Annotated in this window: 112 protein-coding genes, 3 tRNA genes, 1 other RNA gene and 1 pseudogene (1 of these 117 only partly in view); 54 read left to right on the top strand and 63 right to left on the bottom strand. The window is 70.3% G+C overall.

Annotated features, from left to right (window positions below):
• The 3 genes from AB0I79_RS31910 to AB0I79_RS31900 all read right to left on the bottom strand — a co-directional run.
• A protein-coding gene (locus AB0I79_RS31910; RefSeq protein ID WP_357880743.1) for an amidase crosses the window boundary here: on the bottom strand, nt 1-1381 show its 5' portion. It extends 38 nt beyond the left edge of the window; only the first 1381 of its 1419 coding nucleotides appear in the window; the start codon lies at nt 1379-1381; the stop codon falls past the left edge of the window.
• A gap of 5 nt (nt 1382-1386) precedes the next feature.
• Nucleotides 1387-2328: an LLM class F420-dependent oxidoreductase gene (locus AB0I79_RS31905; protein WP_357880740.1), complete on the bottom strand. Its 942-nt coding sequence runs from the start codon at nt 2326-2328 to the stop codon at nt 1387-1389.
• A 66-nt stretch (nt 2329-2394) separates the two neighbouring features.
• The gene (locus AB0I79_RS31900; protein ID WP_357880736.1) at nt 2395-3063 is read right to left on the bottom strand and encodes a TetR family transcriptional regulator; all 669 of its coding nucleotides are present in this window, start codon (nt 3061-3063) and stop codon (nt 2395-2397) included.
• Nucleotides 3064-3237: 174 nt separating this feature from the next.
• On the opposite strand from AB0I79_RS31900, the gene AB0I79_RS31895 reads away from it, so the two are divergent.
• Nucleotides 3238-4164, top strand: a complete 927-nt coding sequence (locus AB0I79_RS31895) for a hypothetical protein (RefSeq protein ID WP_357880732.1) — start codon at nt 3238-3240, stop codon at nt 4162-4164.
• 76 nt (nt 4165-4240) lie between these two features.
• Here AB0I79_RS31895 and AB0I79_RS31890 read toward each other — a convergent pair whose 3' ends face one another.
• The 5 genes from AB0I79_RS31890 to AB0I79_RS31870 all read right to left on the bottom strand — a co-directional run bounded on the left by AB0I79_RS31890 (nt 4241) and on the right by AB0I79_RS31870 (nt 8133).
• The gene (locus AB0I79_RS31890) at nt 4241-5302 is read right to left on the bottom strand and encodes an aspartate-semialdehyde dehydrogenase (protein WP_357880729.1); all 1062 of its coding nucleotides are present in this window, start codon (nt 5300-5302) and stop codon (nt 4241-4243) included.
• Nucleotides 5299-6573: an aspartate kinase gene (locus AB0I79_RS31885; RefSeq protein WP_357880726.1), complete on the bottom strand. Its 1275-nt coding sequence runs from the start codon at nt 6571-6573 to the stop codon at nt 5299-5301. The genes AB0I79_RS31890 and AB0I79_RS31885 overlap by 4 nt, the downstream gene beginning before the upstream one ends.
• Nucleotides 6574-6657: 84 nt before the next feature.
• Nucleotides 6658-7188: a DUF5063 domain-containing protein gene (locus AB0I79_RS31880; RefSeq protein WP_185111399.1), complete on the bottom strand. Its 531-nt coding sequence runs from the start codon at nt 7186-7188 to the stop codon at nt 6658-6660.
• Entirely contained in the window at nt 7181-7780 is a 600-nt protein-coding gene (gene recR / locus AB0I79_RS31875) for a recombination mediator RecR (RefSeq protein WP_357880723.1), read from the bottom strand. The genes AB0I79_RS31880 and recR overlap by 8 nt, the downstream gene beginning before the upstream one ends.
• Nucleotides 7781-7782: 2 nt before the next feature.
• Nucleotides 7783-8133 carry a YbaB/EbfC family nucleoid-associated protein gene (locus AB0I79_RS31870; RefSeq protein WP_139629532.1) on the bottom strand — a complete coding sequence of 117 codons (351 nt, stop codon included), beginning with the start codon at nt 8131-8133 and terminating at the stop codon, nt 7783-7785.
• A gap of 429 nt (nt 8134-8562) precedes the next feature.
• Between AB0I79_RS31870 and AB0I79_RS31865 the strand changes: the two genes are divergently transcribed.
• On the top strand, nt 8563-9990 hold the full coding sequence (locus AB0I79_RS31865) for a GAF domain-containing protein (protein WP_357880720.1): 1428 nt from the start codon (nt 8563-8565) through the stop codon (nt 9988-9990).
• Between the two features lie 64 nt (nt 9991-10054).
• Here the strand turns inward: AB0I79_RS31865 and AB0I79_RS31860 are convergent, their stop codons facing one another.
• Together AB0I79_RS31860 and ffs are read right to left on the bottom strand one after the other, a co-directional pair.
• Nucleotides 10055-12589, bottom strand: coding sequence for a DNA polymerase III subunit gamma and tau (locus tag AB0I79_RS31860; protein ID WP_357880717.1), 2535 nt, complete (start codon nt 12587-12589; stop codon nt 10055-10057).
• Between the two features lie 31 nt (nt 12590-12620).
• Nucleotides 12621-12716, bottom strand: an RNA gene (ffs, locus tag AB0I79_RS31855) — signal recognition particle sRNA small type.
• A gap of 101 nt (nt 12717-12817) precedes the next feature.
• Here ffs and AB0I79_RS31850 point away from each other — a divergent pair.
• A tRNA-Ser gene (locus AB0I79_RS31850) sits at nt 12818-12905 on the top strand.
• Nucleotides 12906-12965: 60 nt separating this feature from the next.
• Here AB0I79_RS31850 and AB0I79_RS31845 read toward each other — a convergent pair.
• Nucleotides 12966-13430 carry a hypothetical protein gene (locus tag AB0I79_RS31845; RefSeq protein ID WP_357880714.1) on the bottom strand — a complete coding sequence of 155 codons (465 nt, stop codon included), beginning with the start codon at nt 13428-13430 and terminating at the stop codon, nt 12966-12968.
• A gap of 145 nt (nt 13431-13575) precedes the next feature.
• Here AB0I79_RS31845 and AB0I79_RS31840 point away from each other — a divergent pair, with 145 nt between their 5' ends.
• Nucleotides 13576-13806: a hypothetical protein gene (locus tag AB0I79_RS31840; RefSeq protein ID WP_357880711.1), complete on the top strand. Its 231-nt coding sequence runs from the start codon at nt 13576-13578 to the stop codon at nt 13804-13806.
• Here the strand turns inward: AB0I79_RS31840 and AB0I79_RS31835 are convergent.
• Entirely contained in the window at nt 13796-14395 is a 600-nt protein-coding gene (locus AB0I79_RS31835) for a LysE family translocator (protein WP_357880708.1), read from the bottom strand. The genes AB0I79_RS31840 and AB0I79_RS31835 overlap by 11 nt on opposite strands.
• Before the next feature lie 142 nt (nt 14396-14537).
• Between AB0I79_RS31835 and AB0I79_RS31830 the strand changes: the two genes are divergently transcribed.
• The 3 genes from AB0I79_RS31830 to AB0I79_RS31820 all read left to right on the top strand — a co-directional run bounded on the left by AB0I79_RS31830 (nt 14538) and on the right by AB0I79_RS31820 (nt 16863).
• Complete coding sequence (locus AB0I79_RS31830) at nt 14538-15500, top strand: neutral zinc metallopeptidase (RefSeq protein WP_357880705.1); 963 nt, start codon at nt 14538-14540, stop codon at nt 15498-15500.
• A 177-nt stretch (nt 15501-15677) separates the two neighbouring features.
• Nucleotides 15678-16556: a neutral zinc metallopeptidase gene (locus AB0I79_RS31825; RefSeq protein WP_357880703.1), complete on the top strand. Its 879-nt coding sequence runs from the start codon at nt 15678-15680 to the stop codon at nt 16554-16556.
• Between the two features lie 10 nt (nt 16557-16566).
• Entirely contained in the window at nt 16567-16863 is a 297-nt protein-coding gene (locus AB0I79_RS31820; RefSeq protein WP_043615040.1) for a type II toxin-antitoxin system VapB family antitoxin, read from the top strand.
• 271 nt (nt 16864-17134) lie between these two features.
• Here AB0I79_RS31820 and AB0I79_RS31815 read toward each other — a convergent pair.
• From AB0I79_RS31815 to AB0I79_RS31800, 4 genes are all read right to left on the bottom strand, one after another.
• A tRNA-Ser gene (locus tag AB0I79_RS31815) sits at nt 17135-17224 on the bottom strand.
• A gap of 10 nt (nt 17225-17234) precedes the next feature.
• Nucleotides 17235-17672, bottom strand: coding sequence for a nucleoside deaminase (locus AB0I79_RS31810; RefSeq protein ID WP_357880700.1), 438 nt, complete (start codon nt 17670-17672; stop codon nt 17235-17237).
• A 31-nt stretch (nt 17673-17703) separates the two neighbouring features.
• Complete coding sequence (locus AB0I79_RS31805; protein ID WP_357880697.1) at nt 17704-18180, bottom strand: tRNA adenosine deaminase-associated protein; 477 nt, start codon at nt 18178-18180, stop codon at nt 17704-17706.
• An 18-nt stretch (nt 18181-18198) separates the two neighbouring features.
• Nucleotides 18199-18708: a tRNA adenosine deaminase-associated protein gene (locus tag AB0I79_RS31800; protein ID WP_357881151.1), complete on the bottom strand. Its 510-nt coding sequence runs from the start codon at nt 18706-18708 to the stop codon at nt 18199-18201.
• A gap of 198 nt (nt 18709-18906) precedes the next feature.
• Here AB0I79_RS31800 and upp point away from each other — a divergent pair, with 198 nt between their 5' ends.
• The 6 genes from upp (at nt 18907) to AB0I79_RS31770 (ending at nt 22916) form a co-directional block, all read left to right on the top strand.
• Complete coding sequence (upp, locus tag AB0I79_RS31795) at nt 18907-19545, top strand: uracil phosphoribosyltransferase (RefSeq protein WP_357880694.1); 639 nt, start codon at nt 18907-18909, stop codon at nt 19543-19545.
• Nucleotides 19546-19689: 144 nt separating this feature from the next.
• Nucleotides 19690-19914, top strand: coding sequence for a hypothetical protein (locus tag AB0I79_RS31790; protein WP_148440699.1), 225 nt, complete (start codon nt 19690-19692; stop codon nt 19912-19914).
• A 97-nt stretch (nt 19915-20011) separates the two neighbouring features.
• Nucleotides 20012-20170: a hypothetical protein gene (locus tag AB0I79_RS31785; protein ID WP_168010888.1), complete on the top strand. Its 159-nt coding sequence runs from the start codon at nt 20012-20014 to the stop codon at nt 20168-20170.
• Entirely contained in the window at nt 20167-20700 is a 534-nt protein-coding gene (locus AB0I79_RS31780) for a PH domain-containing protein (RefSeq protein ID WP_357880691.1), read from the top strand. The genes AB0I79_RS31785 and AB0I79_RS31780 overlap by 4 nt, the downstream gene beginning before the upstream one ends.
• A 96-nt stretch (nt 20701-20796) precedes the next feature.
• Nucleotides 20797-22140 (top strand): helix-turn-helix domain-containing protein, encoded by a 1344-nt coding sequence (locus AB0I79_RS31775; protein ID WP_357880688.1) that lies wholly within the window; start codon nt 20797-20799, stop codon nt 22138-22140.
• Nucleotides 22141-22241: 101 nt separating this feature from the next.
• On the top strand, nt 22242-22916 hold the full coding sequence (locus AB0I79_RS31770; RefSeq protein ID WP_357880685.1) for a FadR/GntR family transcriptional regulator: 675 nt from the start codon (nt 22242-22244) through the stop codon (nt 22914-22916).
• Here the strand turns inward: AB0I79_RS31770 and AB0I79_RS31765 are convergent.
• Together AB0I79_RS31765 and AB0I79_RS31760 are read right to left on the bottom strand one after the other, a co-directional pair.
• Entirely contained in the window at nt 22903-23748 is an 846-nt protein-coding gene (locus AB0I79_RS31765) for an SDR family oxidoreductase (protein ID WP_357880682.1), read from the bottom strand. The genes AB0I79_RS31770 and AB0I79_RS31765 overlap by 14 nt on opposite strands.
• Nucleotides 23745-24032 carry an antibiotic biosynthesis monooxygenase gene (locus tag AB0I79_RS31760; RefSeq protein ID WP_357880679.1) on the bottom strand — a complete coding sequence of 96 codons (288 nt, stop codon included), beginning with the start codon at nt 24030-24032 and terminating at the stop codon, nt 23745-23747. Before AB0I79_RS31760 ends, AB0I79_RS31765 begins: the two co-directional genes overlap by 4 nt.
• Nucleotides 24033-24094: 62 nt before the next feature.
• Here AB0I79_RS31760 and AB0I79_RS31755 point away from each other — a divergent pair, with 62 nt between their 5' ends.
• On the top strand, nt 24095-24544 hold the full coding sequence (locus AB0I79_RS31755; protein ID WP_357880677.1) for a MarR family winged helix-turn-helix transcriptional regulator: 450 nt from the start codon (nt 24095-24097) through the stop codon (nt 24542-24544).
• Between the two features lie 3 nt (nt 24545-24547).
• On the opposite strand, the gene dnaN (AB0I79_RS31750) is transcribed toward AB0I79_RS31755, so the two are convergent.
• The 3 genes from dnaN (AB0I79_RS31750) to AB0I79_RS31740 form a co-directional block, all read right to left on the bottom strand.
• On the bottom strand, nt 24548-25645 hold the full coding sequence (dnaN, locus tag AB0I79_RS31750) for a DNA polymerase III subunit beta (RefSeq protein WP_357880674.1): 1098 nt from the start codon (nt 25643-25645) through the stop codon (nt 24548-24550).
• Between the two features lie 82 nt (nt 25646-25727).
• A complete protein-coding gene (locus tag AB0I79_RS31745; RefSeq protein ID WP_357880671.1) occupies nt 25728-26378 on the bottom strand; it encodes a response regulator transcription factor in 651 nt (216 codons plus the stop codon).
• Nucleotides 26378-27805, bottom strand: coding sequence for a histidine kinase (locus AB0I79_RS31740; RefSeq protein WP_357880668.1), 1428 nt, complete (start codon nt 27803-27805; stop codon nt 26378-26380). Before AB0I79_RS31740 ends, AB0I79_RS31745 begins: the two co-directional genes overlap by 1 nt.
• A gap of 109 nt (nt 27806-27914) precedes the next feature.
• Here AB0I79_RS31740 and AB0I79_RS31735 point away from each other — a divergent pair, with 109 nt between their 5' ends.
• Together AB0I79_RS31735 and AB0I79_RS31730 are read left to right on the top strand one after the other, a co-directional pair.
• Nucleotides 27915-28820 (top strand): ABC transporter ATP-binding protein, encoded by a 906-nt coding sequence (locus AB0I79_RS31735; RefSeq protein ID WP_357880665.1) that lies wholly within the window; start codon nt 27915-27917, stop codon nt 28818-28820.
• Nucleotides 28817-29545: an ABC transporter permease gene (locus AB0I79_RS31730; protein WP_357880662.1), complete on the top strand. Its 729-nt coding sequence runs from the start codon at nt 28817-28819 to the stop codon at nt 29543-29545. Before AB0I79_RS31735 ends, AB0I79_RS31730 begins: the two co-directional genes overlap by 4 nt.
• 35 nt (nt 29546-29580) lie before the next feature.
• Here the strand turns inward: AB0I79_RS31730 and AB0I79_RS31725 are convergent, their stop codons facing one another.
• Entirely contained in the window at nt 29581-30495 is a 915-nt protein-coding gene (locus AB0I79_RS31725) for an SMP-30/gluconolactonase/LRE family protein (RefSeq protein ID WP_357880659.1), read from the bottom strand.
• A gap of 56 nt (nt 30496-30551) precedes the next feature.
• On the opposite strand from AB0I79_RS31725, the gene AB0I79_RS31720 reads away from it, so the two are divergent.
• Nucleotides 30552-30983: an Lrp/AsnC family transcriptional regulator gene (locus tag AB0I79_RS31720; RefSeq protein ID WP_357880656.1), complete on the top strand. Its 432-nt coding sequence runs from the start codon at nt 30552-30554 to the stop codon at nt 30981-30983.
• Nucleotides 30984-30992: 9 nt separating this feature from the next.
• Nucleotides 30993-31490, top strand: a complete 498-nt coding sequence (gene soxR / locus AB0I79_RS31715) for a redox-sensitive transcriptional activator SoxR (RefSeq protein WP_357880653.1) — start codon at nt 30993-30995, stop codon at nt 31488-31490.
• Here the strand turns inward: soxR and AB0I79_RS31710 are convergent.
• Both AB0I79_RS31710 and dnaB read right to left on the bottom strand, forming a co-directional pair.
• Complete coding sequence (locus AB0I79_RS31710; protein WP_357880650.1) at nt 31477-31926, bottom strand: universal stress protein; 450 nt, start codon at nt 31924-31926, stop codon at nt 31477-31479. The two genes, soxR and AB0I79_RS31710, sit on opposite strands and share 14 nt — an antisense overlap.
• A gap of 90 nt (nt 31927-32016) precedes the next feature.
• A complete protein-coding gene (gene dnaB / locus AB0I79_RS31705; protein ID WP_357880647.1) occupies nt 32017-33372 on the bottom strand; it encodes a replicative DNA helicase in 1356 nt (451 codons plus the stop codon).
• Nucleotides 33373-33656: 284 nt separating this feature from the next.
• On the opposite strand from dnaB, the gene AB0I79_RS31700 reads away from it, so the two are divergent.
• Nucleotides 33657-34958: an MATE family efflux transporter gene (locus AB0I79_RS31700; RefSeq protein ID WP_357880644.1), complete on the top strand. Its 1302-nt coding sequence runs from the start codon at nt 33657-33659 to the stop codon at nt 34956-34958.
• Between the two features lie 67 nt (nt 34959-35025).
• Complete coding sequence (locus tag AB0I79_RS31695) at nt 35026-36498, top strand: amino acid permease (protein WP_357880641.1); 1473 nt, start codon at nt 35026-35028, stop codon at nt 36496-36498.
• Between the two features lie 3 nt (nt 36499-36501).
• Here AB0I79_RS31695 and AB0I79_RS31690 read toward each other — a convergent pair whose 3' ends face one another.
• From AB0I79_RS31690 to rpsF, 7 genes are all read right to left on the bottom strand, one after another.
• A complete protein-coding gene (locus AB0I79_RS31690; RefSeq protein WP_357880637.1) occupies nt 36502-37245 on the bottom strand; it encodes an amino acid ABC transporter ATP-binding protein in 744 nt (247 codons plus the stop codon).
• Nucleotides 37242-38081 (bottom strand): amino acid ABC transporter permease, encoded by an 840-nt coding sequence (locus tag AB0I79_RS31685; protein ID WP_357880633.1) that lies wholly within the window; start codon nt 38079-38081, stop codon nt 37242-37244. The genes AB0I79_RS31690 and AB0I79_RS31685 overlap by 4 nt, the downstream gene beginning before the upstream one ends.
• On the bottom strand, nt 38078-38932 hold the full coding sequence (locus AB0I79_RS31680; protein WP_357880630.1) for an ABC transporter substrate-binding protein: 855 nt from the start codon (nt 38930-38932) through the stop codon (nt 38078-38080). Before AB0I79_RS31680 ends, AB0I79_RS31685 begins: the two co-directional genes overlap by 4 nt.
• Nucleotides 38933-39185: 253 nt before the next feature.
• Complete coding sequence (rplI, locus tag AB0I79_RS31675) at nt 39186-39632, bottom strand: 50S ribosomal protein L9 (RefSeq protein WP_357880627.1); 447 nt, start codon at nt 39630-39632, stop codon at nt 39186-39188.
• Between the two features lie 14 nt (nt 39633-39646).
• On the bottom strand, nt 39647-39883 hold the full coding sequence (gene rpsR, locus AB0I79_RS31670; RefSeq protein ID WP_020543048.1) for a 30S ribosomal protein S18: 237 nt from the start codon (nt 39881-39883) through the stop codon (nt 39647-39649).
• Nucleotides 39884-39946: 63 nt separating this feature from the next.
• Complete coding sequence (locus AB0I79_RS31665; RefSeq protein WP_357880623.1) at nt 39947-40501, bottom strand: single-stranded DNA-binding protein; 555 nt, start codon at nt 40499-40501, stop codon at nt 39947-39949.
• A gap of 78 nt (nt 40502-40579) precedes the next feature.
• Entirely contained in the window at nt 40580-40870 is a 291-nt protein-coding gene (rpsF, locus tag AB0I79_RS31660; RefSeq protein WP_026214314.1) for a 30S ribosomal protein S6, read from the bottom strand.
• Nucleotides 40871-41071: 201 nt separating this feature from the next.
• Here rpsF and AB0I79_RS31655 point away from each other — a divergent pair, with 201 nt between their 5' ends.
• Nucleotides 41072-41380: a hypothetical protein gene (locus tag AB0I79_RS31655; RefSeq protein WP_357880620.1), complete on the top strand. Its 309-nt coding sequence runs from the start codon at nt 41072-41074 to the stop codon at nt 41378-41380.
• A 42-nt stretch (nt 41381-41422) separates the two neighbouring features.
• Here the strand turns inward: AB0I79_RS31655 and AB0I79_RS31650 are convergent, their stop codons facing one another.
• Nucleotides 41423-41599, bottom strand: a complete 177-nt coding sequence (locus tag AB0I79_RS31650) for a hypothetical protein (RefSeq protein WP_020543052.1) — start codon at nt 41597-41599, stop codon at nt 41423-41425.
• Nucleotides 41600-41676: 77 nt separating this feature from the next.
• On the opposite strand from AB0I79_RS31650, the gene AB0I79_RS31645 reads away from it, so the two are divergent.
• A complete protein-coding gene (locus AB0I79_RS31645; protein ID WP_357880617.1) occupies nt 41677-42420 on the top strand; it encodes a deoxyribonuclease IV in 744 nt (247 codons plus the stop codon).
• A 73-nt stretch (nt 42421-42493) separates the two neighbouring features.
• Here the strand turns inward: AB0I79_RS31645 and AB0I79_RS31640 are convergent, their stop codons facing one another.
• The 4 genes from AB0I79_RS31640 to AB0I79_RS31625 all read right to left on the bottom strand — a co-directional run bounded on the left by AB0I79_RS31640 (nt 42494) and on the right by AB0I79_RS31625 (nt 48081).
• Nucleotides 42494-43558 carry a mannosyltransferase family protein gene (locus tag AB0I79_RS31640; RefSeq protein WP_357880614.1) on the bottom strand — a complete coding sequence of 355 codons (1065 nt, stop codon included), beginning with the start codon at nt 43556-43558 and terminating at the stop codon, nt 42494-42496.
• On the bottom strand, nt 43555-44877 hold the full coding sequence (locus AB0I79_RS31635; protein WP_357880611.1) for a glycosyltransferase 87 family protein: 1323 nt from the start codon (nt 44875-44877) through the stop codon (nt 43555-43557). The genes AB0I79_RS31640 and AB0I79_RS31635 overlap by 4 nt, the downstream gene beginning before the upstream one ends.
• Nucleotides 44874-47462 (bottom strand): transglycosylase domain-containing protein, encoded by a 2589-nt coding sequence (locus tag AB0I79_RS31630; RefSeq protein ID WP_357880608.1) that lies wholly within the window; start codon nt 47460-47462, stop codon nt 44874-44876. Before AB0I79_RS31630 ends, AB0I79_RS31635 begins: the two co-directional genes overlap by 4 nt.
• 232 nt (nt 47463-47694) lie before the next feature.
• On the bottom strand, nt 47695-48081 hold the full coding sequence (locus AB0I79_RS31625; protein WP_357880605.1) for a DUF5318 family protein: 387 nt from the start codon (nt 48079-48081) through the stop codon (nt 47695-47697).
• A gap of 133 nt (nt 48082-48214) precedes the next feature.
• Between AB0I79_RS31625 and AB0I79_RS31620 the strand changes: the two genes are divergently transcribed.
• Together AB0I79_RS31620 and AB0I79_RS31615 are read left to right on the top strand one after the other, a co-directional pair.
• On the top strand, nt 48215-48805 hold the full coding sequence (locus tag AB0I79_RS31620) for a PadR family transcriptional regulator (RefSeq protein ID WP_185111346.1): 591 nt from the start codon (nt 48215-48217) through the stop codon (nt 48803-48805).
• 13 nt (nt 48806-48818) lie between these two features.
• Nucleotides 48819-49898 (top strand): inositol-3-phosphate synthase, encoded by a 1080-nt coding sequence (locus AB0I79_RS31615; RefSeq protein WP_168010913.1) that lies wholly within the window; start codon nt 48819-48821, stop codon nt 49896-49898.
• 54 nt (nt 49899-49952) lie between these two features.
• Here AB0I79_RS31615 and idi read toward each other — a convergent pair whose 3' ends face one another.
• Complete coding sequence (gene idi / locus AB0I79_RS31610) at nt 49953-50537, bottom strand: isopentenyl-diphosphate Delta-isomerase (RefSeq protein ID WP_357880602.1); 585 nt, start codon at nt 50535-50537, stop codon at nt 49953-49955.
• 98 nt (nt 50538-50635) lie between these two features.
• Here idi and AB0I79_RS31605 point away from each other — a divergent pair, with 98 nt between their 5' ends.
• Nucleotides 50636-51922 (top strand): MFS transporter, encoded by a 1287-nt coding sequence (locus tag AB0I79_RS31605; protein WP_357880599.1) that lies wholly within the window; start codon nt 50636-50638, stop codon nt 51920-51922.
• On the opposite strand, the gene AB0I79_RS31600 is transcribed toward AB0I79_RS31605, so the two are convergent.
• Nucleotides 51902-53302 carry a CCA tRNA nucleotidyltransferase gene (locus tag AB0I79_RS31600; RefSeq protein ID WP_357880596.1) on the bottom strand — a complete coding sequence of 467 codons (1401 nt, stop codon included), beginning with the start codon at nt 53300-53302 and terminating at the stop codon, nt 51902-51904. The two genes, AB0I79_RS31605 and AB0I79_RS31600, sit on opposite strands and share 21 nt — an antisense overlap.
• A 149-nt stretch (nt 53303-53451) precedes the next feature.
• Between AB0I79_RS31600 and AB0I79_RS31595 the strand changes: the two genes are divergently transcribed.
• From AB0I79_RS31595 to trxA, 8 genes are all read left to right on the top strand, one after another.
• Nucleotides 53452-53976, top strand: a complete 525-nt coding sequence (locus AB0I79_RS31595; RefSeq protein WP_357880593.1) for a YbaK/EbsC family protein — start codon at nt 53452-53454, stop codon at nt 53974-53976.
• A gap of 50 nt (nt 53977-54026) precedes the next feature.
• Complete coding sequence (locus tag AB0I79_RS31590) at nt 54027-56162, top strand: DUF6049 family protein (protein WP_357880590.1); 2136 nt, start codon at nt 54027-54029, stop codon at nt 56160-56162.
• On the top strand, nt 56159-57763 hold the full coding sequence (gene murJ, locus AB0I79_RS31585) for a murein biosynthesis integral membrane protein MurJ (protein WP_357880587.1): 1605 nt from the start codon (nt 56159-56161) through the stop codon (nt 57761-57763). The genes AB0I79_RS31590 and murJ overlap by 4 nt, the downstream gene beginning before the upstream one ends.
• Before the next feature lie 166 nt (nt 57764-57929).
• Nucleotides 57930-59456, top strand: coding sequence for a protein kinase family protein (locus AB0I79_RS31580; protein ID WP_357880584.1), 1527 nt, complete (start codon nt 57930-57932; stop codon nt 59454-59456).
• 15 nt (nt 59457-59471) lie between these two features.
• A complete protein-coding gene (gene sigM / locus AB0I79_RS31575) occupies nt 59472-60107 on the top strand; it encodes an RNA polymerase sigma factor SigM (protein WP_127937855.1) in 636 nt (211 codons plus the stop codon).
• On the top strand, nt 60097-61038 hold the full coding sequence (locus AB0I79_RS31570; RefSeq protein ID WP_357880582.1) for a zf-HC2 domain-containing protein: 942 nt from the start codon (nt 60097-60099) through the stop codon (nt 61036-61038). Before sigM ends, AB0I79_RS31570 begins: the two co-directional genes overlap by 11 nt.
• Before the next feature lie 146 nt (nt 61039-61184).
• The gene (gene trxB, locus AB0I79_RS31565; RefSeq protein WP_357880579.1) at nt 61185-62117 is read left to right on the top strand and encodes a thioredoxin-disulfide reductase; all 933 of its coding nucleotides are present in this window, start codon (nt 61185-61187) and stop codon (nt 62115-62117) included.
• A gap of 10 nt (nt 62118-62127) precedes the next feature.
• A complete protein-coding gene (gene trxA / locus AB0I79_RS31560) occupies nt 62128-62442 on the top strand; it encodes a thioredoxin (protein WP_225270509.1) in 315 nt (104 codons plus the stop codon).
• Between the two features lie 79 nt (nt 62443-62521).
• On the opposite strand, the gene AB0I79_RS31555 is transcribed toward trxA, so the two are convergent.
• Complete coding sequence (locus tag AB0I79_RS31555; protein ID WP_357880576.1) at nt 62522-63139, bottom strand: GNAT family N-acetyltransferase; 618 nt, start codon at nt 63137-63139, stop codon at nt 62522-62524.
• 269 nt (nt 63140-63408) lie between these two features.
• Between AB0I79_RS31555 and AB0I79_RS31550 the strand changes: the two genes are divergently transcribed.
• From AB0I79_RS31550 to AB0I79_RS31540, 3 genes are all read left to right on the top strand, one after another.
• Nucleotides 63409-64641, top strand: a complete 1233-nt coding sequence (locus AB0I79_RS31550) for a PLP-dependent aminotransferase family protein (RefSeq protein WP_357881148.1) — start codon at nt 63409-63411, stop codon at nt 64639-64641.
• Nucleotides 64642-64823: 182 nt separating this feature from the next.
• On the top strand, nt 64824-65783 hold the full coding sequence (locus tag AB0I79_RS31545; protein WP_357880573.1) for a D-alanine--D-alanine ligase: 960 nt from the start codon (nt 64824-64826) through the stop codon (nt 65781-65783).
• A gap of 811 nt (nt 65784-66594) precedes the next feature.
• On the top strand, nt 66595-67641 hold the full coding sequence (locus AB0I79_RS31540) for a low specificity L-threonine aldolase (protein WP_357880570.1): 1047 nt from the start codon (nt 66595-66597) through the stop codon (nt 67639-67641).
• 400 nt (nt 67642-68041) lie between these two features.
• On the opposite strand, the gene AB0I79_RS31535 is transcribed toward AB0I79_RS31540, so the two are convergent.
• The 8 genes from AB0I79_RS31535 to rpmH all read right to left on the bottom strand — a co-directional run bounded on the left by AB0I79_RS31535 (nt 68042) and on the right by rpmH (nt 74135).
• Nucleotides 68042-69004 carry a ParB/RepB/Spo0J family partition protein gene (locus AB0I79_RS31535; RefSeq protein ID WP_357880567.1) on the bottom strand — a complete coding sequence of 321 codons (963 nt, stop codon included), beginning with the start codon at nt 69002-69004 and terminating at the stop codon, nt 68042-68044.
• A gap of 758 nt (nt 69005-69762) precedes the next feature.
• Complete coding sequence (locus tag AB0I79_RS31530; protein WP_357880564.1) at nt 69763-70698, bottom strand: ParA family protein; 936 nt, start codon at nt 70696-70698, stop codon at nt 69763-69765.
• Nucleotides 70699-70835: 137 nt separating this feature from the next.
• Nucleotides 70836-71510, bottom strand: a complete 675-nt coding sequence (gene rsmG / locus AB0I79_RS31525) for a 16S rRNA (guanine(527)-N(7))-methyltransferase RsmG (protein ID WP_357880561.1) — start codon at nt 71508-71510, stop codon at nt 70836-70838.
• A gap of 323 nt (nt 71511-71833) precedes the next feature.
• A complete protein-coding gene (locus tag AB0I79_RS31520; RefSeq protein ID WP_357880559.1) occupies nt 71834-72322 on the bottom strand; it encodes a R3H domain-containing nucleic acid-binding protein in 489 nt (162 codons plus the stop codon).
• A 20-nt stretch (nt 72323-72342) separates the two neighbouring features.
• A complete protein-coding gene (gene yidC / locus AB0I79_RS31515; RefSeq protein ID WP_357880556.1) occupies nt 72343-73293 on the bottom strand; it encodes a membrane protein insertase YidC in 951 nt (316 codons plus the stop codon).
• Between the two features lie 4 nt (nt 73294-73297).
• On the bottom strand, nt 73298-73579 hold the full coding sequence (gene yidD, locus AB0I79_RS31510) for a membrane protein insertion efficiency factor YidD (RefSeq protein ID WP_225270518.1): 282 nt from the start codon (nt 73577-73579) through the stop codon (nt 73298-73300).
• Nucleotides 73576-73938: a ribonuclease P protein component gene (gene rnpA / locus AB0I79_RS31505; protein ID WP_185111328.1), complete on the bottom strand. Its 363-nt coding sequence runs from the start codon at nt 73936-73938 to the stop codon at nt 73576-73578. Before rnpA ends, yidD begins: the two co-directional genes overlap by 4 nt.
• 59 nt (nt 73939-73997) lie before the next feature.
• A complete protein-coding gene (gene rpmH, locus AB0I79_RS31500) occupies nt 73998-74135 on the bottom strand; it encodes a 50S ribosomal protein L34 (protein WP_020547366.1) in 138 nt (45 codons plus the stop codon).
• Nucleotides 74136-74581: 446 nt separating this feature from the next.
• Between rpmH and dnaA the strand changes: the two genes are divergently transcribed.
• The 10 genes from dnaA (at nt 74582) to AB0I79_RS31450 (ending at nt 87368) form a co-directional block, all read left to right on the top strand.
• On the top strand, nt 74582-76165 hold the full coding sequence (gene dnaA, locus AB0I79_RS31495; RefSeq protein WP_357880553.1) for a chromosomal replication initiator protein DnaA: 1584 nt from the start codon (nt 74582-74584) through the stop codon (nt 76163-76165).
• A gap of 543 nt (nt 76166-76708) precedes the next feature.
• Nucleotides 76709-77848, top strand: a complete 1140-nt coding sequence (gene dnaN, locus AB0I79_RS31490; protein WP_357880550.1) for a DNA polymerase III subunit beta — start codon at nt 76709-76711, stop codon at nt 77846-77848.
• A 44-nt stretch (nt 77849-77892) separates the two neighbouring features.
• The gene (gnd, locus tag AB0I79_RS31485) at nt 77893-78837 is read left to right on the top strand and encodes a phosphogluconate dehydrogenase (NAD(+)-dependent, decarboxylating) (protein ID WP_357880548.1); all 945 of its coding nucleotides are present in this window, start codon (nt 77893-77895) and stop codon (nt 78835-78837) included.
• 94 nt (nt 78838-78931) lie between these two features.
• Nucleotides 78932-80176, top strand: a complete 1245-nt coding sequence (gene recF / locus AB0I79_RS31480) for a DNA replication/repair protein RecF (RefSeq protein ID WP_357880546.1) — start codon at nt 78932-78934, stop codon at nt 80174-80176.
• A gap of 214 nt (nt 80177-80390) precedes the next feature.
• A complete protein-coding gene (locus AB0I79_RS31475; protein WP_357880543.1) occupies nt 80391-80957 on the top strand; it encodes a DciA family protein in 567 nt (188 codons plus the stop codon).
• A 342-nt stretch (nt 80958-81299) separates the two neighbouring features.
• Nucleotides 81300-83243, top strand: coding sequence for a DNA topoisomerase (ATP-hydrolyzing) subunit B (gene gyrB / locus AB0I79_RS31470; RefSeq protein WP_357880540.1), 1944 nt, complete (start codon nt 81300-81302; stop codon nt 83241-83243).
• A 15-nt stretch (nt 83244-83258) separates the two neighbouring features.
• On the top strand, nt 83259-85757 hold the full coding sequence (gene gyrA, locus AB0I79_RS31465; RefSeq protein ID WP_357880537.1) for a DNA gyrase subunit A: 2499 nt from the start codon (nt 83259-83261) through the stop codon (nt 85755-85757).
• 3 nt (nt 85758-85760) lie between these two features.
• Entirely contained in the window at nt 85761-86504 is a 744-nt protein-coding gene (locus AB0I79_RS31460; protein ID WP_357880535.1) for a DUF3566 domain-containing protein, read from the top strand.
• Nucleotides 86505-86632: 128 nt separating this feature from the next.
• Nucleotides 86633-86706: transfer RNA gene (locus AB0I79_RS31455), tRNA-Ile, on the top strand.
• 509 nt (nt 86707-87215) lie between these two features.
• Complete coding sequence (locus AB0I79_RS31450) at nt 87216-87368, top strand: hypothetical protein (RefSeq protein ID WP_357880532.1); 153 nt, start codon at nt 87216-87218, stop codon at nt 87366-87368.
• Nucleotides 87369-87441: 73 nt separating this feature from the next.
• Here AB0I79_RS31450 and AB0I79_RS31445 read toward each other — a convergent pair whose 3' ends face one another.
• Complete coding sequence (locus AB0I79_RS31445) at nt 87442-88491, bottom strand: aldo/keto reductase (RefSeq protein WP_357880529.1); 1050 nt, start codon at nt 88489-88491, stop codon at nt 87442-87444.
• A gap of 47 nt (nt 88492-88538) precedes the next feature.
• Here AB0I79_RS31445 and AB0I79_RS31440 point away from each other — a divergent pair, with 47 nt between their 5' ends.
• Together AB0I79_RS31440 and AB0I79_RS31435 are read left to right on the top strand one after the other, a co-directional pair.
• Nucleotides 88539-88991: a MerR family transcriptional regulator gene (locus AB0I79_RS31440; protein WP_357880527.1), complete on the top strand. Its 453-nt coding sequence runs from the start codon at nt 88539-88541 to the stop codon at nt 88989-88991.
• A 10-nt stretch (nt 88992-89001) separates the two neighbouring features.
• On the top strand, nt 89002-89748 hold the full coding sequence (locus tag AB0I79_RS31435; protein WP_357880524.1) for an alpha/beta hydrolase: 747 nt from the start codon (nt 89002-89004) through the stop codon (nt 89746-89748).
• Between the two features lie 143 nt (nt 89749-89891).
• On the opposite strand, the gene AB0I79_RS31430 is transcribed toward AB0I79_RS31435, so the two are convergent.
• Nucleotides 89892-90656, bottom strand: coding sequence for a glucose 1-dehydrogenase (locus tag AB0I79_RS31430; RefSeq protein ID WP_357880521.1), 765 nt, complete (start codon nt 90654-90656; stop codon nt 89892-89894).
• Nucleotides 90657-90719: 63 nt separating this feature from the next.
• Between AB0I79_RS31430 and AB0I79_RS31425 the strand changes: the two genes are divergently transcribed.
• Nucleotides 90720-91073, top strand: coding sequence for a helix-turn-helix domain-containing protein (locus tag AB0I79_RS31425; protein WP_357880518.1), 354 nt, complete (start codon nt 90720-90722; stop codon nt 91071-91073).
• A 13-nt stretch (nt 91074-91086) separates the two neighbouring features.
• Here the strand turns inward: AB0I79_RS31425 and AB0I79_RS31420 are convergent, their stop codons facing one another.
• The 4 genes from AB0I79_RS31420 to AB0I79_RS31405 form a co-directional block, all read right to left on the bottom strand.
• Nucleotides 91087-91647: a carboxymuconolactone decarboxylase family protein gene (locus AB0I79_RS31420; RefSeq protein ID WP_357880515.1), complete on the bottom strand. Its 561-nt coding sequence runs from the start codon at nt 91645-91647 to the stop codon at nt 91087-91089.
• Nucleotides 91647-92246 (bottom strand): TetR/AcrR family transcriptional regulator, encoded by a 600-nt coding sequence (locus tag AB0I79_RS31415; protein WP_357880512.1) that lies wholly within the window; start codon nt 92244-92246, stop codon nt 91647-91649. The genes AB0I79_RS31420 and AB0I79_RS31415 overlap by 1 nt, the downstream gene beginning before the upstream one ends.
• Nucleotides 92247-92608: 362 nt before the next feature.
• Nucleotides 92609-93367, bottom strand: a complete 759-nt coding sequence (locus AB0I79_RS31410) for a class I SAM-dependent methyltransferase (protein WP_357880509.1) — start codon at nt 93365-93367, stop codon at nt 92609-92611.
• A gap of 8 nt (nt 93368-93375) precedes the next feature.
• A complete protein-coding gene (locus tag AB0I79_RS31405) occupies nt 93376-94002 on the bottom strand; it encodes a TetR/AcrR family transcriptional regulator C-terminal ligand-binding domain-containing protein (protein ID WP_357880506.1) in 627 nt (208 codons plus the stop codon).
• Nucleotides 94003-94084: 82 nt separating this feature from the next.
• Between AB0I79_RS31405 and AB0I79_RS31400 the strand changes: the two genes are divergently transcribed.
• On the top strand, nt 94085-95287 hold the full coding sequence (locus tag AB0I79_RS31400) for a DUF418 domain-containing protein (protein WP_357880503.1): 1203 nt from the start codon (nt 94085-94087) through the stop codon (nt 95285-95287).
• A 323-nt stretch (nt 95288-95610) separates the two neighbouring features.
• Here the strand turns inward: AB0I79_RS31400 and AB0I79_RS31395 are convergent, their stop codons facing one another.
• Together AB0I79_RS31395 and AB0I79_RS31390 are read right to left on the bottom strand one after the other, a co-directional pair.
• Nucleotides 95611-96078, bottom strand: coding sequence for a transcriptional regulator (locus AB0I79_RS31395; RefSeq protein ID WP_357880500.1), 468 nt, complete (start codon nt 96076-96078; stop codon nt 95611-95613).
• Nucleotides 96079-96126: 48 nt separating this feature from the next.
• Nucleotides 96127-96768, bottom strand: a complete 642-nt coding sequence (locus tag AB0I79_RS31390) for an FMN-binding negative transcriptional regulator (RefSeq protein ID WP_357880497.1) — start codon at nt 96766-96768, stop codon at nt 96127-96129.
• Nucleotides 96769-96803: 35 nt separating this feature from the next.
• Here AB0I79_RS31390 and AB0I79_RS31385 point away from each other — a divergent pair, with 35 nt between their 5' ends.
• Nucleotides 96804-98132 (top strand): aminotransferase class I/II-fold pyridoxal phosphate-dependent enzyme, encoded by a 1329-nt coding sequence (locus AB0I79_RS31385; RefSeq protein WP_357880494.1) that lies wholly within the window; start codon nt 96804-96806, stop codon nt 98130-98132.
• A 105-nt stretch (nt 98133-98237) separates the two neighbouring features.
• Here the strand turns inward: AB0I79_RS31385 and AB0I79_RS31380 are convergent, their stop codons facing one another.
• The 4 genes from AB0I79_RS31380 to AB0I79_RS31365 form a co-directional block, all read right to left on the bottom strand.
• Nucleotides 98238-99440, bottom strand: coding sequence for a Dyp-type peroxidase (locus AB0I79_RS31380; RefSeq protein ID WP_357880491.1), 1203 nt, complete (start codon nt 99438-99440; stop codon nt 98238-98240).
• Nucleotides 99437-99973, bottom strand: coding sequence for a copper chaperone PCu(A)C (locus AB0I79_RS31375; RefSeq protein ID WP_357880488.1), 537 nt, complete (start codon nt 99971-99973; stop codon nt 99437-99439). Before AB0I79_RS31375 ends, AB0I79_RS31380 begins: the two co-directional genes overlap by 4 nt.
• 97 nt (nt 99974-100070) lie before the next feature.
• The gene (locus tag AB0I79_RS31370) at nt 100071-100607 is read right to left on the bottom strand and encodes an MFS transporter (protein ID WP_357880485.1); all 537 of its coding nucleotides are present in this window, start codon (nt 100605-100607) and stop codon (nt 100071-100073) included.
• Nucleotides 100608-100684: 77 nt separating this feature from the next.
• The gene (locus tag AB0I79_RS31365) at nt 100685-102058 is read right to left on the bottom strand and encodes an MFS transporter (protein WP_357880483.1); all 1374 of its coding nucleotides are present in this window, start codon (nt 102056-102058) and stop codon (nt 100685-100687) included.
• Nucleotides 102059-102190: 132 nt separating this feature from the next.
• Between AB0I79_RS31365 and AB0I79_RS31360 the strand changes: the two genes are divergently transcribed.
• Nucleotides 102191-102910 carry a hypothetical protein gene (locus tag AB0I79_RS31360; protein ID WP_357880480.1) on the top strand — a complete coding sequence of 240 codons (720 nt, stop codon included), beginning with the start codon at nt 102191-102193 and terminating at the stop codon, nt 102908-102910.
• A 40-nt stretch (nt 102911-102950) separates the two neighbouring features.
• Here the strand turns inward: AB0I79_RS31360 and AB0I79_RS31355 are convergent, their stop codons facing one another.
• From AB0I79_RS31355 to AB0I79_RS31345, 3 genes are all read right to left on the bottom strand, one after another.
• The gene (locus tag AB0I79_RS31355; RefSeq protein WP_357880477.1) at nt 102951-105530 is read right to left on the bottom strand and encodes a LuxR C-terminal-related transcriptional regulator; all 2580 of its coding nucleotides are present in this window, start codon (nt 105528-105530) and stop codon (nt 102951-102953) included.
• 79 nt (nt 105531-105609) lie between these two features.
• Nucleotides 105610-105771, bottom strand: coding sequence for a hypothetical protein (locus AB0I79_RS31350; RefSeq protein ID WP_357880474.1), 162 nt, complete (start codon nt 105769-105771; stop codon nt 105610-105612).
• Between the two features lie 35 nt (nt 105772-105806).
• Entirely contained in the window at nt 105807-109007 is a 3201-nt protein-coding gene (locus AB0I79_RS31345; RefSeq protein WP_357880471.1) for a BTAD domain-containing putative transcriptional regulator, read from the bottom strand.
• A 108-nt stretch (nt 109008-109115) separates the two neighbouring features.
• Here AB0I79_RS31345 and AB0I79_RS31340 point away from each other — a divergent pair, with 108 nt between their 5' ends.
• Nucleotides 109116-109634 (top strand): universal stress protein, encoded by a 519-nt coding sequence (locus tag AB0I79_RS31340; protein ID WP_357880468.1) that lies wholly within the window; start codon nt 109116-109118, stop codon nt 109632-109634.
• On the opposite strand, the gene AB0I79_RS31335 is transcribed toward AB0I79_RS31340, so the two are convergent.
• Nucleotides 109590-110978 (bottom strand): PLP-dependent aminotransferase family protein, encoded by a 1389-nt coding sequence (locus AB0I79_RS31335; protein ID WP_357880465.1) that lies wholly within the window; start codon nt 110976-110978, stop codon nt 109590-109592. The two genes, AB0I79_RS31340 and AB0I79_RS31335, sit on opposite strands and share 45 nt — an antisense overlap.
• Between AB0I79_RS31335 and AB0I79_RS31330 the strand changes: the two are divergent.
• Nucleotides 110965-112065 (top strand): annotated as a pseudogene (locus AB0I79_RS31330) (MFS transporter); the annotation flags it as partial. The gene AB0I79_RS31335 and the pseudogene AB0I79_RS31330 overlap by 14 nt on opposite strands.
• Nucleotides 112066-112323 lie beyond the last annotated feature (258 nt).

Here is a 112323-nt window from a genome sequence, read left to right as displayed (position 1 = left end):
CGATCTGTGCCGCCACCCGTACCAGGAGATCCTCCCGGCCGGCCGCGGCCACGAGCTGCACGCCCACCGGAAGGCCCGCCGCGGTCCTGTGCAGCGGCAGCGACACGGCGGGCTGACCCGTCGCGTTGACCGGCGAGGTGAAGCTCACCGCGTGCGCGGTGCGGCCGAAGGCGATGCTGAGGTCGTCGGGCGGGATCCAGCCCAGCGGGAACGGCGCCACCCCCAGCGACGGCATCAGCAGCAGGTCGTGGCCCTCGTCCCACCAGGCGGCCATGCGGCGGCGGAAACCGTCCACCCACTGCAGGGACCTGATGTGGTCGGGGGCGCTGCGCCCGCGCCCCGCCCGCACCATGGCGGCGTTGCGCGGCTCCAGCTCCTCCAGCTCCACGGGCTTGCCGCGCAGCTCGCTCAGCGCCGCGACGTGCGCGGCCAGGTTGTCGGCCACGATCGCGCCGAAGTGAAGGGGGAAGTCGGCCTCGGCCAGCGCGCGCGGGCCGCCGGGGGCGACGTCGTGGCCGAGCGACTCCAGCAGCGCGGCGGCCCCGGTGACGGCCTCGGTCAGCTCGGGCGTCTCCGGCACGTCGCCCCTGGGATGCGTGGTCAGGAACCCGATCCGCAGCCTGCCGGGATCCCGGCCCGCCTCGCCGGCGAGCCTGCCGGGCAGGGGCGGCGCGCCGTACGGGTCGCCGGAGCGCATGCCCTCGACGGCGTCGAGCGCCGCGGCCGTGTCACGCACGCTCCTGGTGACGAACCCCGGGCACGAGAACCCGCTCCACCCCTCGCCCATCGCCGGCCCCAGGCTCACGCGCCCGCGCGTCGGCTTGAGCCCCACCAGGCCGCACAGGGACGCCGGGATGCGGATCGACCCGCCGCCGTCGCTCGCGGTGGCCAGCGCGACCATCCCGGCCGCCACCGCCGCCGCCGAGCCGCCGCTGGATCCGCCCGCCGAGTACGCCGGGTCGTACGGGTTGCGCGTCGGCCCGAACGCCACCGGCTCCGTGCTGATCGTGCTGCCGAACTCGGGCGTGTTCGTCCGCCCGAGCAGCACGAACCCGGCCTCGCGCAGCCGTACGACGCCGTACCCGTCAGCGGCGTCCACCAGCCCGTCACGGACGGCGGAGCCCGCGCTGTACGGCTCCCCGGCCTCCCGCCAGCCCAGGTCCTTGAGCAGGATCGGCACCCCGCGGAAGGGCGCGTCGGCCGGGATCGCGTCGATCTCGGCCAGCGCGCGCTCGAAGCGGCGGTGGATGACGGCGTTCAGCTCCCCGTCGGCGGCCTCGATGCGGGCGATCGCGGCCTCGGCCAGCTCCCGGGCCGACACCTGGCCGTTCCTGACCGCCTCGGCCTGGCCGACGGCGTCCATCCTCAGCACCTCGTGCATGGCCGTCACCTCTCCGGAGCGAGCTCGCGTACCGCCTGGTCGATGGGGACGTCTCCGCCCGGGATGGGGGCGAGGACCGGGGTGTCGAGCCCGTTGGCCATGTACTCCTTGATCCGGGCCCGGCAGGTGGCGGCGTCGCCGTGCACGATCAGCGCGTCCACCACCTCGTCGGGGATGGCCTTGAGCGCGGCCTGCCGGTCGCCGGCCGCCCAGGCTTCGTGCATGGGGCGCAGCACCTCGCCGCGGCCCAGCCAGTCGTGGAAGGCCGCGTACACCGGGACGGTCAGGTAGCTGGCCAGCATCCACCGGGCGGTCTCGCGGACGCGCTCGGTGTCGGTGTCCACGCAGACGAACAGGCGGGCGATCAGCTCGGTGTCCGGGCCGATCTCGGCGCGCACCTTGCGCACGTCGTCGGGCGAGAGCCAGTTCGTGATGGCCCCGTCGGCCTCCGCCGCGGCCAGGCGCAACATCCTGGGACGCAGCGCCGCCAGCACGATCTTCGGCGGCGTCTTCGGGGCCCGCTCCAGCTTGAAGCCCTTGATCTCGAACGTCTCGTACGCCTGCGAGACCTTCTCCCCCGCCAGCGCCTGCTTCAGGAAGCGCAGCGTGTCGCGGGTACGCGCGTACGGCTTGTCGAACGTGCCCGCGTTCCACCGCTCGACGATCGCCGGCGAGGAGGCCCCGATGCCCAGCACGAACCGTCCGGGCGCCAGGTCCGCCAGCGTGGCCGCCGACATGGCCAGCAGCCCCGGGCCGCGCGTCGAGACGGGCACGATGGCGCTGCCCAGCCTGGCCTGCGGCGCCCACTGCGTGGCCAGGGCCAGCGGCACGAACCCGTCCACCCCGTTCACCTCGGCCGACCACAGGTCGGTGTAGCCGAGCCCGGGCAGCTCGGCGATGAGGTCCTGCGACTTGGCCAGCGAGCGGTCGTAGAAGGGAATGGTCATGCCCCAGTTCATGCACGGCCTCCAGATCGTCGGGATACGACCCTACCAACCGACCGGTATGTTCCCCTAGGCCCGCAGCTCGTGAACCGCCGCGATGAAGTCCTTCGTGATCCCCCGCAGCCCCGGCAGGTGCGACAACCCGACGAGCCGGTCCACCAGCGGCACCGTCACCTCGATCAGCCGGTACGTACGCGCGCACCCCGGCGAGGTGTCGTGCACCCAGAACAGCACCATGCCCATGGACAGCAACCACAGCAGCTCGGGCAGCTCCTCACGCAACTCGGCGTTCATCCGGTCGCGCGACCCCTCCACGACCTCCCGGTAGATGGCGATCGACGCCTCGCGGGCGGGTGACGACTGCTTGCTGAACGGGCTCAGCGGGTTGGTCGGCTCGGCCGCGTGCTTGAAGAACTTCACGGCGAACTCGTGGTACGGCTCGGACACGCGCACCCATTCGCGCAGCACCCCGCTCAGCCGGCCCGCGAACGACTCCTCCGTGGCCAGGAACTCCCGGCAGGCCGCCTCGTGCTCTTCCTGGGCGCGGTCGTAGTACGCCTGGATCAGCGCCTCTTTGCTGTCGAAGTAGTAGTAGGCGTTGCCCACCGACACCCCCGCCTCGGCGGCGATGGCCCGCATCGTGGTCGCGTCGAAGCCGCGCTCCCTGAACAGTCGCAAGGCCGTCTCGACGATGACCTCTCGGGTGCTCTCCGATCCTCGGTTTCGGGCTTCGGACACGTTCGTCACTTTACGTCGTCGAGCGAGGTTAGGTCATGGAGCCGCACGGTGATCACCGCCACAAGGCAAAGTCGTCCCCGCGGCACGAGTTATCTCCTGTGAAAGGTGGGATTGTCGTTTCAGGCGGAAGGGCTATTTCCGCGAAAAGGCATCGACATGTGGATACGTGGAACAGTGCGGCTGATCATCGTCGCGCTCCTCGGCATTGAGATCACCATAATCGCGCTGGCCTCGGCCGCCTCCGCCGCCACCCACCCCGAAGGGTCACCGGCGCGGAGCGGCCTGTACGAGGGCCTGCCCGTGTACGAGCCCGTACCGTCCGCGGCCGAGATCCTCTCGGACGCGTACGACATGGGGCCGTACCCGTGGGCGTACGACGAGCCCATGCTCTCGGACATGAGCGACTGGCCGGAGATGGACGCCCAGTGGCCGCTGGACGCCGCCGATCAGGCCCAGGTGGCCGTCGCGGATCAGGACGAGGTGGTCCGCGGGCGCAGGGCCGACGACGCCGCCGCCTCGAAGGCCGAGCGGGCCGGGCGGGCCGGGCAGGCCGGGCGGGCCGGAAGGTCCGGGGCGCGGGAAGCGGCCACGAAGGCGCTGAAGAGCCCCGTACGCACCGGGGTGGCCCGGATGCCGCAGGCACGCCCGCACGCCGCTCTCAAGCGCGCTCAGGTCGATCTGACGCGGGCCCTGCCGAGGAAGGCCGCCATGCGGATGTCCCACGCGACCGCGAACGGGTGGCTGAGGAGCGCGGGGCTGCGCACGCAGTCCACCGGCAACTGCACCAGCAAGCACATGCACCACTGCACGTCGCTGGATCGGGTGCGGACCGGGACGATCGCCAAGGCCATCAAGCTGAAACAGAGAAGCGGCTGCCCGATCATGGTGACCGGCGGCACCGAGCGGGGCCACGCGCCCGGCCACTTCAGCCACGGGAACGGCTACAAGCTCGACATCTCCCACAACGCCTGCATCGACCGGCACATCATGAAAAATCATGAAAGGGCCGGGGTACGCAGCGACGGGGCCAGGATCTACAAGTCGAAGTCGGGCACGACGTTCTTCGACGAGGGCGACCACTGGGACATCCTGTTCAGGTGACAGGGCCACGGCGCGCACCCGTGAAAAAGGTGTGACGCCGCGCAGGACGCACGACGCCACACCCTTCGGCTGAGGATCAGAACTCGGCAGCCACCAGCTCGGCGATCTCCGCCGCGTTGAGCGCCGCCCCCTTGCGCAGGTTGTCACCGCACACGAACAGGTCGAGCGTGTTCGGGAAGTCGATCGCCTGGCGGACGCGGCCCACGTACGTCGGGTCGTTGCCCACCACGTCGAGAGGCGTCGGCCAGATCCCGTTCTCGGGGTCGTCCATGAGGACCACCGTCGGAGCCGCCTCCAGGATGCGGTGCGCGTCGGCGACCGTGATCTCACGCGCGAAGCGCGCGTGCACGGCCAGCGAGTGCGTCGTGACCACCGGCACGCGGACGCAGGTCGCGGAGACCTTCAGGTCGGGAATGCCGAGGATCTTGCGGGACTCGTTGCGGAGCTTGAGCTCCTCCGAGGCCCAGCCGTCGCCCTTGTTGGACCCGGCCCACGGCACCACGTTGAACGCGATGGGCGCGGGGAACGGCGACTCCTCGGGCAGCTTGTTGGCCAGCACCTTGCGCACGTCACCGGCGCTCTGACCGACCGTACGGTCACCGGCCAGCGCCTCGATCTCGTCGTACAGCCGCGCGGACCCCGCCACCCCGGCGCCGGAGACCGCCTGGTAGGAGGCGACGACCAGCTCGGTGAGCGTGAACTCGGCGTGCAGCGCCCCCATGGCCGCCATCATCGACAGCGTCGTGCAGTTGGGGGTCGAGATGATGCCCCGCGGCCTGTCGCGCGCGTCGAGCGGGTTGACCTCGGGCACGACCAGCGGGACGTCCGGCTCCATGCGGAACGTGCCGGACTTGTCGACGACGACCGCGCCGCGGCCGGCCGCGATCGGCACCCATTCGGCCGACACCTCGTCGGGCACGTCGAAGATGGCGATGTCGATGCCGTCGAACACCTCGGGCGCCAGGGCCTGCACGACGACGTCCTCGCCGCGCACCCGCAGCACCTTGCCCGCCGAGCGCGCGGAGGCGACGAGACGGATCTCGCCCCAGATGTCCTCACGCGAGGACACGATGTCGCGCATGACGGTGCCCACGGCGCCGGTCGCGCCGATCAGGGCCAGACTGGGCCTCTTGCTCATCGTCCTGAACCTCCGTACACCACGGCTTCGACCTGGTCGGCGTCGAGATCGAAGGCGCGGTGCGCGGCCGCCACGGCCGCGTCGACGCCGTCCTGCTCGACGATCACTGAGATGCGGATCTCCGAGGTGGAGATCATCTCGATGTTGACCCCCGCGTCGGCGAGGGCCGCGAAGAACGTCGCCGTGACGCCGGGGTGCGAGCGCATGCCCGCGCCGATCAGCGACACCTTCCCGATCTGGTCGTCGAACAGCAGCGACTCGAAACCGATCCGGGGCTGGATCTTCTTCAGCGACGTCAGCGCCGTCTGGCTGTCGGCCGTGGGCAGCGTGAACGAGATGTCCGTGCGACCCGTGGCGGCGGCCGAGACGTTCTGCACGATCATGTCAATGTTGATCTCGGCGTCGGCCAGCGTTTTGAAGATCGTGGCAGCCTCGCCGACCTTGTCGGGCACCCCGACAACAGTGATCTTGGCCTCGCTCCGGTCGTGCGCGACGCCGGAGATGATCGGCTGCTCCATCTCGGTTCCTTCGGTGTAAGGGTCGGAGACGACCCACGTGCCTTCCTTGGTGCTGAACGAGCTGCGTACGTGGATCGGCAGGTTGAACCGTCGAGCGTATTCGACGCAGCGCAGATGCAGGATCTTCGCCCCGCACGCGGCCATCTCCATCATCTCGTCGTAGGAGATCCTGGGGATCTGCTGCGCCGCGGGCACGATACGCGGGTCGGCGGTGAAGATGCCGTCGACGTCGGTGTAGATCTCACAGACGTCGGCGTCGAGCGCCGCCGCCAGTGCCACGGCCGTGGTGTCGGAGCCACCCCGGCCGAGCGTGGTGATGTCCTTGGTGTCCTGCGAGACACCCTGGAACCCGGCCACGATCGCGATGTGGCCCTGGTCGATCGCCTCCTGGATGCGGCTGGGCGTCACGTCGATGATGCGCGCCTTGCCGTGCGTGGAGTCGGTGATCACACCTGCCTGCGAGCCGGTGAACGAGCGGGCCTCGTGGCCGAGGTTGGCGATCGCCATCGCCAGCAGGGCCATCGAGATGCGCTCGCCCGAAGTCAGCAGCATGTCGAGCTCGCGGCCCGGGGGCAGCGGTGACACCTGCTCGGCCAGGTCGAGCAGCTCGTCGGTCGTGTCGCCCATGGCGGAGACGATCACGACCACGTCGTTGCCGGCTTTTTTCGTCGCGACGATCCGCTGCGCGACCCGCTTGATGCAGGACGCGTCGGCGACGGACGAACCACCGTACTTTTGCACAACGAGCGCCACGAGAGTCTCCCGGTTAGGACTGTGAGCTGCCAGTCTACTGGGGGCCTCTCATGCGCCTGTTGGTTCGTACCACTATGTGGATGATCAGACTGTCGTGGCCTCCTCGGCCACGTCGAGCCTGGAGTGCGCCGCCAGGGCCTGCAGCGCGCGCATCGCGGCGCCCGCGTGGTTGCCCCAGGTGTTGAAGTAGGAGTACTGCCACCACCACAGGGCCTCGTGCGGACGCCCCGCGTGGTAGTGGCGCAGCCCGTGGATGAGGTCGGCGGCCACCGCGGTCAGGTCGTCGGACAGCCGGTACGGCGTGACGCTGGTGTCCTTGTACGGGTCGAACACCTCGGCGTAGTCGTCCACCGCCTCCAGCCGCTCCGCCAGGGCCGTGCGGACCCCGTCGATGTCCGGGTCCTCGCTCATCGGCGGCTCGTAGTTGCCCGCGAGGATGACGTCGCGGTTGGCGCCGAGCTTGGCGCCCGCCAGGCTCATCTGGGCGACCTCCACCAGCAGGATCGACCAGATGGCGTCACCGCCCTCGCCACCCGCCATCCTGGTCAGGCCGTCCACGTAGTTCTGCGCGTGCCCGGAGATCTCTTCCGCCAGGGCGCTCCACTGGTCAGACATCCAGCAGCCTCCGTCCTTCGAACGCGCGGCCCAAGGTGACCTCATCCGCGTACTCGAGATCACCGCCCACAGGCAGACCGCTGGCCAGTCGTGTCACTTTGATGCCCATCGGCTTGACCAGACGGGCGAGGTAGGTAGCCGTCGCCTCACCCTCGAGATTGGGGTCGGTGGCGAGGATGAGCTCGGTGACGCGGCCGTCGGCCAGCCGCGTCATGAGCTCCCGGATGCGCAGGTCGTCGGGGCCGATGCCGTCGATCGGGCTGATCGCGCCGCCGAGCACGTGATAGGTGCCGCGGAACTCGCGCGTCTTCTCGATCGCCACGACGTCCTTCGACTCCTCGACCACGCAGATGACATGCGTGTCGCGGCGGGTGTCGCGGCAGATGCGGCACTCTTCCTCCGCGGCCACGTTTCCGCAGACCCGGCAGAAGCGGACCTTCTCCTTGACCTCCAGCAACGCGTGCGCCAGCCGCTTGACGTCGGCCGGATCTGCCGCCAGCAGGTGGAAGGCGATCCGCTGCGCGCTCTTGGGACCGACGCCGGGCAGCAGGCCCAGCTCGTCGATCAGGTTCTGGACGACCCCCTCGTACATGCCTAGAACCCTGGCAACTGTCCGAGGCCGCCGCCACCCAGCCCCTGGGCGAGCGGACCGAGCTTCTCCTGCTGCAGGTCGGCTGCCGCGCGCACGGCGTCGCGGACTGCCGCGATCACCAGGTCGGCGATCGTGTCCGCGGTGTCCTGCGCGTCGCCCGCGTCGATCACGCTCGGGTCGATCTTGAGTTCGAGCAGCTCGCCCGACCCGTTGACGACGGCCGTGACCAGGCCGCCGCCCGATGAGCCCTCGATCTGCGCGTCGTTGAGCTCCTGCTGGGCGCTCACAAGCTGCTGCTGCATGAGCTGTGCCTGCTCCAGCAGCTGCTGCAGGTTGACATCCCCTGGGTTCACCGTCGTGCGCTCCTCGTGGCTCCGCGTTCTTGACTGCCACGAGCCTACGGTGTTTGAGCGAAGTCATGTACTGGCAGGTTCCCCCGTTTCGCACCCGACCTCCGTACGGGCCATCCGGCTCGCGCCCCATGTGCCGCGTGTGACGCCCGTTCCCCCGTTCGGAACCGTCGCCCCGACCTGGCCCTCGTTCCCCCGATGCGGGCCGGCGTCGGCGTGTTTTGGCCGGGTCTCGGCCCCCCTCCAGCGTCCGAGACCCGGCCATCACGCCGGCGGAGCGGCCGCACCACGCCGACGCGTTGGGCAAGGACGTTACGCAGAGGAACGTTGCACACACGTTGCGTTCATTCAATCACCCTCCGCAATCCCCCTGAACGGGTTGCGCTGAGCGGGCGCAGGACGGATGCTCTTATTGACTACTTGGAGTGACCGATGAGTTACGCCCATCTCGACACGTACTCCCGCCTTCTACGCGGAGCACACGAAGCCGTGGCGACAGGTGGGGCCTGGCCGGAGTCGCCCCGCCATCTGATCAAGGCGTCCTGGCGCCGTTCGCTGGACGCGGGGATCGACCTGGAAGGCAAGAGCGCCCCGCTTGTCTACGACCCCGCCTCCATGGGGGACATCCGTAGAACCCACCCTCTTCAGCCCCTGCTGCCCCTGCTCGCCCGCACACTGTCCGGATTGGCCGATGAGACCGGCCACATCATGATCGTTACGGACAGCGACGGCCGGGTGTTGTGGCGGGAAGGCAACCACTCCGTCATGCGCCGCGCCGACGGGATCGGCCTGGCCGACGGCCACCAGTGGGGCGAGCACGACGTCGGCACCAACGGCATCGGCACCGCCCTGGCCACCGGCCGGCCCGTGCACGTGTACTCCGAGGAGCACCTGATGCGGGTGCTGCACGTCTGGTCGTGCAGCGCCGCTCCGATCACCGACCCCGACTCGGGGCGCGTCATCGGCTGCGTCGACGTCAGCGGCACCGCCCGCAGCCTGCACCCGGCCACCGTCGCCCTGGTGGCCGCCACGGCCAAGCTCGCCGAGACGCAGCTCGCCCTGCGCATGCACGAGCGTGACGAGCGGCTGCGCCGCCGGTTCGAGTCGCTGCGCGGCCGCCCCGGCATCCTGCTGTCGTCCACCGGCCGTGTCATCTCCGGCGACCCAGGCGGCGACCTCGGCGAGCGCGTCCGCCTCGGCAAACAGGCCGGGCGGCGCCTCGTGCTCAGGGACGGCACCGCCGCCCTCCTCGAGCCCTTCGCCGAAGGCTTCCTCCTGCGTCCCAGCCCGACGGCCGCCCCACCGGCGCTGACCCTGTCGCTCCTCGGCGAAGGCACACCCACCGCCTCGTACGGCGACGACGACCGCCCCCTGTCGCTGCGCCACGCCGAGCTCCTGGCCCTGCTGGCCCTCCACCCGCACGGGCTGACGGCCGAGCAGCTCTCCTTCCACCTGTACGGCGACGACGGCAACCCGGTGACCATCAGGGCCGAGATCCACCGGCTGCGCGGGCAGCTCGGGGAGGCCATCGCCGCCAAGCCGTACCGGCTGGTCTGCCCCGTGGAAGCCGACTTCATGAAGGTGCGCCGGCTGCTGTCGTCCGACGATCCCGCGGCGCTGGCGCGCGCCTACCCCGGGCCGTTGCTGCCCCGCTCGGAGTCGCCCGAGATCCGGCGGGAGCGGGACGAGCTGGAGGCCCAGGTGCGGGCCTTCCTGCTGCGGCGCGGAGGGCCTGACGAGCTGTGGGCTTACGCGCAGACGTGCAACGGCCGCAACGACTACGAGGTCCTGGAGCGCCTGGCCGCTCTCCCGCCGACGGACCTCCGCTCCGTCGCCGCCCGCTCCCGCCTCCTGTCCTGACCCCGGCCGCCGCGGCTCTGCCGCACCCAGATGGGCACGCCGCGCTCCACGGAGATCCCGGCGATCAGGTGTGGTCGATCTCGCCGATCACCTTGGCGCCGAGCTCCCGCTCCAGCAGCGCCATCCCCGAGACGGCGTCCACGTCGGCGTCGGCGTCGTTGAGCGGGTCCACGTCATCGTTCTCGGGGCCCTTGTCGCGGCCTGGGATCGCGTCGGGCCAGGCCGCGGCCCCGCCACGGGCAGCCGGAACGCGCGGCCCCGCCTGAGCCGCCGCCTTGGCCGCCGATCGGGCAGCGGCCAGGCCGGCGCCCGTCTGCACGGTGCTCGTCTGCCCCGCGCTCGTCTGCCCGGCGCCCGTCTGCACCGCGCCCGCGGAAGCGCCGGCCGTGTGCTGGGCGGCGCTGACCGTCTGCATGGGATCGGGGCTGGGCGGGGCGCCGGGGCCGAAGTCGTCGGGAGCGTCGGGCCAGGACTCGTCCGTGGTCTGGCGTCCCGGCGCGCCGGCCGGAGGCTGGTCGGAGTCCTGACCTCCGCCGTCCTCGTGGGAAGCCCCGTGCGAGGCCGTACGTCCCTGAGAGCCGCCCGCGGCCTGACCCCCTTGGGGCGCCGGCACGCCCTGGGCCACCACCTGCGGCCCTGTCACGCCCTGAGGACCCGGCGCGCCCTGAGCGCCGCCCGCAGCCCCGTGGGCTCCCGCAGCCCCGTGGGACGGGGCGGACGGGGCGGACGGGGCGCGGGCCGGGCCGCGAGGAGCCGGGGAGCCGCCGACGACCGCCTCGACGCGCCAGGTGCCGCCGAGCACCTCGCCCAGCACGCCGGCCACCACGACGTCCTTGCCGCCGCCGGTGAAGTTCTTCATCGCGCCGACCTGGCTGAACCCGAGCGTGACCAGGTTGCCCTCGACGCCCACCACCTGGGCGTTGGTGCTCACGTTCGCCCAGACGACGATGCTGCGCTGCTTGAGCGCGGCCAGCACGGCGGCCCACTGCGACTGGACGGCACCCGTGCCCCCAGCCGCCGGAGCCCCGCCCCCCGACGGTGCGGCAGCCTGGTACGACCCTCCGGAAGGAGCGGCGGTGGCCGCCGGGGAAGGGGATGACGCGGCCGCGGCGCCGGGACGTACGGGCTCGGGCCAGTCGCCCCCGCCGCCGTCTCCGCTCCCGCCCGGGGCGGCGTGCGCCGGGGACTGCGTGGCGGCCGCAGCGGCAGGGGCTCCCGCCGCGTCACCAGCCGCCGACTGCGCCTGACCGGCCGCGGGAGCCGGCGCCGTCACGCCGTGCCCACCCGAGGCGACCTGCGCTCCCACCGAGCTCACCGTCCCGAGCCCCGCGGGCGCACCACCGGACGAGGCCACGGGCACACCGGCCGCGGCCCCCGCGTGCGCGCCGGCCCCGGCACCGGCAGGCACACCGGCGGAGGCACGGGCGGCCATCTGGGCGACGGCGCCGCCCCGTTCAAGACGTTCGAGGCGGGCCAGCAGCGCCGCCTCGCCCTGCGCCGCACCGGGCAGCAGGACGCGGGCGCACATCAGCTCCAGCAGCAGCCGCGGCGAGGTGGCGCCGCGCATCTCGGTGAGCCCGGCGTTGAAGACCTCGGCTGCGCGGGTCAGCTCGGCGGGGCCCATCGACGCTGCCTGCTGGACGAGCCGCTCCAGCTCGTCGGCGGGACGGTCGAGCAGGCCGCTGGAAGCAGCCTCGGGCACGTTCGCCAGGATCACCAGGTCGCGGAAGCGTTCGAGCAGGTCGGAGGCGAACCGGCGCGGGTCGTGACCGCCCTCGATCACCCGGTTGACCGCGTGGAAGATCTGGCCGCCGTCCCTGGCCGCGAACGCGTTGACGACCTCGTCGAGCAGGTCGCCGTCGGTGTAGCCGAGCAGCGAGACGGCCTTGGCGTAGGTGATGCCGTCCTCATCCGCCCCGGCGAGGAGCTGGTCGAGGATCGACAGCGAGTCACGCGCGGACCCGGCCCCCGCACGGACGACCAGGGGCAGCGCGGCCGGCTCGAAGGGCACGCTCTCGGAGGTGAGGATCTCCTCCAGCAGCCCCTTGAGCGTCGCGGGCGGCATCAGCCGGAACGGGTAGTGGTGCGTACGCGACTTGATGGTGCCGATGACCTTTTCCGGCTCCGTCGTCGCGAAGATGAACTTCAGGTGCGGCGGGGGCTCCTCGACGAGCTTGAGCAGCGCGTTGAAACCCTCGCGGGTCACCATGTGCGCCTCGTCGATGATGTAGATCTTGTAGCGCGCGGAGACGGGGGCGAAGAAGGCCCGCTCACGCAGGTCGCGCGCGTCGTCCACGCCACCGTGGGAGGCGGCGTCGATCTCGATGACGTCGAGGTGCCCCGGGCCGGTCGGGGCCAGCGCGACACACGACTCGCACTCGCCGCACGGGTCGGGCGTGGGGCCCTGCTCGCAGTTGAGAGAGCGCGCCAGGATGCGGGCGCTGGAGGTCTTGCCACATCCGCGGGGGCCGCTGAACAGGTAGGCGTGGTTGATCCGGCCCGTGCGCAGAGCTTGTCTCAGCGGATCTGTGACGTGTTCCTGACCCTTGACCTCGGCGAAGGTCCCGGGTCGGTACTTGCGGTACAGCGCAAGGCTCATACGACCATCCCGCCTGCGAGGGGGCTCTCAACGAAGAGACCCCCCGCACACCCGCCAGAGCCCGCTTATCCTTGCTGCCTTCCGGCCCTGGGGAGGTTCACAGGATGACGCCGCGCGAGGGGTCCCTGGACAGTCTAGCCGCACCCCGCAGTGCTCGCTCCACCCCGCGAGAACCCCCACGGGAAAACATGGTCTGCACACTCCGAGAAGTCCGGTAAGCTCGTCGGCGGAGGATTCGCCTAGTGGCCGAGGGCGCACGCTTGGAAAGCGTGTATAGGGCAACCTATCAGGGGTTCAAATCCCCTATCCTCCGCCAGTTCAGAGGGGTCGCACCGATGTCGTTCAGTGCGACCCCTCTGGCGTTCCGGCCTCCGGCTCAGAACGAGTGGAGCCATCGGTGGAAGCGCGCGCCGGCGTCGTCGGGCGTCCACGGAGGCAGGCCCCGGAGCAGCTCGGCGTCCGTGGCAGGGCGGGCGCTGAGCGCGGCCTGGCGCAGGAGTGTCCTGTCCGCCTCCGCGAGAGCCATGACGCGGACGTCCACCTGCCCGCGGCGGACCACGTAGCCGTGGGAGTGCTCGGTGCGGATGTACGTGAGCCCGGGGTCCTCCGGCGTGCAGGTGGCCGCTTCGCAGAAGCCGCCGTGGGCGACGTCCAGCCGGATGGTGGGAGAGCTCTCGTTCCTGAACGACGCGCCCGTCCGCCTCCCGACGTGGGCGAAGCCGCGATCGTGCCAGAGGGTGTAACCGCGGACGGTGATCGTGTAGGCGGTCGCCCCGTCGATGTCCGCGTCCGCCAGGCGTCTTTCGAGCGAGTCCGGGGGCACCAGGCGCAGCGCCACCACGGAGCGACGACCGCCCGCTGCGGCATTCCTGACTCGAACACGTTCACAGAATGCCAGGCCCGCCCCGGGACCTGGCCGATCTGACGGCTTGGCGGTACATGGCGGGTATATCGCCGGATCGGGGCCCGGGGGCATGAAGCCGATCGTGGCGTCTTCGGGCCGGCGGCGGCGGGCCGTCCGGGTGGGCGTCGCCCCGACGCTCGCGGTCGCGGCCGTCTCCTTGCCCGATCACGGTTTCTTCGGGCCCGAGGTGGCAGATCTGGCCGCGCAGGAGGTCGTGGAGACCGGCTCCGCGACGCGGGCGGCGCTCCTCGAAGCCCGCCGGGTCTTCGGCCTCCCCGCGGGCACCGGGGCGCGGGCAGCGCTCAGGCGCTGACCAGGGCCTTGGAGCGGTCGGTCGCCATGTTGACGGCGAAGGCGCCGAGCACCGTGCCGGTGACGTAGCGCTGGACGCGCAGCCAGACGGGGCGGCGGGCCAGGAACGCGGCCAGCGAGCCCGCGGAGATCACGATCAGGCCGTTGACCAGGGTGCCGACGAAGATCTGCACCGAGCCGAGCGCGAGGCTCTGCAGCAGCACGTGACCCATCGACGGGTCGATGAACTGCGGGAGCAGCGACAGGTAGAGGATGGCGATCTTGGGGTTCAGCAGGCAGGTCAGCAGGCCCATCGAGAACAGCTTGCCCGGCCGCTCCGCCGGGAGCTCGCGCGGCTGGAAGGCGGACAGGCCGCCCGGTCTGATCGCGTTCCAGGCCATCCAGAGCAGGTACGCGGCGCCGGCCAGCTTGAGCGCGGTGTACGCGGCCGGCACGTACGCGAAGAAGGCCGTCAGGCCGAGGCACGTGGCGGTCAGGTAGGTGGTGAAGCCCAGGAAGACGCCCGCGAGTGAGATCAGCCCCGAGCGGCGGCCCTGGGTGAGCGAGCGGGAGACCAGATAGATCATGTTCGGGCCTGGTGTGAGCACCATGCCCAGCGAAATCAGTGCAATCCCCAACAAACCCCCGGTCATGGCAGCCACAGTATCCGGCGGATCCCGAAATATCATGGCAATTTTGGTCGCTGTGCGTAAGCGAATCGCTACGGGGGACAACTGCGTCGGGGGGAGCGCGATGCAGTTCGACGATGACAAGCCACTCGATCCGTCCCAGGTCGAGGACGTACGCGCCTCGGGCCCGCGGCCCGGCGGCGGCGGTGGCGGCGGGTTCGGCGGGATGCCGGGCGGCTGCATGCTGCCCATCGGCGGCCGCGGCGGCGGCTGCCTGCTGCTGCTCCTGGGGGTCGGAGCGATGTTCCTGTTCGGGATCGTGCCCACGCCCTTCACCGGCGACGAGGGCGGCCGGCAGGGCGGCGGGCAGCAGCCCGGCGCCCCTCCGGCGACCTCCCCCAGCGGCAACCTGGCCGAGCGCTGCAAGACGGGCGCCGACGCCGACCAGTCGGAGGACTGCCGCGTCGTCGGCACGGTGAACAGCATCCAGTCCTACTGGCGCCAGGCGTTCCAGGAGCGCAGGCGCAAGCAGTACACCCCCGCCAAGACCGTGCTGTTCTCGCAGGCGGTCGAGACCGGCTGCGGCGCGGCCGACTCCGCCGTGGGGCCGTTCTACTGCCCGGCCGATCGCAAGGTCTACCTGGACCTGACGTTCTTCGACACGCTCCAGCGCGACTTCGGGGCCGAGGGCGGGCCGTTCGCGCAGGCGTACGTGATCGCCCACGAGTACGGCCACCACGTCCAGAACCTCCTCGGCACCATGAACAAGGTCGGCCGCGGCAACCGCCCCGGCGCCGACAGCCCCTCCGTACGCCTCGAACTCCAGGCCGACTGCTACGCCGGCGTCTGGGCGCAGAACGCCGTCAAGACGGGCTTCTACCGGGAGCCGTTCTCCCGGAGCGACATCGACCAGGCGCTCAGCGCGGCCGCGGCGGTCGGCGACGACAGCATCCAGCGGCGCACGCAGGGCCGGGTGACCCCCGACGCGTTCACGCACGGCACCTCGCAGCAGCGGGAGAAGTGGTTCAGCACCGGGTACCAGAGCGGCGACCCCGACCAGTGCGACACCTTCACCGGCGGCATCTAGGCATCGCGTGGCATCCCAGCACCGCGTGACATCCAGCACCGCGCGGCATCCCGGCATCCACGCATCGTCGCCGCTCGTCCACCGGCGGCTTCTGTCCCGGGTGGCGAGTCGGCCGATAGGCGGGCGTCCCTCGGGGCAGTGGTCCTGCCAGGCGGCAAGGCGGGAAGGGACCTCAGCATGGATTTCAGGGACCAGGCCGACCTGGACCCCTCGCAGGTGGAGGACCGCGGAGGGAGCGGCGGCGGTGGCGGCGGCTTCTCCGGGTTCCCCGGAGGCATGGTCATCGGCGGGGGCGGGATCGTCAGCCTGATCGTGCTCGTGCTGGTGTTCGTGCTGAACAACGTCGGGGGCGGCGACGAGCCCGCGCAGCGGCAGCCCCCGGCCAACCTGTCCGAACAGTGCCAGACGGGCAGGGACGCCGACCAGTCGGAGAAGTGCCAGGTGGTGGGCGTGGTCAACAGCATCCAGAACTACTGGAAGCAGGAAATTTCCGAATATCGCCTGGCCAAGACCGTGCTGTACTCGGGCGGGTTAAGAACCGCCTGCGGCACGGCCAGCTCGACCGCCGGCCCCTTCTACTGCCCCGCCGACCAGCGCGTGTACCTCGACCTGAGCTTCTTCGACCAGCTCCACAGCCAGTTCGGCGCCAAGGGCGGCCCCTTCGCCCAGGCGTACGTGATCGCCCACGAGTACGGCCACCACGTCCAGAACCTCCTCGGCGCCCTCGACACGGGCAGCTCGGTCCCCATCGAGCTCCAGGCCGACTGCTACGCCGGCGTCTGGGCCCGCAACGCCATCGACACCGGCTTCTACGAGCGGCCCTTCACCCCGGCGGAAATCTCCGAAGCGCTCGACGCGGCCGCGGCCGTGGGCGACGACAGAATCCAGCAACGCACCACGGGCAGAATCGATCCTGAATCCTTCACCCACGGCAGCTCCGCGCAACGCGTCGAGGCCTTCCAGCGCGGATACGAAAAGGGCTCCCCCGCCGACTGTGATCTCAGCGGGCTTGCCCTGACACGGGCGGATAGCGCGAGGAATCGGAATCTCTCCTAAAATCAGGGGGGTGATCTTCAAGCTAGTCGGCGACGGACGCCCTTATCCCGACCACGGTCTGACGAACCGCGAGTGGGCCCAGATCCCTCCCCGGCAGGTCCGGCTCGACTCTTTGATCACCACGAAGGCCATGCTGGACCTGCACTCGCTGCTCGCCGCCGACTCCACCTTCTACGGGGACCTCTTCCCGCACGTGGTGCAGTGGCAGGGCGAGCTCTATCTGGAGGACGGCCTGCACCGGGCGCTGCGCGCGGCGCTGCACCAACGATCGATCCTGCACGCCAGGGTCCTCGAACTGCCCAACTGAGAAAGAAAAAGGGAGCCGCGAATCGCGGCTCCCTTTTTCTGTGCCCAGAACCGGTCCCGGCTTCTTGCACCACGAGCGCCACGAACCGGGTTCCGGCCTCTCGCGTAGCGGGCCGGTCCGGCCGCGCGGCCCTTTACAACATCATTTTCCGAGGAATGCGAAACGATGACCGTTACCGTTCCCGGCCGTTCCCGACCGGCCCCGTCCGGGTCCGCACGGCCCGTACATGACTGAAGGGGCTCCCGACCTGCTGGTCGGAAGCCCCTTCCGGTGGCGGTGGTGGTGGGATTTGAACCCACGGATGAGTTGCCCCATCACACGCTTTCGAGGCGTGCGCCCTCGGCCACTAGGCGACACCACCGCGGACGAGCTTACCGGATTCTGCGAGTAGCGAAGAACCGAGTTATTACGGCGCCGCACTCCTCGGCCATCACGCCCATGACGACCTCGGGCCGATGGTTGAGCCGGCGATCGCGTACGACGTCCCAGAGCGACCCCACGGCCCCGCCCTTCTCGTCCGTGGCGCCGTACACGATCCGGTCCACCCTGGACAGCACGGCGGCGCCCGCGCACATCGTGCAGGGCTCCAGCGTCACCACGAGCGTGCAGCCGCTCAGCCGCCACTCCCCGCGCAGCGCGGCGGCGCGACGCAGGGCGAGGACCTCGGCGTGGGCGGTCGGGTCGGCGGCGGACTCGCGGTCGTTGCCCGCCGCGGACAGCACCTCGCCGAGCGGGTCGAGCACGACCGCCCCCACGGGGATCTCTCCCCGGCCGGCGGCCGCGACGGCCTCCGCCAGAGCCAGGCGCATGGCCTCCTGGTAGGTCACGACGAGCGGCGCGTCACCGCAGGCGGTCGAGCTCGTCGGCGAACGACAGCCGCTCCGCGATCACCGACAGGATGTCGGCGGGCAGCATGCCCTCCTCCACGCTCAGCTCCAGCAGCTCCTCGGAGCTCACACCCAGATCGCTGAGCAGCTCGAAATCGCCCGCGGGCCGCACGCCGAGCCCGTTGCCGTCCTTGTCGGGCACCACGCCGGCGAACTCGGCGAACAGCTCGCCCAGGCTGTCGGCCACGACGGCGTGCACATCGGAGAGGAACACCCGCGGCTCCTCCTCGCCCCGGTACCGGGCGATGGCGAACCATTCGTCCTCGACCTCGACACAGAGCAGGGCCAGCTCGTCGCCGGTCAGGCCCAGCGCCTCCGTGACCGCGTCACCGAAGTCGTCGACGATCTCGGCGTCCCCGAGATCGACCTCGGCCCCGCTCCAGCCGTCGGTGGTCCTGACGAAGGCCGCAGAAAAGGTGTTGGACGCCATGTCCGCGCTCCAGGGGGGTCAGCCGAAGACCGATTCGATGGCACGCTCGAACGGATCGGAGAACCCGAGCCGCGCGGCGATGCTGGACAGCACATCTTCGGGCAGCAGATCAATGTCGCCGGAGAGGATGCCCAGCTCCATCTCGTCCAACCCGAGATCGGCGAAGATCGACAGATCTCCGGCGGGGAGCACGGTCTCCTCGTCCTGGAGGATCTCGTCGAGCTCCTCCTCGTCCGGTACGGGGACGTCAAGGTATTCGAGCACCTGGCGCGCCAGCGGGAAGTCCCACGAGGCGGCGATGTCGGACAGGAACACGTCCACGCGATCGCCCAGGACCCGCAGCGCCACGAAGAACTCGTCGCCGACGGCGACCAGGCCGATCGTGCCGCTCTCGCTGGGCTGCTGCTTCAGGGCATGGATGAGCCCCTGCAGGTCGGACGTCAACGTGGCCGGCAGGAGCTCGGCCTGCCAGCATTCATCTTCTCGATAGACCACGATGGCGAAGTCAAGAGCGTCCTCGTCTGTCATCGCCATCCCCACCCGACCTCTGACACGACAGATATCACCAGGACCCAATCGTTCCAGACCCGGCCACCGGGCGTGTGCCTCTCGGACCAAATTGTGATCAAAACCAAAGATGTGAGCCGCCAGCCACGCTGTGTAACGTTCCAAGCTCGCAGGTGAGGGGTCCTCAGCACGGCGTGTCAGGAGATAGCGTGGTGACCCATGGAGACCCTCGTCGTCGATCATCCGCTCGTGGCACACAAGCTCACCACGCTGCGCGATGTCCGCACCGACTCGCCGACCTTCCGCAGGCTCGCGGACGAGCTGGTGACGCTGCTCGCGTACGAGGCCACGCGCGACGTGCGGGTCACCGAGGTCACCGTCGAGACGCCGGTCTCGCCCGCCAGCGGCGTGCGCCTGGCCAAGCCGTACCCGCTGGTCGTGCCCATCCTGCGCGCGGGGCTCGGCATGCTCGACGGCATGACGAGGCTGCTGCCCACGGCCGAGGTCGGCTTCCTGGGCATGATCCGCAACGAGTCCACGCTCCAGGCCGAGACGTACGCCACGCGGCTGCCCGACGACCTGTCCGGGCGGCAGTGCTACGTGGTCGACCCGATGCTGGCCACCGGCGGCACGCTGGCGGCGGCTGTGCAGTTCCTGTTCGACCGGGGCGCCGTCGACGTCACGGCCCTGTGCCTGCTGGCCGCGCCCGAGGGGCTGGCGTACATGGACAAGGTGTTCGCCAATTCCGGCAAGCCGATCCGCGTGGTCACTGCGGCGCTCGACGAGCGGCTCAACGAGAACGGCTACATCGTGCCGGGCCTGGGCGACGCGGGCGACCGCCTCTACGGCGTGGCCTGACCGCCTCCGCGGCGTCGTCTGACCGCCGATCAGTCCTGAGAAGCCTCTTTCCCGTCACGCGCGGTCATCACTTCGTTACATACTGTGGTTAGGTGGGTACGAAGAGACAGGAAGGCAACTTCCGCATGCGCGTGGGGGAGCACGATGACCGATCACACCGAGACGGATCCGACTCCGTACGCGGACGTGGAGACGGTGCTGTGCGACGAGTTCGCCGGCATCCACTCCGCGACCACCGTAACGCGGTGCGTGGAGGCGGCGCACTACGGCGCGCTGGAGGTCACCGGCTATGCCCATCCCAGCCTTGTCGAGCGCATCGCTCGCAAGCACCTTCACGTGCTGGCTCTGGTGGCCAGCGAGCGTGGCTAAGCAAGATCGAAACTAACCTGCCAAGTCACCTTTACCCGGGCACTCAGGTGGGTAATGTAGTTGGCGGGTGGAGTGGGTAAGTGGCACGGAGGCGACGGTGCAGGTCAAAAAGGTCCTCACATACGGTGGTATCGCATTTGTTGCGTACTACCTGTTCGCGCGACCAGCTGACGCCGCGGACGCGGTGAGAGGAGCGTTCGACACGGTGTTCAACGCGGCCGACTCGCTGGCCCAATTTGTGAACAGCCTCTCATGAGACTTGTGACCCACGGGGACTCCGCTCCATCGTCGGTCAACCGCTACCTCCTCCCCCACGAACAACAGGTCATCATGGTGCGGCGGCATCCTGCCATCCTGCTGCGCCCGGTCGCCGAGGTGCTCGGCGGCCTCATCGTCGCCGGGCTGCTCAGCAAGTTCTTCGGCGGCGGCGAGGCGGGCGGCACGGCGCTCGTCGTCGTCTGGTGGCTCTGGCTCCTGCTGCTGATCCGTTTCGTCTGGAAAGTCGCGGAGTGGTCGGTCGATTACTTTGTGGTGACTTCCAAGCGAATGTTGCTGACCACGGGCCTGATCACGCGCAAGGTCGCGATGATGCCCCTGGGCAAGGTCACCGACATGAGCTTCCAAAGATCTCTGCTTGGGCGCATGCTCGGTTACGGTGAGTTCATCCTCGAGTCGGCCGGCCAGGATCAGGCTCTGTCAACGGTCGAGTACATTCCGTATCCGGAAACACTGTACCTCGAGGTCTGTCAGATGCTTTTTCCCAGCAAGGACGACAGCGACGATTAATCTCGGCGTGGCAAATTCTTCACGCGGGGATACCAGATTCGGCTACTTCATGCAATCATTGCGTGTTGTTGACCCTTCCCCGCCCTGAGAGATGAGATGCCGAGTCAGGGAACCATCGGTGACCGCGTCCGAGGACTGCGGCTGAACAGGCGGATGTCTCAGGCCCAGCTGGCCGGACCCGACCTGTCTGACAGTTATGTCTCGCTCATTGAGTCGGGTAAGCGCACGCCGACTCCTGTGGTGGCCCGGCTCCTCGCCGAGCGCCTGGGGTGCACGACCGAGTTCCTCCTTCACGGGATCGAGCCTCGGCAGCGCATCGACACCGAGCTCGGTCTGCGTCACGCCGAGCTCGAGCTGCAGCACGGAGACCCGTCCATCGCCGCCGACCGCTTCACGGAGATCGTGAAGGCCGCCGACGAGGAGAACGCCATGCTGACCGCGCAGGCGCGGTTCGGCAGGGCGCGTGCGCTGGAGGCCCAGGGCAGGCTGGGTCAGGCCGTCGAGGCGTTCGAGCGCCTCAGGAGGGAGGCCGCGGCTCACCCCGAGCGGCTGGCCGACCTGCCGCTCACGATCGCGCTGAGCCGCTGCTACCAGCGGGCGGGCGACCGCCTGCGGGCCCGCGACCTGGCCGCCGCCGCGCTGGCCCAGGCCGAGCGGCTGTCCATCACGCGGGGCGAGCTCGCCACCGACCTGGCCGCCGCGCTGATCGAGGCGCGCAGCGAGAGCGAGAGCGACTCCCCCGAGCTGACGTACGTCAGGCGCGTGCTCGATCTGTCAGGCGTTCCTGAAGTTGTGGACCGTTCCGGAGAGATCCAGGCCCTGTGGCACGCCAGTGCCGCCGCGGCGGCGGGCGAGGACTCGGCGCTGGCCGTGCGCCTGGCCGACGACGCGATCGGGGCGGGCCGCCAGTCCCGGCTGGCGTTGCAGCTCGCCAGGACCGCCATGCACTGGTCCAGGATCCCCACCGGGCCGATCGAGGAGGCTGAGCGGTTCATCGCGAGCGCGGTCAGGGCGTTCGCGGCGTCCCCCGGCACTGCGCGGGAGCACGGTGAGAGCCTCATCGTGCACGCGCGGGTCAAGCTGCGGGCCGGCGACCCGGCCGCGGCGAGCGAGCTGGCCACCACGGCGCTGGGGCTCTCGCACGACCACTCGGGCACGACGCCCGCCGAGGCCCACCTCGTGCTGGCGGCCATCGCGCTCGACGGTGACGGCGACGCCTCCGCGCACCTGCGTCACGCGCACGAGCTGCTGGTCACGCTCGACCGTCCGGTGTTCGGCTCCGACCGGCAGGCTGCCCGCTGCTGGCGCGAGCTGGGCGACCTGTACGGCAGGGCGCTGGCCACAGCACAGCAGACGGCGGCATATCGTAAGGCCCTCGAAGCTGCCGGAGTCCGCTCCGCCATGGCAGGGGTGACGGTAGACGCCGCAGTGTCCCGCTAGAACCTCCGGGAGCTCCAGATTTGGCGTTTTGAGTCTGGAATAATTAGGGTCTACCAGTCATTGACTCATAGGATGACTGGTTTCCCCGGAGGAGGCGGACTGTGAGTCTGCGTACGGCGCAGCGGGCTTCGCTCGTCGACCAGGTGATCGATCAGCTCAAGGAGCAGATCACATCAGGGTCGTGGCCGATGAACGGCAAGATCCCGACCGAGACCGTGCTCGCTGAGCAGCTCGGGGTGGGGCGCAACACCGTTCGTGAGGCCGTACGCGCGCTCACGCACGCCGGGCTGCTCGAGTGCCGTCAGGGGGACGGCACTTACGTCCGCGCGACCAGCGAGCTGTCCGGCGCGATGCTGCGCCGGCTGCGTCAGGCCGAGCAGCTCGAGATCCTCGAGGTACGCCGTGCGCTCGAGGTGGAGTCGGCCCGCCTGGCCGCCACCAGGCGCACCGACGAGGACATCAGGCGCATCGAGGCCGCGCTGGCCGAGCGCGAGCGGGCCTGGGACCTGGACGACCCCGACTTCTTCGTCGAGGCCGACCTGGCCTTCCACATGGCTGTCGCGCACGCCACCCACAACCTCGTGCTCATCGACCTGTACGAGGACTTCTCGGCGGCGCTGAGGGCCAGCATCACCGCCGCGGGCACGTCGCTCAACAAGAGCTACATCCCCCACGACGCGATCGCGCGGGCCATCGCCGCCGGCGACGCGGCGGCGGCCGAGCGGGCCGGGCACGCCTGCATGGAGCACATTCTCATCGCGCTCACCGAGTCGTAGGCCGCAACTCCGCCGCGTGGTCGCGGGCGAAGGCGAGGAACGGCGTGGCCGGGCGGCCCAGGACGTTCTCGAAGTCAGGGGTCGTGTAGTCGCCCCAGCCCTGCGCGTACGCGGTCAGGTACTCCCCCGTGACCTTGGCGTCCCACTCGGGCAGCCCCGCCTCCAGCATCGAGCGCACGCCCGCCTCCAGGGGCACCGGCTGGTAGCCGATCGGCGTGCCGTACACCTGCGACAGGTCCTCCGCGACCGTTCCCAGCGAGATGCTGGCCGGGCCCGTGAGAGTGTAGGTGGCGCCCTTGTGCCGCGCGGGAGCGCGCAGGACCTCGGCGGCGAAGTCGCCGATGTCGCGCACGTCGACCATGCCGATCCTGCCCTCGCCCAGCGCGCCGTACAGGGTGTCGCCGTTGACCGAGCCGAAAAGGTTCTGCATGAAGAAGGCCGGGCGCAGGATGGTCCAGTCGAGGCCGGAGGCCGCGAGCTCCACGTCCGACAGGGCGTGCAGGCGGCCGTTGCGGGTCGGCGCGTCGTGCGCGGCGCCGATGGCCGACATGCGCACCACGTGGCTCACGCCCGCCTGCCGCGCCGCCCAGACGGCGTTCATGCTGCGGTGCGGCGCGTGCGGCCCCATGGCGGTCAGCAGCCACAACGTCTTCACGCCCCGGAACGCCTCATCGAGCGTGGCGGGCTCGTCCAGGTCGCCGACCGCGACCTCCACGCCCGCCGGCGCCTTGGCCGGGTCACGCACCAGCACCCGCACGTCCGCGGTGCCTTCGAGAGAGCGCAGCACGGCGCGGGAAACGGTGCCGCCGGCACCGGTGATCAAGATGGTCATGACAGGGTCCCCTCCTCTGTGGAGACAAGCTCGTCGATCAGGTCGAAGAAGGCCCGGATGCCGGGCAGGTTGGCGCCCTTCGCCCGCGATGCGGCGAAGTCGGCGCCCGATCGCCACTCCACGATGTCCAGCCACTCGCCAGGGGACACGCGGACCAGCTTGGCGTCCAGGAATCCCGCCCTGTCCGCCTGGAAATCAGCGATCATCCCCGGTCGTGCCGCGAGCAGGTCGCCGGCACGCTCGGGAGACACCCGGAACCGGGTGAGTTCCACCGTCGTCGTCATGACCCGACAATATAGTAAGAATTAGTGACGGTCAAGATTAGTGACTAATTGGGGAGTGTGTGGTGCGCAGGAGCCAGCGCAAGCAGGAGGATCCGGATCTCGGCGTGCTGTCCAGCCGGACGCTCTTCGCCCTGCAGCGGGAGCTGTTCACGAAGCTCAGCGAGCAGGGGCATCCGGAGCTGCGGCCCAGGCACGGGGCGGTGATGGCCTACCTGGACGTGGAGGGCAGCAGGGCCACGGATCTGGCCGCGCAGTCGGGCCAGCACAAGCAGGTGATCGGCACGCTGGTGGACGAGCTGGTGGCGCTCGGGTACGTGGAGCGGCAGCCCGACCCGGCGGACCGGCGGGCCAAGCTGATCGTCCCGACCGAGAAGGGGCTCGACCACATGGCCAGGTCGGACGCCGTCCTCGCCGAGATGGAGGCGGAGCACGCCACGGCGGTCGGCGAGGAGGCGTACGCGGAGTTCAAGCGGGTGTTCAGGCTGGTCGCCGAGCGCCAGACAGGGTCGTGAGACTCAGGTCTGGCGCAGCGACATGACCAGGTAGCGGAAGGCCGGCGCGGCGTCGCCAGGCACGTCCTGGATGAGGGCCGGCCTGGTGGGCGACTCCATGTTGATGCGGGCCAGCTCGCTCTCGATGCCCGTCAGCCCGTCGAGCAGGAACTGCGACTGGAAGGCGATCTGGATGTCCTCGCCGCGCAGCTCGCACGGGACCACCTCGGCGCCGCGCCCGATGTCGCCGCCGCCCGCCTGGATCAGCACCTGCCCCTGGCTGAACGACAGCCGGATGGCGGTGTTGCGCTCGGCCACCAGGGCGACCCGCTTGATCGCCCCGACGAACGGTGCCACCGCCACGTCGGCCCTGATCGACCAGTCGGAGGTCAGCCGCGCGCGGTAGTCGATGAACTGCTCGTCGAGCAGCCGCACGGTCGTGCTGCGCCCGACGCTCTCGAACCCGGCCACCCCGTCGCCCATCGCGATCGAGACCTCGCCGCCGCGCAGCGACTTGGCCACCTCGACCAGCACCCGAGCCGGCACCATGGCGGAGACGGCGACGTCGGGGCGCGCGGGACGCCAGGCGAAGTCGCGGGCGGCGATGCGGTAGCGGTCGGTCGCCGCCATCGCCACCGACTCGCCCTCGATGTCGACCCTGATGCCGGTGAGCATCGGCAGCGTGTCGTCGCGGCTGGCGGCCGGCGCCACCTGGCCGACCGCGGAGGCGAACACGCCGCCGCCGATCGCGCCGATGCTCTCGGGCATGACCGGCAGGGTCGGGAAGTCCTCGACCGGCATCGTGATCAGCCCGAACTCGGCGCTCCCGCAGGTCAGCACCGCCTCCGCGCCCTCGGTGACGATCTCGACGTCGTCGGCGGGCAGGCTGCGGCTGATCTCGGCCAGCAGCCGGCCGGGGATCAGCACCCGCCCCTCCTCCGCCACGTCGGCGTCGACCGCGGCCCGCGCGGAGACGTCGTAGTCGAACGCGGACAGGGTGAGCTCCTCACCTGCCTCCAGCAGCAACCCGGACAGGACAGGCACCACGGGACGGCTGGGCAGGATTCGGGCTGCCCATGCCACCGCTTCTGCAAGAACATCGCGGTTAACCCGGATTTTCACCTGAAACCACCTCTTCGTCGCGCCATGCCTCTATGAAAATAGCCGCTGCGACCGACAACTCTGAGCGGTTCCCCGCGGGAGGTCAGCGGCTGTTGAGGTAGGCGAGCACGGCCAGCACGCGCCGGTTGTCGTCGTCCGACGGCGCCAGGCCGAGCTTGGCGAAGATGGAGGCCGTGTGCTTGGCCACGGCGCTCTCGCTGAGGTAGAGCCGCTGCGAGATGGCGGCGTTGGAGCGCCCCTCCGCCATGGCCTCCAGCACCTCGCGCTCGCGCGGCGTGAGCGCGGCCAGCGGCTCGTTCCTGGCGTTACTGGCGATCAGCTTGGCGATCACCTCGGGGTCCATGGCGGTGCCGCCCTCGGCCACCCGGCGTACGGCGTCCACGAACTGCTCGGCGTTGAAGACCCGGTCCTTGAGCAGGTAACCGATCCCGCCCGAGCCGTCGGCCAGCAGCTCGCGCGCGTAGAGCTGCTCGACGTGCTGGGACAGCACGAGCACGGGCAGGCCGGGGATCTGCTTCCTGGCCGCGAGCGAGGCCTGCAGGCCCTCGTCGGTGTGCGTGGGCGGCAGCCGCACGTCCACGATCGACACGTCGGGGCGCAGCTCCAGCAGACCCTTCAGCAGCTCGGGCCCGCTCTCCACGGCCGCCACGACCGTGAAGCCGTGGGCCTGGAGCAGGTGGACCAGGCCGTCCCTGAGCAGGTAGAGGTCTTCGGCGATCAGTACGCGGTTCATCAACACCAGGGTTTCGTCGGGGTGGCATCCGCCATGAACTTCTCGCGGTCGTGCGTGGCGGGAATGCGGATGGCCATGACATGCATGAGGACGCCGAGCAGAATCATGCCGGTGATCGTCGGCCACTGCCAGGGCTCGGGCAGGTGCAGCGCGAGGAACCAGGTCTTCTCCTCGATGCCGAAGACCTTGAAGATCCCGGCCACGATGCCCTGCGGGAACGTCGGGCACCAGGCCGTGGCCCAGAGGATCACGACTGTGGCGGTCTTCCAGCGTGGCATCTTGGTCGACGCGCCCGTCCAGTACGTGGGCAGCACGTTGGGCAGCTCCATGCTCACGGTCGTGGGGCCACCCGGCGGGCTGTGCACGGCGAGCACGCCGTCGAAGGCGGCCAGCCGCCGCTCGATGCCCGCCAGGCCGCTGCCCTTGGCCGGGTCGGCGCCGCCCATGCCGTCGTCGGTCACCGTGACGCGCAGGGTGGCGGCGTTGGTACTGATGTCCACCGTCGCGGTGCGGGCGTCGCCGTGCCGCGCGGCGTTCGACAGCAGCTCGCTGACCGCGAAGTAGACCGCCGCCTCCACCGGGGCCTCCGGCCGGTGCGGCAGGCTCACCTCCACGGTGACGTCGAGCGGGCTGTCCATGGCCAGGGCGCGCACGGCGTCGGCCAGGCCGCGCTCGGCGAGGACCGGAGGGTGGATGCCGCGGATGACCCTGCGCAGCTCCGTGAGCGTCTCGGAGGAGGCGTCCCTGGCCTTGGCCAGCAGCGCCTTGGCCGCCTTCGGGTCGGTCTCGACGAGCTGCTCGACGGCGCCCAGCGTCATGCCGATCGCCACGAGCCTGGCCTGCGTGCCGTCGTGCAGGTCGCGCTCGATCCTGCGCATCTCGGCCGCCTGGGAGTCCGCCGCCAGGTTGCGGGTGCGCTGGAGGTGGCTCACCTGGCCGGCCAGGCGGCTGGCGGCGGTCGGGTCCAGCAGCTTCTTGCTCCACAGGCCGTAGACGCGCAGCCCGCGCCCGGGGAGCAGGAGGAGCAGCGGCGCCAGCACCACCTTCACCAGCGGATCGAGCAGCAGCCAGACCTCGTCGCGCCAGGTGGCCGGGTCGCTCACCAGCCACTTCCACCGGTTGTTCCAGGCCGGCACGCGGGGGGTCTTGTAGAGCGTGCGGTCCGAGCGGTACATCCCGTCGGCCTGCGGGACGGGAGGCGGGGGCGCCGGCAGGTACGGGGACTCGATCGTGACGTCCGTCCAGTCGCGTACCAGCCTGCGGTTGAGCTCGGCCAGCTCCCTGACCAGCATCGCCTGCGGCGGGAACAGGAAGACCATGCCCAGGGCGAAGGACAGGAGCAGCATGACGCTCATCACGCCGGCCATGGCGGCCTGCACGACGATGAGCGCGAGCAACGCCAGAACGCGACCGTACCTTCGCAGCATGCCCCCAGTGTGCGTTAACCAGCCACTCCATGACACTGCACTTAGATACACCCTTGCCGGGCATCCAGCCGGATTACCCGCTCGATGAGGTGCTTCTAGCGTCGTCACCATGAAAATCATCGAGGTCAGGAACCTGCGCAAGCAGTACCCGAAGCACCTGGCGGTCGAGGATGTCTCGTTCGAGGTGGCCGAGAGCGAGATCTTCGGCATCCTCGGGCCGAACGGCGCCGGCAAGACCACCGCGGTCGAGTGCGTGGCCGGCCTGCGGCAGCGCGACGGCGGCACCATACGGGTGGCCGGGCTGGACCCCCGCGAGGACCGCGACGAGCTGCGCCGCGTGCTGGGCATGCAGCTCCAGAGCGCCGCCATGCCGGACAAGATCAAGGTCTGGGAGGCCATGGACCTGTACGCCTCCTTCTACCCCGACCCCGCCGACTGGAGGGAACTGCTGGAACGGGTGGGCCTGTCCGCCAAGCGGGACGCCATGTTCAAGGACCTGTCCGGCGGGCAGCGGCAGCGGCTGTCCGTGGCGCTGGCCCTGGTCGGCCGGCCGCGCGTGGCGGTGCTCGACGAGCTGACCACCGGCCTCGACCCCCAGGCCCGCAGGGACACGTGGGAGCTGGTCGAGCAGGTACGCGAGACGGGCGTGACGATCGTGCTGGTCACCCACTTCATGGAGGAGGCCGAGCGGCTCTGCGACCGGCTCGCGCTGATCGACGCCGGCAAGGTGGTCGCCACCGACACGCCCGCAGGGTTCATCGCCCAGGCGGGCGGGGAGCAGCGGGTGCGCTTCCGGCCGTCCGCCCGCTTCGACGACGCCGTGCTCCTGGCCCTGCCCGAGGTGCGGACGGTCACCAGGAACGGCGAGTCGGTCGTGGTGAGCGGCTCGGGGAACCTGGCCCCCGCCGTCACCCTCGCCCTGGCACACCACCAGGTCGTCCCCGGAGACCTGCGCATCGAGCAGGCCACGCTCGACGACGCGTTCCTCGCGCTGACCGGAAGGAAGCTGTCATGAAGCTGCTCGTCATGGAGGCCAAGCTGCACCTGCGTGACTGGCCGTCCCTGCTGTTCACCATCGGGCTGCCGGTCGGGCTGCTGATCGTGCTGGGCGTCAGCATCCCGAGCTTCACCGAGGTGCAGGACGGCGGCCAGCGGATCGTGGACACGCACATGCCGAGCACCATGGTGCTGCTCGCGCTGCTGACGCTGTCGTGCAGCGTGTTGCCGGCGGTGCTGGCCACGTACCGGCAGCAGGGGGTGCTCAGGCGCATGTCCACCACTCCCGTGCATCCCGCGCGGCTGCTGGGGGTGCAGCTCCTGATCAACCTGGCGGTCGGGACCGTGTCCACGGTCATCCTGATCCTGGCCGGCTGGCTGGCGTTCGGCTCCGCGCCGCCGCAGGCGTGGGCCTGGTTCATCCTGGTCTTCCTGCTCGGCACCGCCGCCCTGCTGGCGATCGGGCTGGTGATCGCCGCGCTCGCGCCGAGCGCCAAGTCAGCGCCGGGAATCGGGTCGGTGGTGATGTTCCCGCTGATGTTCCTGGGCGGCATGTGGGTACCGCGCGAGATCATGCCGGACCCGCTGCGGGCGATCAGCGACTTCTCCGTGGCCGGGCCGTTCACCCAGGCGCTCAAGGACACGTGGGCGGGACAGCCGCCGCAGCTCATGCACATGGTCGTGGTGGCCGCGGGGCTGGTCCTGTTCGGCGGGCTGGCGGTGCGGTCGTTCCGATGGGAGTGAAGGATCCCTCCGCCGCAGGGGCGCGGAGGGAGGCGTCAGCGCCCGGCCCACACCGGGCGCGCGCCCGTGACGTTGGTCATCAGCGAGTACAGCGAGGACGAGGCCGTGATGAACATGCGGTTGCGCTTGAGCCCGCCGAACACCAGGTTGGCCGTGAACTCGGGCAGCTTGAGCCGGCCGATGAGGGTCCCGTCGGGGTCGTAGCAGAGCACCGCCCTGCCTGCCGCGATCCACACCCGGCCGGTGTCGTCGAGCCGCAGGCCGTCGTAGTTGTCCTGCTCCCCGCCCTCGGCGAAGACCTTGCCGCCGCCGAGCGTGCCGTCGTCGCCCACCTCGAAGACCCGCAACTGCCTGGCCCGCGTGTCGGCGACGTAGAGCCGCCGCTCGTCGAGGGAGAAGGCCAGGCCGTTGGGCCGGACGAAGTCGTCGGCCACGATCCGCACCTCGCCCGTCACCGGGTCTGCCCGGTAGACGTGGCAGCCGTCGATCTCCTGCTCGGCGGCCACCCCCTCGTAGTTGCTGAGGATCCCGTACGGCGGATCGGTGAACCAGATGGAGCCGTCGGAGCGCACGACCACGTCGTTGGGGCTGTTGAGACGCCTGCCCTGCCACCGGTCGGCGATCACCGTGATCGAGCCGTCGTGCTCGGTGCGCGTCACCCGGCGGTTGCCCTGCTCGCACGAGACGAGCCGGCCCTCGCGGTCGAGGGTGTTGCCGTTGGTGTAGCCGGACGGCTGCCGGAACGGGCCCACCGCGCCGCTCATCTCGTCCCAGCGCAACATCCGCTCGTTGGGGATGTCGCTCCAGACGAGGAAGCGTCCGGCCGGGAAGTACACCGGCCCCTCCGCCCAGCGGGTGCCGGTGTGCAGGATCTCGACCTTGTCGTCTCCGCCGACCGCGCCGAACCGCTCGTCCAGCACCTCGAACTGCGTGGGAATCGTGTCCGTCATGCCGACCACCATACGCCGTTCGGCAATACTGCGGTATGACCGGATAGCATTCGGTTGTGGATGACATCGACAGGATGCTGGTCGGGTTGCTCCAGGAGGACGCCACGCGGTCGTACGCGGCTCTGGGCCAGGCCGTGGGGCTGTCCAGCGGGGCCGCGCACGAGCGGGTACGCAAGCTGCGCGAGCGCGGCGTGATCAGGCGGACCACGATCGAGGTGGACCAGGAGGCGCTCGGGCGGGCGGTGACGGCGTACGTGCTGGTGGACGGCGGCTCGTGGATGGGCGACGCCGGCGAGGCGCTGGCGGCGATCCCGGAGGTCGAGGAGGCGCACGTCATCGCGGGGCCCGCCTCGGTGCTGCTGAAGGTCCGCACGGCCGGCACCCGCGAGCTCCAGGACGTGCTGCGCCGGGTCTTCCAGGTGGACGGTGTGACCGGGACGCGGACGATCGTCGCGCTGGAGACGCTCTTCGAGCGATCCCTCAAGTAATCTCCAGGTATGACGAAGGTCGCCTGGAACACCAAGGAGCTCACCGTCGGCCAGCTCGCCGAGCGCAGCGGCGTCGCGGTCTCCGCCCTGCACTTCTACGAGGCCAAGGGGCTCATCAGCAGCCGGCGCACCGCCGGCAACCAGCGCCGCTACAGCCGCGACAGCCTGCGCAGGGTCGCCTTCATCCGGCTCGCGCAGCGCATCGGGATCCCGCTGAAGGTCATCAAGGACGCGCTGGCCGAGCTGCCCGACGAGCGCACCCCCACGCGCGACGACTGGGCCAGGCTGTCGGCCGCCTGGCGCGGCGAGCTGGACGACCGCATCGAGCAGCTCCAGCGGCTGCGCGACGACCTCACCGACTGCATCGGCTGCGGCTGCCTGTCGCTGGACCGGTGCCCGGTCGCCAACCCCTACGACCGGCTGGGCGAGGAGGGGCCGGGCGCGCGGCGCATCGACACCCGGCTCTGCCCGCCCCAGCAGAACTGCTGCACCCCTACGCCTTGCTAGCGGGCGGGACGATCAGGGTCGGCCGGTGGGCGTGGTGCAGCACGTGGTTGGAGACGCTGCCCAGCAGCACCGAGCGCACCCCGGCCAGGCCGCGCGAACCGGTCACGATCACCGAGGCGTCGAGCTCGTCGGCGACGTCCACGATCGTCTTCCAGATCGACTCGTTGTCGGCCACCGCCCGGTAGGTCACGTCGCTCAGCCCTGCCGTGACCGCCAGCTCGGCGCCCTCCCTGGCGTGCTGCTCGGCCTGCGCCTTCGCCTCGTCCTCCGTGCCCGGGTCGATCGCGCCCGCGGCCAGCGGGTACTTCTTGAGCTGCACGAGCAGCGGCTCCCACACCGTGACGATCACCGTGGGCTCGGCCGTGAGGTGCTTGGCGGCGAACTCGATCGCGGCGCGCGCGTCAGCCGAGCCGTCGTAGGCGACGAGGATGGTCATGGCGGTCTTCCCTTCGCTTCAGTCACCCGTTAGAGCACCGGAGCGATCACCGCCATTCCTCGGCCGGCTGTCTGGTCGGTCACACGCGGCTCAGTGCTGGGCCATGTCCACGAACCGGCTGTAGTGACCCTGGAAGGCCACCGTCACGGTCGCGGTGGGGCCGTTACGGTGCTTGGCCACGATCAGGTCGGCCTCGCCCGCCCTGGGCGACTCGGGCTCGTACGCGTCCTCCCGGTGCAGCAGGATGACCATGTCCGCGTCCTGCTCGATCGATCCCGATTCGCGAAGGTCGCTGACCTGGGGGCGCTTGTCCGTCCGCTGCTCGGGGCCACGGTTGAGCTGCGAGATCGCGATGACGGGCACCTCGAGCTCCTTGGCCAGCAGCTTGATGGCACGGGAGATCTCCGAGACCTCGTTCTGGCGGCTCTCGGTCTTCTTCGGCGAGCTCATCAGCTGGAGGTAGTCGATGACCACGAACCTCAGGTCGTTGCGCTGCTTGAGCCGCCGGCACTTGGCCCTGATCTCCATCATCGACATGTTCGGCGAGTCGTCGATGAACAGCGGCGCCTCGGCCACCTCGCTCATCCGGCGGGCCAGGCGGGTCCAGTCGTCGTCGCCCATCATGCCGGAGCGCATGTGGTGCAGCGCCACGCGGGCCTCGGCCGACAGCAGACGCATGGTGATCTCGTTGCGGGACATCTCCAGCGAGAAGATGACCGTGGTCATCCCGTTCTTGATCGCCGCGGATCGGGCGAAGTCCAGCCCCAGCGTCGACTTGCCGATGGCGGGACGGGCGGCGACGACGATCATCTGGCCCGGGTGCAGGCCGTTGGTGAGCTGGTCGAGGTCGGCGAAGCCGGTCGGGACGCCGACCATCTGGCCGCCGCGGCTGCCGATGGCCTCCAGCTCGTCGAGGGCGCCCGGCATGATGTCGGCCAGCGGCGCGTAGTCCTCGGAGGTGCGGCGCTCCGTGACCTGGTAGATCTCGGCCTGGGCGCGGTCGACGAGGTCGTCGACCTCCTCGTTCTGGCCGCCGTAGCCGAAGGAGACGATGCGGGTGCCGGCCTCGATGAGGCGGCGCAGGATGGCCTGCTCGCGGACGATCTTGGCGTAGTAGCCGGCGTTGGCCGCGGTGGGGACGACGGCCGTCAGCGTGTGGAGGTAGGCCGCGCCGCCCACCCTGGCCATCTCGCCGCGCTTTTGCAGCTCGTCGAAGACGGTGACCGCGTCGGCGGGCTCGCCCCGGCCGTACAGGTCGGTGATGACGTCGTAGACCATCTGGTGGGCCGGGCGGTAGAAGTCGTCGGAGCGCAGGATCTCCACGACGTCGGCGATGGCGTCCTTCGACAGCAGCATGCCGCCGAGGACCGACTGCTCCGCCTCGATGTTGTTGGGAGGTGTGCGTTCGAAACCCGGGCCTGCGCCCACTTCTTCGTCAATGCTCACCGCGCCCCCTCGAACAGCTTGCAGGCGGTCGCACCACCCCCACTTGTAGTCGACCGGTGTGACAGTTTCCCGGAGTCACGCGCCATCGGCAACGTGACCTGTGGACAACCCTGTGGCCGAGCTGTGGATGACCGCCCCCAGGGTGTGAACGGCCTGTGGACAGAGCCTGGGGATAACTCTTGCGGATATCCACCGAAGCCACCCTGACCAGGGCGAACAGTGTCCACTGGCTGTGGAGGAAAGAAAGTTGGCCCGACACGCCGCGTAAGGCTCATAATGGACGAATGCCCATTACATCCAGAGATCGGGAGATTCTCCGGCTGGCTGTGCCCGCCTTCGGGGCGCTGGTGGCCGAGCCGCTCTTCCTGCTCGCCGACTACGCCATCGTGGGCCACGCCCTCGGCACCACGGCGGTCGGCGCTCTGGGTGTGGCGGGGACGGTCCTGACGACGCTGGTGAACCTGTGCGTCTTCCTCGCCTACGGGACGACGGCGTCCGTGGCGCGCCGGTCAGGGGCCGGCGACCACGTGCGGGCCATGCGCAGCGGCGTGGACGGCATCTGGCTGGCGCTGGCGCTCGGCGTCGCCGTGATCGCGGTGTGCTGGCCGCTGGCGCCGGCGATCGTGGACCTGTTCGGGACGGTGGGCACACAGGCGGCGCAGGCCGTGACGTACCTGCGGATCAGCCTGATCGGCGCGCCCGGCATGCTGGTCGTGCTGGCGGGGACCGGCGTGCTGCGCGGGCTGCAGGACACGGTGACGCCGCTGGTGGTGGCCGTGGGCTCGTTCGCGTTGAACGCCGCGCTGAACGCCTGGTTCGTGCTGGGGCTGGGGTGGGGCATCGCCGGGTCGGCGTGGGGGACGGTGCTGGCCCAGACGATCGGCGCGGCCGTCTACCTCGTGGTGGTGGCGCGGGGGGCCGCGAGGCTGGGGACGCCGCTGACGCCTTCGGTGGTGGGGGTCAAGGAGGCCGGTACGGTGGGGTTCGCCCTGTTCGTACGTACGCTGTGCATGCGCATCGTGGTGCTGGCCGCCACCGTCATCGCCACCAGGATGGGCGAGGCCGAGCTGGCCGCGTACGCGCTGGCCACCCAGGTGTGGACGCTGCTCGCCCTGGCCCTGGACGCCATCGCCATCGCCGGGCAGGCCATCACCGGGCGCTCGCTCGGGGCAGGCGACGTCGACACCACCCGCGCCGCCACGAGACGGATGGTCCAGTGGGGCATCTGGTCGGGGATCGTGCTCGGGTTGCTCGTGCTGGCGGCCAGGCCGCTGCTGCCCGGGCTCTTCGACGCCGACCCGCGGGTCGCCGGGCTGCTGCTCGACCTGCTGTGGCCGGTGGCGCTGCTCCAGCCGCTCTGCGGGGTGGTGTTCGTGCTGGACGGCGTGCTCATCGGGGCCGGCGACCAGCGGTATCTCGCCTGGGCCGGGGTGTGGACGACGCTCGCCTACCTGCCGGCCGCCCTGGTCGCCGCCGGTCTGGGCGTGGTGGCGCTGTGGTGCGCGCTGGGCGTGTGGATGGCGGCCCGCCTGATCACGCTGATCCGCCGCGCCAACGGAACCGCCTGGCTGGTAACCGGCACGTGATGGATTCGTGCTTGTTGTTGTCCACGTAGTGAGACATGGTGGGCGAGTTCCCTGAGCGGGGTGTTCCTTGTCCACGATTCTGCGACGACTGCCGCCTTCCGAGGCGACCGGCCTGCGTACCGGCGCCCGGCACAGCCTGGCCGAGGTCTACCGCCCGGCCGATCTGGTCGTGCTCGGGCTCGGCGTGATGATCGGCGCGGGCATCTTCAGCATCGCCGGGGAGCAGGCGGCCACCACGGCCGGTCCCGGAGTGATCCTCTCGTTCATGATCGCGGGCATCGCGTGCCTGCTGGCCTGCCTGTGCTATGCCGAGCTGTCGTCCACGATGCCGACCTCCGGCAGCGCGTACACCTTCACCTACGTCATCTTCGGCGAGGTCTGGGCGTGGATCATCGGCTGGGCGCTGATCCTGGAGCTGCAGTTCGCCGCCGCGGTGGTGGCCAGGGCGTGGGCCGCGATCGCGGTCGGGGCGATCTCGCACTTCGGGGTCCGCGTGCCCGCCGCGGACCTCGTCCAGGACGGCCTCGTGTTCGTGATCCTGGTGCTGCTCACGGGCATCGTGGCGCTGGGCGCGCGGGTCGGGCTGCGGGCATTGTGGATCATGGTGTCGGCCAAGCTGCTGGCCATCGGCGCGGTCATCGTGGTGGGCGTCGCGCACATCGACGTGGCCAACTTCGGCGACTTCTACGTGCCGCCGCAGACGCTGAACACGGCTCCGGTGACCGTGCTGGAGATCTTCATCGGGGAGGGCCAGGCGTTCGGCTGGTTCGGCATCTTCGCGGCGGCCTCGGCGATCGCGTTCGCCTACATCGGGTTCGACATCGTGGCCACCTCGGCGGAGGAGACGGCGAACGCGCCCAGGGCCGTGCCGAGGGGCATGATCCGCAGCCTGGTGATCGCCACCGTCATCTACCTCGCGGTGGCGCTGGTGATGATCGGCATGGCGCCGTACACGGAGATCTCCGAGGAGATGCCGCTGGCCGGCGCGTTCCGGGCGGTCGGCGTGGACTGGATGGTGCACGTCATCGACGCGGGCGCGGTGCTCGGGCTGACCACGGTGATCCTCGTGCTGATCGTGGGACAGACGCGGGTGCTGTTCTCGATGGCCCGCGACGGGCTCATCCCCCGCCGGCTGGCCACGGTGAGCCGCCGCTACCACACGCCCACGCGGGTGACGCTGGTGATCGGGCTGGTGGCGATCGTGCTGGCCGAGTTCGTGCCGGTGCTGACGATGCAGCAGCTCGTGGTGATCGGGACGCTGTTCGCGTTCGCGTTCGTGGCGGCCGGAGTGATCGTGATGCGGCGGCGCATGCCGCACCTGGAGCGGGGCTTCCGGGTGCCGCTGTCGCCGCTGCTGCCCGCGCTGTCGCTGGTGGCCACGCTCTGGCTGATGGTGAACCTGCGGGTGCTGACCTGGGCCTGGTTCGCCCTGTGGATGGCCTTCGGCCTGCTGGTCTACCTCGTGTACGGCCGCCGCCACAGCCTCCTGGCGCGCCCGGAGGCCCCCTCGAAGCACCCCCAAGGCCGTCACCGCCGCTAGGGCCTAGAACCGCCCCGACTCCAGGACGCTGCGCAGGAACTCCTGGGTGCGCGGGTGCTCGGGCGAGGTGAAGATCTGCTCAGGCGGCCCCTTCTCCACGAGCACCCCGCCGTCGAGGAAGCACACCACGTCCGAGATGTCGCGGCAGAAGCCCATCTCGTGGGTCGTCAGGATCATCGTCATGCCCGACTCCTTGAGCTCCCTGATGATCCCCAGCACCTCCACCACCAGCTCGGGGTCGAGCGCCGAGGTCACCTCGTCGAGCAGCATCAGCCTCGGCTGCGTGGCCAGCGCCCGGATGATCGCCACCCGTTGCTGCTGCCCGCCGGAGAGCTGGTCGGGGTAGGCCTTCGCCTTCTCCGCCAGGCCGAACCTGGCCAGCAGCTCGCGGGCCTGCTCCTCCGCCTGCGCCCTGGCCACCCCGTGCACCTGCCTGGGCGCCAGCGTGATGTTGTCCAGCACCGTCATGTGCGGGAACAGGTTGAACGACTGGAAGACGATGCCGAGCCGCTTGCGCACCTGGTCGACGTTCACCCGCGGGTCGGTGATCTCCTCGCCGTCGAGATGGATGGCGCCGTCGTCCACCGTCTCCAGCAGGTTGACGCAGCGCAGCAGCGTGGACTTGCCCGAGCCCGAGGCCCCGATCAGGCTCACCACCTCGTGCGACTCGACCTCCAGGTCGATGCCGCGCAGCACGCTGTGGCCGTGGAAGTTCTTCCACACCCCCTCGATGGTCAGGACGCTCATGCTCCGCGCCTCCTGCGTGTACGGGCCGCCAGATGGTCGGTGAGCCTGGCCATGGGGATGGTGAGCAGGATGAAGATCAGCGCGGCGGCCAGGTAAGGGGTGTAGTCGAAGGTGTTGAAGGTGTGCATCTGCGCCTGCCTGAGCGCCTCCAGCGGACCGATCGTCGCCACCAGCGCGGTGTCCTTCTGCAACGAGACGAAGTCGTTGAGCAGCGGCGGCACGACCCTGCGCGTGGCCTGCGGCACCACCACGAACCGCATGGTCTTGAGGTGGCTCAGGCCGAGCGAGCGGGCCGCCGCCACCTGGCTGGGATGCACCGACTCGATGCCCGAGCGGAACACCTCGGCCACGTACGCCCCGTACGAGAGCGTCAGCGCGATGATGCCCAGCGTCGCCTTGTCGGACGGGATGCCCTGCAACTTCAGCGCCGGCAGCCCGAACCCGATCAAGTAGATCACCAGGATCGTCGGCACACCGCGGAAGACATCGGTGTAGAGCGTGGCCAGGGCCCTGATCGGGAAGAACGCCGGCGTCCTGATCCCCCTGGCCAGCGCGACCAGCAGGCCGATGGCGAGGATGAGCACCTCTGAGATCAGGAAGATCCTGATGTTGAGCAGGAACCCCTCCAGCACGTCCGGCAGCGCCGCGACGAACTGCTCACCGTCGAAGAACGTCTCCCGCACCCGCGGCCAGCCCGGCGAGCTGGTGATCCCCCAGACCACCAGCACGATGAAGACGATCGTCGAGGCCGTCGCGATCGAGGCCGAGCGGCGGGCGCGCGACCTGCGCACCCGCTCCCGCTCGACCTGCCGCTCCGACTTGACCCATTCGCTCATCGCAGCTCGGGGGCACCGGCCGCGGAGCCGAGCCACTGCTGCTCGATCTTGGCCAGCTCACCCTTCGACTTCAGCGCGTCCACGGCCTTGTCCACGCACGGCTTGAGCGCGCTGCCCTTCTCCATCACCAGCCCGAACTCCTCGGGCGTGCCGCCCGTCGAGCTGAACTGGCCCAAGATCTTGGAGTTCTCCACCTGGGCGGCCGTCACGTAGAACGCCGTCGGCAGGTCCACGACCACCGCGTCCACCTGGTCGTTCTTCAACGCGGTCACGACGTCGATCTGGTCGTTGAAGACGTCGGGGTCGTCGGCCGGCTTGATGACGTCCCTGACCGCGTTGAACGAGGTCGTGCCCACCTGCACGCCGATCTTGGCGTCCTTGAGCTCCGCCAGGCTCTTGGCCCCGGCGTACTTGCCCTTCTCCGACACCACCACGGCCTGCTTGACCGTGTAGTAGCCCTTGCTGAAATCGACCGCCTCCGCCCGCTGGGGCGTGATCGAGACCTGGTTGATGTCGAAGTCGAACTGCTTGTCGCCCGGCGCGAACGCGGCATCGAACTTCACGGTGCTCCACTGCACCTCACTGCGGTCGAAGCCCAGCTCCCCCGCCACGGCGAACGCCACCGCGCTCTCGAAGCCCTGCCCGTTGCTCGGGTCGTCGTCCTTGAACCACGGCTCGAAGGCGGGCTTGTCGGTCCCGATGGTCAGCTTGCCCGGGGTGAGCAGCGACAGCTGCTCCTTGGTACAAGCGGTGGACGTCGTGGGAGCAGCCGTAGTGGCCGTGTCGTCCACAGGCGCACAACCGACGACGGCCAGGGCCACGGCAAGCAACATCAACGGGCGAACGGCCATGGCCTTGCCTCCAGGGGGAACGCGCTAAAGAACGAACGGCATTCTACGCCGCCCGTATAGGGAATCCCGTTCCAGGGTGCCCCTCACCACGGCAATCGGCCTGCTTCGGGCTCGCGTAACGGCGATCAGCCGGTGACGGGTTCAGCGGCCGTTTCCTGGAGGGCCATCAGCCGGAGTACGGCGGGTGGTGAGCCACGGCTTTGCCGTAAACAAAAGAAGGCCCCCGCACGCGGCGGAGGCCTTCAAGTGGAGATCAGCCCGCCACGACTTCAACGTCGATCGGCGCGGACACCTCCGGGTGGAGCTTGACGGTGACGCGGTGGGAGCCGACACTCTTGATCGCGTTGACGATCTCGATGCGGCGGCGGTCGAGCACCGGCCCGCCGGCGGCCTTGACGGCGTCGGCGATGTCGCCCGTCGTGATCGAGCCGAACAGCCGGCCCGACTCGCCCGCGCGGGTGGTCAGCCGGACGCGCAGCGCGCCGAGCTGGCCGGCGACCTCCTTGGCGGTGCCGAGGTCGCGGATCTCGCGGGCGTCGCGAGCCTTGCGGATGGTCTCGATCTGCTTCTCGGCGCCCCGCGTCCAGCGCATGGCGTAGCCGCGCGGGATGAGGTAGTTACGGCCGTAGCCGTCCTTGACCTCGACGATGTCGCCGGGGGTGCCGAGGCCGGAGACCTCGTTGGTGAGGATGAGCTTCATATCGACAGGCCTCCTTAGCGCGCGGTGCTCGTGTAAGGCAGCAGGGCCACCTCACGGGCGTTCTTGATCGCGGTCGCCACGTCACGCTGGTGCTGGGTGCAGTTGCCCGTCACCCGGCGCGCACGGATCTTGCCGCGGTCGGAGATGAACTTCCGCAGCAGGGCCGTGTCCTTGTAGTCGACGTAGGAGATCTTGTCGTGGCAGAACAGGCAAACCTTCTTCTTGGGCTTGCGCAGTGCCGGCTTTGCCATCGTGGTGCTCCTTTCAGAGCCCCGCCTTCAGGGCGGGAATGGACTCGGGCTTGTGGACTGGGATTAGAAAGGCGGCTCGTCGCTGAAGTCGCTGCCGCCGCCGCCGAAGCCGCCGCCGCCCTGCTGGCCGCCGCCACCGAAGCCGCCGCCACCGCCCTGGAAGCCGCCGCCCTGGGGCGGGGCGGGCGTGGCGGAGGCCCACGGGTCGTCGGCCGGGCCGCCGCCGAAGCCGCCACCGCCGCCACCCTGACGGGAGGTGCGGTTGACCTTGGCGGTGGCGTTACGCAGGGACGGGCCGACCTCGTCGACCTCGACCTCGTAGACCGTGCGCTTCTCGCCTTCCTTGGTCTCGTAAGACCGCTGCTTGAGCCGCCCCTGCACGATGACCCGCATGCCGCGCTGGAGGCTCTCGGCGGCGTTCTCCGCCGCCTGCCGCCAGACGTTGCAGGTCAGGAAGAGGCTCTCGCCATCCTTCCACTCGTTGGTCTGTCGATCCATGAACCGCGGAGTGGACGCGATGCGGAATCGAGCCACCGCTTGCCCCGTCGGGGTGAAGCGCAGCTCCGGGTCGTCGACGAGGTTGCCGACGATGGTGATTACGGTGTCGCCTGCTGCCATGGCTAGCGCTCGCCTTCCTGCACGCCTTCGCTTGGGTTACGGCTCAGAGTACGGGGCTCCTCCGACAAAAGCCGGAGGTTAGTGCACGTCGGGACGCAGGACCTTGGTGCGCAGAATGCCCTCGTTGAGGTTCATCTGCCGGTCGAGCTCCTTGACCGTCGCGGGCTCCGCGGACAGGTCGATGACGGCGTAGATGCCTTCGGACTTCTTGTCGATGTCGTAGGCGAGACGGCGACGGCCCCAGACGTCGACCTTCTCCACGGTGCCGCCGTCGTTGCGGACCACGGTGAGGAACTGGTCGAGGGACGGCGCGACGGTGCGCTCATCGAGCGAAGGGTCCAGAATGACCATTACTTCGTAACGACGCATGCGGGACTCCTACCTCCTCTGGACTCTTGCGGTCACGACACTCTGCCGTGACAGGAGGACGCTGACGTCTTGGCCCGGGCGGCCCCATTTCGGCACCCGGGGCGATGGGTCACCCATCACAACGCAGCGTGCCCCAGGTTACCAGCCGTGAGTAGGTGGGAAGGCCTGTAGGAAACCAAGGGGGTGGTGGCTGTGCCACATGTGCTTCAGCCCTCCGAAAGGGAGCGGTTCAGGCTCACGCTCAACCCGGATGGACGTCCGCACCCGGTCGAGAACATCCTGGCCATCGCCACGCTCGTGTGTGGTGTGGTCGCCTTCGTCTCGACGTTCTGGACCTCGGCGCACGCGATCGCGTCCTGGTTCGGCACGCTGGGCTTCGGTATGGGTCTCTATTCGCAGTACATCTCCGCCACGACGCCGCAGCGCTCGCTCAACATCGTCGGCCTCGTGGGATCGTTCGTGGGTGCCGCGCTGGGCATCGCCCACGGCGGTTTCCTCCCCCATACATGAGCCAACGGCCCCGGTCGCCCGGGGCCGTTCACTTTATGTGACTCACCCGATGTGCAGGTCTATGCCGAGCAGGACCAGGAACCAGAGGAACACCGCGAGCAACGCCTCCGCGAGATCCCGCAGCAGCCCCGGCGTGATGTAGTCGTACACCCAGGCGACGTAGATGCCGATGATGACGTAAACGAGAACGATCAGCGCCCGTAAGCGCCAGCGGCTCATATGTGTTCTCCTCGGGGGTAGGGGGTGTCCCCGCGACTGCCCTGAGCTGCTGATGCCAAACGGATATCCTCGGTGACATGGTGCTAATCGGAGCTCATGTCGATCAGGACGACCCCGCCGCCCACGCCGCGGAGGTCGGGGCCGAGGTGGTGCAGTTCTTCCTCGGCAACCCGCAGGGCTACGACAAGCCCGTGCTGCCGGCCAAGCCGGTCGAGGGGGTGGACGTCTACATCCACGCCCCCTACCTGATCAACGTGGCGACGACCAACAACCGCATCAGGATCCCCAGCCGCAAGCTGCTGGAGCAGCACCTGAAGGCGGCCGCGGGCCTCGGCGCCAAGGGCCTGATCGTGCACGGCGGTCACGTCAACAAGAGCGACGACCCGCAGACCGGGTTCGACAACTGGCGCAAGGTGTTCGAGCGCATGGAGTGCCCCGTCCCGGTGCTGATCGAGAACACCGCGGGCGGCGGCAACGCGATGGCGCGCAAGCTGGAGCGCATCGCCCGGCTGTGGGATGCGCTCGACGGCTTCGACGTGGGTTTCTGCCTCGACACCTGCCACGCCCACGCCGGCGGCGAGGAGCTGATCGACCTGGTCGACCGGGTCAAGGCCATCACCGGCCGCATCGACCTGGTCCACTGCAACGACTCTCGCGACGACTTCGACTCCGGCGCCGACCGGCACGCCAACCTGGGCAGGGGGAAGATCGACCCCGAGCTGATCCTGGCGGTCTGCCGGGCGGCCGGCGCGCCGATCGTGGTGGAGACGCCCGGCGAGGGCCAGGCGGAGGACATCGCGTTCCTGAGGAAGAACCTCTAGCGAATACACACAGCCTGTGGATAACTTCCCTGGATTACCAAGACAGGAAAGTGGGTAAGGGCGCGCGCCGGCCTCAGCCCGCCCAGGCGCCGCTCAGGAACCGGCCGGCGTTGACCAGCATCAACGGCCCCGAGATCAGCCCGTACAGCACGATCACCCACGCCCGCCTGGTCGCGAGCCTGGCGACCAGCACCCACAGCGGGAACCACAGCAGCAACGAGCGCGGGATCGACAGGTAGTACGCCGAGGTCATCAGCGCCGCCGCCTGCGTGCCCGTGTAGACGGCCTCGCTCCAGCGGCGCAACGCGAGCAGCCACACCAGCCCCGCGACGGCCACCACCACCCCGGCGATCTCCATCCGGAAGGCCACCGCGAAGTCGCCCGAGCCCATGGCCGAGCGCCAGGTCGTCGCCCACGCCTGCCACGGCCAGGCGAAGTCGCGCCCCCAGCCGGCCTCCTGGGCGTGCTTCCAGGCCAGCCAGTCGCCGGTCCTGCCGTACTGGTAGTACGAGTACGCCACCAGCGGCACCAGCGGCACGGCGAGCCACCCGGCCCGCCGCGGCGACTCCCTGCGCATCACGAACTCCACCACGAGCGCGACCGCGAGGAACAGCCCCGTGATCCGCACGCACGAGGCACCGGCCGCCAGCAGCGCCGCCGATGGCCAGTTGCCCTGCCGGGCGGCCAGCCACGCCGGGATCGCGAAGGCCAGGAAGAGCGACTCGCTGTAACCCGCCGCCAGGAACACCGCCATCGGGAAGAGCAGCAGCGCCAGCACCGCCACCCACCCGGAGGCGCCCTCGGCCTCGGCCAGCCGGGCCAGCGCCAGCATCGCGACCGCCCCGGCGACCAGCGAGACCAGCAGCCCGGCCGCCGCCCAGTCGGGCACCACGAGGTGCACCAGCCGCAGCACCGCCGGCAGGCCGGGGAAGAACGCGGGCAGCCCGTCGTCCGGCGGCCTGCCGGGTTCGCCGTCGTAGCCGTACTGCGCGATCGTGATGAACAGCGTGGCGTCCCACCTGCGCCACCTGTCGAGGTACTCGCCCAGCGTCACGCCGAGCAGCGTCGCGACGAGCAGCCCGGCCCGCGAGCCGAACCACAGCAGCAGCGCGTCCCGACCGGCCGAGCGAGTGATCATCTGAAGGCGGACTGCAGCGTGAACCGGTCGGGCGCGTCGTCGAACACGCCGCCTGCCTGGTCGTCGATGTCGGCCTGCCGGACCACGTCCTTGTCCGGGCGCAGGATGTCACGCACGACGAACGCCATCATGATGCCGATCGTGATGATCCGGCCCCACACGGCGGTGAAGTACGTGTCGTCACCGATTCCCAGGTCGCCCCGGCTGAGCGGCGGCTGGGCGAGCAGGTAGAGCCAGATCGCGACGAAGTACCAGACCTCCGCGAGCTGCCACAGCACCAGCGGCTTCCAGTTGGGCCTGGCCAGCACCGCGAACGGCACCAGCCACAACACGAACTGCGGCGACCACACCTTGTTCGTCATCATGAACGCGGCCAGCGCCAGGAAGCAGATCTGCGCCAGCCGGGGCCGGCGCGGCGCGGCCAGCGCCAGCACGGCGATGCCCACGCACATGATCGCCAGCGACACCATGCCCAGCGTGCTCACGTCGGCCTCGCCCAGGACCGGCCAGCCCTTGTTCTGGAAGAACAGCCACGGCGAGCCCCAGTCCACCCCGCGTTCCTGCGAGAAGACGTAGAACCTGCGCCACCCCTCCCAGGCGAAGACCATGAACGGCACGTTCACCACGAGCCACGCGCCCGCCGCCGAGCCCGCCGTGACCAGGAACGGCCGCCATCGCCCGGTACGCCACGTCAGCAGGAACAGCGCGCCCAGGAACATCAGCGGGTAGAACTTGGTCGCGATCGCCAGCCCCAGCAGCACCCCCGCCGCCACCTGGCGCTGCCGCTTCCAGGCCAGCAGCATGCCCATGGACAGCGCGCCGGCCACCAGGTCCCAGTTGATGTAGGCGGCCAGCACCACGGCCGGCGAGATGGCGTACCAGAGCGGGTCCCAGCGCCGCGTCGGGCCCGCCACCGCGGCCATCAGCAGCACGCCGGCCACGAGGCAGAGGCCGAGCAGGATCACCGTCAGGTCGTAGAAGCGCACCGCCTGCGCGACGGGGTCGGGCTCCAGCGCGCGGGCGATCCAGCTGATCACCTGCATGACCTCGCCCAGCACCACCGGGTACTCGACCTGCTTGTCGAACGGCACCTGGGCGAAGTAGGGGTCCTGGGTGGCCAGCGCCCTGTCGAAGTACAGGGGGTAGATGTCGGTGTAGCAGAAGTTCGTGTAGGTGGAGACCTGGTCGTTCCACCCGCCGGTGCGGCACGGGAGCCGCACCACGTACGCAAGGGTCGCCCCCAGGGCCGCGATCAGCCCCAGGGGCAGGTACGGCACGGCACGCGCCACCCAGGGGGCGCGTGCCTCGGTGCTCGTCACTGGTCCTCTGGCCTGGTGGTCTTCGGTTGTGTCCCGCCGGTTCTGGGCTCCGGCGCGGATCCCTGGCCCGCCAGGCCCACGTCGTCGGGGTTGGTCTCGGAGAACTCGTCCTCGGCGCCGTCGTCGTCCACGCTCACGTCATCGTCGGGAACGGTGGTGTCGTTGCTGTCGCAGCCGACGAGGCAGTCGTCCGCGCCGTCGTCGAACGGGTTGTCCGAGCCGAACGGGTTCTCGTCCTCCTGCGTCGGCGTCGGCGTGGGCGTCGGGCTCGGCACGATGTTCTCGGGGACACCCACCTCAGCCCGGTCCGGGAACTGCTCGATCGGCAGGTTCTCGTGGGCCATCTGCATGAACTTCTGCCAGGCGATGGTGGGCGGGCCCGCACCCTCGAAGCCGAGCGAGACCTCCCTGACCGTGGTGTAGGGGTTGTCGTTGTTGTACTTCTTGCTGCCCTTGCGGAAGATCGGGCAGTTGGAGTGCTGCGGCGCGACGACCTTGCCCGTCTTGGTCACGCACTGCTCGCGGTAGAACCCGACCGCGGTCGAGATCTGCGGCGTGTACCCGACGAACCAGGCTTCCTTCTCGTCGTTGTTCGTGCCGGTCTTGCCGGCGGCCGGCCTGTTGCCCAGGCCCTTGCCCGCCGCGGTGCCGCCCGGCTGGAGGACGGCCTGCATGGCGATCGTGGCGTCGGCGGCGACACCCGGGTTGATGACCTCCTTGGCGACGGCCTGCTCCGGGTAGGCGACCTTGCCGTTCTGCTTGACCTCCTGGACGACGTGGTACTTGGTGTACTTGCCGCCGTTGGCGAAGATCGAGTAGCCCGCGGCCTGCTCGACCGGCGTCACCAGCGCGCTGCCGATCGCGAACTGGAAGTGGTGCTCGTTCACGTCGTCTTCCATGCGCTTCTGGTCGAAACCAGCCGCCTCGACGAGGTTCTTGACGTCATCGAGCTTGCCCGGCAGCTTGAACGCCATGGACACGTACGCGGTGTTGACCGACGCCGCGGTGGCCTTGACCACGTCCACGGACACGCCGACGTTGTGGCTGTTCTTGATGCCGCCTTCCTGCTGGCCCGGCAGCTCCTTCGGCACCGTCTGGTTGCCCGGCACGTAGCTCTTGAGCGAGTAGCCGGCCTGCAGCCAGGCCGCCAGCACGTACGGCTTGAACGCCGACGCGGCCTGCTTGGTGGACTGGAAGGGCTCGTTCCACGGGTCGGTGAGATAGTCGTCGCCGCCGTAGAAGGCCAGCACGCGCCCGTTCTTCGGGTTCACCGCGGCCAGGCCGCCGTGGAACTCCGTGCCCAGGTTGTACGCCTGCATCGTGCTCTTCACCGCCGTCTGGGCGGCCTTCATGAGCCTTCTGTCGAAGGTCGAGACGATGTGGTAACCGCCGCTCTTGATCTCTTCCTCGGTCAGGCCGCGGGTCTCCAGCTCGGCCAGCACCTGCTTGACCATGTAGCCGTTGAGCCCGCCCAGGTCGTCGTTGCCCGCGGAGGCACGCGTCTTGGGGAACTTGGCGGTCTGCGGGAGGTTGCCGTACTTGTCGGGCCACAGCTCGGCCATGTTCTTGATGACTTCCTTGAACCGCCACTGCAGCGCCGAGGAGTCGTGGTCCCAGTTGGGCTGCTGGATGCGGGCGGCGAGGTAGGCGCCCTGCTCGGGGGTCAGCTTCGCGGCGGTGATGTTCTTGCCGGGGAAGTACGCCTTCGCGGCGGCCTCGACGCCGTACGCGCGGCCGAAGTTGATGGTGTTGAGGTAGGTCTCGAGGATGTCTTCTTTCGACATGGTCTCGTCGAGCTTGACCGCGACGAAGATCTCCTTGACCTTACGCTGGATCGAGACCTCCTGGCTGAGGCCGTCGTAGTAACCGCGAGCCATCTGCTGGGTGATCGTCGAGGCGCCCTGGAGCTGCTGACCCGTGACGGTGTTGTACACCGAGCGGACCATGCCGGAGACGGAGATCCCGGAGTCCTCCCAGAACGTCTTGTTCTCGATGGCGACGGCGGCGTTCCTGACGTCCTCGTCCATCTTGGCGAACGGGACGATCTCGCGCTTGAAGCCGAGCCTGGCGATCTCGTTCTTGCCGTCGCGGAAGTAGATGGTGCTCTGCTGGGCCGTCGCCTCGCTCTGCGCGGAGGTGGGGACCGGGGTGTTGGCGTACGCGACCATGATCATGCCGAACAGGCCCGCCGCGAGCACCACGGTGCCGGCCACGACGATCTTCCAGCTCGGCACGAACCTGCGCCAGCCGCCCCGGCCGCCGCCGTCCTTCTTCGTCGGCGGGCCCGGAGGCTCGGGCGGCTCGCCCGAACCGCGCCGGCGCGAGCGGCGCGGCGCGTCACTGATGATCGTCTCCTGGTTACCCAGCGTGCGCGTGTCCTGGCGGCTGCGGGAGCGCGGCGGCGGCTGCTCCGGATGGCCCCCAGGCTGCGGCTGCTGCTGGGGATGACCCCCCGGCCGCGGCTGCTGGGGATGGCCTCCACGCTGCGGCGGCTGCTCGGGATGGCTCCCGCGCGGCTGCTCGGCATGCCCCGCACGCGGCTCGCCGCGTCCGGCAGGTGGTTCGTCGTACGGCTGCGCGGCCATCGCGCCGGTCTGCTCGTAGGCCGCTTCAGGACGACGGGGCGGCTGGGCCGCACCCCACCCCGGTTCGCCGGTTTGGGGAGGAGAACTCTGGGGCACAGAACGGGATGAGTTGGATCGACGGCGCCTCCCCGGGCGGGCCGTCCCCTCATTCATGCTGCTACTCACACGTCCTCGCAACGTCGTCGGAAACATAAACGGCGGTTGGGCGTGAACTCCTCGCCGCCCTCGGTCTTCACGCTCGTCCGGCGAGGTCAGGCGGTCCGTTCCCGAGGACGTACGAAACCGTCAGGTGATTCCAGGAACAACCTTGGCAGACCTCGACAACGTACACCCGGAACTCATCGTAATCATGAGCCATGGCGACGAGTTCTGATGTGACCTTTGCCTGACCGGCATGCCTCCCGAGGGAGTCGCCGTAGACATAGGTCACGTTGGTGACGTTCTCCTTTTCGCACACCGGGCAGGGGCGTTCGGTCGGTTCGCCGAAGTGGCGCGCCGCGCGAAGGAGGTAGGGCTGTGCGTCACAGACGTCGCGGCGCGAGGCATCCCCCGAGCGCAGGGAGCGGACGACCGCCCGCTTCGCGAGGCCGTAATCCACCACCCTTCTCTGTGACCACATGAGCGCCAGACTACGGCGTTTTACGGGTTCATCCCAACGCCTTGGCAGATTCATAGATTGCGGGCATATAGCGGACCGACGTATCTTGGAGATGTATCGGCTCGATACATCGACGCGAGAGGGGGCGGTTCCAGTGGCCAGCGGACAGGGCAGGGTCTTGGAACTGGCCGTGCTCGGGTCGCTGCACGAGACGCCGCTACACGGCTACGAGCTGCGCAAACGGCTCAACGCCCTGCTGGGGATGTTCCGTGCGTTCTCCTACGGGTCGCTGTACCCCTGTCTGCGATCACTTCTGGCTCAGGGCCTCATCGCCGAGGAGCAGCCCGCTCCGAACGCGATCGTCGGCGGCAGGTCGAAGATCGTCTACAAGCTGACCGCTGAGGGCAAGGAACGCCTGCAGGACATGCTCACGCAGGCCGGTCCGTCCGCATGGGAGGACGAGAGCTTCGGCGTGCACTTCGCCTTCTTCCGCCACACCGAGGCCGAAGTGCGGTTGCGCATTCTCGAGGGCCGCCGTAGCCGGCTCGAGGAGCGCCTCGACGCGGTGCGCACTGCGCTGGCGCGCACCAGGGAGCGTCTCGACAGCTACACGCTCGAGCTGCAACGTCACGGGCTCGAGTCCGTCGAACGCGAGGTGCGCTGGCTGAACGAGCTGATCGCAACGGAGCGTCGGGCCTCGTCAGAGGAGAGGCCCGAAAGAGATACCACGTCAACTGATGAGTAAGGGAGCGAGTGCGATGGGTTCGGTTCGCGTGGCCATTGTCGGTGTCGGCAACTGCGCGTCGTCGCTGGTCCAGGGCGTTCACTACTACAAGGACGCGGACCCGGACACACGGGTCCCGGGCCTGATGCACGTGAAGTTCGGCGACTACCACGTCGGCGACGTGGAGTTCGTCGCCGCGTTCGACGTGGACGCCAAGAAGGTCGGCCGCGACCTGTCCGAGGCGATCGTCGCCAGCGAGAACAACACGATCAAGATCTGCGACGTCCCGCCCACGGGGGTGACGGTCCAGCGCGGCCACACCTTCGACGGCCTTGGCGAGTTCTACCGCGAGATCATCGAGGAGTCCGACGAGGCGCCCGTCGATGTGGTCCAGGTGCTGCGTGACAACCAGGTCGACGTCCTCGTGTCGTACCTGCCGGTGGGGTCGGAGGAGGCCGACCGCTTCTACGCGCAGTGCGCGATCGACGCCAAGGTGGCGTTCGTGAACGCGCTGCCGGTCTTCATCGCCTCCGACCCCGAGTGGGCGGAGAAGTTCACCGAGGCCGGCGTGCCGATCGTCGGCGACGACATCAAGTCGCAGGTCGGCGCCACGATCACGCACCGGGTGATGGCCAAGCTGTTCGAGGACCGCGGGGTCGAGCTGCTGCGCACGTACCAGCTCAACTTCGGCGGCAACATGGACTTCATGAACATGCTGGAGCGCAAGCGGCTCCAGTCGAAGAAGATCTCCAAGACGCAGTCGGTCACCTCGCAGATCCCGCACGAGATGGGCAAGGCCGACGTGCACATCGGGCCGTCGGACCACGTGCCGTGGCTGGACGACCGCAAGTGGGCCTACGTGCGGCTGGAGGGGCGCTCGTTCGGCGACACGCCGCTGAACCTCGAGTACAAGCTCGAGGTGTGGGACTCGCCGAACTCGGCCGGGATCATCATCGACGCCGTACGGGCGGCCAAGATCGCGCTCGACCGGGGCATCGGCGGGCCGATCCTGTCCGCTTCCTCGTACTTCATGAAGTCGCCGCCGAAGCAGTTCTCGGACGACGAGGCCCGGGAGTACGTCGAGAAGTTCATCAGGGGCGAGGTCGAGCGCTGACGCGCTGAGCTCGTGGCGCCGCCTTCCCGCACGAGCGGGGGGCGGCGCTGTCGTTCACGGGCGCGCGGCCGGCGGCAGGTCGCCGGTCGAGGCCGGCTGCCAGGTGAGCGGGTCGGAGCCGAGCTCGGCCAGCAGCGGCACCTGCTCCCGGCACCAGGGCGAGATCGCCAGCAGCCCGTTCTGGGCCCCCTCGGCGAACTCCTTCCACGGCATCCAGCGGGTCTCCGCCACCTCGTCGGGGTTCGGCGTGACGGCTGAGTCGACCGTGACCCGGTAGACGGGGCAGAGCTCGTGCTCGACGATGCCGTTGGCCATCTCGGCGCGGTAGGAGAAGGCGGGCAGCATGAGGTCGGCGCGCCCGGCCGCGAGCCCCAGCTCGTAGGAGAGCCGGCGCAGCACCGCGCGGTCCACGGGCTCGCCGGGAAGCGGGTGACCGCAGCAGCTGTTGGTCCAGACGCTCGGCCAGGTGATCTTGTGGTCGGCCCTCTTGGTGAGCAGCACGCGGCCTTCACGATCGAAGACGTAGCTGGAGAACGCCAGGTGGAGAGGGGTTTCGCGGCCGTGCACCGACGTCTTGGGCGCGGTGCCGAGCGCATGGCCGGCAGGGTCTACCAGCACAACGTGTTCCTCAGTGGTCACGCTATGAAGCGTACGAGATCATGTGCACCGCTCGGAACCCCGTGCGCACCTGCTGCACCAGCATCCTAAAGGAGGAGGGACGGGGCTAGGCTGGCGGCGTGTCTTTCGTCGCCGATCTCCGCGTGGTCCTGCGGGGCAGGGACTTCAGAAGGTTGTTCAGCACCCGGCTGGTCTCCCAGTTCTCCGATGGGATCTTCCAGTTCGGGGTGACCGGGTTCGCCTTCTTCAGCCCCGAGAGCCAGACCACCGCGTTCGAAGTGGCCGCCGGGCTGGCCGTGCTGCTGTTGCCGTACAGCGTGCTCGGGCCCTTCGTCGGCGTCTTCATCGACCGATGGTCGCGGCGGCAGATCCTCGTGGTGGCGCCCTTCATCCGCGGCATGCTGCTGCTGCTCGCCGCCGGGCTGGTCGCCGCCGACGTGCCGGATCCGTGGTTCTACGCGGCGGCGCTGGCCGTGCTGGGCGTCAACCGGTTCTTCCTGGCCGCGCTCGGCGCCTCGCTGCCGCACGTGGTGCCGCCGGAGCGGCTGATCTCCGCCAACGCGGTCGTGCCGACCTCGGGGACGGTGGCCACGTTCGTCGGCGCCGGCCTGGGGTTCCTGCTGCGGGAGATCTTCGGCGGCACGGATTTCGGCGTGGCGCTGCTGCTGGTCACGTCCGGCGTGGTGTTCACGATGAGCGCGCTGGTGGCGCGGACGATGGACCGGCAGTTGCTCGGGCCGTGGCCCGACCCCAACCGGCCGCAGGCTCGCCAGGCCCTGCGCAACGTCGTCACCGGGCTCACCGACGGGGCCAAGCACCTCGTGCGGCACCGGGTGGCCGCCGCAACGATGGGCGCGATGGCCACGCACCGGTTCCTGTTCGGCATGTGCACCGCGCTCGGCATCATCCTCTACCGCAACTACTTCACCGACGGCGACGCCGACGCGGCGCTGCGCGGCGTCGGCCTGGTGGTGGTGGCCGCCGGCGTCGGCACCGCCCTGGCCGTGGTCATCACCCCGTACGCGACCGAGCGGTTCGGGATCGAGCGCTGGGTGCAGATCGCGCTGGTCGCGGCCGGGGTGCTGACGGCGGCGCTGGTGCTGCCGTTCCAGGAGTGGGGGCTGCCGGTGGCCGGGTTCGTGCTGGGGCTGGCCGGGCAGAGCGTCAAGATCTGCGCCGACACCACCGTCCAGCGCGACGTGGAGGACATCTACCGGGGCCGCGCGTTCTCGATCTACGACATGCTCTTCAACGGCATGTACGTGCTCGCCGCGGCCCTCTCGGCGGCCATCCTGCCGGCGAACGGCAAGTCGTACCTGGCCGTGGTGATCATCTCGCTCGGCTACCCGCTGGCGGCGCTCGCCTACCGGACGATCACCACGAGGTCACGCGCCGAGGCCGTTTGAGCCGGCCCACTCCAGCAGCGCCGCGGTGGCGGCCTCCTTGCCGATCATGCCCTTGTCGAGCCTGAGCTCGAGCAGGAACTTGTAGGCCCGCCCCACCACCGGCCCCGGCCCGACCCCCAGCACCTGCTGGATCTCGTTGCCGTCGAGCTCGGGGCGGATCTTGGCCAGTTCCTCCTCGTCGGCGAGCCGCGCGATGCGCTCCTCCAGGTGGTCGTAGGTCCGCGACAGGGCCGCCGCCTTGCGCTTGTTGCGGGTGGTGCAGTCGGCCCTGGTCAGCTTGTGCAGCCGGCTCAGCAGGTGACCGGCGTCGCGCACGTAACGGCGCACCGCGCTGTCGGTCCACTCCCCCGTGCCGTAGCCGTGGAAGCGCAGGTGCAGCTCGACCAGCCGGGCGACGTCGGAGACCACGTCCTTGGGGAACTTCAGCTCGGTCATGCGCTTCTTGGTGAGCTGCGCGCCGACCACCTCGTGGTGGTGGAAGGAGACCCGCCCGCCCGCCTCGTGGCGGCGCGTCTTCGGCTTGCCGACGTCGTGCATGATCGCCGCCCAGCGGAGAATCCGGTCGGGCTTGCCGTCCTCCTCCTGCGCGATGGCCTGGTCGAGCACGGTGAGCGAGTGCTCGTACACGTCCTTGTGCCGGTGGTGCTCGTCGATCTCCAGGCGCAGCTTGGGCAGCTCGGGCAGCACGTGGGCGGCCAGGCCGGTGTCGACCAGCAGGCGCAGGCCCTCGCGCGGGTTCGCGCCGCAGATCAGCTTGTCGAGCTCGTCGCGGATGCGCTCGGCCGAGACGATCTCGATGCGCTCGGCCATCGCGGTCATCGCCGCCACGGCCTGCGCGTCCACGTCGAACCCGAGCTGCGAGGCGAACCTGGCGGCCCGCAGCATGCGCAGCGGGTCGTCGCCGAACGACTGCTCGGGAGTGCCCGGCGTACGCAGCAGCCGGGCCCGCAGGTCGGCCAGGCCGCCGTACGGGTCCACGAACTCGTGGCCGGGCAGGCGGACCGCCATCGCGTTGACCGCGAAGTCGCGCCGCTCCAGGTCGGCGTCGAGCGTCTCGCCGTACATGACCTCGGGCTTGCGGGACTTGGGGTCGTACGACTCGCTCCGGTACGTGGTGATCTCGATCAGCCAGCTCCCCTTGCGCAGGCCGACCGTGCCGAAGTCGATGCCGATCGTCCATACGGAGTCGGCCCAGTCCCGGGCGATCTCCAGCACCCGCTCGGGGCGCGCGTCGGTGGTCAGGTCGAGATCATTGCCGATGCGGCCGAGCAGGAGGTCGCGCACGGGACCGCCGACGAGGGCCAGCTCATGGCCCTTGTCGGCGAACAGGCGGCCGAGCTCGTCGGCCACCGGAGCGATCTTGCGGAACAGGTCGTTCATGGCCCGCTGCTGGCTTTCGGTCAAGGTTGAGTCGGACAAACTGAGTCGGCCTTCTGCTTCCGGAACATATCCCCCGAGCCACACCAGGTCCGGGTTACCGTCGGTCAAGGGACCGTCGGGGGCCATGGACTTCAGGCAAGGAGGACTATATGAAGGACGCCCTCGCGATCCACCGCTGGCTCCTCGCACGCCAGGTCCATCATGAGATCGTACGCCTTCCGCGTCCCATGACATGCGCGGAAGAGCTGCCTGAGACGATCTCCGCCGCTCCTGAGCGGTGCCTGATGGTCACGGTGCTCGAAGTCACGACCTGGGTCGGCCGCGAGGTCGTCATCGGGGTCACCTCCCCCGTCTCCTCGCCGCCCCGGCCCGGAGCCGTCGGCGGATTGCTCGGCGCGCGCCAGGTGCGCCCCGCGCCCGCGCACGTCGTCAACGTCACCACCGACTACGCCTGCGGGCTGGTGTGCCCGCTGCTGCTGCCGGAGTCGCTGCCGATGTTCATCGACGACCGGTTGCTGGCCGACAACGAGCCGCTCTTCACCCCCACGGGCGAACGTCACACGGCCCTGTCGATGCGTTCGCTCGACCTGCTGGCCGTCCTGCCAGGCAAGATGGTCGACCTGCACGGCTCGCACCGGCGAGGAGCGCGCGCGGCGGTCGCGCGACGGCACTGAACCCGTACCATTGCGGGCGTGCGTCGTCGTAGTCCAGCTCGGGCATCCGCGTGATCCGTAAGGCCGCGCTGCTCGCCGCGCTGTCCGCCGCGTTGCTCGCCCCCACGGTGGCGGTGACGCCGGGCTCTGCTGCCGCGAAACCCGCGGTCACAGCGCAGAGGCAGAGCTTTGCGGTGTCGATCTCGTCGATCACGCCGGAGGCGCCGAGGAACGTGACCGATGAGATCAAATTCACCGGCACGGTGCGCAACGACACGGGGTCGCCCCAGTACAACGTCTCCATCCGGCTGCGCTACCAGTCGCAGCCGTTCGCCGACCGCGCCGCCCTGAGCGCGTACGAGGCCGACCCGGCGGCGATCCCGCCCCTCGTCTCCTCGGTCTCCTCGATGTACATCCCGACGCTGGCCGCCGGGGCGCAGCAGGAGTTCGAGTTCACCGCGACGCCCTCGCAGCTCGGCTACCGGTCGTTCGGGGTCTATCCGGTCGCCGTGGACGTCGCGCCCAACGGCGTGTCCCAGGCGATGCAGCGCACCTACCTGACCTACGCGCCGGCCACGCCGCAGAAGCTGCCGCGCAACAAGATCGCCATCGCGCTGCCCGTCATCGACCAGCCCCACCGCTCCACCGACGACGGCGCCTTCGTGGACGACAAGCTGAGCCAGGCGCTGACCGGCCGGGGCCGCCTGGCCGACCTGGCCAGGATCGCGCAGTCCGCGCCGACCACCGTCACCTGGGTGTTCGACCCGGCGCTGCTCGACGACGTCAGCAGGATGGCCAAGGGATACAGCGTCAAGACGAAGGACGGCGAGGAGAAGAAGCCGGCCAGCGCCGAGGCCGACCAGTGGCTGAAGACCATGCGCAGCGCGCTGGCCGCCTCCCCCGTGGTCGCGACCCCGTACGCGGATCCCGATGTGGCGGCGCTGGCGCACCAGGGGCTCGACACGCAGACCGCGCGGGCCATCGAGCTGGGCGGGCAGACGGCCAGGTCGCTGCTCAACCAGAACGCGAAGACCAACATCAACTGGCCGGCCAACGGCTTGCTCGACCCCGACGCGCTCGACCTGCTCTCGGTCAGCGAGGTCGACACCGTGCTGCTCAACTCCACCAACCTGCCGCCGCAGCAGCCCGTCACGACCACGCCCGACGCCGCCTCGACGCTCGACTCGGTCAACGGCCCCGTCACCGCGCTGGTCGCCGACGCCGAGCTGAGCCGCCTGTTCGAGCCGGCCACCAGCACGTCCGTGCTGCTCAGCACGCAGCGCTTCATCGCCGAGACCGCGATGATCGCCGCCGAGCAGCCCCAGCCCGGCCAGCAGGTCCAGCCCGGCCGGCAGGCCGCGCCGAGGTCGCTGGTCGTGGCCCCCTCGCGGCGCTGGAACCCCAACCCGACGCTCGTCACCGCCCTGATCAAGGCCGCGGACCGGCTGCCGTGGCTGCAGCCCGCCAAGCTGGAGTCCATCAAGCCCGGCAAGGCCTCCGTCCCGCGTGCCGGCCTGGCCTACACCGACCAGGACCGCAAGGAGGAGCTGACCCGCAAGTACCTCGACCCGGTCAAGGAGACCTGGGCGAAGGCGCAGCTCACCTCGCTGATCACGGCGCAGAAGACGCAGTCCCGCTTCGACGCGGCGGTGCTGCGGCTGACCTCCTCCGCCTGGCGCAACAGCACGCGGATGGGCCGCTCGGTGACGACCGTGGTCGGGAAGGCCGTGGACGACCAGCTCGCCGAGATCAAGATCACTGGGGCCAGCCCCGACTCGCCGCGTACGCTCGCGGGCAGCAACGGCGTGGTCCCGATCAGCGTGAAGAACGAGCTCAGCGCCCAGATCAAGCTCTACATCGAGGTCAAGTCCGACAACCCCGAGCTGCTGACGGTGACGTTCGAGCAGACGGAGCCGCTGACGATCGGCGGCGGGCAGAGCGGCACGGTGCAGGTCCCGATGAACGCCGCCCCCGACACCAGCGGCGACGCGACGGTGACCGTGCAGCTCAAGACCGTCGACGGGCAGCCGTACGGCAAGCCGCAGCGGCTGACGATCCGCACGACCGGCTACACGGGGATCGCCCTGGTGATCGTGGGGGCGGCGCTGACCGTGATGCTCGCCGCCGTGGTGACGCGGCTGCTGCGCCGCAGGTCCCACCGCAAGCTCGCGCGTGCCGCCAAGAACCGGGAGAGTGAGACCGTATGAGCCGCATGCTGCGGGCCAGCGCCATCATGGCGGCGGGCACCATGGTGTCCAGGGTCACGGGGTTCGTGCGGACGATGGTGCTCGCCTACGCGATCGGCACCGCGGCGCTGGGCGACGCCTACAACGCGGCGTACGCGATCCCGTACAGCATCCTCGACCTGCTGCTCCTCGGCGTGCTGAGCAGCGTCGTGGTGCCGATGATCGTGCGCGCCCAGCAGCAGGACGAGGACGGCGGCCGGGCCTACGAGCAGCGGCTGCTGACGATCGCCACGGTGGCGCTGGTCGCGGTGGCGGTGCTCTCCGTGCTGGCGGCGCCGCTGCTGATCGACCTCTACACCGACTGGGACCCGGGCAGCAGGAAGTTCGAGGTCGCGGTCATGCTGGCCCGCTTCGTCCTGCCGCAGCTCGCCTTCTTCGGCGTGGGCGCGGTGGCCGGCGCCATCCTCAACACCCGCGACCGCTACGGCGCCCCCATGTGGGCGCCCGTGCTCAACAACGTGGTCGTCATCGCCGTGTTCGTGCTCTACGCCGTGGTCGGCACGGGCCGCGACATCGAGGGCGTCACCACCTTCGACCTGGCGCTGCTCGGTGTGGGCACCACGGCCGGCATCGTCGCCCAGGCGGCGGTGCTGATCGTGGCGCTGCGGCGGGCCGGGTTCGCCTTCGTGCCCCGCTTCGACCTGCGCAACGCGCGGCTGGGCGAGATGGGCAAGGCGGGCGTCTGGACGATCGGCTACGTCGTCGTCACCCAGCTCGGCTTCATGCTGACGGTGAACCTGGCCAGCTCCGCCGGCAACGTGGTGGCCGGGCACGGCATCAGCCCGTACACGCTGGCGTTCCAGCTTTTCCAGCTCCCGTACGGCGTCATCGGCGTCTCCGTGATCACCGCGATGCTGCCGCGCATGAGCCGGGCCGTCTCCGAGGGCCGGTTCGAGGACGTACGCGCCGAGTTCGGGTCGAGCGTGCGGCTGGTCTGCTCGCTGATGGTGCCGGTGTCGCTGCTGCTCATGGTGCTCGGGCCGGCGATCACCGTGCCCATCTACGGCCACGGCGCCAACACCATCCCCGATGCCGTCTACATCGGCAACGTGCTGCAGGTGTACGGGCTCGCGCTGGTGCCGTTCGCGATCTTCCAGCTCCTGCTGCGGGTCTTCTACAGCTTCGGCGACACCCGGACGCCGGTGTTCATCGGGGCCGGCACGACGGCGGTCAACGCGCTGTTCATGGTGCTGCTGTACCTGGTGCTGCCGCCCGCGTACGCGGTGATGGGGCTGGCGCTGGCGTACGCGATCGCGTACGGGCTGGGCGCGGTCCTGGCCTGGTGGCTGGCCGGCCGCCGGGTGGGCGGTCTCGGCGGCTGGGCCGTCGGCATGTCGCTGACCAGGATGTACCTCGCCGGCCTGCCCACGGCCGTGCTGGCGCTGGCGGCCGTGTGGGTCGTCACCGGAGTGTTCGGCGGGCTCGATTTTCTCAATTCGGTCATAGTGCTCGCTATCGGCGGCGGACTCGGTATGGTGCTCTATCTCGGCGTGGCCCACAGAATGCGCATCCCGGAGGTCAACTCGATCGTTGGGATGGTCGCGAGGCGGGTAGGTCGGTAAAGAACGCGGGCGGAATCTTCTCGGCACTACCATGGAGCCCGACACGCGCGAATGGAAGCAGGAGGGGCGTGGGCGGATCCACCCGGCATAGCGTGCCTTCGTGGGACACGGCCACGCAGGTGAGTCGAACCATGAGCACGCCCGATCGGCCAAGCGGAGTGAGCCAGTGAGCAGCACGTCGGCCGTCGAACCCGGCACCCGTCTCGCCGAGCGTTTCCGGCTGGAGGACCGCGTCAGCGAGTCCGACGGCGCCACGCTGTGGAAGGCGATCGACGAGATCCTTGCCCGCCCCGTGGCGGTGCACACCTTCGCACCCGATTTTCCCCGGGTCCACGAGGTCGTCACGGCCGCCCGCGCCGCGAGCCGGCTGACGGACCCGCGCCTGACCCAGGTGTTCGACGCCGCCGAGGACGACAAGAGCGCCTACGTCGTCAGCGAGTGGGTCACCGGCGAGACGCTGACCGACCTGCTGGCCAACGGGCCGCTGGAGCCGGAGCGGGCGGCCGGGCTGGTCGCCGAGGCCGCCGAGGCGCTCGCGCACGCCCACCAGGCGCAGCTCTACCACCTGTGCCTGCGCCCCTCCCACCTGATGTGGACCAACGGCAACACGGTCAAGGTGCTCGGCGTGGCCGTGGACGCGGCGATGTGGGGGCTCACCACCGACCAGCCGGCGCTCGACGACGCCGAGGGGCTCGGCAGGCTGCTGTACGCGGGCCTGACCGGGCACTGGCCGGGCGACGAGGAGGAGGGCGGCCTGCCCGCCGCCCCCATGACCGACGGCCACTTCTGCACGCCCCGCCAGGTGACCGCGGGCGTGCCCAGCTACCTCGACACGGTCACCGTACGGGCCTGCCTGCCGGAGTCGCGCAGGGGCCAGGGCGCGCTGGCCAGCCCGGCGGAGGTCGCCGAGTCGCTGGCCGACGTGGCCAGGCCGATGCCGATCCCGATCTCCTACCCCTCGACCCCCGCGGTCGCCTCGGCCTCCCACACCGAGGGCCTGGACATCGCCCACCGGCAGAAGGCCGCCCCCATGCCGCCGCTGCCGCCTGTCACGATGCCGCAGCGCCCGTCGGGCAACGGCGGGGGCAGCACGCTCAACCGCGTGCTGATGACGCTGGTGGTGCTGCTCGTCATCGCCGCCGTCGGCGTCGGCGCCTGGACGATCGGCCGCAGCCTGGGCAGCCCGACCACTCCGCAGACGGCCAGCGCCGCCCCCACCTCGACCAAGTCGGCCACTGTCGCCGTCGACGCCGTCAAGCCCAAGAACGCCAAGGGCTTCGACCCGCTCGGCGACGGTGACGAGAAGACCGACATCGCGAAGCTGGCCATCGACGGCAAGCCCGGCACGCTGTGGAAGACCGAGACCTACACCAGCGCCGACCTGGGCCGGCTCAAGGACGGCGTGGGCCTGCTGCTCGACATGGGCAAGTCCATGCAGATCAGCGACGTGGTGGCTACGCTGTCCGATGCGTCGGGCGCGACCGTCGAGCTCAAGGTGGGCGACTCCCCCGAGCTCGGCTCGCTGAAGACCGTGGCGACGGAGAAGAACGCCGCAGGTAAGACCACGCTCGCCCCCGAAGAGGCGACAAGCGGTCAGTACGTTTTGATCTGGTTTACGCGTGTTCCGACGGATGCAGGCACTTTTCATGGCACCATCTATGAGGTAGTGGTGCACTCTCCCGGATCGGCATAATCAGGAATCTCTCTTGTGAACTCCCCACCCGAGACACCTTCAGCAGCGGAGCGGCCGGCGGTCACAGACGCCGAGCTGCTGACCGCGCATATCAACGGGGATCCACACGCCTTCAGCGAAATCGTCAAGCGGCACCGCGACCGCATGTGGGCGGTCGCACTGCGCACGCTCGGTGACCCCGACGAGGCCGCCGACGCCGTGCAGGACGCCTTCGTCTCCGCATATCGCAAGGCCGCCACGTTTCGCGGCGAGGCGGCCGTCACGACCTGGCTGCATCGGATCGTGGTCAACGCCTGCCTCGACCGGATGCGCCGCAAGTCCGTCAGACCGGTCGCCGACGACGAGCTCATCGAGGCAGCCGAGCGCGAGACTCCGCTGCCCGACCAGACCGTCGAGCGCGAGGTCTCGATGGAGGTTTCGGCTGCTCTGAAACTGCTGCCCGCCGACCAGCGGGCGGCGCTGGTGCTGGTGGACATGATGGGCTATTCGGTCGAAGACGCAGCTCAGGTGCTTCAGGTGCCGAGCGGCACCGTGAAGAGCCGGTGCGCGCGGGGACGCGCGAAACTTGCCCCGATTCTTTCGCATCTGCGGAACCGTTCGGACCTCAATCGCGTCTCATCCGCGAAGGGAGCAGAACTTCGTGACGGGTGATACGCACTACGATCTGGAAATCCTCGCCGAGCTGGCCGAGGGTCTCCTGGACGTCGGCACGGCACGCCAGGTCCGCGAGCATCTCGCGGTCTGCGACCCCTGTGGGGAGCTTCTGGCGGACCTGGCGGCGGTTCGCGAGGTGCTGGCCGCGACCCCCACACCGGCAATGCCGATGGGTGTCGCACTGCGCATCGACAAGGCCCTGGCCGCCGAGGCTGAGTCTCGGCGCGGTGGCGGTGTCGGCCTCGCGGAAACACCGGACTGGGACGAGCTCATGCGGGACGCCCCGTGGGAGCGGCAGGCCGAGGTTCCGGAGCCCGTACGCCTGGGCGCCGTGGCCTCCGCCGACGACGTCCCTGAGGTCGAGGAGCCGGTACGCCTCGGCGTGGTCTCCGACGACGGCACGATCGTCCCGGCGAGGACCCGCACCATGCGGCGGCGGCGCTGGGCGATGCCCGCGGTCGCGGCCGCGGCGGCGGCTGTCGTGGTCGGTACGGCCGTGGTTTCCACCGGCCTGCTGGCGAGCGGCGGTGACAATGGCGCGAGCGTCGCGCCGCCACCGATCGCCCTGCCACCGGCGCAGTCGGCAGAGCCGACCAGGACGGCACAGCGGGCCAGGGATTACAACGTGACCAACAGCGACCACAACTACAGCGATCCGGAGCTGCGGACCCCGCTGCAGAGCTTCTTGGCCCCCGCTCCCATGGTCCTCGACACCTCCAACGGGGCCGACTCGGTCGCCAAGTGCGTCAGCGCGGTCTCCAAGCGGTCCAAGCTCGACGTGTTCGCGGTGGACCAGGGCCAGTACAACGGGCAGGAGGCGCTCATCGTGGCCTCCTGGAAGCAGCGGGCCGCCAAGAAGGTCCGCATCGACGTCGTCGACCCGTTCAACTGCAAGAACCTGCGTAAGCCCGCCCTGGGCCGCTGGTAACGGTCGTACGCAAACAACCCCACGTGGGAGCCCGCTTCGGCGGGCTCTTTCGTTTCTCCCAGCGTTGCCGGGTAGGGCTGGGAATCAGGGCGCCCTAGGATCTGTTGACGCCGGTGCACACAGCAGACGAGGAAGGCGTGGGAGCGTTGAGCGACGTCCGTAACGTGATCATCATTGGTTCCGGCCCTGCCGGTTACACGGCGGCCGTCTACTCCGCGCGCGCCGAACTCAAGCCGCTCGTCTTCGAAGGCTCCGTGACCGCGGGCGGCGCGCTCATGAACACCACCGACGTGGAGAACTTCCCGGGGTTCCCCGACGGCATCATGGGCCCCGACCTCATGGACAACCTCCGCAAGCAGGCCGAGCGGTTCGGCGCCGAGCTGGTGGCGGACGACGTCGTCGAGGTGGATCTGAACGCCAACCCGAAGGTCGTCAAGACCCACACCGACACCTACTACGCCAAGTCGGTCATCCTGGCGATGGGCTCCGGCTACCGCGAGCTCGGACTGGAGAGCGAGAAGCGGCTGTCCGGCCACGGCGTGTCGTGGTGTGCGACCTGTGACGGGTTCTTCTTCCGCAACAAGGACATCGTGGTCGTCGGCGGTGGCGACACCGCGATGGAGGAGGCCACGTTCCTGACCCGGTTCGGGCGCATGGTGACGGTGGTGCACCGCCGCGACGAGCTGCGCGCCAGCAAGATCATGCAGGAGCGGGCGATGTCCAACGACAAGATCCGCTTCGTGTGGGACTCCGAGGTCGTCGACGTGCTCGGCGACACCAAGGTCGAGGCGGTGAAGCTGCGCAACGTCAAGACCGGCGAGGAGTGCGAGCTGGCGACCGACGCGCTGTTCCTGGCGATCGGCCACGACCCCCGCACCGACCTGGTCAAGGGCCAGATCGACCTCGACGAGAACGGCTACATCAAGGTGGCCTCGCCCTCCACGGCGACCAACATCGAGGGCGTGTTCGCCGCCGGCGACGTCGTCGACCACACCTACCGCCAGGCCATCACCGCGGCGGGCACCGGCTGTGCGGCCTCGCTCGACTCCGAGCGCTGGCTCGCCAACAACGAGAAGTAAGGAGCGCACCGTGAAGGCTGTCACCGACGCCACTTTCGAGTCCGAGGTCCTCAAGAGCGACAAGCCCGTGCTGGTCGACTTCTGGGCGGAGTGGTGCGGCCCGTGCCGCCAGGTCGCGCCCATCCTCCAGGAGATCGCCAACGAGCACGGCGACAAGCTGGAGATCGTCAAGCTGAACATCGACGAGAACCCTGAGGTGCCGCGCCAGTACGGTGTGCTCCAGATTCCGACGATGAACGTCTACAAGGGTGGAGAGGTCGTGAAGCAGATCATCGGCGCCAAGCCGAAGGCCATGCTGCTGCGCGAGCTCGAGGGCATCATCTAGGACGCCCATGACAACGCCCCCGCGGTCCTGGTGACCGCGGGGGCGTTCTCCTGTCCGGGCAGGCGGCGCTGAGAAGGCGTCAGACGGGACGTAGTGCCCGTTCCGGGCTCATGGAGCCGAGGAGGCGTTCGAGGGCCACCTCGACGTCCTCACGCCACGAGACGGCGCTCTTGAGTTCCAGCCGCAACCGCGGAAATCTCAAATGCGGACGAACAGTCTTAAACCCCACAGAAAGCAAGTATTCCGCTGGAACGACGCAACTAGGCTCTTCCCACTTGAGGTCCCCGAAAGCTTCAATGGCTTTCACCCCGCGCCGCGTCAGGTCCTTGGCCACTCCCTGAATCAGCATCCGGCCCAGCCCACCACCCGAGAACTCCGGAATGATGTGCGCCGTCATCAACAACACCGCGTCGGCGCTCACCGGCGAGGTGGGGAAGGCGACCGAACGCGGGGTGTAGAGCGGCGGGCTGTAGAGCACGAACCCCGCGGGCACGCCGTCGACATAGGCGATCTTCCCGCAACTCCCCCACTCCAGCAGGGTGCCGGAGATCCAGGCCTCCTTCTCCAGTGCCGGATCGCCCGAATCCACCGCCCGTTCCCCGCTCATGGGGTCGAGCTCCCAGAACACGCACCTTCGGCAGCGGCGCGGGAGATCGTCAAGATTGTCCAGGGTTATGTTGACCAGCCGGCGCGACAACTACGGCCCCTATCGTTGACCCGGAAAAGCGCGCGAAAACCGCGTCTACAGGTGGCATCGTAGCCCAGTGAAGATGCCACCACCGGACACCACGACGGTCGAGCCCGGCGACGGGCGACATGTCCGTCTGGCGTAATCTGGTATTTCAGTCCCATATGAGACCTAGGAGGTGGGCCGTGACGGAAGAGCTGGATCACGGTCAGACACCCGCGACCCAAGGGTCGCGCATCGACGCCTACGTCGATCGGTACGCCGCGCGAGCTACCGGGATGGTCGCCTCCGAGATCCGAGCTCTCTTCGCCGTCGCGTCGAGGCCCGAGGTGGTCTCGCTCGCGGGCGGCATGCCGTACGTCACGGCCCTTCCCCTCGACATGGTCGGCGAGCTCGTCTCCGACCTCGTCACGCGGCGCGGCCCCGTCGCGCTGCAGTACGGCTCCGGCCAGGGCGACCCGCATCTGCGCGAGCAGATCTGCGAGGTCATGCGGCTGGAGGGGATTCACGCCGGGGCGAACGACGTGGTCGTCACCGTCGGTTCGCAGCAGGCCCTCGACCTGATCACCCGGATCTTCATCGACCCGGGCGACGTCGTGCTGGCCGAAGGCCCCTCGTACGTGGGGGCGCTGGGGACGTTCGCCGCCTATCAGGCCAAAGTGGTCCACATCGCCATGGACGATCAGGGCATCGTGCCCGAGTCGCTGGCGCAGACCATCTACGCCCTGGAGACGGCGGGCGCGCCCATCAAGTTCCTCTACACGATCCCGACCTTCCACAACCCGGGCGGCGTCACGCTGAACATCGCCCGCCGCCAGCAGGTGCTCGACATCTGCCAGCGGGCCGGGATCCTCATCATCGAGGACAACCCGTACGGGCTGCTCGGCTTCGACGGGGAGCCCATGCGCGCCCTGCGGGCCGACAACCCCGACGGCGTGGTCTACCTGGGATCGTTCTCCAAGACGCTCGCCCCCGGCTTCCGCGTCGGCTGGGCGCTGGCGCCGCACGCCATCCGCGACAAGCTCGTGCTGGCCATGGAGTCGGCCGTGCTGTCGCACTCGTCCTTCACGCAGCTCGCGGTGGGCCAGTACCTCGCGACGCAGCCGTGGCGCGAGCAGATCAAATCCTTCAGGGAGCTCTACCGCGAGCGCCGTGACGCGTTGCTGGACGCGCTCGAATCGCTGATGCCGCCCGAGGTCACGTGGACGCGACCTGGGGGCGGCTTCTTCGTCTGGGCCACCCTGCCCGAAGGGCTCGACTCCAAGGCGATCCTGCCGCGGGCCGTGGCCGAGCGGGTCGCGTTCGTGCCGGGCACCGGGTTCTTCTCCGACGGCAGCGGGGCGCGGCACATGCGATTGTCGTACTGCTATCCCGAGCCCGACCGCATCCGCGAAGGGGTGCGCAGGCTGGCCGGAGTGATCGAGCAGGAGATCCAGCTCAGGGACACGTTCGGCACCGCCTCCGCCCGCGACCACCAGGGCGTCGACACACCGGGGCCCGACCTGGCCTGATCCCACCGGCAGGCCGGCGTCGCGCTCTATGCGACGCCGGCCTGTCGCTGTTTACGGCCGAGATGGGAGGGGATCGCCGGAGAAAGCACCTCCCGTACACCATTAGCCCCAGCCGCCGGTACGGTTGGACAGCCTGCCATCAGCGGCGTCAGCACCATCAGCGGCTTCAGCGGAGGGATGAGATGAGCGATCTGGGCCACGTGCTCGTGCTGGCCGGAGGCCTCTCCTACGAGCGGGAGGTGTCTCTGCGCTCGGGTCGCGTAGTCAGCGAGGTGTTGCGCGCGACGGGCGTCGACGTGGAGACCCGCGACACCGACGCCTCCCTCGTGCCCTCCGTCCTGGCCGACCCGCCGGACGCGGTCTTCGTGACCCTCCACGGCGGCGCCGGCGAGGACGGCGCCATCCGGTCCGTCCTTGAGCTCCTCAACGTCCCGTACGTCGGCGCCGACCCCGACGCCTGCCGCGTGGCCTTCGACAAGCCCACCGCCAAGGCCGTCGTCCGCTCCGTGGGCCTGCGCACCCCCGCCTCGGTCACGCTGCCCAAGGAGACCTTCCACGACCTCGGCGCCACGGTCGTGCTCGGCCGCATCGTGGAGCGCCTCGGCCTGCCCCTGTTCGTCAAGCCCGCCCGCGGCGGCTCCGCCCTCGGCGCCTCGTTCGTCCCCACCGCCGAGGAGCTGCCCGCCGCGATGGTCGGCTGCTTCGCCTACGGTGACACGGCGCTGATCGAGCGGTACGTGGAGGGCGTCGAGGTGGCGGTCTCCGTCGTCGACCTCGGCGCCGGGCCCGTCGCCCTGCCCGCGGTGGAGATCGTCCCCGACGAAGGCGTGTACGACTACGCGGCCCGCTACACCGCCGGCCACACCGAGTTCTTCGCCCCCGCCCGCCTCTCGGCCGCCGCGGCCGCCGCCTGCGCCGAGACCGCGGTGACCGCTCATACCGCGTTGGGGCTGCGCGACATCTCCCGGACCGACTTGATCGTGGATGCCGACGGGGTGCCGCACTTCCTGGAGGTCAACGTGGCGCCGGGGATGACGGAGACCTCGCTGCTGCCGATGGCGGCGGAGGCGGCGGGGCAGGATCTCGGCGAGCTCTGCCGCACCCTCCTCCAGAACGCCGCCTCCCGCTCCGCCGCCTCCTGAGCGCCCGTTCCGCGGGGCTTCCTGCGCCGGCCATGCGACGTCTCGCACGGCCGGACCGGCGCGCCAGGCTGAAGGAAGGTGTGCTGCGTCCGCACGTACGTGCGGCTGCGGGCCGACTCGCACACGCACCTCGTCGCAGCACCACTCCCTCAGACGCACCACTCCCCGGACATCACTCCCCGGACACGGCTCACCCGGACACCGTTACCCGGGCACGGGGTACTCGGGCACGGGGTACTCGGGCACGGGGTACTCGGGCACCGTTACTCGGGCACCGTTACTCGGGCACGGGCTACTCGGACACGGGCTACTCGGACACAGTCACTCGGACACGGCTTCTTGCGGCACGAGTCCTGCACGTGCAGCCTTCGCCGCGCTGCGGTCGTCCGCCGACGCCCCCCGCCCCGCAGCCTGCCGTCCCGCAGCCTTCCCCTTGGGGCGCACCCGACCGCAGCAACGTGCCCCCTCGGGGCGTACTCCGACCGCAGCACTCCGCACGCGGCGCACCCAACGGCAGCACCTCCCGCGCGGCACACTCGACCACAGCACTCCCCCACACGCGAAGCACCCCGGCGGGCCACCCTTCCCCACACGCGAAGCACCTCGACAGCCACACTTCCTCACACGCGGCGTATCGACTGCGGCGTCCCCCACACGCGAGGCGCCCCCGCCCGCCGCACTCCCCCACACACCCGCTGCACCAACGCGCCACCACCGCCGACGCCGACGCCGACTTCGACGCGACGACGGCACCAGCAGCGGCCACGGTCATCGCGACGGACCGCCTGCGCCGTGTCAGTAGCCTTACGGTGTGCTGATCGATTCGATGTACCCCAAGAGCTTCGCCAGCGACAACCACGCCGGTGTACACCCGGCCATCCTCGAAGCCATGGCCGCCGCGAACGACGGTGACGCGCCCGCGTACGGCGACGACAACTGGACCTCGGCGTTCGAGGAAAAGATCAAGGAGGTATTCGGCCCTGGCGCCGACGGCTTCGCGATGCTCAACGGAGCGGGCGCCAACATGGTCGGCCTCGCTCTCATGCTGGGCCGCTACAGCGCCATCATCTGTGCCGACAGCGCCCACATCGCCACCCACGAAGCGGGAGCGTCGGAGCGCCTGCTCGGCGTGAAGCTCGTGACGGTCCCGACCCAGGACGGCAAGCTGCGCCCCGCCGACATCAAGTCGCGCCTGGGCGGCCTCGGCAACCCCCACGAATCCCAGCCCTCCGTCGTCTCCATCTCCCAGACCACCGAGCTCGGTACCACCTACTCCCCTGCCGAGATCGCCGCCCTCGCCGAGACGGCACACGAGTCGGGTCTACGCCTTCACGTGGACGGTGCCAGGCTCGCCAACGCAGCCGCGTACCTCGACTGCGACCTGAAGGCCATCACGACGGACGCCGGGGTTGACGTGTTCAGCTTCGGCGGCACGAAGAACGGCGCGCTGGCCGCCGAAGCCGTCGTCGTTCTCGATTCGTCGCTGGCGCACGCCGTGCCGTTCCTCCGCCGCCAGTCTCTTCAGCTCGCCTCGAAGATGCGCTTCATCTCGGCACAACTCACGGCCCTCCTGACGGACGATCTGTGGCGCCGCAACGCCGGACACGCCAACGCGATGGCCGCGCGCCTGGCGGACGGTCTGGCGGACATCCCGGGTGTCTCGCTGACGCACCCGGTGCAGTCCAACGCCGTCTTCGCCACCCTCCCGCTCCCCGTCGCCGAGATCCTCCGCCGGCGCTACCTGTTCCACTACTGGGACGAAGCCGCGAGAACCGTCCGCTGGATGACCGCCTTCGACACCACGCCGGAACACGTGGACGACTTCCTCGACGACATCCGCAAGGCCGCCGCCATGTAGCGGGCACCTTCACCGCACCGGCATCCAGGTTTCACGTGAAACACGCCCAGCGGCCCGTCCGGCACCGCTCGCCGCCGACCGCGAGCGGCTACCCGCCCACCCTTACTCATCGCCGTGCAGCGCCCGGCACGGGTAACCGCGCCCCCGCGTTTCACGTGAAACGTCGACCCCCTCACGCTGGAAGTCGACGCGCCCAATCGGCTCCCACACCCGCTCACACCCAGAGCGCCGGGCCACCAGTCGCATCACCGAGAAGCGTCAGAGGGATAGCGGTGCCAGCGATGAGCGCACCAGCGTCCCATGAGACCTTCACTTCGCACGTTTCACGTGAAACAAGAGCAGAGATTCACAGCGACCTCAGAGACATGTTTCACGTGAAACCCCGAGACGACCGACCGAGTCACTCCTCAGTCTCTCGCATCGCGCGCACCGCCTCTGGCGCCATGGTGCCGATGATGCGCTCAAGGTCATCGATCGTGGCGAACTCCACCACGATGCGCCCCTTCCTGCGCCCCAGATCCACCTTCACCTTGGTCTCGAAGTGATCGGACAGACGGTCGGCGAGGTGGGTGAGCCCAGGCGCGGTCGGCTTGGCCACCTGACGCTCCCGCGCTGGCTTCTTGGCCGCCTTCGCGCTGCCCATGGCCACGATCTCCTCCACCGCCCGGACCGAGAGGAGCTCCGCCACGATGCGCTTGGCAAGCTGCATCTGCTCTTCGGCGTTCTCGAGCCCGAGAAGGGCTCGGGCGTGACCGGCGGTGATGGATCCGGCCGCGACCTTGAGCTGGACTTCAGGAGGGAGGTTCAGCAGGCGCAGGGTGTTGGTGATGTGGGAGCGAGAGCGGCCGACCTTCTTCGCGAGCTGATCATGCGTCGCCTGGAAGTCGTCGAGGAGTTGCTGGTACGCCGCCGCCTCTTCCAACGCGTTCAGCTGCTCGCGCTGGAGGTTCTCGATGAGGGCGTCGCGCAGGAGGTCGGTGTCCTGCGTGTTGCGGACGATCGCCGGCACCGGATCGAGGCCCACCTGCTGGCACGCCCGCCAGCGCCGCTCCCCCATGATGAGCTCGTACTGACCGCCTCCGACCGACCGGACCACGATCGGCTGCAGAAGCCCGACCTCCCGGATGGACGCCGCCAGCTCGTCAAGGCGCTCCTCGTCGAAGATCTCGCGTGGCTGCCGCGGGTTGGGGACGATCGCGGACAAGGCGACTTCCTTGAAGTACGCCCCGGCGATCGGCTTGGGCCCCGTCTCCCCCGTTGACCCGTTCGACGGGGTCGGCGCCGCCCCCGTACCGTCAACGATGGGACCGGTCGGGATGAGCGCCCCGAGCCCCTTGCCCAATCCCCGCCGCTGCTGACTCACTACGTCTCCTCATCCACCCGGTCGATTCCGGTCACTCCAGGAGAGGTTACCGTCGCCTGCCCCGCCGGGTGCCCCCTCGCCACACACCACCCCGTTGGATTTACACCGACACGGTCACAAACCTGCCCAACTCGTGACTACGCCCCAAGATGCACCTGTCCCGTTCGCGACAAGCGCGCGATGCCGGCGGATGACGCATGCGCAGCGCCCGCAGTCCGCGACGCCCGCGGCCCGAGCCACGATGTGTGAGACCGTGGTGCGAGAAGGACATGGTGCCCGCGTTGCGGAGCCACAGCGCGAGAGAAGGGCACGGCGCGAAAGACACGGTGCACGACGCGCACAGCCGATGTCGCGCGATGCGCCTTCCCCACGACGCACCGTCCCCGCGTCCCGATGCGCCATCCCGCCTCCGCATCATGCCCTCTCCCGCCACGCCTCTCCGCACCTGGCCTTGTATGCACAAGCCCACCCGATGCACGGTCGCGTGTGTGCGGAGGTGTAGCGCGCTGGACATGCGATGCATGGCGCACGTCCATGGACGGTGCGACCGTGCGAGGGTGGTCAGTGCGTGCCGCGTGAGCCCATGCGGAGCAGGGGACGTGATCAGCGCGGCCGGGCCCGGCGCAGACGTGCCGGCATGACCATTCCGGCGCGGACGCACGCGGCACGGACGTAAGCGACACCGACGTAAGCGACACGGACGTAAGCGACACGGACGTACGCGGCGCCGGTCAGGCGACGGCGCGGTCAGGCAGCGGTCAGGCGACGGCGGCGCGGTGGGCGATCTCGCGGGCGGCGTCCATGTAGGCCATCGCCCCGCTCGACCCCGGATCGTACGTCATCACCGACTGCCCATAACTGGGCGCCTCCGACAACCGCACGCTACGCGGGATCACCGTGTTCAGCACCGTCTCCCCGAAGTGCGCCCGCACCTCATCCGCCACCTGCGACGCCAGCCGCGTCCGCCCGTCGTACATCGTCAGCACGATCGTCGAGAGCCGCAGCGTCGGGTTCAGGTGAGCCTTGATCAGGTCGACGTTCCTGAGGAGCTGGCCAAGCCCCTCCAGCGCGTAGTACTCGCACTGGATCGGGATCATGACCTCGTCCGCGGCAACCAAGGCGTTCACCGTCAGGAGCCCGAGTGACGGCGGGCAGTCGATCACGATGTAGTCGAAGTCCACCCCTTCGTACGCCGCCAGGGCGCGCCGAAGGCGGGCTTCGCGGGCGACCAGGGAGACCAGCTCGATCTCCGCCCCCGCCAGGTCGATGGTGGCCGGAGCGCAGTAGAGGTTCGGCATGTCGGGCACCTGCTTGACGATCTCCGCCATCGGCAGGTCGTCCACCAGTACCTGGTACACGTCAGGAACGTCGCCGCGATGTTCCGTCGCCAGGGCTGTGGAGGCGTTGCCCTGCGGGTCGAGGTCCACCACGAGGACGCGCTGCCCGTGCATGGACAGGGCGGCGGCGATGTTGACCGACGTGGTCGTCTTGCCTACGCCGCCCTTCTGGTTCGCAACGGCGATCACTCTGGTCCTGGACGGGCGTGGCCAGGCGCCGTTGCCGTCGCTCGAGGTCTCGCCTGGCTGAGCGGCCGTCTGGGTTGCAGATGTTTCACGTGAAACCACTGAGCTGAGGGCCTCTCGTACCAGGGGCGAATCACCGGGGTTCAGGGGGGTCTGGGTCACGTTGGCCATCCTTTCAACCAGTGGTGTGCCGGTGCCGGGAGTTTGCTGTCGCGACACGCCCATTTCAGGCCAGCCAACCCCGTTGGGACTCTCGGACCGACGGCTCTCCGGCCAGCCCAGACCGCTTATCGCGACTGGCACAACCGTCACCTCCTCCGTCGCGGCCTTGCTCGCTCCGGCGCGCGACCCGCTACCACCCGAACCAATGTTGCAGGCGGCTCGACCTTACCGTGCCCGACGGTCACAAGCTCGGCCGTTCGGGCTCCGCTGGCCCGCAATTGGGCCTCCGCCCCGGCGAGCTCGTCGGCGGCCCGCTCCCCCTTCATCGCGATCAGCTCGCCGCCCTCGCGGAGCAGCGGCATCGCCCATTTCAGAAGGCGGTCGAGCGGCGCCACCGCGCGGGCGCTGGCGACGTCGAACTCGCGCTTGCCGGCCAGTTCCTCCGCCCGGCCGCGCAGCACCTCGACGTTGTCCAGCTTGAGCACCTCAACGCATTCCTCCAGGAACACGGTACGGCGCAACAGCGGCTCCAACAGCGTAACCGTGATGTCCTGCCGCACGATGGCCAGGACCAGTCCGGGCAGCCCTGCGCCCGAGCCGATGTCCACCAGCCGCACGTCCTGCGGCACGGCCTCGGCCACCACCGCGCAGTTGAGCAGGTGACGATCCCAGATCCGCGGCACCTCCCGCGGACCCAGCAGCCCGCGGACGACGCCGGGGCCCGCCAGCAGCCCGGCGAAGGCGTTGGCACGCTCCCAAGCTTCCCCGGTGAAGACGTCCCGCGCTATCTCCGGCGGCTCAGGAAGCTCATCGTCGCTCACTGGTTCGGTGGCCCTTTCTGGGACGTGGCGGCCCTTGCTCGCTGTGTCGGTATGGGGTTCGGGTGTGTCGTGTCGCGCCGGTGCGGGCTCTGGCCTGATTCGCTCGGATGGCGGCTGGTTCCGGCGCCGTACTCGGTCTTGCTCTCCCCCAAGGCTACGGGGTGAGATCACAAAGGCAGACTAGCGGGCCGGGGTCAAGGAGGCCTGTGAGCGCGCCGTCGGCACGCCCCCACCTGAGAGCGTTAACACCACCATCTCCCACGAAAACGGCCGCCTGCCACGCGCGACAGCGGGGCAGACGGCCGGATGGGACGGAACGCGCCTCAGGCGGGCAGGACCACCACGTACCGCTGCGGCTCCTCACCCTCGGACTCGCTACGGAGCCCGGCGGCGGCCACCGCGTCATGGACGATCTTGCGCTCGAACGGGGTCATCGGGTGCAGCGCCTTCGACTCCCCGCGCTCCCTGACCTGGTTCGCGATCTCGGTGCCGAGCTTGGTCAGCTCCGCGCGGCGCCGCTCGCGGTAGCCGGCCACGTCGAGCATCAGCCGCGAGCGCTCACCGGTCTGCCGGTGCACGGCCAGCCGGGTCAGCTCCTGCAGCGCTTCGAGGACCTCGCCCGCCGGCCCCACCAGCTCCGTGCCCTTCAGCCCGACGACGGAGACCAGGGCCCGGTCGCCCTCGACGTCCATGTCGATGTCGCCGTCGATGTCGGCGATGTCGAGAAGGCCCTCGACGTAGTCGGCAGCGATCTCACCTTCCTGCTCCAGCGCGCTGAGATCAGGAGCCTTCTCCTGCTCGGCCTCGGTCATGGCCGGCCTCTCCTTCGTGTTCAAGACTTCTTGCTGCCGGTGCGCTTGCTGCGTGACTGCCTGCTCGGCTGCTGCCTAATGATCTTAGGCTCCGGAGGGGGCGGAGGGGCCTGTTCTTCCGGAGTGGTCTTGCGCAGTTTGGCGAACATCCCGGGCTTGGTCTTGGGCGGGATCACGTTGCCCTTGGCGTCGTACTCCGGCATCGGGTGCCGGCTGTAGAACCAGTGCTGCTGACCGAGGGTCCACACGTTGGTGGTGACCCAGTACATGATCAGACCGAGCGGGAAGTTCAGGCTGAAGAAGGCGAACAGCGGCGAGATGTACATCAGGATCTTCTGCTGCTGCGCCATGGGGTTGTCGGGCATCTGCGCCATGGAGCGGGTGACGCTCTGCCGGACGGTGAGGAACGTGGTCAGCGAGCTGACCGCGACGAAGATGCCGAGGACCACCTTGGTCTGTACGTTGCCCGCGCCGAAGCCGGCGAGCTGCTCGCTCGACATGAAGAAGTTGGCGGGCAGCGGCGCGCCGAAGATGTGCGCCTTCCGCGCGCTGTCGACCAGCTCCTGCGTCATGCCGTACTTCGCGTGCCCGTTCGCCATGTTCTGCAGCACCGTGAACATGGAGATGAAGATGGGGAACTGTGCGAGGACGGGCAGGCAGCCGCCGAGCGGGTTGGCGCCCGCGCCCTGGTAGAGCGCCATGACCTCCTGGTTCATGCGCTGCTTGTCGTTCTTGTAACGCTTGCGCAGCTCTTGAACCTTGGGGGCGAGCTCCTGCATCTTCCGCGACGAGCGCATCTGCTTCAGGAAGAGCGGGAAGATCAGGATCCGCATGAACACGGTCAGCGTGATGATCGTCAACGCCCAGGTCAGCCCGCTGTCCGGGTTGAGGACCGTGCTGTATGCAGTATGGATCCAGATGATGACTTGGGCTACGGCTTGGTACAGCCAGCTCAGCCAGGACAGCTCCACCGAGCTATCTCCCTTGCGTTTCGTGGGACCGGACCGGGCGTGGGGGCACCGGGTCTATACCTCCGGGATGGAATGGGTGGCACCGCCCGATGCGCCGGACAGTCAGCCATACGCCGCGCAATGCCCCGTGCACGGCAATCGCTTCGAGTCCATAGGCACTGCACGACGGATAGAACCGGCAGCGTGGACCGAGCAGCGGGCTGATGAACGCCCGATAGAACCGAATGGGGATGATCAGCGCTCGGGCGGCGAGGCCCGGCACTACCCCTTGCGGTTGCTCCGTCATTTCTGTCCACCCGTCGAGGACTCGCGCCGCCTGAGCAAACGATCCAGCGCGAGATCGAGTTCGGCGGCCAGGTGCTCGAATCGCGCGGACGCGGCCGGTGGGTTGGCGCGTACCACAAGCAGGCTACCTCGCGGCAGCCGATGGAGACGGTCCCGCATCAGGTGTCGGAGCCGTCGTTTGACCTTGTTTCGGGTCACGGCGCCCCCGACGGCCTTGCTCACCACGAAACCCACGAGAGGTGGCTCTTCCCCGGAAAGGGTGAAATGCACCACAAGGGTCGGGCGACCCGCGCGCTTACCGCGCCTGACCGCCGCCTCGAACTCCTCCCCGCGTCGCATGCGGGATTGACGGGACAGCACCGTATACGTCTAACGCCCGCCGGCGAGATCCGCCGGCGGGCTGTAGTCGCGCAGGACGATCAGGCCGACAGCTTCTCGCGGCCCTTGCGGCGGCGAGAGGCGAGGATGGCGCGACCGGCCCGGGTGCGCATCCGCAGCCGGAAGCCGTGGGTCTTCGCGCGGCGACGGTTGTTCGGCTGGAAAGTACGCTTGCTCACGGGTGGGCTCCAGGCTTGATGGTGCGCCACAGGGGCGCGTAAACACACATGGATGGCCTGCCAGTTTACGAGGGCACGCGAAATAGCCGCCGCGTGACAAGCCGACCGTCGTACGTTACGGGTCAAGCACCGTCCAGGTCAAACCAGACCGGTTGTCCACTAATCCACAGGCCACTTTTCCACCGTCGGCCCCACGTCCACAAGTTGTGCACTCCGGTGCCACTAGGCTGTGGACAACGCTTGAACACAGCTGTGCACAAAGATACTGTCGGCCCTCCCGGGCCCGCTCAAGCCCTGTGGACAGCGTGTGGATCGCCTGTGGAGGACGGGAGCGGGAAGCCCTGCCCCCGCGTGTGGACGAAGGGGTCGCCGATCGACGTGGGCGGCCGAGCCATGTGGATAAACGATCGCGGGGGGCCGCGAGAGGGAGGAGGGGGAGCCGCACCATGAACGGTGTCGACCTCGGCACGGTATGGGAAAGGGCCCTGGGCAACTTCCTCAACGAGAACGTGCCGATCCAGCAGCGCACCTGGCTGTCGATGGTGCGGCCGATCGCCCTGGCCAACGACACGATCGTGCTCGGTGTCCCCAACGACTTCCTCAAGGACCTCATCGAGAGCAACAAGCTGCGCCCGCTGGTGACCCACGCGCTCTCGCAGGAGCTCGGGCGGACCATGCGAGTGGCTGTGATGATCGACACAGCGGCCCCCGAGCAGCCCCCCGTCGACACTCATCAACAGCCTGTGACTCAGAGTTATCCCCAGGGTGTGGAGAGTCAGCTGCGTTATGCACAGCCCGTGCAACCGCAGCACAACCAGGCTTCCGAGCCTCCGCAGTTCTATTCTCCACAGCCGGAGCAGCCCCAGATATCCACCGAATATCCACAGCAGGGCTTCTCTTTTGAACAGGCCCAGCCGTACACACCGCCTGTGGAGAAGTCGCCGGAGCCGGCCCCGAACCGGTGGGAGGCGAAGAGCAACAAGCCCAGCGAACCGGCCAGACTCAATCAGAAGTACACATTCGAGACATTCGTCATCGGCGCCAGCAACCGTTTCGCCCACGCGGCGGCCGTCGCGGTGGCCGAATCCCCCGCGAAGGCGTACAACCCGCTGTTCATCTACGGTGACTCGGGGCTGGGGAAGACGCATCTGCTGCACGCGATCGGGCATTACGCCCAGAGCCTGTACGACGGGGCGCGGGTCAGATACGTGAGCTCCGAGGAGTTCACCAACGACTTCATCAACAGCATCCGCGACCACAAGGCCGACGGCTTCCGCGGCCGCTACCGCGCGATCGACATCCTGCTCGTGGACGACATCCAGTTCCTGGAGGGCAAGGAGCAGACGCAGGAGGAGTTCTTCCACACCTTCAACACCCTGCACAACGCCAACAAGCAGATCGTCATCTCCAGCGACCGGGCGCCCAAGCAGCTCATCACGCTGGAGGACCGGCTGCGCAACCGGTTCGAGTGGGGCCTGATCACCGACGTCCAGCCGCCCGAGCTGGAGACCCGGATCGCCATCCTCAGGAAGAAGGCCATCCAGGAGGGCCTGGCCGCGCCGCCCGAGGTGCTCGAGTACATCGCCAGCCGCATCTCCACCAACATCCGTGAGCTCGAGGGCGCGCTGATCAGGGTGACCGCGTTCGCCAGCCTCAACCGGCAGGGTGTGGACCTGCAGCTCGCCGAGGTGGTGCTGAAGGATCTGATCACCTCGGAGTCCGACACCGAGATCACCATCGCGGCCATCATGAGCGAGACCGCCCAGTACTTCGGCATCAGCATCGACGACCTGTGCGGCACCTCGCGCAGCCGGGCGCTCGTCAACGCCCGACAGATCGCCATGTACCTGGCGCGCGAGCTGACCGAGCTGTCACTGCCGAAGATCGGCCAGCAGTTCGGCGGCCGCGACCACACCACCGTCATGCACGCGGAGCGGAAGATCCGGTCGCTCATCGCCGAGCGCAGGTCGATGTACAACCAGGTCAACGAGCTGACAATGCGGATCAAGCAGACACAGCGTGGATCTTGAGTTCGTACACAGCCTGTGGAAAACGCTGTGGACCAGCGGAAACAGAAAAATTCACCCGCAGTTCGCCCGACGATGCTGGGAAAAATCCGTCCACATGGGCTGGGGACAACGGTGGGGACATCCTGTGGGAAACCTGGGGACTACCAGTGGACAGTGTGTGGACGGACTGTGAACAACGGATCTGGGGCTCCAGAAGGGTCCCTTTTACCCCGTGGATAACCTGTGGAAACCTCGTGGATAACCCCCGTCTCGCCGTGGATGACGGCACCATGATCTGGGGACGGCCTGTGGGCGAAGAATCTCCATCCCCAGGCGCCGAAGTTCTCCCCAGGCGTCACCCACAGCCGCAGTGGACGAAAAAAGGGGCACTGAGCAGGCAGGACGCCAGTTGTCCACAGTTTCCACAGCCCCTAGTGTGATGACTTCCTATCTCTCTAACTAAGAAACTCAAAGACCCATAGAGGGGTTCTCCCGGAGCGCGAGTCCGGGAGGGTGGATCCTTGAGATCCTTCAATCAACGACGAACCCAGGAGGCTGATCACCGTGATGTTCCGAATCGAGCGAGACGTCCTCGCTGAGGCGGTGGCATGGACGGCACGCAGCCTCCCGGCGCGCCCGTCGGTGCCCGTTCTCGCCGGCATGCGCCTGGAGGTCACGGAGGCGCAGCAGCTCAAGCTCTCCGGCTTCGACTACGAGGTCTCCGCGGAGGTGACGCTCGAGCTGCACACGGGTGAGCCCGGAGTGGTCCTGGTCTCGGGCAAGCTGCTCGCCGAGATCACGCGCGCGCTTCCCGCACAGCCTGTGGACTTCGTGGTGGACGGCGCCAAGGCGGTCGTCACGTGCGGCAGCGCGCGATTCACACTGCTGACCATGCCTGTGGAGGACTACCCGAGCCTCCCGGCCATGCCGCCGGCCGCGGGCCGGGTCGGCAGCGACGTGTTCGCCTCCGCCGTCGGCCAGGTCGCCGTCGCCGCGGGCCGCGACGACACGCTGCCGATGCTGACGGGCGTACGGATGGAGATCGAGGGCGACACGGTCACCCTGGCCGCCACCGACCGCTACCGGCTGGCCGTACGGGAGCTGAAGTGGCAGCCGGGCCAGCCCGACTTCGCCGCCATCGCGATGATCCCCGGCAAGACGCTCGCCGACACGGCCAAGGCGCTCGGCACGACGGGCGCCGAGGTGGAGATCGCGCTCAGCTCCGCCGGCGGCACCGGCGAGGGCATGATCGGCTTCTCCAGCGCGGGGCGGCGCACGACGACACGCCTGCTCGACCCCGAGTTCCCCAAGTACCGCTCGCTGCTGCCCACCGAGTTCTCCGCCCGCGCCGACCTGTCCACAGGCCCGTTCGTCGAGGCGGTCAAGCGCGTGGCCCTGGTCGCCGAGCGCAACACCCCGGTACGGCTGGCGTTCAAGAGCGGCGAGGTCGTGCTGGAGGCGGGCAGCGGCGACGAGGCGCAGGCCGTCGAGGCGCTGCCGGTCGACTACGAGGGCGAGGAGATGAACATCGCCTTCAACCACCAGTTCCTGCTGGAGGGCCTGGGCGCCATCGACTCCGACGTGGCGAGGCTGCAGATGACCACATCCACGAAGCCCGCTATCCTCACCGGTGGCAAGCCTGTGGAGGACGGTGCCGTAACGGACTACCGCTACCTGATCATGCCCATCCGACTGTCAGGCTGAACCTGTCATCGGAGATGATGGAAGTCTGACAAGGGGGTTACATCATGCAGATCGGCATGGTCGGACTGGGCAAGATGGGCGGCAACATGGCCGAACGGCTGCGCCGCGGCGGTCATGAGGTCGTCGGTTACGACCGCGACCCGGCGATCAGCGACGTCGCCAGCCTCAAGGAGCTGGCCGAACGCCTGCAGGCGCCGCGCGCCGTCTGGGTCATGGTTCCCGCCGGCAAACCCACGCAGACCACCGTCGACGACCTGGGCGAGCTGCTCAGCGAGGGCGACATCGTCATCGACGGCGGCAACTCCCACTACGTGGACGACCAGAAGCACGCCGCCGAGCTGGCCGAGAAGGGCATCGGCTTCATCGACTGCGGCGTCAGCGGCGGCGTGTGGGGCCTGCAGAACGGCTACGCGCTCATGTGCGGCGGCGACAAGGACCACGTCGCGCGGCTCAAGCCGATCTTCGAGACGCTCAAGCCCGAGGGCGAGGACGGTTTCGTGCACGCGGGCGACGTCGGCGCCGGGCACTTCGCGAAGATGGTCCACAACGGCATCGAGTACGGCATGATGCAGGCCTTCGCCGAGGGCTGGGAGCTCCTCGAGGCCTCCGACGTCGTCAAGGACGTCAAGGGCTCCTTCAGCAGCTGGCGCACCGGCACCGTGATCCGCTCCTGGCTGCTCGACCTGCTGGTGCGGGCGCTGGACGACGACGAGCACCTCGAGCAGCTCCGCGGTTACGCACAGGACTCCGGCGAGGGCCGGTGGACGGTGCAGGCGGCCGTGGACCACGCGGTGCCGCTGCCGGTCATCACCGCCGCGCTGTACGCGAGGTTCGCCTCGCGGCAGGACGACTCCCCCGCCATGAAGGTCGTGGCGGCGCTGCGCAACCAGTTCGGCGGCCACGCGATCACCTCGGCGGAGGGCAGCACCGGCAAGGGCGCCGACTCCCCCGGCGCGGACGTGACGCCGCCGCGCGAGGTCGATCGCTGAGCCTCACCACCGGGGTTATCCACAACACCAGGGTTTTCCACAAGAACGTATGCCGGTGACCCCGGTGACCCGTGAGGCGCACTAACCTCGTGGGGTGCATGTCGCCCACCTCTCGCTGACCGACTTCCGGTCCTACGCGTCCATGGAGCTCGGCCTGGAGCCGGGCGTCACGGCGTTCGTGGGGCCCAACGGCCAGGGCAAGACCAACCTGGTCGAGGCCCTCGGCTACGTCGCGACGCACTCCAGCCACCGGGTGGCCAGCGACGCGCCGCTGGTGCGGCAGGGAGCCACCCGGGCGATCGTGCGCTGCGTCATCCACAGGGAGGATCGGCGGGCGCTGATCGAGCTGGAGATCAACCCGGGGCGGGCCAACCGCGCCCGGCTCAACCGCTCGCCCGTCTCCAGGGCCCGCGACGTCGTCGGCCTGCTGCGCACGGTGCTGTTCGCCCCCGAGGACCTCGCGCTGTCCAAGGGCGATCCGTCCGAGCGCCGCCGCTTCCTCGACGACCTGCTGGTGGCCAGGGCCCCCAGGTTCGCCGGGGTGCGCGCCGACTACGACCGGGTGCTGAAGCAGCGCGGCGCCCTGCTGCGCACGGCCGCGCAGGCCCGTAGAGGCAGCAGGAGCCCTCGCCGGCAGGAGAAGGACAGCGGGTTCGCCTCGGCCGGCGCGGGCGACGTGCTGAGCACGCTGGAGGTGTGGGACGCCCATCTCGCCCGGCACGGCGCGGAGCTGTTGCGGGGGCGGCTGGAGCTCATCGAGGCGCTGCGCCCGCTGGTGGCCGGATCGTACGCCGCGCTCGCCCCGTCGAGCGCTCCGGCGACGCTGGCCTACCGCAGCACGTTGTCCACAGGTGGGGATCCCGGGGAGGGTGGTCCGGAGGGCGAAGTCCCCGGTGAGCGGGGATCTTTCGATACACAGACGTTATCCACAGACTTGGGGAAAACCCTTGAAGAGCGTCTGCGGGAGCGGCTATTGGAGGTCCGTCCGTCGGAGCTCGAACGGGGGGTCACGCTCGTCGGTCCGCACCGCGACGATCTGGTTCTCGGGCTGGGCGATCTGCCTGCCCGGGGTTACGCCAGCCACGGCGAGTCCTGGTCGTTCGCGCTGGCGCTGCGGCTGGCGGCCTACGACCTGCTGCGGGCCGACGGGGGCGATCCCGTGCTGATCCTCGACGACGTGTTCGCCGAGCTCGACAGCCAGCGCCGGCGGCGGCTCGCGGAGATGGTGGCCCCGGCCGAGCAGGTGCTGATCACGGCCGCCGTTCCGGATGACGTGCCGCGGGAGCTGGCGGGAGGCAGGTTCGACGTCGCCGAGGGGAGTGTGACCCATGTCCGCTGATGACGCGCGCGGTTTCCCGCCGCGGGGCGCCGGTTATCCACAGGGTGGGGCTTCCGGTGGACGGCCGCAGGCCGGTGGCCTCCCGCCGACCGGGGCGGCGGCCGACGGTCGTCCACAGGTGGGGGCGACCGGTGCACAAGCGCGGGCGGCCGGGCAAGGCGGGCCCGGGCCCTCGGGCGGTGGCAGGCCGGAAGCAGCCGGTGGCAGGCCGGAAGTGGTCGGCGGCAGGCCAGGGCCGGTCGGCGGCGGGCCGGGGGCGGTCGCGAAGGGGCCGTCGGCGGCCGGGGGCGAGAACGCGACAGCCAGGGGCGTGGCCATGGCGCGGGAGAAGCTCGCCCAGGCCAAGGCCGACGCAGCCAAGCGCGGCCAGCTCCCCCGCCGCGAGCCCAGGCGGAAGGGTGGTGGCGGGGCGCGCAGGGACAGCGGCGATCCCCAGCTTTTCGGACGCGCGATCGCCGATCTGCTGGCCGATCGCGGCTGGGAACGCCCGGCGAAGGTGGGCGCGGTGTTCGGCCGCTGGGTCGAGATCGTGGGCCCTGATCTGGCCGCCCACACCAAGCCCGAGTCGTTCGACGACGGCGAGGTGCTGATCGCGGCCGATTCGACGGCGTGGGCGACGCAGGTCCGGCTGCTCGCCCGCACCCTCGTACGCAGGCTCAACGAGGAGCTCGGCGACGGCACCGTGACAAAGGTCAAGGTCAGAGGCCCGCAGAACGCTCCGCGTCCATCAGGAGGGTTGCGGGTGACCGGAAGGCGAGGCCCCCGTGACACCTACGGGTAGGGGCTCTTTGCGGCGGGCGTTCACCGCGGCTCCGGAAAGGCGCTCGGGGCGATCAGACAGCCGCAGACGCGATAAGCCCCCTTTCCGGAGGGGGGATGCTTGCCCGGGGGCCAAACGAGCTAGAGGGCATCACAGGCGCGTTCATTGCCACCTTGGCCCTCCGGAAGCGGTAGAATGAAAAAGGATTCCGGACACGTCCGCTTGCGTGTCACCCCGGCAGCAAGCCGACTCCCCTGGGTGACCGCGCATCGGGGCACTCACGACGGTGACGGGCACGGCAGGGGCAGCTTCGCTAGTTGATCGCCTCCCCCGCCGCGTGTCCGCGGCAGGAGGATTTCGCAGTTGTCCTACGACGCTAGCTCAATCACCGTACTCGAAGGGCTTGAGGCGGTTCGCAAGCGCCCGGGTATGTATATCGGTTCCACCGGTGAGCGTGGCCTGCACCATCTCGTCCAGGAGATCGTCGACAACGCGGTGGACGAGGCGCTGGCCGGTTACGCCGACAGGATCGACATCACGCTGCTCGCCGACAACGGCGTACGCGTGGTCGACAACGGCCGTGGCATCCCCACAGGCATCCACCCCGTGGAGAAGATCTCCGCGGTCGAGCTGGTCCTGACCACGCTGCACGCGGGCGGCAAGTTCGACAGCCAGTCCTACGCGGTCTCGGGCGGTCTGCACGGCGTCGGCTCGGCCGTCGTCAACGCGCTGTCCACCGCCATGGAGGTGGAGGTCAAGCAGAACGGTCACTACTGGCGCCAGCGCTACGAGATGTCCAAGCCCACGGCCCCGCTGGCCAAGGGCGAGGAGACCGACGAGACGGGCACCACGGTCACGTTCTGGCCCGACCCCGACATCTTCGAGACCACGACGTGGAACTACGAGACGCTCTCGCGGCGCTTCCAGGAGATGGCCTTCCTCAACAAGGGCCTGACGATCACGCTGACCGACGAGCGTCCCGACCACATCAACGGTGAGGTGCACAACGTCACCTACCACTACGAGGGCGGCCTGTCCGACTTCGTGCAGCACCTCAACGCCAAGAAGGAGCCGGCGCACGCGTCGATCATCGCCTTCGAGGAGGAGAGCGACGGGCTGGCGGTCGAGATCGCCATGCAGTGGAACAACTCCTACTCGGAGTCCGTCTACAGCTTCGCCAACGTCATCAACACCGCGGAGGGCGGCACCCACGAGGAGGGCTTCCGCGCGGCGCTGACGTCGATCGTCAACCGTTACGCGCGCGAGCAGAAGTTCCTCAAGGAGGGCAAGGACGACAACCTCAGCGGTGAGGACGTCCGCGAGGGGCTGACCGCGATCATCTCGGTCAAGCTGTCCGACCCGCAGTTCGAGGGGCAGACGAAGACCAAGCTCGGCAACACCGAGGCGAAGTCGTTCGTGCAGAAGGCCTGCAACGACCACCTGCGCGACTGGTTCGAGCGCAACCCCGGCGAGGCCAAGGACATCATCAACAAGTCCCTGCAGGCCTCCCGTGCTCGCATCGCCGCTCGCCAGGCGCGCGACCTGACCAGGCGCAAGTCGCTGCTGGAGGCGGGCAGCGGGCTGCCGGGCAAGCTGGCCGACTGCCAGTGGAACGACCCGGAGAAGTGCGAGCTGTTCATCGTCGAGGGCGACTCGGCCGGCGGCTCGGCCAAGGGCGGCCGCGACTCGCGCTTCCAGGCGATCCTGCCCATCCGCGGCAAGATCCTCAACGTCGAGAAGGCGCGGATCGACAAGGTCCTGAAGAACAACGAGGTCCAGGCGCTGATCACGGCTCTGGGCACCGGTGTGCACGACGAGTTCGACATCGCCAAGCTGCGCTACCACAAGGTCATCCTCATGGCCGACGCCGACGTCGACGGCCAGCACATCAACACGCTGCTGCTGACGCTGCTGTTCAGGTTCATGCGGCCGCTGATCGAGGCCGGTCACGTCTACCTGTCGTGCCCGCCGCTGTACAAGATCAAGTGGGACCGCAAGGGCGACGACGCCTCCTACGCCTACTCCGACAGCGAGCGCGACGCGGTGATCTCCGCGGGCATCGCCAGCGGCAAGCCCGACCCGCGGCCGCGCGACAACGTACAACGCTTCAAGGGGCTGGGCGAGATGAACGCCGGCCAGCTCTGGGAGACCACGATGAACCCGGCGACCCGGCTGCTGCGCCTGGTCACGCTCGACGACGCCGCGCAGGCCGACGACCTGTTCAGCGTGCTGATGGGGGAAGACGTGGAGGCGCGGCGCGACTTCATCATCCGTAACGCGCGCGACGTTCGCTTCCTCGACGTTTAAGAAGGACCAACACCTGTGACGGACGTGAACACCACTCCCCCGGCTGACCGCATCGAGCCTGTGGACATCCAGTCCGAGATGCAGCGCAGCTACATGGACTACGCGATGTCGGTCATCGTGTCCAGAGCGCTGCCGGACGTGCGCGACGGCCTCAAGCCGGTGCACCGGCGCGTGCTCTACGCGATGTACGACGGTGGCTACCGTCCCGACCGCGGCTACTTCAAGTGCGCCCGCGTCGTCGGCGACGTGATGGGCACCTACCACCCGCACGGTGACACCTCGATCTACGACGCGCTGGTCCGACTGGCGCAGCACTGGTCGCTGCGGTACCCGCTGGTCGACGGGCAGGGCAACTTCGGCTCGCCCGGCAACGACCCGGCGGCGGCGATGCGTTACACCGAGTGCAAGCTCGCACCCATCGCCATGGAGATGCTGCGGGACATCGACAAGGAGACCGTCGACTTCCGCCCCAACTACGACGGCAAGTCGCAGGAACCCGACGTCCTGCCGTCGCGATTCCCGCAACTGCTGGTCAACGGCTCGGGCGGCATCGCCGTCGGCATGGCCACCAACATCCCGCCGCACAACCTGCGCGAGGTCGCGGCGGCGGTCAAGTGGGCGCTGGAGAACCCCGAGGCCGGCGACGAGGAGCTGCTCGAAGCGGCCATCAAGCTGGTCAAGGGCCCCGACTTCCCGACCAAGGCGCTCATCGTGGGCCGCCGGGGCATCGAGGACGCGTACCGCACCGGGCGCGGCTCGATCACCATGCGGGCCGTGGTCGAGGTCGAGGAGGACAAGGGGCGGCAGGCCCTGGTCGTCACCGAGCTGCCGTACCAGGTCAACCCCGACAACCTGGCGCTGAAGATCGCCGAGCTGGTGCGCGAGGGCAAGCTCACCGGCATCGCGGACGTACGTGACGAGAGCTCCTCGCGAGTGGGGCAGCGCCTGGTCATCGTGCTCAAGCGCGACGCGGTCGCCAAGGTCGTGCTCAACAACCTGTACAAGCACACCCAGCTCCAGGACACCTTCGGCGCCAACATGCTGGCGCTGGTGGACGGCGTGCCGCGCACGTTGCGGCTCGACCAGTTCATCCGGCACTACGTGGCCCACCAGATCGAGGTCATCGTCCGCCGGACGCGGTACCTGCTGCGCAAGGCCGAGGAGCGCGCTCACATCCTGCGTGCGCTGCTGAAGGCCCTGGAGCGGCTCGACGAGGTCATCGCCCTCATCCGGGCCTCGGAGTCCGCCTCCGCCGCCCAGCAGGGCCTCATGGCGCTGCTGGAGATCGACGAGGTCCAGGCGCAGGCCATCCTCGACATGCAGCTGCGCAAGCTGGCCGCCCTGGAGCGCCGGGCCATCCAGGACGAGTTCGACTCCCTGATGACGCAGATCGCCGAGTACAACTCGATCCTGGCGAGCGAGAGCCGGCAGCGCGAGATCATCAACGAGGAGCTGGCCGAGATCGTCCACCGCTACGGTGACGAGCGGCAGACCGAGATCATCGCCTACGACGGCGACATGTCGATCGAGGACCTCATCGCCGAGGACGAGATCGTCGTCACGATCACCCGGGGCGGCTACGCCAAGCGCACCCGTACCGACCTGTACCGGGCCCAGAAGCGCGGTGGCAAGGGCGTACGCGGTGCTCAGCTGCGCCAGGACGACATCGTCGACCACTTCTTCGTCACCACGACGCACCACTGGCTGCTGTTCTTCACGAACAAGGGCCGTGTGTACCGCGTCAAGGCGTACGAGCTGCCCGACGCCGGTCGCGACGCCCGGGGCATGCATCTCGCGAACCTTCTTGCCATGCAGCCCGACGAAACAGTCATGGAGGTTCTCGACCTACGCGACTACAACGTCGCCCCCTACCTCGTCCTCGCCACGCGCAGCGGCCTGGTCAAGAAGACGCGCCTGTCCGAGTACGACTCCCCTCGGTCCGGCGGTCTGATCGCGATCAACCTGCGGGAGGACGACGAGGTCATCGGAGCCCGGCTGGTCTCCGAGTCCGACGACCTGCTGCTCGTCTCGAAGGGCGCGCAGTCGATCCGCTTCACCGCCTCTGACGAGGCGCTACGTCCCATGGGACGGGCGACCAGCGGTGTCATCGGCATGAGGTTCCTCGAAGGTGACGAACTTCTCGCCATGAATCGGATCGCAGACGGTCAAGATGTGCTTATCGCCACGAAGGCTGGGTACGCAAAACGGACGCCAGTGGAGCAGTATCCAGTTCAAGGACGTGGCGGTAGAGGCGTGCTGACTGCGAAGATCGTATCTTCCCGTGGCAAGCTGGTCGGAGCCGTCATGGTCAACCCAGAGGACGAGGTTTTCGCGATCACGTCCGCCGGCGGGGTGATCCGGACGAGTGCCGGCGAGATCAAGCAGTCCGGCCGCCAGACCATGGGAGTGCGATTGATGAATCTCGCTGAAGGCGACAGCGTGGTGGCCCTCGCCCGCAACGCCGAGTCCATGGAGACTTCGGTGGACAATGAGGAAGACGGGGGAGGAGAGTAACTCATGAGCGCCCAGGGTGGTCCCGCCAGGACCAAGGCGGCTTCGGGTAACGGACAGCAGCCGAAGAAGCCCGCAGAGACCGAGATGTTCGACGCGGTCGAAGAAGGCCAGGACACCTCGTCCGCGCAGGGCAGGTCCATGCCGGCCAAGGAGGACAACAAGCCTTCGCCGCAGCCGGGTCCGCCCGGCCCGCCGGGCCCTCATGGCCCGTCCGGGCCCCAGGGCCCGCCCGTTCCGCCGCAGGGGGGACAGCAGCAGCCGGAGGGCAACGAGACGGTTCGCCTGCGCCCGTCGCTGGCCACCGAGGCTCCGCCGGCCATCGAGCTGTCCAACAAGAAGAAGGGGTCCGGCTCGGGCGGGGGCAGGCTGCCCCGCAAGGCCCACCTGGTCCTGCGCCGCGTCGAGCCGTGGTCGGCCATGAAGTTCAGCTTCGTGGTCTCCCTGGTCTGCTTCGTGGTGCTGTTCGTGGCAGTGGCCGTCCTGTACGGCGTGCTGTCGGCCCTGGGCGTCTTCGACTCGATCGTGGACCTGGTCAACCAGCTCGGCCAGGGCGAGCAGGGCCAGAGCTCGATCCCGATCGACATCGCCTCCTGGTTCGAGCCCGTGCGGATCCTCGGCTACACGGCCCTGATCGGGGCGGTGAACGTCGTACTGATCACGGCTCTTTCCACGTTGGGGGCGGTCATCTACAACATCGCCTCCGACCTGGTGGGAGGCGTCGAGGTGACCTTCAGCGAGGCCGAGTAAGGGCGGAGCTCGCGCCGTACGGGGCATGCGGACGGCGCGAGCAGCCTGCCGGAGGTTGTAAGCTTTTCTCGTTCCGAACAACCGGTTCGCCTCCATGAGGCGGATGCGATAGCGTTCGGGGTGCGAGCGGGGCTATAGCTCAGTCGGTTAGAGCGCTTCCCTGATAAGGAAGAGGTCCCAGGTTCAAGTCCTGGTAGCCCCACCCAGCTCAGAGGCCATTTCCGAAGATCGGAAGTGGCCTTTTTGATGGAGTGAGTGACCGAAGCCGTCCTCGTCATCCGCCGCACCAGTGCAGCTGGCACGTCACTTCGGCCTCGGCTGATGCCCGGCCGTCGGATGGGCCCGTAGCTGGAACCGAGGACCGCCCCGCGATGGGAGATGATGCGCGGGTGTTCTATGAAGATCTCAGCGTGTACGACTATCTGGATGATGACTCGTTCATGGACAGAGAGTCGCGCTTCTACGGTCTCAGCTTCCGTCCCACTTATACGCGGCTGAACGTTGGGTGGCTGGAGGCCGGCAGGCCGTATCCGACCGGTCCCGTCCCTGCGGCCTTCACCGAGAGGCTGAAGGCCGTACAAGCCGTTCACCGTATGAACGTCTGTCGTGGAGTGCAAGTGCGATCTGTGCCCGCCTGAGGACGCCCCGGAGGGCAATGGAGAGGTCCGGATCCCAGGCCCGCCCGGGATCGCTTACGCCGCCCCCTTCCTGATGGGCCACTACATCAACGCGCACGGCTATCGGCCGCCGCAGGTCTTCATCGACGCTGTTCTAGCCGTGGATCTCGATGAGTGGGCTGCCGCCCGCTGGCCCGAGGTGCCCTTCCCCTGGATCCCGGAACACGCCGAGCGCTTGGAAGAGTAGAGCAGGCCGGCCCGCCCATGGCGGTACTTCGATGGGCGGCGCCTGCAAGGTTCCGGGGGGAAGCGATCCCCGGTCAGCTCGCGGCGCGGTCGCCGAGCGGGCGGCGGCGCAAGGCGGGGTCGGTCAGGGGTGCGGGGCTCCAGAGACCGACAGGGTGGTAGACGTTGGTGCCGGGCGGCACGAGCTCGTCGATCCGGTCGAGCACGGTGTCGTCGAGCACCAGCGAGGCGCCCTTCAGCAAGCCCTCCAGCTGCTCCATCGTGCGCGGGCCGAGGATGACCGAGGTGACCGCCGGGTGTGCCGCGGCGAAGGCGACGGCCAGCGCCGGCAGGGTGCAGCCGAGCTCGTCCGCCAGTTTCACCAGCTCCTCGACGATCTCCAGCTTGGCCGCGTTGACCGGGATGGCCGGGTCGAACCGTTCCGGCGCCCGCGCGGCGCGGCCCTGCGACAGGTCGACCTGTTGCCCCTTGCGGTACCGGCCGGTCAGGAACCCCCAGCCCAGCGGGCTGTAGGTGAGCACGCCCATGCCGAGCCGCTGCGCGGTGGGAAGGACGTCGCCCTCGATGCCGCGGGCCAGGATGTTGTACGGGGGCTGCTCGGTGCGGAACCGGTACAAGCCGCGCTGCCGGGCCACGTGGTAGGCCTCGACCGTCTCGTGCGCGGGGAAGGCCGAGCTGCCGAAGGCCCGGATCTTGCCCTGCCGTACCAGGTCGGTCAGTGCGGAGAGGGTCTCCTCGATGTCGGTCCGGTGGTCGGGGCGGTGGATCTGGTAGAGGTCGATCCAGTCGGTGCGCAGCCGCTTGAGACTCGCCTCGACCTCGCGCATGATCCAGCGCCGCGAGTTGCCGCTCCGATTGGGCCCCTCGCCCATCTGGAAGTGCACCTTGGTCGACAGCACCACCTCGTCTCGCCGGCCCTGCAGCGCCTTGCCCACGATCTCCTCGGACTCGCCCGCCGAGTACATGTCGGCGGTGTCGACGAAGTTGATCCCGTTGTCGAGGGCGGTGTGGATGACGCGGATGCTGTCATCGTGATCGGGGTTGCCGGCCGAGCCGAACATCATGGTGCCGAGGCAGTGGGTGCTGACCTCGATACCGGTGCCGCCGAGGATGCGATATCTCATACTTCGGACCCTAGAAGCTGGAGTCGACTCTAAGTCAAACTGGCCACATGTCGGGTTTGAGCATCGGCCAGGTCGCCGAACGCACCGGGCTCAGCGTGCACACACTCCGGTTCTACGAGCGGGAGGGGCTGCTGGCCCAACCGGTACGGCGGGGAACCGCAGGGCGCCGCGTCTACAGCGAGGGTGACGTCGACTGGCTGGGCGTGTGCATCCGGCTGCGCGCCTCCGGCATGCCCCTGACCGACATCCGGCGCTACACCGAGCTCGTCAGGGCCGGCGAGGGCAACGAGACGGAACGGCTGGAGGTGTTGCGCGAACATCGGGAACGGGTGCTCGCCCAGATGCACGAACTCGACGAGTGCCTCAAGCTGATCACCCACAAGGTGGCCGTCTACGAAGGCCGTCTGGGCTTGCGGGACAACGTCACCGACTGCGTGCCGGGGGCAAGCCGGCCGCGTAGGCCGATGGTGCTGCTCAAACCGGACGAGGATACCCAGTAGTGTCTGCCGAGTGACAATTCCCTATGACGTCGGCGGCGATGGGCCGGCCCTGCTCCTCCTGCACGCCGGGGTGTGCGACAGGCGGATGTGGAACGACCAGTGGCAGCCCCTGATCGACGCCGGATTCCAGGTGATCCGCTGCGATCTGCGGGGCTTCGGGCAGAGCCCGCTGCCCACGGAGCCGTACAGCAACACCGGCGACGTGCTGGCGCTCCTCGACAGCCTGGGCATCGGCCAGGTCTCGCTGGTCGGTTCCTCCTACGGCGGGAAGGTCGCGCTGGAGGTCGCCGCGAGCCATCCTGATCGGGTGGCGGCGCTGGTCCTGCTCTCCGCCGCCCTGCCCGGGCGCGAGCCGAGCGCCGAGCTGCGTGCCATCGGGGCGCGTGAGGACGCGCTGGTCGACGCGGGCGATCTGGCCGGAGGCGCCCGGCTGATGGCCGACAGGTGGCTCGGTCCCGATGCCGGCGAGGACGCCAAGCAGGCGGTGCACGAGATGCAGCTGCGGGCCTACGAGCTGCAACTGGCCGAAGGAGCCGTCGAGCCGGTCAAGTCCGAGATCGATCTGGCGGCCGTCACGATGCCGTGCCTCGCCGTGTCGGGCGCGCACGACGTGGCCGACTTCCGGCACACCGCCGACGTCCTGCCCGCCGCCCGCCACGTCGAGCTGCCCTGGGCAGGCCACCTGCCGAGCATGGAACGGCCGGCCGAGGTCACCGAGCTGATCGTCGCGTTCCTGCGCGAGACCGCGAGCGAGTAGCGGCCGCCGGAGTGGAGTTCGGGCGGCGGGAACCGAGCTGATCGTCGCGTTCCTGCGCCAGACCGCGGGCGAGTAGCGGCTCCCGGGGTGGAGTTCGCGGAGTGGGCGGGCCTGGTGCAGCGGCAGCGTGGCGCCGACGGTCGTCAGGTGAGTTCCAGGCCGCCGTCGACGGTGAGGATCTGGCCGGTGATCCAGGTGGCGGCGGGGTCGGCGAGGTGGACGATCCAGTCGGCCACCTCCTCGGGGGTGCCGCGGCGGCCCAGGGGGATGGTGGCGGTCTCGTCCCGCTTGATCTGCTGGACGACGGCGTCGGGCAGGCCGGCGGCGGCCAGGGCCTCGCTCTCGGTGGGGCCGGGGGCCAGGGCGTTGACGCGGATGCCGTCGGCGGCCAGCTCCAGGGCCCAGCTGCGGGTCAGCTGCTCGAGGGCGGCCTTGGAGGCGGCGTAGTGGGCGGCGCCGGGCAGCGGGCGGTGGCCGTACGTGCTGGAGACGTTCACGATCGTGCCGCGGCCGGCGCGCAGGTGCGGCAGCGCGGCCCTGGCGAGCAGGCTGGGCGCGGTGACGTTCAGCGCCAGCAGGTCGGCGACGCGCTGGGCGTCGGTGTCGGCCAGCGGCATGACGGCGGTGGCGCCGGCGTTGTTGACCAGGACGTCGAGGCGGCCCCAGCGGTCGGTCGCCGCGTCGATCACCGCCTGTGGAGTGCCGTCACCGGTGATGTCGGCCGGGAGGACGGCGATGCCGGGGTGCTGGGCGGCGGTCTGCCGCAGGGCCTCGGCGCGGCGGCCCACGGCGAGCACGCGGGCTCCGGCACGGGCGAAGGCGAGTGCGGTGGCGCTGCCGATCCCGGAGCCTGCGCCGGTCACGATCGCGACCTGGTCCTGTAGCCGGTTGGTGGGCGGGGCGGTCATGGCGGAACCCCTCTCGTCAGATGTTCGATGTTCGTGAAACATCGAACAAGCTACCATGGAGGGATGAGACCGGCGCATCACCCCGAAGTGGGCGAGTTCACGCTGACCGGGGTGATGGCCGCCCTCTCCGACCCGATCCGGGTCGGAGTGGTGCGGGTGCTGGCCGACGGCCGTGAGCGCGGCTGGGGCGACCTGCTGGCGCCGGTGGCCAAGTCCACGCTCAGCCATCATCTGCGGGTGCTGCGCGATGCCGGGCTGACCCGCACCCGGCAGGAGGGCACCCGCTGCTTCGTGACCCTGCGGCGGCAGGAGTTGCAGGTGCGCTTCCCCGGGCTGCTGGAGGCGGTGCTCGCCGCGGCCGAGGACGAGGACGTCGGCCACCAGGTGGGCGTGAAGGACGCCGTGCCGCCGACCTGAACCGCCGGGGCGATCAGCCGGCCTGGTCGCGGGTCCATTCCTGACCCTGCCAGGCCGGGTCCAGCGGGGTGTGGGCGAGGTGGTTGGTGTAGTTCGACAGCGTCTTCATCCCGACGCCGAGCACGATGTCCAGGACGTGGCGGCGCGTGTAGCCGGCCGCGAGGAACGCCTCCACCTCCGCGTCGTCCACCCAGCCGCGCCGGGCGACCATCACCTGCGTGAGCCGCCGGGCGGCCTCCAGCGCGGGGTCGGGGAGCGGCTTGCCCGTCCGCAGGGCCTCGACCACCTCGGCCGGCACGCGGGCGCGCAACGCCAGGGTGGAATGCGCGGCCACGCAGTACTCGCACCCGTTCTCCACGCTGGCGGTGATCCACACGACGTGCTTGGCGGGCCCCGGCAGGGAGGACCTGCCGAACTGCTCGGCCAGCGCGTTGTAGCCGGCCAGCAACTCGGGGGACTCGGCCATCACGCCGTTCAGGGTGGTCACGAACCCCATGCGCCGCTTGGCCGCCTCCAGCATCGGGCGGGCCGCCTCGGGGGCGTCGCTCTCGTCGTACACACGGAAATCGATCATCATCTCTCCTCGATGCGGGTGAAGCCATCCAGTACGGCGCGCACGCCCGCCAGCAGGTCGCCGGCCCCGGCGCCGGCCCGGGAGCGCAGGTTGACCCCGTAGGCCAGCAGCGCCAGCGTCTCGGCGGCGGCGTGCGGATCCAGTCCTGGCCCCACCTGGCCGCGATCCCGCGCCGTCTCCAGCGCGGCACGCATCGCCGCCCGCAGCTCGGTGTGGTGGGCGTCCAGGACCTGCTGGATCTCGGGGATCGCGCGGGCGGGGCCGGTGTGGGTGTTGGTGACCAGGCAGCCCCAGCGGGCGTGCTCGCCGGTGCAGCGCGCCGCCACCAGCCGCTCGAAGAAGCCGGTGATGGCGGGCAGGCCGCGGCCGTCGGCGGCCAGCGCGGCGAACACCGGCCGCGACTGCCGCTCCAGGTAACGGCGCAGCGCGGCGGCCTGCAGCCGCTCCTTGCCGCCGAAGGTCGCGTACAGGCTGGACCGGCTCAGCCCGGTGGCCTGCACGACGTCGGCGATGCCGGTGACATCGGCGCCGCGCTCCCAGAACAGGCGTACCACCTGGTCCAGCGCTGCGTCGGGGTCGAAGTGCTTGATGTCGGGCATCCGCCCTCCTCTAACTTGGAACGACCAGTCCAAGATAGGGTGAAGTGGCGCGGATGGGCAAGAGACGAACTCGGGCGGCTCCATGCATAGTGACCGGAGCGTCGCCATCGGGCGCTTCTTGGACGGAGGTCGCCCAGCCAGGACGGCCTGAACAAGATCTGCTTCGCGATCAACATCGCCCGGGTCCAGTGACGTGGTGAATGCCCCGCCGCCGCGACCGCCGATTCGAGGCTGACTCCTGTCTCCTGAGTGAGCTGTCATGTGGGCCCCGCTCCTTCGGATGGGGCCCACATGCGTGGTTCCGGAGTTCGCGGAATTCGCGTCCGGACGCTATCGCGGCGCCATGGTGCCGCCGTTCGATTTCACGGTCGTGACACTCGCCGGGCGAGGGTGAGGTCGGTGACGAAGGTCATCTCCACGCCGTCGCCCAGCACTGCGGCCAGCTCCCGCAGCACCGGCTCCTGGCGGTCGGGAGGAAGGATCCGGTAGGCGGAGATGGTGCGGACCAGGTCGAGGTAGCGGTCCGCGGCGTACCACTCCGTCCACGAGTAGGAGCGCTCGTCGAGGTCGGTGAAGCGCGGGTCGCCGGCCAGCAGGTGCTGAGCCTCCTCGTTCCTGACCGGCACCTCCTGGTGCAGGCTGGAGCTGGACACGCCGTGACGGTGGTCCACCTCGGCGAGGGCGGCGCGCAGGCCGGGATCGGTGACGAGGTAGTGGTTCCAGAAGAGCGCGAGCGCGCCCGACGGGGCCAGCGCCGCGTACGCGAGGTCCCAGCGGCGTTCAGGGTCGACCCAGTGCCAGGCCTGGGCCGAGTACAGCAGGGCGAAGCGCCGGTCGGGGACGTAGTCCTCGAAGATCCCGATCCGCAGCCGCACGCCGGGGCACTTCGCCGCCAGTGCCGCCGCCATTCTCGGGTCGGGCTCGACGCAGGTCAGGTCCACGCCGCGGGCGGCGAAGGCGGCCGTGGCCTTGCCCGTTCCCGCCCCTACCTCCAGCGCCGGGCCGGCCGGGGCGTAGCCGAGGATGTCGGTGACGAGCTGGTCGGGGTAGCCGGGCCTGGCCGACTCGTACAGGCCGACCGCCTGGCCGAACACGACACTTCGCTCACGGTCCACCGCCATGGCGCGATTCAATCACGCCCGGGGATCACGTCAGGGTCGCGGCTCGGGCCGAGGCCGAGCGCGGGCAGGATCGCCTGGTCGACGATCGCCGCGAGGTACTCCTCGCCCGGCGGTGCACCGGCGTCGATCAGGTGCTTGGTGACGAGGGCCTCGCCGATGTCGGCGACGACCGGGGTGAGCAGGGCGGCGGGGAAGTGGCCGCGGTCGGCGTAGTGCTGCAGCACGGTGCGGGTGAACGTGCCGCCGCGGCCGGCGAAGACCCGCTCGAACAGGGCCTCCGACATCAGCGCGGCGCTCTTCGGGTCGGTGAGGATGGCCGAGACGGCGCGGCCGGCCGGGCTGAAGGCCCACTCCACCATGAGCCGCAGCGAGCGGATGAGGTCACCGCGCAGGTCGGTGGCCCCTGGCGTGGGCTCCTCGACCGGGTGCTGGTGGTAGAGCGCGTCGAGCAGCACCTCGATGGGGTCTGACCAGCGGCGGTACAGCGTGCTGCGGGGAGTGGCCGCGCGCCGGGCGATGCCGTCCATGGTCAGCCGTCCCGCGCCGACCTCCACCACCTCTTCGAGCACGGCGTCGTGGATGGCCTTGATCAGCTCTTCACCCCGCCGGCGTGTCCGGATGTTGCGGTTGTTCATGTCCGCCCCTTGTTTAGCTACGCGGGTGTATTTTACCGTGGAGATTAGCTACAGTTATGTATCTAGATTCGAGGGGACAGCCATGTCCATCGCTCCACCGGCTCCTGCGCAGGGGGCCACTCCCATCGCCCGGCGCGCGCTCGCGCCCGATCTCTCGCGCGGGCTGATGCTGCTGCTCATCGCGCTGGCGCACGCGCACATGTACCTGTCGGGTCACCCGGCCGGGTTCCGCGGGTACACGCTCGACGGCGGCGTGCTCGACCGGCTGGTCGCCGGGGTGCAGATCCTGCTGGTGGACGGGCGGGCGCTGCCCATGTTCGCCGCCCTGTTCGGCTACGGCCTGGTACAGCTCGCCCACCGGCAACTGGCCACGGGCAGGAGCTGGCCGCAGGTGCGCGCGGTGCTGCGGCGGCGCAGCCTGTGGCTGCTGGCGTTCGGGTTCTGCCACGCGCTGCTGCTGTTCTTCGGGGACATCCTCGGGGCGTACGGGCTGATCGGGCTCGTGCTCGTCGGGTTCGTCCGGCGCGAGGACCGGGCGGTGCTGCGGGCGGCCGTCGTCGGGCTCGTGCTGCATGTCGTCGTGCTGTTCGGTTTCGGGCTCCTCACGATCTCGGCGCCCAAGGGCGACACGCCCGCCGCCATGGCGGATCCGATCGAGGCGCTGGTGATGCGGCTCATCGGGTGGTCCGGGATGACGCCCACCTACTTCGCCGCCAGCGTGGTGCCCGCCTTCCTGTTCGGCATCTGGGCGGCGCGGCGCCGCGTGCTGGAGGAGCCTGCCGCGCACCGGCCGCTGCTCGTACGCGTCGCGACCCTGGGCACCGTGCTGGCCGTGGCCGGCGGGCTGCCGTTGACGCTGGTCGACATCCGGCTCTGGGAGCCGTCGGACCTGGTCGCGGTGTCGGCGTACGCGCTGCACAGCGTGACCGGCATCGCGGGAGGGCTCGCGTACGCGGCGATCATCGGGCTTGTCGCCGGCCGGATGGCGTCCGGGCACCGCTCCACCGGCCCCGTCGTCAGGGCACTCACCGCGTGCGGCCAGTGGTCGCTGACCTGCTACCTCCTCCAGTCGGTGATCTTCGTGGCGGTGTTCGCGCCGTACGCGGGAGGGCTCGGCACCCGCGTCGGCGACGCGGCGGCGTCCGGCATCGCCATCGCCACGTGGCTGGTCACCGTGGTGCTCGCGGCGCTGCTGGCGCCGCGCAGGGGGCCGGCCGAGGCCGCGCTGCGCCGCCTCACGTACGGGCGATACGGTGCGACCGGTCGCACAGCGGACGTCGCCTAACCGGCCCAGGTGCTGTCGCCGTGACGGGGAGCCGGTGTGTTCATCCACAGGCTGTGGGCTCCGGTGCGCGGCCTGTTGACAAGGGCTCCGCCGTTGCGCGACGGGCGCCGCCGCGGGTGTGGTATGAGCCGTCGGGCAAGTCCCTCGCGTGAGGCTCTGACCAGGTGAAACGCTTGCCGGTCGGGTGCCCGGCTAGCGTGCCGGCCGCGGACGTGGCCCGTATCACGGGCGGCGCCCGCGCGGTGGTGGATTGCCGAAGAGTTATCCACAGGATGAGCGAGTTGTCCACAGGTTGTGAACGTGGCCGGGGTCGCGCCCCGCGGTCAGCCGTGCCTGGCCGCGGCCTGGTCCCCGAGCGCCTCGGTCAGCGCCGCGAGCGAGGACCTGGCCGAGCGGATGCGCGCGGCCTGCGTCTCGTCGGCCCAGCCCAGCTTCAGTCCCTCGGCCACCAGCTCGTCGAAGGCGGTGAACGCGGCGAGCTTCTGCCGGATGACCTTCGACCAGGCGTCGTCCTCGATCTGGTAGTAGACGTTCCGCTCCCCGGGCCTGCGGAACCGGCGGATGAGCTTGACGGACGTCAGGAGCTGCATGTTCGTCGTCAGGGACGCGCGGCTCGCGCCGATGGCGCCGGCGATGTCGCCCGCGGTCTGCGCCGGCGGGTCGCAGGCCATGAGCCAGCCCAGGATGCGGCCGGTGATCGGGGCGAGCCCCCACTCCTCGGAGACGAACGTCGCCACTCGCTCGACCCATTCGAGCACCTGCTCGCGGTCGGGGCCGTCCTGCGCTGTCACAGGACCACCTTAACCAGTCGTTTCAGGCCGAACTGAAACAAGGCCTGGTCAGGCGCCTGCCCCGGACTCCGCGGCGGCGTTCCGCCGGCTCTGCTGGGTCAGGGCGCCGGCGTCGCCGGGCAGGCCCCGCTCGGCCAGCCCGCGCGCGACCCGCTCGCGCAGCTCCGCCGGGCGGTGGCCGTCGTACTTGAACTTGGCCCGCACCTCCTCCACCCGCAGCCGCAGCCCTCTGATCGCCGACAACATCTTGCGGTACGGCCCCGCGTCGCCGGCCACCTCGCCGTGGTCGCCGGCCGGCTGGTGATGGGCGAGCTGGCGGCGCAGGATCTCCGCCTTGCCGTCCCTGTCGTCCACGATCTCGGCCAGGCACACGAGCTGGACTGCGGCGTAGTAGCTGGTCGGCACGCCGGTCTCGGGGGAGTCGGAGCGCCAGGAGGTGGGGATGTAGGCGTAGTCGTCGTGCACGCTCACCACCGCCACCGGGTTGGCCTCCAGCGCCTCCCAGATGGGGTTGGGCCTGGCCAGGTGGAGCAGGACCTCGGCGTTCCCGTCGTAGAGGAAGTGCGTCGGCACCACCACGGGCGCCGCGCCGGCCACGCCGTTGACCGCGATCTGGCCGAAGTCGCGGGTACGCAGCCAGCTCCGCCACTCCTCGTCGTCCCGGGCGGCGTCCCACGGATGGATGAGCACGCGAACCACCTTTGTGCTAGTACATAATGTATTTTGTGCTAGAAAAGTACACGATCGCGGGTGGGACGGCCAGCGAGATAGCGGCGGGTGTCGAGGCCGCCGTGTCCGAAGGGCGGCTTCCACCGGGGGCGGCGCTGCCGCCGGTGCGCGAGGTGGCGGCGCGGGCGGGGGTCAGCCCGGGGACGGCGGCGGCCGCGTACCGGCTGCTGCGCGAGCGCGGCGTCATCGAGACCGCCGGGCGGTGGGGGACCAGGGTCAGGGCGCGGCCGGCCAGCACGTTCCGCGAGGAGATCCGGATCGAGGTGCCGCCGGGCGTGCGTGACCTGGCCAAGGGCAACCCCGACCCGAGGCTGCTGCCGCCGCTGCACGACGCGCTGGCCGCGGCGGCGAGGGCACACGCGCAGCGGCCCGCCATGTACGGCACCGGCGACGACGAGGAGCTGCTCGCGCTGGCCGGGCAGCGGCTGCGGGCCGACGGAGTGCCGGCCGCGCCGCTGGCGATCACCTCGGGCACCCTCGACGCGGTCGAGCGCGTGCTCACCGCCCACCTGCGGCCGGGCGACGCCGTCGCCGTCGAGGATCCGGGCTGGACGGCCCTGCTCGACCTGGTCGCCGTCCTGGGGTTGCGCCCGGTGCCGATGCGGCTCGACGACGAGGGCCCGCTGCCGGAGGAGCTCGCGCGGGCGCTGCGGGCCGGCGCGCGGGCCGTGGTGATCACCGCCCGCGCCCAGAACCCGACCGGCGCCGCCGTCTCCGCAGCCCGGGCCGCCGAGCTGCGGGGGCTGCTGGCGGAGCACCCGGAGGTGCTGCTGGTCGAGGACGACCACGGGGCCGGGTTCGTGGAGCTGCCGCTGCACCCGCTGGCCGGCGTCACGAGCCGCTGGATCCTCGTCCGCTCCACGGCCAAGTCGCTCGGCCCCGACCTGCGCCTGGCCCCGGTCACCGGCGATCCTGCCACGCTCGACCGGCTGCGCGGGCGGCAGCGGCTGGCCGCCGGGTGGGTGAGCCACCTGCTGCAACACGCCGTCGCCCACCTCTGGCGGACCGACGCGGTGGACCCGGCAGCGGTCGCGGCGTCGTACGCGCTGCGCAGGGACGGCCTGGTGGCGGCGCTGGCCGCGCGCGGTGTTCCCGCGCACGGCCGCAGCGGCCTGAACGTGTGGATCCCCGTCGCCGACGAGTCCACCGCCATCACCCGGCTGCTGTCACGCGGCTGGGCCTGCGCGCCCGGCGCCCGCAACCGCATCGGCTCGCCGCCCGCGCTGCGCCTGACCGTCTCCTGCCTGGACGCGGCGGAGATCGAGCCGCTCGCCGCCGACCTGGCCGCCGCCCTGCGCCCGGCACCGAGCGGCCGGTACGGCTGACCCGGGCCGGCAGGAAGGGGCGGCCTGGGATCGGCCTTCCCGATCCGGCCGGGAAGGTGGGCTCGGATCAGCTTTCCCTGGTCCTGCCGGAAGGGTCGGCCTGGGTCAGCCCAGTAGCGGCTCCCCGATCCAGCCGCCGGGCGCGCACCCCGGCGGTACGGCGAAGACGGCCGAGCCGATGGCCGTGACCCACTCGTTGAGCAGATCCCCCTCGGCCAGCATGCGCTGCACGGGCACGAACTGCTCGGCCACGTCCGCCTGGTAGGAGACGAACAGCAGCCCCGAGTCCGACTCGCCCTCCGGCGACAGCCCCTCGTCGTAGTTGTACGGCCGCCGCAGCAGCCGCAGCGCCGGATCGGCCACGTGAGCCCGCCTGATGTGCGCGAACTCGGAGATCACCGGGAACCCGAGCCGGTTCTTGCGGGCGTAGTCGGCCGCGTCGGTCTCGGCCGAGCCCGTGAGCGGCGCCCCGCTGCCCAGCCGCCGCCCGATCGTGAACTCCCTGGCCACCCGGTCGGCGGCGTCCCACGTCTCCAGGTTCATCCGGATCCTGCGCAGCACCATGGTGGTGCCGCCGCGCAGCGGGCCCGCGCCGATCCACACCGCCCTGTCGAGGTCGGTGGCGTTCACCGTGCCCTCGATCTGGCCCATCAGATTGCGCCGGTTGGCGCTGCGGAAGCCGCGCTGGGTCCACCGTACGCGGGCGAAGGACCGCGTGTCCTTCACGATCATCCGTACGGCGTGCGCGACCGTCACGGTGTCGTCCGCGCACACCTGGACGAGCAGGTCGCCCCCGCTCCACCGCTTCTCCAGCCGGTCCGTCGAGAACGCCGGCAGCGCCTCCACCGGCGAGTCCACCCCGGCTGCCTCGAACAGCCCGGGCCCGAACCCGAACGTGATCGTGAGCCGGGCCGGGTTCGCGGCGAGCTCGGGCTCGGTGTCGGCGAGCGCGGGCCGGCCCTGGGTGAGCCGGGCCGCGTCGTCGGTGAGGAGCTGGAGCAGCCGGACGATCGCCTCCTTGCGGGTGTCCTTCAGCAGGTCGAAGCCGAGGAACACCGCGTGGGCCTGAGGCGCCGTGGCCACGCCCGCCTGGTGTGCGCCGTGGAAGGGCTCGACCGGCGCCGGCTCCCGGCGTTCTGCCGCCCCGAGATCCGCCTCGCGGCGTTCTGCCGCCCCGCGATCCGCCTCGCGGCGTTCTGCCGCGCCGTGCTCCGACTCGCGGCGTTCCGCTTCGCGTCGCACGAGGGCGCCGGCCGCCGTGGCGGCGGTGGCGGCGCCCCCTGCGAGCAGCCCTCTGCGGCTGATCACTTGTGCCCCGGCTGGTAGTCCTCCTCGCCGCCGGCGAAGTCCTTGCCGATGGCGGTGAACTCCAGCGGCTCGCCGCCCTGGACCTGGAGCGTGAACGGGATCCTGGCGCCCGGCTTCACCTCCTCGGTGACGCCCATCAGCATGATGTGGTCGCCGCCGGGCTGGAGCTGGTGGGTGCCGCGGGCGGGCACGACGAAGCCGCCCTCCTTGGGCCGCATGACCATCTTGCCGCCGTTCTCGACGACCTCGTGCAGCTCGATGGTGGGGGACAGCGGCGAGGTGCCGGACGTGATCGTGACCGGCGCGTCGGTGTTGTTGACCAGCGTGCCGAACGCGGCGGTCATCCCCTTCTTGGTGGTCTTCACCCAGGGATCGGTGATGGTCAGGGCGGCGGCGGGCGCAGTGGCCGACGGGCTGGCGGCAGCCGCGGCAGTGGCGGTGGTGGTGGCCGCGGGGTCGGGGGAGGTGGAACCGGCGCAGGCGGTCAGCGCCACGACGGCGGACGCGAGCACGAGGGCATGACGAACGTACATGGTGGGGTTGCCTTTCTCCGCCCGGCATGCCGAAGCAGCCCCTGCCGGGCGGCGGGGGTCGTCTGAAAAGGGAAGACGTCTCGCCCGAACCCGGAGGTCAGGCGGCGACGGCCCGCGGCGGGCCCCTCCCGCTGACGACGTGCCGCAGCACGGCCGAGCGCAGCACGGGCGGCTCGGTCGTGCACAGGGGTGTGGAGAAAGGAGTGGTGAGCAGCGGCAGCCAGATGACCAGCAGCCGCACGGCCAGCCGGCGCAGCAGCGCCCAGAGGGCGGCCTCGCCCCGCGCCAGCCACAACGCGGTCATCCCGACCGCCCAGCCGTGCGCGACCAGCATGCCCAGGTCCGGCACCAGCCCCGCGTGGAGGTGACCGGCCGGGGCGTGCGGCGAGGCGGCGTGGGACAGCGAGAACAGCAGGTGAAGGATCACCTGTAACCCGGCGAGCAGCGGCAGGATCACCGCGAACGACCGCTCGCGCCCCGACAGCGGGTACGCCGCCGCGAACGCCAGCCCCAGCGCCGCCGCCATGGCCGGCAGCGGCACGAACCCGCCGCCGAGCACGTGCGCCGCCACGCCCAGCCCGAGGCACACCACGGCGAACACCGCGGTGCGGGCGAGACGGAGCGGCAGCGTCACACGCCTAGCATTCCACGCCCTCCCGTCGGCCGGCACACCCGATCGTGCTTCGCCCGAACGGCCGGCACGATCGTGCTTCACGTGAAACTGCCCCGGGCCGCCTCGCGCCTCCTGCGATCGGCACCCTGCGCCGGCCGGCGCGTCGCCGAGTGGGCCAGCACGCCCAGCGACGCCACGATCAGCACCGTCAGCCCGGCCCGCGCCGCCGTGTCCCATCCGCCGTCCAGCGCCGCGAAGAACACCGCCCCGGTGACCGTCCCGCCGAGCACTCCCCCGGCTTCCTGTACGGTGCCGAGCACCCCTGCCGCGGCGGCCGATCGCTCAGGACGTACGGCGGCCAGGACCGAGGAGAGCAGCGGCGACATCAGCCACCCCATCCCGGCCCCCGTCACCAGCAGCGCCAGCCCCAGCGGCAACGGCCCCGCGCCCATCGCGTGGTACACCAGCGCCAGCCCCGCCACCAGCACCGGCGCCCCGAAACGGCCCGGACGGAGGGACGCCGCGAAGAAGCCGGCGTTCAGCGTCGTGCACACCGCCGCGGCGGCCAGCGGCGCCAGCCCCAGCCCGTCCTGCAGGTACAGGGCGAGCACGAACGACAACCCGGCCGACGTGCCGAACAGCAGCCCCACCGCCACCAGCCCCCAGGCGAACCCCTTCTCCCTGAACACGCCCAGATCCAGCAGCGGCACCCGCCCCCGGGCGGCCAGCCGGCGCTGCCGCCACCAGAACGCGCCCAGCAGCAGCGGCGCGGCGGCCAGGCACGCCCACGTCCACCAGGGCCACCCCTGCTCCCGACCCTCGGCCAGCGGCAGCACCACGGCCACCAGCCCGGCCGTGACCAGCGCCGCCCCGCCGAGGTCGAGGTCGCGGGGGAGCGGCGGCGGCGTGGCGCGGGGGAGCAGGCGGCCGGTCAGGGCCAGGGCCGCCAGGCAGATCGGGACGTTGACCAGGAAGCAGGCCCGCCAGCCCAGCCCCATCGGATCGGCGGCCACCACCAGCCCGCCGATCACCTGGCCGCTCAGCCCGGCCAGGCCGACGGCGGTGCCGTACCAGCCGAAGGCCCTGGCGCGCGCGTTCCCCCGGTACAGCAGGCCGAGCAGGGCGAGGACCTGCGGCGCGAGCAGCGCAGCGGCGACGCCCTGCCCGACCCTGGCCGCCACGAGCGTGGACGTGCCGGTGGCCAGCCCGCACCCGGCCGAGGCCAGCGTGAACAGCGCCAGGCCCGCCGCGAACATCCGCCGGTGCCCGTACAGGTCGCCGAGCCGCCCGGAGACGACGAGCCCCGCCGCGTACGCCAGCCCGTACCCGGCGATCACGAGCTGTACGGCGGCGTCGCCCGCGCCCAGGTCGGCGCGGATGGAGGGCACGGCCAGGTTCGCGACGTAGAAGTCGAGCGTGGTCACGAACACCGCGACCAGCAGTACGGGCAGAGCGGCCCAGCGGGCGGACATGTGACTCCAGGGGGAGAAGAGGAGGGGGCGGCGAGAAGAACACCGCCGCACGCCGGACGGTTGACCTCACCCTGGAGCCGGGCCGTTACGATTCCCTGCGGATCCGCTATGGACCACCCCATAATCAACGCGATGCCGAAATTTCAGGACCTGTCGGAATTCGCGGCGGCCATCGCCCCGGTCATCGGCGCAGCCCACGTCAACGTGCACGCCTCGGCCGCCAGAGCCGTCGCCGAGCTCGCCGAGACCTCGGCCGTGACCCCCGGCCTGCTCTCCGACCTGCGCTTCACCCTCCCCCTCCGCCCGCTGACCCGCGCCGCCCTGGCCGTCATCGACCGGTACGGCGACGCGGCGCCCCGCGAGCGCGACCTCCAGGAGCACCTGCGCCAGCGAACCCTGTCCGAGGACGGCGACGGCACGCTCCGGCTGACGGACAAGGGCCTGGAGTTCGTCCACCGGTTGTACGACGTGCACGCCGCCACGGCCGAGCGCGTCTGGGCGGCCCACGACCTGCCGGGCCTGGCGGGGCTCGCGGCCCGGGTGCTCCAGGCGGCCGAGCGGCTGCCGGGCGGGGCGCTGGAGCTGGTGGCGCCGCCGTACGAGCCGGAGGGCGCGGCACCGGGGCTGCTGCTGTTCAACCGGCTCGCCGTCGTCCGCTACCACCGCGCCGACGCCCACGCCGCGGCCTGGCGGGCGGCGGGCCTGTCAGCGGCCGGGATCGTCGGCCTGCCGGACGGGCCGCTGCGCGCCGGCATCGAGGCGGAGACGAACCTGCGGGCGTCCGCGCCGTACCGGGCCCTGACCGCCGGGGAGCGGGAGGCCCTGTACGACGGGCTGCTCAAGCTGGTCTGAGACCCACCACGCCTCCAGCGGCTCAAGCCGGGTCTCGCACCTACAACGCCTCCAGCAGGCGGCCCACCTGGGTGCGGTCGTTCACGCCGAGCTTGTCGTAGGCGGCCTGCAGGTGGTTCGCCGCCGTCCGCTTGGACAGCGTCAGCCGGTCGGCGATCTCCCTGTTCGTCAGCCCGGCCGCGGCGAGCTGCAGGATCTCCCGCTGCCGCGGCGTCAGCTCGGGCGTGGCCAGCTCGACCAGCGCCGGGGTCGAGACGCCGGTGCACAGCCTGGCCAGCGCGCCCGCCCGCGCCCGCGCGCTCCTGGCCAGCCGGCCCCGGCCCGCGTCGTGGTGGGCGGCCGCCTCGTGAGCGGTGGCCTCGGCCGCGTACAACACCATGCCGAGCCGCTCGTACTCCTCCGCCACCGCGCGCAGCGCGTCCGGATCGCCCAGCGCCCGCTCGTGCCCGGCCAGCAGGCGCACCAGCGGCCCGTCCACCTCCCCGGCCAGCTCGCCCAGCCCGGGGGCACGCTCGCCGAGCCGGACCAGGTCGTGCAGCGCGAACATCAGGTTGCCCCCCAGCTCGTGCCGCCGCGCGTGGGAGGCGGCCAGCCGGCACAGCCGCACGGCCTCGTCCAGGTCGCCGCCCGCCGCCGCCACCCACACCGCCGCGTGCAGCACGTGCTGCCGGGTGAAGGCCCACCGGCCGGCCAGCTCCGCGGCGTCCGCCAGCGACTCCCTGGCCTCGTCCAGCCGGCCGAGCAACGCCAGCGCGTGCGCGTGCTCGGCCACCACCCGCCCCAGGTACGGCTCCCCCGCGGGCAGCCTGGCCATGTCGTCCCTGCACCAGCGCACCGCCTCCGCGGCGTCGCCGCGCAGCCTGGCCGCCATCGCCCGGTAGGCGCCGAACCCGGTCACCGACAGCTCGGCGGCGGGCAGCTCCATGCCGCGCCCGGCGGTCCGCGCCGCCTCCGCCAGCCGCCCGGAGAACGTCTGCGCGGCGCACTGCGTGTCCAGGAAGGTGGGCAGCGCGTGCGGGGCGAGCTCCCGCCACTCCTCGACGGTGGCCATCGTGCGCTCGGCGACGGCCAGGGCGCGTTCCGTGCGGCCCGCGTACGCGTCCACCCACGCCTCCAGCGACGCCCCGTGCGCCGCGCCCCGCAAGGTGCCGGGCGTGCACGCCCTGGCTTGCGCCAGCGCCCGGGCCGCGCCGGTCAGCCGCCCGGCCATGCAGTCGGTGACGGCGCGGTAGACGTACGCCTCCTGCCGCCACCCCGGGCCGGTGAGCGTCGCGATGGCCGTGTCGAGCACGTGGCACGCCTCGGCGTCGGCGCCCGCCCAGGCCAGGTTCACGCCCAGGCTGTAGGCGTGCTGGGCGCGCTCGCTCTCGGTCACCGCGTCCCGCGCCGCCCGCCGCAGCGCGGTCACCGCGGAGTCGGCGTCGCCGAGCACCATGAGCACCTCGCCGAGCACCGAGACCGCTGCCACGCCCGCCCCGGCGTCGATCGCGGCCCTGGCCAGCCGCGCGGCCAGCCGGGGGTCCTGCCTGCCCCACGCCAGCCTGGCGGCGGAGGTCAGCATCGCGGGGTCGGTGACCGAGCCGCTGTCGAGCCGCCACACGGCGGCCCGCAGCTCGTCCTCGCGCCGGCGCAGCCCCGTGGCCTCCAGCGCCTCGGCCAGCATGCGCAGCCGCCGCCGCGCCCGCAGCGTGCCGCAGTCGGCGCGGACCACCTCGCCGTAGAGCGGGTGGCCGAGCCGCAGGTGATCGCGCCGGCCGTCGTCCACGGTCACGATCAGGCCGCGGGACTCGACCCGTTCGACCGCGCTCGCCGAGGTCAGCTCCGCCAGCAGCGCGGCGCCCAGCGGCTCGCCGAACGCCACCAGCTCCAGCGCCTCGCGCTCGTCCCTGTCGAGGTGGCCGATCCGGTCGCCCACCAGCTCGCGCAGCCGGGTCGTCACGGAAAGCTCGCCGCGCCAGCGCCACACGCCGTCCCGCTCGGCCAGGCAGCCCGAGGTGCGTCCCGCGTGCACGACCTCCCGCAGGTACAGCACGTTGCCCTCGCTGACCCCGGCCAGATGCCGTACGGTCTCCGCCGCGACCTCGCCGCCGAGCGCCCCCGCCAGCACCTCGCCCACCTCGGCCACCGTCAGCGGCGGCAGCTCGATGCGCGGCAGCAGCTCGTCCTTCCACAGCGCGACCACCGGATCCGGCTGCGCCTCCCCCGACCTGACGGTCACCAGCAGCCGCGCCTCCCCCTTCGCGGCCAGGTAGTGCACCAGCGCCGCCGACGCCGGGTCCAGCCGGTGCGCGTCGTCCACGCTCACCAGCAGCTCCCTGCGCCGGGCCAGGTCGCGCAGGTGGCGCGCGGCCCAGCGCAGCAGGTTCTCGCCGCTGCGCGGCGGCCCCGTCAGGACGTGCGCGAACGCCCCGAACGGGATCATCGACGCGGTCTCCGTGCCCAGCGCGCGCACGACCGCGTAGCCCCGCTCCCCGGCCAGCGCGTGCGCCACCAGCCTGCTCTTGCCGACGCCCGCCGCGCCGGCGATCATCATGCCCGCCCTCGACCGCAGCGCCTCGCGCACGGCCGCGAGCGGAACCCCTCGCCCGACGAACGGCCAACCGCTCCCCTGCTCGCCCATCGTGCCTCCTCTCGGTGCACTCATCGTGGCGAGCGGGGTTCGCGCGAGGTTCAGGCCGGATCGTGCCTCGGGCAGGATCTCAGGCCGGATCGTGCTTCAGCCCGGCGGCGGCCAGCAGCAGCTCGACGACGGCTTCCGAGCCGCTGAACGGCACCGGTTCGCCCCCAACCTCTTCGAGCAGCCCGCGGAGCTGGCCGCCTGCCTGCTCGGGCTCGACCAGCCGGACGATGACCGTTCTCATCCGGACACGATCTCCCCGCCAGGTTCAGGTCTGGTTCAGGTCGGGTAGGGCGCGGGCTCGACCTCCAGCTCGCGCATCAGCTCCGCGTAGAACCGGTAGCGCCTGCGGGCGTCGCCCCTGCGGCCGGCCAGGTCGAGGACGCGTACCAGGCCGAGGTGGGCCCGCTCGTCGTAACGGTCGCGCTCCAGCAGCCGCAGCCAGTAGCGGGCGGCCTCGTCATGGCGGTGCTCGCCGGCCCGCGCCTCGGCCAGCCTGGCCGCCGCCTGCACGTACGCCAGCCTGAGCTGCTCGCGCAGGCCCACCGCCCAGTCCGCGTACGGGTCCTCCTCGCAGAACTCGCCGCCGTAGGCGCTCTCGGCCGCCTCCCACCGCGCGAGCGCCTCCGCCTGCCTGCCCGCCTGGTCCAGCCGCACGGCCTGGCCCACCAGCTCCAGGAAGGCCTCGACGTCGACCTCGACGTTGGACAGCTCCAGCCGCAACGCGCCCTCGTCCGACACCACGAACTCGTCGGCCGGCCACGCGTGCTCCGGATCCAGCACGGCACGCAGCGTGGACACCATGACGTTCAGCCGCCGCAGCCCGACCGCCTCGTCCTCCTGCTCCGGCCAGAGGATCTCGACCAGGCGCTCCCTGCCGATCGCGCCGCCCCTGCGGCTGACCAGGATCTTCAGCAGGTCGCGGGCCTTGCGCGACTGCCACGCCGTACGCGGGACGGGCACCGAGCCACGCAGCACCCGGAACGTTCCCATCGTCTCCACCACGAGCTTCGCCCCGCGCCAGGGACCGGCGCGGGCCACGAGGGCGTCGATCCGGTCGTCCAGCGCCCGGCAGCCGATCGCGTGCATGCGCCCGCGCACCTCGGCGGCCACCTCGCCACCGGTCGCCGGGTCCGCCAGGGCGGCCCTGACCAGCTCGGCCCTGGCCCGGCCGATCGGGTCGCCGACGGCCGCCCACCGGCGTACCGCCTCGTCGGCGAGCTTGGCGTCGCCGTCCAGCTCGGCGCGCAGCTCGGCGACGGTGGCCAGGGCGGCGTGGTCCCTGCGGCCGGCCGCTACCGGCTCGGCCTCGTCGAGCAGCGCCCCGGCGTGCTCGCGCTGCCCCGCGGCCAGCGCCACCCGGGCGGCGGCGACCCTGGCGGCCACCCCGGAGATGCCCTCGACATGCTCCAGGGCCCGCGCCGCGACCCGCGTGGCCTCCTCGGGATCCTCGGCGGCCAGTAGCTCGGCGAGCCCGTTGAGCGCCTGCGACAGCGCCTGCACCTCGCCCGACGGCCCGGACTGCGCGATGACCTGCCGGTAGAGCGCGGCGGCGGTCGTACGGTCGCCGCGCAGGGCGTGCACGGCGGCCAGCCGGTTCAGCCCGGCGCCGGTCAGCCTGGAGCCCATCGCCTCCCACCTGGCCGCCGCGTCCGCCGCCTCGGCCGCGGCCTCCTCCAGGCGGCCCAGGCCGATCAGGGCCTTGGCGCGGTTGGAGACGTTCAGGGCGGCGAAGGGGGCGAACGCCACCAGGTCCGACAGCCGGCCGGCGATCTCCGTCTCCGCCAGCGCCTCGGCGTACGCGGCCTCGTCCAGGTAGCGGGAGGCCCGGTTGGCGTGGATGCGGATGAGCTGCACCATGTCGCCGGCCCGCTCGGCGTAGGCCAGGGCGCGCAGGTAGTAGGCGTCGTTGGCGCGGCGGTCGCCGTCGAGGGCGGCCAGCATGGCCAGGACCGTGTTCGCCATGGCCAGGGCGCTCGCGTCGCCCAGGCTCCTCGCCTGCTCCAGCGCCCGGTCCGCGAGCTCGGCGCAGGCCGCGCGGTCGCCCTTCAGCCAGTGCACCGAGGCCATGGACGCGGCGCACATGGCGGCGTCGGCGGGCGGCAGGCCGTACGCGTGGCCCCGCTCGTACATGGGCAGGGCCCGGTCGAAGTCGCCGCGCATGTGGTCGATGAAGGCCAGCCGCCTGGCCAGGGCCGCGTCGAAGCCCGGCCCCTCGGCGGCCTCGGCGAGCAGCTCGCGGGCGCGGCTCCAGTGGCCGCGGTTCTGCTCGGCGATGCCGGCCAGCTTGAGCATCGGGGGCGCGCGCCTGGCGGGCTCGGGTAACAGCTCCAGCGCGCCGAGCACGTCGCCGCGCTCGGCCAGCAGCGGGCCGTGCGCGTCGAGCAGCGTGGCGGCCAGGCCGGCGTGCGCGGTCGCGACGGCGGCGCGCAGGGCCAGCTCGGGATGGTCGTGCTCGACGTACCAGCGGGCGGCGACCGCCGCCACGTCGTGGGCCTCGTGCCGGTCCAGCGGCAGGTGCCTGGCCAGGGTGTGGCCGGCCGTCGAGGTGAGCCGGTGGCCGCCGGGTTCGGCCGGTTCGAGGAACAGGCCCCGGCTCGCGAGCGCGTCCAGCGTGTCGGGCGGCGTGCCGAGCGTGGCGGCCAGGCCGGGGGTCAGCACCGGCAGCACGGTGGCGGCGCGCAGCAGCTCGCGCATGGCCGCGGGCAGGTCCTTGAACGCCGCGAGCGTGAGGCGCTCGAGCGTGGCCGAGTTGGCCGTCAGGCCGGCCACGATGCCCCGCCAGGTGGCCGGGTCCTCGCGGGCCAGCGCGTCGAGCGCCGCCTGCACGGCCGCCGGCCAGCCGCCGCACGTGCGGTGCAGCTCGGCGGCGATGTCCGCGCCCGCCTCGCCCAGCAGCGCGCCGGCCCAGGCTGCGGTCTCGTCCGGGGTCAGCGCGAGGTCGCCGGCGTCGAGGTCGAGCACGTCGTGGTCCTGGCGCAGCCGGGCGGTGGGGAACGGCAGCGGCGCCCGCGACGCCGTGACCAGATGCAGGTGCCGGGGCGCCGCGCGGACCAGCGTCTCCACGTACCGCACGGGACCGGCCGCGCCCGCGATGGCCTCGATGCCGTCGAACACCAGCACCAGCCCCCGCCGTAACCGCGTGGCCAGCGCCTCGGCCAGCCCGCCCGCCAGCGCCGCCGCCCTCGACAGCTCGTCGGCGTCCGGCCCGAGCGGGGCCGCGGCGGCCGTCACCAGGTCGGCGGGCAGGCCGGGCACCTTCGCCGACAGCGCCGCGGCCACCGTGCCCGCCAGCGTGGGCAGGTCACGGTCGGCGGGCCCGAGCCGGTGCAGCACCGCGCCCACGGCCTGGCCCCAGCCGGCCAGCGCGGTGGACTTCCCGTAGCCCGTGGTCGCCACGAGGCAGGTCAGCCTGTGCGTCAGCGCCCCGTCGAGCCGCCGGTCGAGGGCGGGACGGGGGCGCACCCACCCGCGTTCCACCCCCGCATGCTATGCCCGCACTCGGAAGGGACTCCAGAGTTCGCAAAGTGCCACCTCCCGGTAACCAGCGTGGTGGCGCACTATGGTCGTACTTCGACAGGAGGCACCGTGGAACAGGATCTGCCCGGCGGTGCGCGGCTGATCGTGGGGGTGGACGAGTCCCCGGCCGCGCGCTGGGCGCTGGCCTGGGCCATCGGCGCGGCCAGGCTGCACCGGATGGCTCTCGTGGCCGTGCATGTCAGTCGCGCGCCCGTCCATCCCTTTCCCGAGGCGCTGCCCGTGCAGCACGCGGTCAGGGTGGGCGAGGAGGCGCGCTGCACCGAGGTGATCACGAGCGTGTTCGAGGACGTCGCGGGCGGGGTGCCCGACGATCTGACGACGTTCGCGGTGGGCCGGGTCGGTGATCCCGGCTATCACCTCGTCGACCTGGCGCGGGAGGGCGACCTGCTGGTGCTCGGGCGGGGGCGCCGCGGCCTGCTCAGCCGCATCTTCCTGCCCTCGACCAGCATGTACTGCGCGCGGCACGCCCGCACGACCGTCGTGATCGTGCAGCAGCCGTCGCCTCCCGACGACCCGGAGCTGTCAGGGGAGCGGGGCCGCCGCTTCTGGAGCCGCCGACATCCGTGACCTGAGCAGGCGCAGGCCCTCCGGGATGGCGTCCCTGCCGATCGCGCCGTAACCCAGCACCAGGCCGCGCTGGGGCGGGCTCTGGCCGCAGTACGCCTCCAGGTGCTCCACCGCGAGGCCGGGCGTGGCACGTACGGACGCGCCCAGCGCGCACAGGTGCAGCCCCGCCGTGGACGGCACCAGCCGCACCCTCTCGTCGGCGGCCAGGGCCTCGGCGATCAGCGCGTGCCTGGCGGCGTACTCGCGGGTGGCCTTCCTGATGTGCCTGGCCAGCAGACCCTCGTCGATGAAGCGGGCCAGCGCCGCCTGCTTGGGCACCTCGCCGTGCCAGTCGGACAGGTACCTGGCCGCGGCCAGCGCCGGCGCGAGCGAGGCGGGGGCCACCAGGAAGCCCAGCCTGAGCATGGGCAGCAGGGTCTTGGAGAACGAGCCCACGTAGATGACGCGCCCGGCCCTGTCCAGGCTCTGCAGCGGCTCCAGTGGGCGCTCGCCGAAGCGGAACTCGCTGTCGTAGTCGTCCTCGATCACCACCGCCCTGCGGCGCTCGGCCCAGGCCAGCAGGGCGGCGCGGCGGGCCAGCGACATGGGCGTGCCCAGCGGGAACTGGTGCGACGGCGTCACGTACACGACCTTGGCCGCCCCGGGGATGGCCCGGACGTCGATGCCCTCCGCGTCCACCGGCACGCTCGCGACCCGGGCGCCGAGCGAGCGGAACAGCAGGCGGGCCGGGGGATAGCCGGGCTCCTCGACGGCCACGACGGTGCCCGGCTCGATCAGGACCCGGCCGATGAGGTCCAGCGCCTGCTGGGCGCCGTTGGTGATCAGCACGTCGGCCGGGCTCGCGTGGACCGAGCGGCTCAGGCCGATGTGGCGGGAGATGGCCGCGCGCAGGGGCTCGTGCCCGGCAGGGTCGCCGTAACCGGCGACGCTCGTGCGCAGTTCGCGGGCCACCAGGCGGCGCCAGGTCTCCATGGGGAACAGGCGGGCGTCGGGGACGCCGACGCGGAAGTCGTACCGGGCGGGGGCCATCCTCGGCGGCGGCTCCAGGCCCTGCCAGACCGGACGCGGGCGGACGACACCCTTCGGCGCGGCCCGCCCCCTGACCGGCTCCCCCGACACGAACGTGCCCGCGCCCGCCCGTCCCACCAGGAACCCGTCGGCGACCAGGCGGTCGTAGGCGAGGGCGACCGTGTTCCTGGAGATGTCGAGGCGCCGCGCCAGCTCCCTGGTCGGGGGGAGGCGCTCGCCCTCCCTGAGGCGGCCGTCGAGTATCGCGTCGAGGAGCTGACGGTAGACCTGTGCGGCCAGGTCACGGCGGCCGTCGAGGCTGATGTGCACGTCCATCTTGGCCCAATCATCTTGCCGGGAATTGGAGCTTATCCCGGGACAAGTTCGGGACGAGGATGGGTGCATGACACATCGGCGGGTCCTGGCACAGGCGCAGCTGGTCAGCTCGATCGGGGACGGCGTCTACCTCGTCACCTCCGCGTTCTACTTCTCCGGCATCGTCGGCCTGTCCGCCACCGAGATCGGCCTCGGCCTCACGCTGGGCTGGGGCGTCGGCTCGGTCGCCGGCGTACCGCTCGGCCACCTCGCCGACCGGCGCGGCCCGCGCGGCGTCGCGGTGCTGCTCGCGGTCGCGACCGCCGTGGCGGTCACCGGCTTCCTGTTCGCGCGCTCGTTCGCGGCGTTCGCCCTGGTGGCCTGCCTGTACGGCACCGCGCAGACCGGGCTGTCGGCCGCCCGCCAGGCCCTGCTCGCCGCCCTGATCCCGCCCGCCGGGCGGACCCGCGTACGGGCGGCGCTCCAGGCCACGCTGAACGGCGGGCTGGCCACCGGCGCGGCGCTGGGCGGGCTCGCCCTGTCCCTCGGCACGCGGGAGGGATACCTGGCGGTGTTCGCGCTCGACGCGCTGACCTTCCTGATCGCCGCCGCCCTGCTGCTGCGCCTGCCCGCCGTACGGCCCGCGCCGGCGCCTTCCGGGCCCCGGCTGGCCGTGCTCCGCGACCGGCCCTACGCGCTCGTCACGCTGATCAACGCGGTGATGCTGTTCTACATGCCGCTGCTGAGCGTGGTCGTGCCGCTGTGGGTCGCCTCGCGCACCGACGCGCCCACCTGGGTGGTCTCCGTCCTGCTGCTGATCAACACCGGTGGCGTGGTGCTCTTCCAGGTACGGGTGGCCAGGCGGGTGAAGGGGCTGCGGGACGCCTCGGCGGCGATGCGGCAGGCCGGGCTGCTGATGCTGCTGGCCTGCGCGGTGTTCGCGCTCAGCCCGTACGGGTGGGTGTTCCTGCTGGTGGCGGCGGCCTTGCTGGTGGCGGGGGAGATGCTGCTGGCCTCGGGGGGCTGGGAGATCGGGTTCACGCTGGCGCCCGACGATCGGCAGGGGCAGTACCAGGCCTTCTTCGGCACCGGCGTGGCGGTGGCCAGGATGCTCGGGCCGGTCGTGCTCACCGCGCTCGTGCTCGGCGGCGGGACTCTGGGCTGGCTGGCGGTGGGCGGGATGTTCGTGACGGCCGGCGCCGTGATGGCGCCGGCCGTCAGGTGGGCCCGTGTTTCACGTGAAGCGGCGCAGGCGGAGGCTGTTGGTGACGACGAAGACGCTGGAGAACGCCATCGCCGCACCCGCGATCATCGGGTTGAGCAGGCCGAGGGCGGCCAGCGGCAGGGCGGCCACGTTGTAGGCGAA

The organism is Nonomuraea sp. NPDC050202 (assembly GCF_040656115.1).
Classification (GTDB): Bacteria; Actinomycetota; Actinomycetes; order Streptosporangiales; family Streptosporangiaceae; genus Nonomuraea.
This window is presented reverse-complemented; position numbering and strand designations above follow the sequence as displayed.

Bases quoted from the DNA above. Each gene is read 5' to 3' on its own strand.
- AB0I79_RS31905 (WP_357880740.1), bottom strand. From the start codon at position 2,328: ATGACCATTCCCTTCTACGACCGCTCGCTGGCCAAGTCGCAGGACCTC.
- AB0I79_RS31890 (WP_357880729.1), bottom strand. From the start codon at position 5,302: ATGAGCAAGAGGCCCAGTCTGGCCCTGATCGGCGCGACCGGCGCCGTG.
- AB0I79_RS31880 (WP_185111399.1), bottom strand. From the start codon at position 7,188: ATGTCTGACCAGTGGAGCGCCCTGGCGGAAGAGATCTCCGGGCACGCG.
- recR (WP_357880723.1), bottom strand. From the start codon at position 7,780: ATGTACGAGGGGGTCGTCCAGAACCTGATCGACGAGCTGGGCCTGCTG.
- AB0I79_RS31865 (WP_357880720.1), top strand. From the start codon at position 8,563: ATGAGTTACGCCCATCTCGACACGTACTCCCGCCTTCTACGCGGAGCA.
- AB0I79_RS31860 (WP_357880717.1), bottom strand. From the start codon at position 12,589: ATGAGCCTTGCGCTGTACCGCAAGTACCGACCCGGGACCTTCGCCGAG.
- AB0I79_RS31835 (WP_357880708.1), bottom strand. From the start codon at position 14,395: ATGGTGCTCACACCAGGCCCGAACATGATCTATCTGGTCTCCCGCTCG.
- AB0I79_RS31830 (WP_357880705.1), top strand. From the start codon at position 14,538: ATGCAGTTCGACGATGACAAGCCACTCGATCCGTCCCAGGTCGAGGAC.
- AB0I79_RS31825 (WP_357880703.1), top strand. From the start codon at position 15,678: ATGGATTTCAGGGACCAGGCCGACCTGGACCCCTCGCAGGTGGAGGAC.
- AB0I79_RS31810 (WP_357880700.1), bottom strand. From the start codon at position 17,672: ATGCGCCTGGCTCTGGCGGAGGCCGTCGCGGCCGCCGGCCGGGGAGAG.
- AB0I79_RS31805 (WP_357880697.1), bottom strand. From the start codon at position 18,180: ATGGCGTCCAACACCTTTTCTGCGGCCTTCGTCAGGACCACCGACGGC.
- AB0I79_RS31800 (WP_357881151.1), bottom strand. From the start codon at position 18,708: ATGACAGACGAGGACGCTCTTGACTTCGCCATCGTGGTCTATCGAGAA.
- upp (WP_357880694.1), top strand. From the start codon at position 18,907: ATGGAGACCCTCGTCGTCGATCATCCGCTCGTGGCACACAAGCTCACC.
- AB0I79_RS31790 (WP_148440699.1), top strand. From the start codon at position 19,690: ATGACCGATCACACCGAGACGGATCCGACTCCGTACGCGGACGTGGAG.
- AB0I79_RS31780 (WP_357880691.1), top strand. From the start codon at position 20,167: ATGAGACTTGTGACCCACGGGGACTCCGCTCCATCGTCGGTCAACCGC.
- AB0I79_RS31775 (WP_357880688.1), top strand. From the start codon at position 20,797: ATGCCGAGTCAGGGAACCATCGGTGACCGCGTCCGAGGACTGCGGCTG.
- AB0I79_RS31765 (WP_357880682.1), bottom strand. From the start codon at position 23,748: ATGACCATCTTGATCACCGGTGCCGGCGGCACCGTTTCCCGCGCCGTG.
- AB0I79_RS31760 (WP_357880679.1), bottom strand. From the start codon at position 24,032: ATGACGACGACGGTGGAACTCACCCGGTTCCGGGTGTCTCCCGAGCGT.
- AB0I79_RS31745 (WP_357880671.1), bottom strand. From the start codon at position 26,378: ATGAACCGCGTACTGATCGCCGAAGACCTCTACCTGCTCAGGGACGGC.
- AB0I79_RS31740 (WP_357880668.1), bottom strand. From the start codon at position 27,805: ATGCTGCGAAGGTACGGTCGCGTTCTGGCGTTGCTCGCGCTCATCGTC.
- AB0I79_RS31735 (WP_357880665.1), top strand. From the start codon at position 27,915: ATGAAAATCATCGAGGTCAGGAACCTGCGCAAGCAGTACCCGAAGCAC.
- AB0I79_RS31730 (WP_357880662.1), top strand. From the start codon at position 28,817: ATGAAGCTGCTCGTCATGGAGGCCAAGCTGCACCTGCGTGACTGGCCG.
- AB0I79_RS31725 (WP_357880659.1), bottom strand. From the start codon at position 30,495: ATGACGGACACGATTCCCACGCAGTTCGAGGTGCTGGACGAGCGGTTC.
- soxR (WP_357880653.1), top strand. From the start codon at position 30,993: ATGACGAAGGTCGCCTGGAACACCAAGGAGCTCACCGTCGGCCAGCTC.
- AB0I79_RS31710 (WP_357880650.1), bottom strand. From the start codon at position 31,926: ATGACCATCCTCGTCGCCTACGACGGCTCGGCTGACGCGCGCGCCGCG.
- AB0I79_RS31700 (WP_357880644.1), top strand. From the start codon at position 33,657: ATGCCCATTACATCCAGAGATCGGGAGATTCTCCGGCTGGCTGTGCCC.
- AB0I79_RS31690 (WP_357880637.1), bottom strand. From the start codon at position 37,245: ATGAGCGTCCTGACCATCGAGGGGGTGTGGAAGAACTTCCACGGCCAC.
- AB0I79_RS31685 (WP_357880633.1), bottom strand. From the start codon at position 38,081: ATGAGCGAATGGGTCAAGTCGGAGCGGCAGGTCGAGCGGGAGCGGGTG.
- AB0I79_RS31680 (WP_357880630.1), bottom strand. From the start codon at position 38,932: ATGGCCGTTCGCCCGTTGATGTTGCTTGCCGTGGCCCTGGCCGTCGTC.
- rplI (WP_357880627.1), bottom strand. From the start codon at position 39,632: ATGAAGCTCATCCTCACCAACGAGGTCTCCGGCCTCGGCACCCCCGGC.
- rpsR (WP_020543048.1), bottom strand. From the start codon at position 39,883: ATGGCAAAGCCGGCACTGCGCAAGCCCAAGAAGAAGGTTTGCCTGTTC.
- AB0I79_RS31665 (WP_357880623.1), bottom strand. From the start codon at position 40,501: ATGGCAGCAGGCGACACCGTAATCACCATCGTCGGCAACCTCGTCGAC.
- rpsF (WP_026214314.1), bottom strand. From the start codon at position 40,870: ATGCGTCGTTACGAAGTAATGGTCATTCTGGACCCTTCGCTCGATGAG.
- AB0I79_RS31650 (WP_020543052.1), bottom strand. From the start codon at position 41,599: ATGAGCCGCTGGCGCTTACGGGCGCTGATCGTTCTCGTTTACGTCATC.
- AB0I79_RS31645 (WP_357880617.1), top strand. From the start codon at position 41,677: ATGGTGCTAATCGGAGCTCATGTCGATCAGGACGACCCCGCCGCCCAC.
- AB0I79_RS31640 (WP_357880614.1), bottom strand. From the start codon at position 43,558: ATGATCACTCGCTCGGCCGGTCGGGACGCGCTGCTGCTGTGGTTCGGC.
- AB0I79_RS31630 (WP_357880608.1), bottom strand. From the start codon at position 47,462: ATGGCCGCGCAGCCGTACGACGAACCACCTGCCGGACGCGGCGAGCCG.
- AB0I79_RS31625 (WP_357880605.1), bottom strand. From the start codon at position 48,081: ATGTGGTCACAGAGAAGGGTGGTGGATTACGGCCTCGCGAAGCGGGCG.
- AB0I79_RS31615 (WP_168010913.1), top strand. From the start codon at position 48,819: ATGGGTTCGGTTCGCGTGGCCATTGTCGGTGTCGGCAACTGCGCGTCG.
- AB0I79_RS31600 (WP_357880596.1), bottom strand. From the start codon at position 53,302: ATGAACGACCTGTTCCGCAAGATCGCTCCGGTGGCCGACGAGCTCGGC.
- AB0I79_RS31595 (WP_357880593.1), top strand. From the start codon at position 53,452: ATGAAGGACGCCCTCGCGATCCACCGCTGGCTCCTCGCACGCCAGGTC.
- murJ (WP_357880587.1), top strand. From the start codon at position 56,159: ATGAGCCGCATGCTGCGGGCCAGCGCCATCATGGCGGCGGGCACCATG.
- AB0I79_RS31550 (WP_357881148.1), top strand. From the start codon at position 63,409: ATGGTCGCCTCCGAGATCCGAGCTCTCTTCGCCGTCGCGTCGAGGCCC.
- AB0I79_RS31545 (WP_357880573.1), top strand. From the start codon at position 64,824: ATGAGCGATCTGGGCCACGTGCTCGTGCTGGCCGGAGGCCTCTCCTAC.
- AB0I79_RS31530 (WP_357880564.1), bottom strand. From the start codon at position 70,698: ATGGCCAACGTGACCCAGACCCCCCTGAACCCCGGTGATTCGCCCCTG.
- AB0I79_RS31520 (WP_357880559.1), bottom strand. From the start codon at position 72,322: ATGACCGAGGCCGAGCAGGAGAAGGCTCCTGATCTCAGCGCGCTGGAG.
- yidD (WP_225270518.1), bottom strand. From the start codon at position 73,579: ATGACGGAGCAACCGCAAGGGGTAGTGCCGGGCCTCGCCGCCCGAGCG.
- dnaA (WP_357880553.1), top strand. From the start codon at position 74,582: ATGAACGGTGTCGACCTCGGCACGGTATGGGAAAGGGCCCTGGGCAAC.
- gnd (WP_357880548.1), top strand. From the start codon at position 77,893: ATGCAGATCGGCATGGTCGGACTGGGCAAGATGGGCGGCAACATGGCC.
- AB0I79_RS31460 (WP_357880535.1), top strand. From the start codon at position 85,761: ATGAGCGCCCAGGGTGGTCCCGCCAGGACCAAGGCGGCTTCGGGTAAC.
- AB0I79_RS31450 (WP_357880532.1), top strand. From the start codon at position 87,216: ATGGGCCACTACATCAACGCGCACGGCTATCGGCCGCCGCAGGTCTTC.
- AB0I79_RS31445 (WP_357880529.1), bottom strand. From the start codon at position 88,491: ATGAGATATCGCATCCTCGGCGGCACCGGTATCGAGGTCAGCACCCAC.
- AB0I79_RS31440 (WP_357880527.1), top strand. From the start codon at position 88,539: ATGTCGGGTTTGAGCATCGGCCAGGTCGCCGAACGCACCGGGCTCAGC.
- AB0I79_RS31430 (WP_357880521.1), bottom strand. From the start codon at position 90,656: ATGACCGCCCCGCCCACCAACCGGCTACAGGACCAGGTCGCGATCGTG.
- AB0I79_RS31425 (WP_357880518.1), top strand. From the start codon at position 90,720: ATGAGACCGGCGCATCACCCCGAAGTGGGCGAGTTCACGCTGACCGGG.
- AB0I79_RS31420 (WP_357880515.1), bottom strand. From the start codon at position 91,647: ATGATCGATTTCCGTGTGTACGACGAGAGCGACGCCCCCGAGGCGGCC.
- AB0I79_RS31415 (WP_357880512.1), bottom strand. From the start codon at position 92,246: ATGCCCGACATCAAGCACTTCGACCCCGACGCAGCGCTGGACCAGGTG.
- AB0I79_RS31410 (WP_357880509.1), bottom strand. From the start codon at position 93,367: ATGGCGGTGGACCGTGAGCGAAGTGTCGTGTTCGGCCAGGCGGTCGGC.
- AB0I79_RS31405 (WP_357880506.1), bottom strand. From the start codon at position 94,002: ATGAACAACCGCAACATCCGGACACGCCGGCGGGGTGAAGAGCTGATC.
- AB0I79_RS31400 (WP_357880503.1), top strand. From the start codon at position 94,085: ATGTCCATCGCTCCACCGGCTCCTGCGCAGGGGGCCACTCCCATCGCC.
- AB0I79_RS31375 (WP_357880488.1), bottom strand. From the start codon at position 99,973: ATGTACGTTCGTCATGCCCTCGTGCTCGCGTCCGCCGTCGTGGCGCTG.
- AB0I79_RS31365 (WP_357880483.1), bottom strand. From the start codon at position 102,058: ATGTCCGCCCGCTGGGCCGCTCTGCCCGTACTGCTGGTCGCGGTGTTC.
- AB0I79_RS31360 (WP_357880480.1), top strand. From the start codon at position 102,191: ATGCCGAAATTTCAGGACCTGTCGGAATTCGCGGCGGCCATCGCCCCG.
- AB0I79_RS31355 (WP_357880477.1), bottom strand. From the start codon at position 105,530: ATGGGCGAGCAGGGGAGCGGTTGGCCGTTCGTCGGGCGAGGGGTTCCG.
- AB0I79_RS31350 (WP_357880474.1), bottom strand. From the start codon at position 105,771: ATGAGAACGGTCATCGTCCGGCTGGTCGAGCCCGAGCAGGCAGGCGGC.
- AB0I79_RS31335 (WP_357880465.1), bottom strand. From the start codon at position 110,978: ATGGACGTGCACATCAGCCTCGACGGCCGCCGTGACCTGGCCGCACAG.